Annotated in this window: 74 protein-coding genes and 1 tRNA gene; 38 read left to right on the plus strand and 37 right to left on the minus strand. The window is 66.4% G+C overall.

Annotated features, from left to right (window positions below; all coding sequences use genetic code 11):
- Nucleotides 1-132: 132 nt before the first annotated feature.
- The 3 genes from grxD to SSA01S_RS07105 are packed head-to-tail and all read right to left on the minus strand — an operon-like array spanning nt 133 to nt 1,045.
- Complete coding sequence (gene grxD / locus SSA01S_RS07095) at nt 133-456, minus strand: Grx4 family monothiol glutaredoxin (RefSeq protein ID WP_056439494.1); 324 nt, start codon at nt 454-456, stop codon at nt 133-135.
- 26 nt (nt 457-482) lie between these two features.
- Complete coding sequence (locus SSA01S_RS07100) at nt 483-719, minus strand: BolA/IbaG family iron-sulfur metabolism protein (RefSeq protein WP_058717554.1); 237 nt, start codon at nt 717-719, stop codon at nt 483-485.
- A gap of 2 nt (nt 720-721) precedes the next feature.
- Nucleotides 722-1,045, minus strand: a complete 324-nt coding sequence (locus SSA01S_RS07105; protein ID WP_061779822.1) for a DUF1476 domain-containing protein — start codon at nt 1,043-1,045, stop codon at nt 722-724.
- Between the two features lie 233 nt (nt 1,046-1,278).
- Here SSA01S_RS07105 and SSA01S_RS19440 point away from each other — a divergent pair, with 233 nt between their 5' ends.
- On the plus strand, nt 1,279-1,428 hold the full coding sequence (locus tag SSA01S_RS19440; protein WP_156477700.1) for a hypothetical protein: 150 nt from the start codon (nt 1,279-1,281) through the stop codon (nt 1,426-1,428).
- Between the two features lie 21 nt (nt 1,429-1,449).
- Here the strand turns inward: SSA01S_RS19440 and leuD are convergent, their stop codons facing one another.
- The 8 genes from leuD to thiS all read right to left on the minus strand — a co-directional run bounded on the left by leuD (nt 1,450) and on the right by thiS (nt 8,392).
- The gene (gene leuD / locus SSA01S_RS07110) at nt 1,450-2,061 is read right to left on the minus strand and encodes a 3-isopropylmalate dehydratase small subunit (protein WP_061779823.1); all 612 of its coding nucleotides are present in this window, start codon (nt 2,059-2,061) and stop codon (nt 1,450-1,452) included.
- A 160-nt stretch (nt 2,062-2,221) separates the two neighbouring features.
- The gene (gene leuC, locus SSA01S_RS07115; protein WP_061779824.1) at nt 2,222-3,676 is read right to left on the minus strand and encodes a 3-isopropylmalate dehydratase large subunit; all 1,455 of its coding nucleotides are present in this window, start codon (nt 3,674-3,676) and stop codon (nt 2,222-2,224) included.
- Between the two features lie 99 nt (nt 3,677-3,775).
- Nucleotides 3,776-4,459 carry a glutathione S-transferase family protein gene (locus SSA01S_RS07120; RefSeq protein ID WP_061779825.1) on the minus strand — a complete coding sequence of 228 codons (684 nt, stop codon included), beginning with the start codon at nt 4,457-4,459 and terminating at the stop codon, nt 3,776-3,778.
- On the minus strand, nt 4,459-5,094 hold the full coding sequence (locus SSA01S_RS07125; RefSeq protein WP_061779826.1) for a CoA transferase subunit B: 636 nt from the start codon (nt 5,092-5,094) through the stop codon (nt 4,459-4,461). The genes SSA01S_RS07120 and SSA01S_RS07125 overlap by 1 nt, the downstream gene beginning before the upstream one ends.
- Before the next feature lie 2 nt (nt 5,095-5,096).
- Nucleotides 5,097-6,041 carry an HAD family acid phosphatase gene (locus SSA01S_RS07130; protein ID WP_082794978.1) on the minus strand — a complete coding sequence of 315 codons (945 nt, stop codon included), beginning with the start codon at nt 6,039-6,041 and terminating at the stop codon, nt 5,097-5,099.
- Between the two features lie 94 nt (nt 6,042-6,135).
- Nucleotides 6,136-6,837, minus strand: coding sequence for a CoA transferase subunit A (locus SSA01S_RS07135; protein ID WP_061779827.1), 702 nt, complete (start codon nt 6,835-6,837; stop codon nt 6,136-6,138).
- 271 nt (nt 6,838-7,108) lie between these two features.
- Nucleotides 7,109-7,291 carry a CsbD family protein gene (locus SSA01S_RS07140; protein WP_061779879.1) on the minus strand — a complete coding sequence of 61 codons (183 nt, stop codon included), beginning with the start codon at nt 7,289-7,291 and terminating at the stop codon, nt 7,109-7,111.
- Nucleotides 7,292-7,381: 90 nt separating this feature from the next.
- On the minus strand, nt 7,382-8,392 hold the full coding sequence (gene thiS, locus SSA01S_RS07145) for a sulfur carrier protein ThiS (RefSeq protein WP_082678473.1): 1,011 nt from the start codon (nt 8,390-8,392) through the stop codon (nt 7,382-7,384).
- A gap of 114 nt (nt 8,393-8,506) precedes the next feature.
- On the opposite strand from thiS, the gene aroQ reads away from it, so the two are divergent.
- The 7 genes from aroQ (at nt 8,507) to SSA01S_RS07180 (ending at nt 16,205) form a co-directional block, all read left to right on the plus strand.
- The gene (gene aroQ / locus SSA01S_RS07150) at nt 8,507-8,941 is read left to right on the plus strand and encodes a type II 3-dehydroquinate dehydratase (RefSeq protein WP_058717945.1); all 435 of its coding nucleotides are present in this window, start codon (nt 8,507-8,509) and stop codon (nt 8,939-8,941) included.
- Between the two features lie 14 nt (nt 8,942-8,955).
- Nucleotides 8,956-9,444: an acetyl-CoA carboxylase biotin carboxyl carrier protein gene (accB, locus tag SSA01S_RS07155; RefSeq protein ID WP_061779828.1), complete on the plus strand. Its 489-nt coding sequence runs from the start codon at nt 8,956-8,958 to the stop codon at nt 9,442-9,444.
- A gap of 6 nt (nt 9,445-9,450) precedes the next feature.
- The gene (accC, locus tag SSA01S_RS07160) at nt 9,451-10,803 is read left to right on the plus strand and encodes an acetyl-CoA carboxylase biotin carboxylase subunit (protein WP_061779829.1); all 1,353 of its coding nucleotides are present in this window, start codon (nt 9,451-9,453) and stop codon (nt 10,801-10,803) included.
- A 227-nt stretch (nt 10,804-11,030) separates the two neighbouring features.
- A complete protein-coding gene (gene arsC, locus SSA01S_RS07165) occupies nt 11,031-11,366 on the plus strand; it encodes an arsenate reductase (glutaredoxin) (protein WP_061779880.1) in 336 nt (111 codons plus the stop codon).
- Between the two features lie 160 nt (nt 11,367-11,526).
- On the plus strand, nt 11,527-11,865 hold the full coding sequence (locus tag SSA01S_RS07170; RefSeq protein ID WP_007405799.1) for a P-II family nitrogen regulator: 339 nt from the start codon (nt 11,527-11,529) through the stop codon (nt 11,863-11,865).
- A 107-nt stretch (nt 11,866-11,972) separates the two neighbouring features.
- A complete protein-coding gene (gene glnA, locus SSA01S_RS07175) occupies nt 11,973-13,385 on the plus strand; it encodes a type I glutamate--ammonia ligase (RefSeq protein WP_042490094.1) in 1,413 nt (470 codons plus the stop codon).
- A 270-nt stretch (nt 13,386-13,655) separates the two neighbouring features.
- Nucleotides 13,656-16,205, plus strand: coding sequence for a TonB-dependent receptor (locus SSA01S_RS07180; protein WP_061779830.1), 2,550 nt, complete (start codon nt 13,656-13,658; stop codon nt 16,203-16,205).
- Nucleotides 16,206-16,258: 53 nt separating this feature from the next.
- Here the strand turns inward: SSA01S_RS07180 and SSA01S_RS07185 are convergent, their stop codons facing one another.
- From SSA01S_RS07185 to SSA01S_RS07205, 5 genes are all read right to left on the minus strand, one after another.
- Nucleotides 16,259-16,876, minus strand: a complete 618-nt coding sequence (locus tag SSA01S_RS07185; protein WP_061779831.1) for a peptidylprolyl isomerase — start codon at nt 16,874-16,876, stop codon at nt 16,259-16,261.
- 73 nt (nt 16,877-16,949) lie between these two features.
- Entirely contained in the window at nt 16,950-17,924 is a 975-nt protein-coding gene (locus tag SSA01S_RS07190; RefSeq protein WP_061779832.1) for a quinone oxidoreductase family protein, read from the minus strand.
- 38 nt (nt 17,925-17,962) lie between these two features.
- Nucleotides 17,963-22,021 carry a translocation/assembly module TamB domain-containing protein gene (locus SSA01S_RS07195; protein ID WP_061779881.1) on the minus strand — a complete coding sequence of 1,353 codons (4,059 nt, stop codon included), beginning with the start codon at nt 22,019-22,021 and terminating at the stop codon, nt 17,963-17,965.
- A gap of 92 nt (nt 22,022-22,113) precedes the next feature.
- Nucleotides 22,114-24,120 carry an autotransporter assembly complex protein TamA gene (locus SSA01S_RS07200; RefSeq protein ID WP_061779833.1) on the minus strand — a complete coding sequence of 669 codons (2,007 nt, stop codon included), beginning with the start codon at nt 24,118-24,120 and terminating at the stop codon, nt 22,114-22,116.
- 145 nt (nt 24,121-24,265) lie between these two features.
- Nucleotides 24,266-24,496, minus strand: a complete 231-nt coding sequence (locus SSA01S_RS07205) for a hypothetical protein (protein WP_061779834.1) — start codon at nt 24,494-24,496, stop codon at nt 24,266-24,268.
- Between the two features lie 135 nt (nt 24,497-24,631).
- Between SSA01S_RS07205 and SSA01S_RS07210 the strand changes: the two genes are divergently transcribed.
- The gene (locus tag SSA01S_RS07210) at nt 24,632-24,847 is read left to right on the plus strand and encodes a hypothetical protein (RefSeq protein ID WP_061779835.1); all 216 of its coding nucleotides are present in this window, start codon (nt 24,632-24,634) and stop codon (nt 24,845-24,847) included.
- Between the two features lie 22 nt (nt 24,848-24,869).
- Here the strand turns inward: SSA01S_RS07210 and SSA01S_RS07215 are convergent, their stop codons facing one another.
- Nucleotides 24,870-25,487, minus strand: a complete 618-nt coding sequence (locus tag SSA01S_RS07215; RefSeq protein ID WP_061779836.1) for a S24 family peptidase — start codon at nt 25,485-25,487, stop codon at nt 24,870-24,872.
- A 96-nt stretch (nt 25,488-25,583) separates the two neighbouring features.
- On the opposite strand from SSA01S_RS07215, the gene SSA01S_RS19785 reads away from it, so the two are divergent.
- From SSA01S_RS19785 to SSA01S_RS07255, 9 genes are all read left to right on the plus strand, one after another.
- Nucleotides 25,584-25,760 (plus strand): hypothetical protein, encoded by a 177-nt coding sequence (locus SSA01S_RS19785; RefSeq protein ID WP_167348896.1) that lies wholly within the window; start codon nt 25,584-25,586, stop codon nt 25,758-25,760.
- Nucleotides 25,757-26,134, plus strand: coding sequence for a hypothetical protein (locus tag SSA01S_RS07220; protein WP_061779837.1), 378 nt, complete (start codon nt 25,757-25,759; stop codon nt 26,132-26,134). Before SSA01S_RS19785 ends, SSA01S_RS07220 begins: the two co-directional genes overlap by 4 nt.
- Before the next feature lie 88 nt (nt 26,135-26,222).
- Nucleotides 26,223-28,352, plus strand: a complete 2,130-nt coding sequence (locus SSA01S_RS07225; RefSeq protein WP_061779838.1) for a TonB-dependent receptor — start codon at nt 26,223-26,225, stop codon at nt 28,350-28,352.
- 144 nt (nt 28,353-28,496) lie between these two features.
- Nucleotides 28,497-29,051 carry a (2Fe-2S)-binding protein gene (locus SSA01S_RS07230; RefSeq protein ID WP_061779839.1) on the plus strand — a complete coding sequence of 185 codons (555 nt, stop codon included), beginning with the start codon at nt 28,497-28,499 and terminating at the stop codon, nt 29,049-29,051.
- A gap of 95 nt (nt 29,052-29,146) precedes the next feature.
- Nucleotides 29,147-29,572, plus strand: coding sequence for a hypothetical protein (locus SSA01S_RS07235; protein ID WP_156477701.1), 426 nt, complete (start codon nt 29,147-29,149; stop codon nt 29,570-29,572).
- A 143-nt stretch (nt 29,573-29,715) separates the two neighbouring features.
- The gene (locus SSA01S_RS07240) at nt 29,716-30,687 is read left to right on the plus strand and encodes an RcnB family protein (protein WP_082794979.1); all 972 of its coding nucleotides are present in this window, start codon (nt 29,716-29,718) and stop codon (nt 30,685-30,687) included.
- A 71-nt stretch (nt 30,688-30,758) separates the two neighbouring features.
- Nucleotides 30,759-31,454, plus strand: coding sequence for a 2OG-Fe(II) oxygenase (locus tag SSA01S_RS07245; RefSeq protein ID WP_061779882.1), 696 nt, complete (start codon nt 30,759-30,761; stop codon nt 31,452-31,454).
- Nucleotides 31,455-31,529: 75 nt separating this feature from the next.
- Nucleotides 31,530-33,284: a single-stranded-DNA-specific exonuclease RecJ gene (gene recJ / locus SSA01S_RS07250; protein ID WP_061779842.1), complete on the plus strand. Its 1,755-nt coding sequence runs from the start codon at nt 31,530-31,532 to the stop codon at nt 33,282-33,284.
- Between the two features lie 68 nt (nt 33,285-33,352).
- Nucleotides 33,353-33,427 (plus strand) — tRNA-Glu (locus SSA01S_RS07255).
- Between the two features lie 254 nt (nt 33,428-33,681).
- Here SSA01S_RS07255 and SSA01S_RS07260 read toward each other — a convergent pair.
- Genes SSA01S_RS07260 through SSA01S_RS07275 form a run of 4 tightly spaced genes read right to left on the minus strand, consistent with a single transcriptional unit; the run spans nt 33,682 to nt 39,881 of the window.
- On the minus strand, nt 33,682-34,026 hold the full coding sequence (locus SSA01S_RS07260) for a site-specific integrase (RefSeq protein ID WP_061779843.1): 345 nt from the start codon (nt 34,024-34,026) through the stop codon (nt 33,682-33,684).
- 29 nt (nt 34,027-34,055) lie between these two features.
- A complete protein-coding gene (locus SSA01S_RS07265) occupies nt 34,056-35,534 on the minus strand; it encodes an efflux transporter outer membrane subunit (RefSeq protein WP_061779844.1) in 1,479 nt (492 codons plus the stop codon).
- Entirely contained in the window at nt 35,534-38,680 is a 3,147-nt protein-coding gene (locus tag SSA01S_RS07270) for an efflux RND transporter permease subunit (protein WP_061779845.1), read from the minus strand. The genes SSA01S_RS07265 and SSA01S_RS07270 overlap by 1 nt, the downstream gene beginning before the upstream one ends.
- Nucleotides 38,681-38,684: 4 nt before the next feature.
- Nucleotides 38,685-39,881 (minus strand): efflux RND transporter periplasmic adaptor subunit, encoded by a 1,197-nt coding sequence (locus SSA01S_RS07275; protein ID WP_167348897.1) that lies wholly within the window; start codon nt 39,879-39,881, stop codon nt 38,685-38,687.
- Between the two features lie 121 nt (nt 39,882-40,002).
- Here SSA01S_RS07275 and SSA01S_RS07280 point away from each other — a divergent pair, with 121 nt between their 5' ends.
- Nucleotides 40,003-41,079 carry a sensor histidine kinase gene (locus tag SSA01S_RS07280; RefSeq protein ID WP_061779847.1) on the plus strand — a complete coding sequence of 359 codons (1,077 nt, stop codon included), beginning with the start codon at nt 40,003-40,005 and terminating at the stop codon, nt 41,077-41,079.
- Nucleotides 41,072-41,728 (plus strand): response regulator transcription factor, encoded by a 657-nt coding sequence (locus SSA01S_RS07285; protein ID WP_061779848.1) that lies wholly within the window; start codon nt 41,072-41,074, stop codon nt 41,726-41,728. The genes SSA01S_RS07280 and SSA01S_RS07285 overlap by 8 nt, the downstream gene beginning before the upstream one ends.
- A gap of 95 nt (nt 41,729-41,823) precedes the next feature.
- Here the strand turns inward: SSA01S_RS07285 and SSA01S_RS07290 are convergent, their stop codons facing one another.
- Nucleotides 41,824-42,462 (minus strand): DUF2306 domain-containing protein, encoded by a 639-nt coding sequence (locus SSA01S_RS07290; RefSeq protein WP_061779849.1) that lies wholly within the window; start codon nt 42,460-42,462, stop codon nt 41,824-41,826.
- A gap of 176 nt (nt 42,463-42,638) precedes the next feature.
- Between SSA01S_RS07290 and SSA01S_RS07295 the strand changes: the two genes are divergently transcribed.
- On the plus strand, nt 42,639-43,562 hold the full coding sequence (locus SSA01S_RS07295; protein ID WP_240954580.1) for an AraC family transcriptional regulator: 924 nt from the start codon (nt 42,639-42,641) through the stop codon (nt 43,560-43,562).
- A gap of 268 nt (nt 43,563-43,830) precedes the next feature.
- On the opposite strand, the gene SSA01S_RS07300 is transcribed toward SSA01S_RS07295, so the two are convergent.
- The 9 genes from SSA01S_RS07300 to SSA01S_RS07340 form a co-directional block, all read right to left on the minus strand.
- Nucleotides 43,831-45,858 carry a TonB-dependent receptor gene (locus SSA01S_RS07300; RefSeq protein ID WP_061779850.1) on the minus strand — a complete coding sequence of 676 codons (2,028 nt, stop codon included), beginning with the start codon at nt 45,856-45,858 and terminating at the stop codon, nt 43,831-43,833.
- Between the two features lie 117 nt (nt 45,859-45,975).
- Nucleotides 45,976-46,140, minus strand: coding sequence for a copper chaperone PCu(A)C domain-containing protein (locus tag SSA01S_RS19050; protein ID WP_082794983.1), 165 nt, complete (start codon nt 46,138-46,140; stop codon nt 45,976-45,978).
- A 74-nt stretch (nt 46,141-46,214) separates the two neighbouring features.
- Complete coding sequence (locus SSA01S_RS07310; RefSeq protein WP_061779852.1) at nt 46,215-46,907, minus strand: superoxide dismutase; 693 nt, start codon at nt 46,905-46,907, stop codon at nt 46,215-46,217.
- A gap of 138 nt (nt 46,908-47,045) precedes the next feature.
- The gene (locus SSA01S_RS07315) at nt 47,046-47,477 is read right to left on the minus strand and encodes a DUF2946 family protein (RefSeq protein WP_061779853.1); all 432 of its coding nucleotides are present in this window, start codon (nt 47,475-47,477) and stop codon (nt 47,046-47,048) included.
- Between the two features lie 518 nt (nt 47,478-47,995).
- Complete coding sequence (locus SSA01S_RS07320) at nt 47,996-49,198, minus strand: FAD-dependent monooxygenase (RefSeq protein ID WP_061779854.1); 1,203 nt, start codon at nt 49,196-49,198, stop codon at nt 47,996-47,998.
- 18 nt (nt 49,199-49,216) lie between these two features.
- A complete protein-coding gene (locus SSA01S_RS07325; protein WP_061779855.1) occupies nt 49,217-50,002 on the minus strand; it encodes an alpha/beta fold hydrolase in 786 nt (261 codons plus the stop codon).
- Between the two features lie 29 nt (nt 50,003-50,031).
- The gene (locus SSA01S_RS07330; RefSeq protein WP_061779856.1) at nt 50,032-50,661 is read right to left on the minus strand and encodes an OmpW/AlkL family protein; all 630 of its coding nucleotides are present in this window, start codon (nt 50,659-50,661) and stop codon (nt 50,032-50,034) included.
- A 225-nt stretch (nt 50,662-50,886) separates the two neighbouring features.
- Complete coding sequence (locus tag SSA01S_RS07335; RefSeq protein WP_058733481.1) at nt 50,887-51,825, minus strand: LysR family transcriptional regulator; 939 nt, start codon at nt 51,823-51,825, stop codon at nt 50,887-50,889.
- A gap of 44 nt (nt 51,826-51,869) precedes the next feature.
- Nucleotides 51,870-52,796 (minus strand): LysR family transcriptional regulator, encoded by a 927-nt coding sequence (locus tag SSA01S_RS07340; protein ID WP_061779857.1) that lies wholly within the window; start codon nt 52,794-52,796, stop codon nt 51,870-51,872.
- A 109-nt stretch (nt 52,797-52,905) separates the two neighbouring features.
- On the opposite strand from SSA01S_RS07340, the gene SSA01S_RS07345 reads away from it, so the two are divergent.
- The 11 genes from SSA01S_RS07345 to pcaF are packed head-to-tail and all read left to right on the plus strand — an operon-like array spanning nt 52,906 to nt 62,371.
- A complete protein-coding gene (locus SSA01S_RS07345) occupies nt 52,906-54,063 on the plus strand; it encodes a muconate/chloromuconate family cycloisomerase (protein ID WP_061779858.1) in 1,158 nt (385 codons plus the stop codon).
- Between the two features lie 3 nt (nt 54,064-54,066).
- A complete protein-coding gene (catC, locus tag SSA01S_RS07350) occupies nt 54,067-54,354 on the plus strand; it encodes a muconolactone Delta-isomerase (RefSeq protein ID WP_061779859.1) in 288 nt (95 codons plus the stop codon).
- Nucleotides 54,355-54,413: 59 nt separating this feature from the next.
- The gene (locus SSA01S_RS07355; protein WP_061779860.1) at nt 54,414-55,307 is read left to right on the plus strand and encodes a dioxygenase family protein; all 894 of its coding nucleotides are present in this window, start codon (nt 54,414-54,416) and stop codon (nt 55,305-55,307) included.
- A gap of 19 nt (nt 55,308-55,326) precedes the next feature.
- Nucleotides 55,327-56,703 (plus strand): Rieske 2Fe-2S domain-containing protein, encoded by a 1,377-nt coding sequence (locus SSA01S_RS07360; protein ID WP_061779861.1) that lies wholly within the window; start codon nt 55,327-55,329, stop codon nt 56,701-56,703.
- Nucleotides 56,700-57,188 (plus strand): benzoate 1,2-dioxygenase small subunit, encoded by a 489-nt coding sequence (benB, locus tag SSA01S_RS07365; protein ID WP_061779862.1) that lies wholly within the window; start codon nt 56,700-56,702, stop codon nt 57,186-57,188. The genes SSA01S_RS07360 and benB overlap by 4 nt, the downstream gene beginning before the upstream one ends.
- Before the next feature lie 24 nt (nt 57,189-57,212).
- Nucleotides 57,213-58,244, plus strand: a complete 1,032-nt coding sequence (gene benC / locus SSA01S_RS07370) for a benzoate 1,2-dioxygenase electron transfer component BenC (protein WP_061779863.1) — start codon at nt 57,213-57,215, stop codon at nt 58,242-58,244.
- Nucleotides 58,241-59,017, plus strand: a complete 777-nt coding sequence (gene benD, locus SSA01S_RS07375) for a benzoate diol dehydrogenase BenD (RefSeq protein ID WP_061779864.1) — start codon at nt 58,241-58,243, stop codon at nt 59,015-59,017. The genes benC and benD overlap by 4 nt, the downstream gene beginning before the upstream one ends.
- Before the next feature lie 10 nt (nt 59,018-59,027).
- Nucleotides 59,028-59,741: a CoA transferase subunit A gene (locus SSA01S_RS07380; RefSeq protein WP_061779865.1), complete on the plus strand. Its 714-nt coding sequence runs from the start codon at nt 59,028-59,030 to the stop codon at nt 59,739-59,741.
- Complete coding sequence (locus SSA01S_RS07385) at nt 59,738-60,388, plus strand: 3-oxoacid CoA-transferase subunit B (RefSeq protein ID WP_061779866.1); 651 nt, start codon at nt 59,738-59,740, stop codon at nt 60,386-60,388. Before SSA01S_RS07380 ends, SSA01S_RS07385 begins: the two co-directional genes overlap by 4 nt.
- The gene (gene pcaD / locus SSA01S_RS07390; RefSeq protein ID WP_061779867.1) at nt 60,388-61,164 is read left to right on the plus strand and encodes a 3-oxoadipate enol-lactonase; all 777 of its coding nucleotides are present in this window, start codon (nt 60,388-60,390) and stop codon (nt 61,162-61,164) included. Before SSA01S_RS07385 ends, pcaD begins: the two co-directional genes overlap by 1 nt.
- 4 nt (nt 61,165-61,168) lie before the next feature.
- Nucleotides 61,169-62,371 carry a 3-oxoadipyl-CoA thiolase gene (gene pcaF / locus SSA01S_RS07395; RefSeq protein ID WP_061779868.1) on the plus strand — a complete coding sequence of 401 codons (1,203 nt, stop codon included), beginning with the start codon at nt 61,169-61,171 and terminating at the stop codon, nt 62,369-62,371.
- Between the two features lie 45 nt (nt 62,372-62,416).
- Here pcaF and SSA01S_RS07400 read toward each other — a convergent pair whose 3' ends face one another.
- Together SSA01S_RS07400 and SSA01S_RS07405 are read right to left on the minus strand one after the other, a co-directional pair.
- Nucleotides 62,417-63,535: an NAD(P)-dependent alcohol dehydrogenase gene (locus SSA01S_RS07400; RefSeq protein ID WP_156477702.1), complete on the minus strand. Its 1,119-nt coding sequence runs from the start codon at nt 63,533-63,535 to the stop codon at nt 62,417-62,419.
- Between the two features lie 39 nt (nt 63,536-63,574).
- On the minus strand, nt 63,575-65,032 hold the full coding sequence (locus SSA01S_RS07405) for a benzaldehyde dehydrogenase (protein WP_217996049.1): 1,458 nt from the start codon (nt 65,030-65,032) through the stop codon (nt 63,575-63,577).
- Between the two features lie 101 nt (nt 65,033-65,133).
- Between SSA01S_RS07405 and SSA01S_RS07410 the strand changes: the two genes are divergently transcribed.
- From SSA01S_RS07410 to SSA01S_RS07420, 3 genes are read left to right on the plus strand one after another with little or no spacing between them, the layout of a single operon-like run.
- Nucleotides 65,134-67,236, plus strand: coding sequence for a TadE/TadG family protein (locus tag SSA01S_RS07410; RefSeq protein ID WP_244885609.1), 2,103 nt, complete (start codon nt 65,134-65,136; stop codon nt 67,234-67,236).
- Complete coding sequence (locus tag SSA01S_RS07415; RefSeq protein ID WP_061779870.1) at nt 67,233-67,829, plus strand: TadE/TadG family type IV pilus assembly protein; 597 nt, start codon at nt 67,233-67,235, stop codon at nt 67,827-67,829. Before SSA01S_RS07410 ends, SSA01S_RS07415 begins: the two co-directional genes overlap by 4 nt.
- Nucleotides 67,826-68,602 carry a TadE/TadG family type IV pilus assembly protein gene (locus SSA01S_RS07420; RefSeq protein ID WP_082794987.1) on the plus strand — a complete coding sequence of 259 codons (777 nt, stop codon included), beginning with the start codon at nt 67,826-67,828 and terminating at the stop codon, nt 68,600-68,602. Before SSA01S_RS07415 ends, SSA01S_RS07420 begins: the two co-directional genes overlap by 4 nt.
- 78 nt (nt 68,603-68,680) lie before the next feature.
- Here SSA01S_RS07420 and SSA01S_RS07425 read toward each other — a convergent pair whose 3' ends face one another.
- Both SSA01S_RS07425 and SSA01S_RS07430 read right to left on the minus strand, forming a co-directional pair.
- Nucleotides 68,681-70,978, minus strand: a complete 2,298-nt coding sequence (locus SSA01S_RS07425; protein ID WP_244885611.1) for a bifunctional diguanylate cyclase/phosphodiesterase — start codon at nt 70,976-70,978, stop codon at nt 68,681-68,683.
- Nucleotides 70,979-71,190: 212 nt separating this feature from the next.
- Entirely contained in the window at nt 71,191-73,545 is a 2,355-nt protein-coding gene (locus SSA01S_RS07430) for a bifunctional diguanylate cyclase/phosphodiesterase (RefSeq protein WP_061779873.1), read from the minus strand.
- 237 nt (nt 73,546-73,782) lie between these two features.
- Here SSA01S_RS07430 and SSA01S_RS07435 point away from each other — a divergent pair, with 237 nt between their 5' ends.
- A complete protein-coding gene (locus SSA01S_RS07435) occupies nt 73,783-74,970 on the plus strand; it encodes a DUF2252 family protein (RefSeq protein ID WP_061779874.1) in 1,188 nt (395 codons plus the stop codon).
- A 71-nt stretch (nt 74,971-75,041) separates the two neighbouring features.
- Nucleotides 75,042-76,364, plus strand: a complete 1,323-nt coding sequence (gene hemN / locus SSA01S_RS07440) for an oxygen-independent coproporphyrinogen III oxidase (RefSeq protein ID WP_061779875.1) — start codon at nt 75,042-75,044, stop codon at nt 76,362-76,364.
- Nucleotides 76,365-76,370: 6 nt separating this feature from the next.
- Here the strand turns inward: hemN and SSA01S_RS07445 are convergent, their stop codons facing one another.
- Together SSA01S_RS07445 and cydD are read right to left on the minus strand one after the other, a co-directional pair.
- Entirely contained in the window at nt 76,371-77,972 is a 1,602-nt protein-coding gene (locus SSA01S_RS07445) for an amino acid ABC transporter ATP-binding/permease protein (protein WP_061779876.1), read from the minus strand.
- The gene (cydD, locus tag SSA01S_RS07450) at nt 77,969-79,600 is read right to left on the minus strand and encodes a thiol reductant ABC exporter subunit CydD (protein WP_061779886.1); all 1,632 of its coding nucleotides are present in this window, start codon (nt 79,598-79,600) and stop codon (nt 77,969-77,971) included. The genes SSA01S_RS07445 and cydD overlap by 4 nt, the downstream gene beginning before the upstream one ends.
- A 124-nt stretch (nt 79,601-79,724) precedes the next feature.
- On the opposite strand from cydD, the gene SSA01S_RS07455 reads away from it, so the two are divergent.
- The gene (locus SSA01S_RS07455; RefSeq protein ID WP_061779877.1) at nt 79,725-81,293 is read left to right on the plus strand and encodes a cytochrome ubiquinol oxidase subunit I; all 1,569 of its coding nucleotides are present in this window, start codon (nt 79,725-79,727) and stop codon (nt 81,291-81,293) included.
- Nucleotides 81,294-81,399: the final 106 nt, after the last annotated feature.

Consider the following 81,399-nt stretch of genomic DNA (forward strand, 5'->3'; position numbering starts at 1 on the left):
GGGGTTCACGGCCAGCGGGGACACCCCTCCACCACCACTTCGCGGCGGTCCCCCTCCCCTTGCAGGGGAGGAATAAAAAAAGGGGCCGGATCGTGGTCCAGCCCCCTTTTCAATCTTACAACCGTCGACCGGTCACGCGGTCTTCACATCCTGGACCAGCTCGGCCAGTTCGCCGCTTTCGTACATCTCCATCATGATGTCCGAACCGCCGACGAACTCGCCCTTTACATAGAGCTGCGGGATGGTCGGCCAGTCCGAATAGGCCTTGATGCCTTGGCGGATACCCTGGTCCTGAAGAACGTCGACGCTCTCGAACGGCACATCCAGATGGTTCAGGATCGCCACAGCGCGGCTGGAGAAACCGCATTGCGGGAAGAGCGGCGTGCCCTTCATGAACAGCAGGACGGCATTGTCCTTCACCAGCGCGTCGATCCGCGCGTTCGTATCGTCGGTCATGTCATTCATCCTCGAAGGAAAACGGGTCAGGCGGCCGGAACCGCCGTGGTCAGTTGCAGCGCGTGGAGCTCGCCCCCCATGCGCCCGCCCAGCGCGGCATAGACGGCGCGGGTGCGCGCGACGCGGCTCATGCCCGCAAAGCTGGCGGCAACCACATGGGCGGCATAGTGATCGCCGTCCCCGGCTAGGTCGGTGATCTGGACCTCGGCATCGGGAATGGCGGTGCGGATCATCGCGGCGATATCGTCGGCGGCCATCGGCATGATCAGCGGCTCTCGATCAGCTGGCGGCGCGCCTCGACCTGCTGCTCGTCGAGCGCACGACGGACCTCGGCCTCCCCGACATCGATCCCGGCAGCGGTCAGGTCGCCCAGCAGTTTGCGGATGACATCCTCATCACCGGCTTCCTCGAAATCGACCTGGACAACCGCCTTGGCATAGGCATCGGTTTCGGCGGGGGTCAGCTTCATGCGTTCGGCCGCCCATTGCGCGACCAGCCGATTGCGCCGGGCCGTGATGCGGAACATCATGTCCTGGTCGGCCACGAACTTGGCCTCGAACCCCTTCCTGCGATCATCGAAACTCGTCATCGGTCCGCTATCCCCCAGCCCCGCGGGGCTTCGCCAGTCATCACGTTAGACGCCCGAAATAGGCATGACGCCGCGCAGGTGCAACCAATGCGCCGCTGCGTCGTTATCGCGCGCCGCAAATTCCCACCGGCCGAAACGGGAACATAGCGTATCGCTCGCTCGTACTGTAAGCAACGCAGTGATCGGACGACTGGCCGCCCTTACGAGCCGGGGCCGATCGGCAGGAGAGAGCGATGCGTCACGAGCATTTCCCGAAAAACCGCGAGGTTGCCCGCAGCTATGACATGGCTCCACCCGCACCGGTGGCTGGCTTGGTCAACGGCCTGTTGGCATCGTTGGTCCTCTGGGCCTTGATCGCAGGTGTCGTCGCCTTCGCCCTGTAACCAAGGGCGGTAAAAGGAAAATCAGGACAGCGCCGCCGTCAGCCGCGCCCGCCCCTCGACCCAGGGGCGCCCTGCCGCCATCTCGCCCTCGAACCGGCCGATGGCTTCGTCCCGCGCCAGGGTCAGCCCTACTTCGTCCAGCCCCTTCATCAGGCATTCGCGACGAAACGGGTCCAGCTCGAAAGGGAAACGATCCTGATAGGGCGTCGTGACGCTCATCGTTTCCAGATCGACGGTGATAGGCTGGTCCTTCGCCACCTCCAGAAGACGGTCGACCGCTTCCTGCGGCAGGACCACCGGTACGATGCCGTTCTTGAAGGCATTGCCCGAGAAGATGTCCGAGAAACTCGGCGCGATCACCGCCTGGATGCCCATATCGGCCAGCGCCCAGGCGGCATGTTCGCGGCTGGACCCGCAACCGAAATTGTCGCCCGCGATCAGGATCGGCGCCCCCGCATAACGCGGATCGTCGAAGATATTACCCGGCTGCGCCCGCACCGTCTCGAACGCGCCACGCCCCAGACCGGCGCGGGTGATGGTCTTCAACCAATGCGCCGGGATGATGACGTCGGTGTCGATATTCTTGGCACCCCAGGGATAGGCCGTGCCCGAGACGGTCGTGACCGGATTCATGCGTCGATCCTGCCCTGTTCAGCGCGTCGGGGCGGGTCGCTGCTCGGCCGTGGCGGGGCGCGAGGCAACCCCGGCGGCATAGGCAGCCGCGCCGCACAGCACCGCGCCGGTGACGAGCATGACCAATACGTGCTTCATGATGCTACCCCTGCCGTCCCTGTTATGCGTCTTCACGATCGACGTCGTGGACATTCAACTCTCTAACATCGAAAAGGCGCCCGGTCACGGCCGCCGCCGCCGCCATCGCGGGGGAAAGCAGGTGCGTACGCGCCCCCGGCCCCTGCCGCCCGACGAAATTGCGGTTCGACGTGGAGGCACAGCGCTCGCCCGGCGGCACCTTGTCGGGGTTCATGGCAAGGCACATCGAGCAACCCGGCTCGCGCCACTCGAAGCCCGCCTGCACGAACACCTGGTCCAACCCCTCGGCCTCGGCCTGACGCTTGACCAGACCCGAGCCCGGCACGACCAGCGCACGGACGCCGTCGGCCACGCGGCGGTCGCGCGCCACGGCGGCGGCGGCGCGCAGATCCTCGATCCGGCTGTTGGTGCAGCTGCCGATAAAGACATGCTGGATCGCGACATCCTGCATCGCGGTGCCGGGGGTCAGGCCCATATAGTCGAGCGACTTGCGCGCCGCTTCGCGCTTGGACGGATCGGCGAAGCTGTCGGGATCGGGAACCACGCCGGTGATCGGCACCACATCCTCGGGGCTGGTGCCCCAGGTCAGGTTCGGCGCGATGTCGGCGGCGTCCAGCGTCACGACCTTGTCATACACCGCCCCCGGATCGGTCGGCAGCGTCCGCCACCAAGCGACGGCCTTCTCCCAATCCTCGCCCTGGGGGGCCATGGGGCGGCCCTTCAGATAGGCGAAGGTCGTCTCGTCCGGCGCGATCAGGCCCGCCCGCGCGCCGCCTTCGATCGACATGTTGGCGATGGTCAGGCGCCCTTCAACCGACAGGTTGCGGATGACGCTGCCGGTGAATTCGATGACATGGCCGGTCCCGCCCGCCGCACCGATCTTGCCGATGATGGCCAGCACGACGTCCTTGGCCGACACGCCGTGGCCCAGCACGCCATCGACGCGCACTTCCATCGTCTTGGACGGCGACAGCAGCAACGTCTGGGTCGCCAGCACATGCTCGACCTCCGACGTGCCGATGCCGAAGGCCAGCGCGCCCAGCGCGCCGTGTGCCGAGGTATGGCTGTCGCCGCACACCAATGTCGTGCCCGGCAGGGTGAAGCCCTGTTCCGGCCCGACGACATGGACGATACCCTGCGCCGCCGCCGTCGCATCGATATAATCGACACCAAACTCGGCGGTGTTGCGACGAAGCGCGTCCAACTGCTGCGCGCTTTCCGGGTCGGCGATGGGCAGGAGCTTGCCGTTCGCGTCCTTGCGCGGCGTCGTCGGCAGGTTGTGATCGGGCACCGCCAGCGTCAGCTCGGGCCGCCGTACCTTGCGCCCGGCGGCGCGTAGCCCCTCGAACGCCTGCGGGCTCGTCACCTCATGGACGAGGTGGCGGTCGATATAGATGAGGCAGGTGCCATCGGGCCGCCGTTCGACAACGTGCGCGGCCCAGATCTTCTCGTACAGAGTCTGGGGTCGTTGGGCCATGATGGGGGCGCTGTTATCCGAAAAGGTGCGAAAGGCAAAGGCGAAGCGTAATCTTATTTCGCTTCGGTAGCGAATTTGCCTCTCGAAGGAGGGTTTTGCTCACGCGCGGAAGTCTTGAGTCACGCCGCCGCATTCGGCCAGCTCGATCTCATGATCGGGGTCGCGCCACGTCTCCGCTAAGGCCTGAGCCTCCCAGTCCTGCGCCGCCGGGTGCGCGAGCAGCGTCTCGACCCAGGTAGCACCAGCCGCGCCGACATCGATGGCATAGGTCCGCACCCGAAACGCCACCGGCGCGTAAAACGCATCGACTGCCGAGAAGCGCGCGCCTGCCAGCCAAGGCCCGCCGAACCGCGACAGCCCCTCGCTCCATAATTCCGCCAGCCGCGCGACATCGCGCTCCAGCCGGGGTGACGGCGGCTTAGCGTCCACCCGCACGCCGATATTCATCGTCCGCTCGGCGCGGAGCGCGCCAAAGCCGCCATGCATCTCGGCCACCGCACACATCGCCCAGGCGCGCGCCGCCTCGTCCTCCGGCCAGACACCCGGATGCCGTTCGGCCAAATACAGCGTGATGCCCAGCGAGTCCCATACCGTCCGCTCGCCATCGAGTAGCACCGGCACTTGGCCCGTCGGGGAGAAGGCGCGGAACGCCTCGTAATTCTCCGCCGCCGCGAACGGCTCGATCCAGTCTGTGAAGGCGATCCCGAGCGCCTTCATCAGCAGCCAGGGACGCAGCGACCAGCTGGAATAATTCCGGTTCGCGGTGACGAGCGTATAGGCCATCAGCGCTCGAACTTGGCCGTGGTCTTCGCCGCCACCTCGTCGGCGGTCACGCCCGGCGCGCATTCGACCAGCCGGAACAGGCTGTCATGGTCGGGACGCTGGAACACCGCCAGATCGGTGACGATCATGTCGACGACGTTGCGCCCGGTCAGCGGCAGGGTGCATTCCGGGATGAACTTCGGACTGCCGTCCTTGGCGTTGTGCTCCATGACGACGATGATCTTCTTGACGCCCGCGACCAGATCCATCGCCCCGCCCATGCCCTTGATCATCTTGCCGGGGATCATCCAGTTGGCGATGTCGCCCCCTTCGGACACTTCCATCGCGCCCAGCACGGTCAGGTCGATATGCCCGCCCCGGATCATCGCGAAGCTGTCGGCGGACGAAAAATAGACCGAGTGCGGCAACTCGCTGATCGTTTGCTTGCCCGCATTGATCAGGTCAGGATCGACCTCATCATCATAGGGGAACGGCCCGATGCCCAGCATCCCGTTTTCGGATTGCAGCGTGACCTCAACCCCTTGCGGGATATGGTTGGCCACCAGTGTCGGGATGCCGATGCCGAGATTCACATAGAAGCCGTCCTTCAGCTCCTTGGCCGCACGGGCGGCCATTTCGTCGCGGGTCCAGGCCATGCTCATTGCTCTCCTGTCGGATGCCACCGCCGGTCGGCGGGGAAGATGTCGTCGGGCGTACCCTTCAGCGCCTTGCCATAGACGGGGTTCGGAAAAACGAACCAGCCACGCCCCCACAAGGCGGCGACACGCGGGCTATCCGCCCGGGCGCGACGCTCCGCGACGCTGGCCGGCGTGTTGAACAGGTCGCTGAAATCGCCGAGCTGGTCGCCGCCCATCGCGATCACGCAATAGCGATCGGCGATCCGCCAGCGCCGCGCGTCCTTATTGTCGCCGGTAGGGGTGTCGGTGCGGACGAACAGCGTGTCGCCATGCACCGCCGGGCCCAACCCCGCCGCGTCGATCGCGCGGGCCGCGCCAGCGGCGTCGTCGCGATTGGTGTTGAAGATCACGGTCACGCCCATGGTCCGCAAGTCAGCGATCGCCGCCGCCGCGCCGGGCGTGGGCAGGACGGCATGGCCATCGCTCTGCTCCCAGGCGTTCCAGCGGCCGGGAAAGGCGCGATCGGCGCGGCCGGTCAGGTCGTCCTGCTCGAAGCCCAAGTTGAGGAGGACCGTCTCATCGACGTCGAACACCGCCGCCGGGCGCTTGCCTGCGCAGGATACGAAGCGCGGATCGTTCAGCGTCGCGCCCTGCGCCAGTACGACGCTGTCGGACTGCGGACGACGAACGCGGTCTGCGGCATAGGTGACGAGTGCGTTCCATGCCTGGCGCGAGATCGCATCGGCTTCGGCCGAGCCGTAGAGATATTGCATCCCGGCCAGCTTGGGGTTGGTGGCGGGTGGTGGGGGTGCGGGGCTGTTGTTGCCGACCGCGACGACGCAGCCGGATAGGGTCAGGGCGGCGGCGAGTGCGGCGCCCAGCCTCAGGCCGGGGAGCCCTCCCCCAGCCCCTCCCGCCTGCGGGAGGGGAGAGGTTATTTGGCGACTGTCTTGCTTTCTCAACATGCGTTTACGCCCCCAATGTCCGCCAAGCGCGCTCCCCCTCCCGCAGGCGGGAGGGGGCCGGGGGGAGGGCCCGACCCACCCCCTGCCCTAACCGTCAAACCCGCTCGCGCACCGTGCGGAACTCGATCTTCTTCTCATACGGCGCGCCGACGATCATCCGCTTCACGTAAATCCCGGGCAAATGGATCTGATCGGGGTCGAGGCTGCCCACCGGCACCACCTCTTCGACCTCGGCGACACAGATGCGCCCCGCCGTCGCCATCGGCTGGTTGAAGTTGCGCGCGGTCTTGCGGAAGATCAGGTTCCCGGCCTCGTCGGCCTTCCACCCCTTGATGATCGACAGGTCGGCGCGAATACCGCGCTCCAGGATGTAATCCTCGCCGTCGAAGCTCTTCACTTCCTTGCCTTCGGCCACCTTCGTGCCGACGCCGGTCTTGGTATAGAAGCCGGGAATGCCCGCACCCCCTGCCCGGCAACGCTCGGCGAGCGTCCCTTGCGGACAGAACTCGACCTCCAGCTCGCCGCTCAGATATTGCCGCTCGAACTCCTTGTTCTCGCCGACATAGGAGGAGATCATCTTCTTGACCTGATGCGAGCGGAGCAGCTTGCCCAGCCCCACGCCGTCGATCCCGGCATTGTTGCTGGCGATGGTCAGGTCCTTGACTCCCGCGGCCTCGATCGCGTCGATCAGCCGCTCCGGGATACCGCACAGGCCGAAGCCCCCGGCGCAGATCGTCATGCCGTCATGGAGCAGGCCGTCGAGCGCGGCGGCCGCGTCGGAATAGAGCTTCTGCATGGGCGTCCTCCCTATAATGCGGCAAGCGTTAGGCGGAGGGGCAGAGCCCGGTCAAGCCGGCATAGCGTGTACGGAACAAGCGGGCCGGACGACGGAAGCTTCTACCCAACAGACTAATAACGCTCACAAAACCGTTTCCACGCTGCCAAGGCGATCCAAGCAGAAATCGATTGCATGACCGGATCAAACATAGACAAAACAAAACCGCCCCGGAGTAATCCGGGGCGGCAAGTTCGTTGCTGATTGCTTTAGTCAGAAACGATTAGCAGGTTCAGATGTTGTCGCCAAGAGCGCCCTTCACCGAACCCTTCATCTGCTGGCCCTTGCCTTCCAGCTGCTGGGCTTCGCCCTCGGCTTGCAGCTTTTCGTCATGGTTGTGTTCGCCAATGGCTTCCTTGGCCTTGCCAACCAGTTCGTTGACGTTGCCCTTGATCTTGTCGACGAGTTCACCCATGGGGGCCTCCATTACTGGGGATCAAAGCGATCCCGTTGAACACTCGAAGACAAAACACTTCGTTACGCGGCAAGTTCCCTGAAATTAACGTCAGATCAGGCCCGCCAGCGGGCTCGACGGGTCGGCATAGCGCCGCATTCCCATCCGCCCGGCGCGATACGCCATGCGCCCCGCCTCGACCCCGGCCTTCATCGCGCGAGCCATCAGCACCGGGTCCTTGGCCTCAGCAATCGCGGTGTTCATCAGTACCCCGTCACAGCCCAGCTCCATCGCCACCGCCGCCTCGGACGCGGTGCCGACCCCGGCATCGACCAGCACCGGCACCTTCGCGCCTTCGACGATCAGGCGAATCGTGACCTTGTTCTGGATGCCCAGCCCCGACCCGATCGGCGCACCCAACGGCATGATCGCGACCGCGCCGACATCCTCCAGCCGCTTCGCCGCAATGGGATCGTCAACGCAATAGACCATCGGCTTGAAGCCTTCCTTGGCCAGCACTTCTGTCGCCCGCAGCGTCTCATACATGTCCGGGTAGAGCGTCTTCGCCTCGCCCAGCACCTCCAGCTTGACCAGGTCCCAGCCGCCCGCCTCGCGCGCTAGGCGGAGCGTGCGGATCGCATCCTCGGCCGTGAAGCAGCCCGCCGTGTTGGGCAGATAGGTGATCTTCTTGGGGTCGATGAAATCGGTCAGCATCGGCGCGTTGCGGTCCGACACGTTCACCCGGCGCACCGCAACCGTGACGATCTCCGCGCCGGAGGCTTCGACCGCCGCCGCATTCTGCGCGAAGTCCTTGTACTTGCCCGTGCCGACGATCAGGCGCGAGCGGAAACGCTGCCCCGCGACCTCCCACGAATCATCCTCGACGACCGGCGCCGCATGGTCGCCGCCGCCGACGAAGTGCACGATCTCGATCTCGTCGCCATCCTCCACCTGCACCTGCGCCAGCGTCGAGCGGGGCACGACCTCCAGATTGCGCTCCACCGCCACCTTTTCGGGCACCAGCCCCAGCTGGCTCGCCAGATCGGCGAGCGACAGGCCCGCAGGCACCCGCTTATGCTCGCCATTCACGGTGATCGTCACGGTTCCATCGGTGTGGGGCATATGTGTGTCACTTACCATGCAGTCGCTGCCCGCTCGACGGAGAGGTGGGCAAGCGGTTAAGGAAGGCCCTCGATCTAGGCCCGGCCACCCCGAGCCGCAACCATGGGAGTGCCGATGCCCGCGACCGTTTATGTCCTCAACGGGCCGAACCTGAACCTGCTGGGTATGCGCGAGCCGCATATATACGGCCATGACACGCTGGACGATATTGCCGGGATGCTGGAGGATCGGGCCCGCGAGCTCGACCTGGAGATCGACATGCGCCAGTCCAACCATGAAGGCCATCTGATCGACTGGCTGCACGAGGCCCAGGCCTATGAGGCGAAGGCCGTGCTGCTCAATGCCGGCGGCTTCACCCACACCTCGATCGCGATTCACGACGCGATCAAGTCGGTGACGACGCCGGTGATCGAGGTTCACCTTTCCAACCCCCATGCGCGGGAGGTTTTCCGCCATGAAAGCTATATCGGGCGTGCCGCAAAAGGCACAATTGCCGGTTTTGGCGCGCAATCCTATCTGCTCGCGCTTGAAGCCGCGGCCCGGTTCTGACAGGAGCGCGTCCCATGACCGAAAAGACTGAACAAGCGATGAAGGTCGATGTCGACCTCGTCCGTCAGCTCGCCGAGCTGCTCGACGCCACCGCCCTGACCGAGATCGAGGTCGAGCATGGCGACCGCAAGATCCGCGTCGCGCGCAAGGCGGCGGCCGTGGCCCAGATGGCCTATGCGCCCGCGCCTGTGGCGCCCCCTGCCCCGGCGGCGGCTGCGCCCGTTGCTCCCGCCGCTGCGGAAGTCGGCGCCTCGGCCCCGGCCGTCTCGGCCAACGCCGTGAAGTCGCCGATGGTCGGCACCGTCTATCTGTCGGCCGAGCCGGGCGCCAAGCCCTTCGCCTCGGTGGGCCAGAAGGTCGCCGCCGGTGACACGCTGCTGATCGTGGAAGCCATGAAGGTGATGAACCCGATCACCGCGACCCAGGCGGGCACCGTCACCGCCGTCCTGGTCGAGAACGGCCAGCCGGTCGAGTTCGACCAGCCCCTGGTCGTCGTCGAGTAAGCCGCCTTGGCGCAGATCAAGAAACTCCTGATCGCCAATCGCGGTGAGATTGCGCTTCGCATCCACCGCGCCTGTCACGAAATGGGGATCGAGACCGTCGCCGTGCACTCCACGGCCGACGCCGATGCCATGCATGTGCGCCTCGCCGACCAGGCGGTGTGCATCGGTCCGCCTGCGGCCACCGACAGCTATCTCAACATCCCCAACATCATCTCGGCCGCCGAGATTTCGGGCGCGGACGCGATCCATCCGGGTTACGGCTTCCTCTCGGAGAACGCCAAGTTCGCCGAGATCGTCGAAGCGCACGGCCTGATCTTCGTTGGCCCCAAGCCCGAGCATATCCGGGTGATGGGTGACAAGGTCGAGGCCAAGCGCACCGCCGGGGCGCTCGGCCTGCCGCTCGTCCCCGGTTCGGACGGCGCGATCTCGGACCTCGAGGAGGCCAAGGCGCTCGCCACCAAGATCGGCTATCCGGTCATCATCAAGGCGGCCTCGGGCGGCGGCGGACGCGGCATGAAGGTCGTGTCCTCCGAAGACCAGCTCGAAACGCTGATGCAACAGGCCGGTTCGGAGGCGAAGGCTGCCTTCGGCGACTCGACCGTCTACATGGAAAAATATCTGGGCAATCCCCGGCATATCGAATTCCAGGTGTTCGGCGACGGCAACGGCCAGGCAATCCATCTGGGCGAGCGCGACTGCTCGCTCCAGCGCCGCCACCAGAAGGTGCTGGAGGAAGCCCCCTCGCCGATCATCACGGCCGAGGAGCGCGCACGCATGGGCGGCGTCGTGGCCAAGGCGATGGCCGATATGGGCTATCGCGGCGCGGGCACGATCGAGTTCCTGTGGGAAGACGGTGAGTTCTATTTCATCGAAATGAACACCCGCCTTCAGGTCGAACATCCCGTCACCGAGATGATCACCGGCCTGGACCTGGTGCGCGAGCAGATCCGCGTGGCCGAGGGTCATCCGCTGACCCTGCGCCAGCAGGACGTGCAGTTCCGCGGCCACGCGATCGAGTGCCGCATCAACGCGGAAGACCCGCGCACCTTCGCACCTTCGCCGGGCACGGTGAAGATGTATCACGCACCGGGCGGCATGCATGTCCGCGTCGATAGCGGCCTGTACCAGGGCTATAAGGTCCCGCCTTATTACGACAGCATGATCGCCAAGCTGATCGTCTACGGCACGACCCGCGAAGGCGCGCTGCGTCGCCTGCGTCGCGCGCTCAACGAGTTCGTGATCGAGGGCATGAAGACCACCATCCCGCTGCATCAGGCGCTGTTGGACGATCCGGAGTTCCAGAAGGGCGACTATACGATCAAGTGGCTGGAGGAGTGGCTGGGCAAGCAGGACGCCTGAACCGGTCCGCGACATCCGAAGTTATCGAAGGGGACAGGGATGGCGCGAGCCACTCCTGTCCCCTTCGTCATGGAAAACATCGTCCAGCGGTCGCCGCACGTTTGCGCGACGCGGCCGGTCGTCGAGCAGGCTCGGCGTAGCGGGATGGACCGTGGGTTCATCCCGCTCGTTCCGCCTATCGCGAGCTTGGCTTTCGCAGCGGCCGGGCGCATAGATCGTCCATGGCCATTCATGCGACCATCTATCACAATCCGCGCTGCGGCACCTCCCGCCAGACGCTGGCCCTGTTGAACGAAGCAGGGGCCGACGTCACGATCGTCGAATATCTCAAGACCCCGCCATCCGCTGACACGCTCCGCCGCCTTTATGCAAAGGCCGGGATTTCGCCACGCGACGGACTGCGCAAGACCGAGGCCGGGGCAGTGCCGCTGCTGGAGGCGGATGACGCAACCGTTCTCGCCGCGATGATCGCGGACCCGATCCTGATCCAGCGACCGCTGGTCGAGACCGACAAGGGCGTCGTGCTTGCCCGACCTTCCGAAACCGTCCGGGCCATCCTGTGATCGCTGCCCATAAATTGAGCAGCACACGGCATCTTGCCCGCTTTTCGGGCGCAATCCTTACCATTTTCTTGCCCTTCCACGAGGGCGACGCAGTTGGCACGATCCCTGCTACGCAGGCGGTCGGGCGAGGGTTCGAACACCATCGGGGACAGTCAGACTCGTGAAAAAGATTGAGGCGATCATCAAGCCCTTCAAGCTGGATGAGGTGAAGGAAGCGCTGCACGAAATTGGCGTGTCCGGCATCACCGTCACCGAGGCGAAGGGCTTCGGCCGCCAGAAGGGCCATACCGAGCTTTATCGCGGGGCCGAATATGTCGTCGACTTCCTGCCGAAGGTGAAGCTGGAAGTGGTGGTCGAGGACGGCCTGGCCGAACGCGTGGTGGAGGCGATCGCCGCCGCCGCGCAGACCGGCCGCATCGGCGACGGCAAGATCTTCGTGATCCCGGTCGAAACCGCGCTTCGCATCCGCACGGGCGAACGCGACGACGCGGCGATCTGACGCACCCCATACTCATCCGTCACCGGGCCGACATCCGGCCCGACTAAACACGTATCACCGGCCCCGGCCTTTCGCCGGAGGGCGGCCAAGCAGAGAGAGAACGGAACATGGCGAACACGGCCAGCGATATCCTGAAGCAGATCAAGGACGAAGAGATCGAGTGGGTCGACCTGCGCTTCACCGATCCCAAGGGCAAGTGGCAGCACCTGACCATGGTCGCCTCGATCCTGGGTGAGGACGAGCTGACCGATGGCCTGATGTTCGACGGCTCCTCGATTGAGGGCTGGAAGGCGATCAACGAGTCGGACATGGTCCTGAAGCCCGACCTCGACGCCGTGTACACCGATCCCTTCTCGGCGACCCCGATGCTGATCGTGTTCTGCGACATCGTCGAGCCGTCGACCGGCGAGCTCTATGCCCGCGATCCGCGCTCGACCGCCAAGCGCGCCGAGGCGTTCGTGAAGACCACCGGCATCGGCGATACCGTCTATGTCGGCCCGGAAGCCGAATTCTTCATGTTCGACAACGTCCAGTTCGACACGAACTATGCGTCGTCCTACTTCAAGATCGACGATATCGAGCTGCCGACCAACACCGGCCGCGAATATGAGGGCGGCAATCTCGGCCACCGTCCGCGCGCCAAGGGCGGCTATTTCCCCGTCGCGCCGGTCGACTCGGCCGTCGACATCCGTGGCGAGATGGTTTCGACCATGCTCGAAATGGGCCTGCCCTGCGACAAGCACCACCACGAAGTCGCCGCCGCGCAGCACGAACTGGGCATGACCTTCGGCACGCTGACCCAGACCGCCGACCGCATGCAGATCTACAAGTATGTCGTGCATCAGGTCGCGCAGGCCTATGGCAAGACTGCGACCTTCATGCCGAAGCCGATCAAGGAAGATAACGGCTCGGGCATGCACACCCACTTCTCGATCTGGGAAGGCAAGACCCCGCTGTTCGCCGGCAACGGCTATGCTGGCCTGTCGGAAACCTGTCTGTATTTCATCGGCGGCGTCATCAAGCATGCCAAGGCGCTGAACGCCTTCACCAACCCGACCACCAACAGCTACAAGCGTCTGGTGCCGGGTTACGAAGCGCCCGTGCTGCTCGCCTATTCGGCGCGCAACCGCTCGGCCTCGTGCCGCATCCCGTACGGCACCGGTCCGAAGTCGAAGCGCGTCGAAGTGCGCTTCCCCGACGCGCTGGCGAACCCGTATCTCGCTTATGCGGCGCTGCTGATGGCGGGTCTGGACGGTATCCAGAACAAGATCCATCCGGGCGAGGCGATGGACAAGAACCTGTACGACCTGCCGCCCGCCGAGCTGGCCCAGGTCCCGACCGTCGCCGGTTCGCTCCGCGAAGCGCTCGACTCGCTGGCCGCCGACCACGACTTCCTGCTGAAGGGCGACGTGTTCACCAAGGACCAGATCGAGAGCTACATCGAGTTGAAGATGCATGAAGTGATGCGCTGGGAAATGACCCCCAGCCCGGTCGAATACGACATGTATTACAGCGGCTGATCCAGCCTCTGATCGATGTCACTACGGGGAAAGGGGCCGCAAGGCCCCTTTCTTTTTGCGCCCATCCCGCCCCGTAAATGACCAGGATCGCATCATAAAGCCGAAAAGCCCCCCACGTTCGTAACTGCGGACGCGCCTGTAACGGACTGAATAGGACCAAAGCGAGCATATAGGCGCTTTCATTTTTACATATAAAAATTGCAACAAAGGCGACACAGATCGCTTTTAGGGGGCTGCCCCAAGGCCAATCCAAGCCTGTGGGGACTAAGCATGAAATTGAAAATCATCCGCGCTGCCGGGTTCGGCGGCGCGTGCCTGATGGCGTTCACGTCGCATACCGCCATTGCTCAGACAGCCGGAACGATCGCGGCCGAGAACCGCGCCGAAGACGACATCATCGTCACCGGCCAGAAATTGGCGGGCACGGGCATCGAAATGTCCAATTCGGCCAAGGCGCGTGCGGTCGTCACCCAGGACTATATCGCGCATACTGTCCCCGGTCAGTCGATCTTCAACGCGATCAACATGGTGCCCGGCGTCAACTATGTCGCCAGTGATCCTTATGGCGGCAATGGCGGCACGATCCGCATCCGCGGCTTCGACCAGTCGCGTATCGCCTTCACCTTCGATGGTTTGCCGCTGAACGATGCGGGCAACTACGCCATTTACTCCGCCCAGCAGGTCGATCCCGAACTGGTCGAATCGGTCAATGTCGGCTTTGGCTCGACCGACGTCGACACGCCATCGGCCAGCGCGTCGGGCGGGACGGTCAACTATCGGACGATCATGCCAACCGACAAGGTCAGCGCGATGGGCGTCTATTCCCATGGGCGGGGCAACATGAACCGCGTCTTCGGCCTGATCAACACCGGCGATCTGAACCAGAGCGGCACGCGGGCTTGGGTGGCGGCCAGCAACCAGCGTTACGACCTCTTCCCGTTCTCCATCGTGCGCAAAAGCCAGTACAATGCCCGCATCTACCAGCCACTGGGCTCAGGCAAGGATTTCGTGTCGCTGGCGGGTTTCTTCTACCAGCATCGCAACACCGGCTATGGCAATCCATCGGTCGCGCAGATCAATACGATCCTCGGCAACCCGTTTCCGATCAAGACGGCAACGGCCGCAAATCCGGTCCGTGTCGACGTGACACGACAGCAATATGACCAGGTGCTGGCGACGGGCGGCTTCTTCAACTCGAACGAGTGCACGCTGGCCTCCGCCAGCCCCGGTGCCGGGTCCGTGCAGGACGATCGACGTCTGTGCACCAATGTGCGACAGATCAACGTGAATCCAGTCGACACCGGCAATCTCCGCTTCAACAGCCTGTTTACGTTGAGCGATCACCTGACCTTCACGGCGGACGGCGGGTACAGCTATACGCTGGCCAATGGCGGCGGCTCCAACGTGTTCGCCGAAAGCGATGCCAATGCCACGCAGTCAGGCGTTTCGCGCAACCAGTTCGGGCGGATGGGTGCAGGACGCGCGGCGGGTCGCGATTTGAACGGCGATGGCGATCTGCTCGATTATGTCCGTCTCTTCTATCCTTCGAACACGCAGACCCATCGCCTGATTGCGGTTGCCGGTCTGCGCTATGACATAGACGCGGCCAATCTGGTTCGTCTGGCCTATACCTGGGATCGGGCGCGCACCCGCCAGACCGGCGAGGCGGGATTTCTGTACCCCGATGGTCGTCCCAAATCCTATTTCGGCGGCCTGGGCGGCGGTGACGCAGCGGTATTGGATGCGGCAGGCGCGCCGCTCAACAAGCGCAATCGCCTGACTTACTCGATCCTGCATCAGCTGTCGGGCGAGTATCGCGGGCGACCGATCGACGACAGCCTGTCGCTGACCATCGGTTTGCGCGCGGCCTTCTATCGCCGCAACATGAGCAATGCCTGCTATACGATCCCCGGAAGCGGGAGCGAAGCCTATTGCACGTCCCAGTCCGCGCAGCAGGTGGCGGCCGACAGCCGCACGGCCAAGTTCGGCCCGCCCTATACCGGCCGTATTCGCGAATACCGTGCGTTCCTGCCCAATATCGGCATGGTGTGGCAGATGGTCCCCGCCCTCAGCCTCTATGCCAGCTGGAACCGCGGCTTCTCGGCCCCCAGCACCGACATCTATTCCTATGACGACAAGGTCATCTCGCTCAAGGACAAGGAGGCGGTTCCCGAGCGTACCGACTCCTTCGACACCGGCCTGCGTTACACCAACGGCATCGTACAGGCTCAGCTAGGCGGCTGGTTCATTCGCTACGACAACCGCATCGTCAACGTGACCGTGCCGCTGGAGGGCGGTGGTACGATCAGCGCCAGCCGCAATGTCGGGCGGGTGGACAGCAAGGGCATCGACGCCACCCTGTCGCTCACCCCAACCCGTTGGTTGTCGCTTTACGGGTTCGGCTCCTACCTGAAGTCGACGCTCCGGGACAATGTGCTGAATGGTGACGGTTCCGGGACAATCCTGATCGCGACCAAGGGCAAGCAGTTGGTCGATACGCCCAACTGGCAATATGGCACCCGGGCGCAGATTACCCTGCCCAGCCTCGTCCTGGGTGTCTCGGCCAAGCATGTCGGGGATCGCTTCATCACCGATGAAAATGATGCGATCTCTGCTGGCTATACGCTGGTCGACCTCGATGCGCAGATCGGTCTGGGCGCGGTCGGCCTGCCCAAGACCTATTTCCAGCTCAACGTGACCAACCTGCTCGACAAGCGCTATTACAGCAATGTCTGGTCGGCGCCCCGGATCGCGAATGGGGGCTGGCTGAACTTCGGCAACGGCCGGACGGTCATCGGTACGCTTCACTTCGAGTTCTGATCGGCAGGGCGCGACGGAGAGATACCGTCGCGCCCCATCCTTTCAGTGCGATATCACGAGGTCGCCGCAACCCGTTTGGCCGATAGGATTTTCACGGGCGCGGCCAACATTTCGCCCTTGAACGGTCCCTTGGCGGGATCAGCGGGCTGGTCGAGGATTTGGTGAATCACGTCCATCCCCTCGACGACATGGCCAAAGGCGGCATAGCCCAGATTGTCGCCGGGCTTGGTGGGATCGGCATCGAGCGAGGGCTGGTCGCCGACCATGATGGTGAAGTCGCCGCGCGCCGTGCCCGGAGCCAGCCGGGCGATCGAGATGGTACCGTTCAGGTGCTTGATGCCGGTCTTGGTCGTCGGCTCATGTGCGATCGGAGGCAGGATGCGCTTGGGCTCGTTCTGGATACCGAACTGGACGAAGCCGAAATCGGGCGCGACGCGGACCGAGCGGTAGAAGGTTACGCCGTCCAGCCGATGCTGGTCGACATAGCGCAGGAAATTGGCGGTCGTGATCGGCGCGTGGGTCCGGTCGAGGTCGAGGACCACGGGGCCGAGACTGGTCTGCATCGCGACACGGACCATGACGGGCTTGGGCGCTTCAGTCGTGGCGGGTGCGGGCGGCGCGGCGGGGGCCGCCTGCAGGGCCAGCAGGGCGAGCGGCAGGAGTGCGATCATCGAAGGTCTCCAGGCATGGGGTCGGCGGCAGGATAGCGAAGTGCCGATGGCAGGTGAATCCGTTGTTGCCCGCTCATGGAATCAACACCGTACTCCCCACCGTCTCCCCCGCCTCGATCGCCCGGTGCGCCTCGGCCACATCGGTCAGCGCGAAGCTCTGGCCGATCTCCGGCGTGATCGCGCCCTTTCCAAGCATGGCAAAGACCCGCGCGATCAGGCTGCGCTTCTCCGCCGCCGTCACTGCATAGTCGAACAGGGTCGGCCGGGTGACGAACAACGAGCCCTTGGCCGCCAGGATGCCGAGGTTGACGCCGTCGACCGCGCCCGAGGCATTGCCGAAGCTGACCACCAGCCCACGTCGGGCGGCGCTGCCCAGCGAGGCTTCCCAGGTCGCCTTGCCCACGCCGTCGAGCACCACGGGCACCCCCTGCCCGCCGGTGATCTCGCGCACGCGGGACGCAACATCCTCCTGCCGGTTGAGGATGACATGATCGGCCCCAGCGGCCAGCGCCTTCTCGGCCTTGGCCTCGCTGCCGACACTTGCAATGACGGTCGCGCCGATCGCCTTCAGCCAGCCGACCGCAAGGTGCCCGACACCGCCAGCCGCCGCATGGACCAGCACCGGCCAGCCCGATTCTACCTTCGCGCAATCCTCGATCAGAAATGCCGTCGTCGCGCCCTTCAACAGGATTGCCGCCGCCGTCCGGTCGTCGACATGATCGGGCAGCGGCACGAGCAGATCGGCCGCGACGTTGCGCGCCGTGGCATAGGCCCCGCGCGCCGGACCGAACACGCCCACCCGGTCGCCGACCGCAAAGTCGGTCACGCCCTCGCCCACCGCCTCGACCATGCCCGCCGCTTCGGAGCCCAGCTTGCCCGGCAGGTCGATCGGGTACAGCCCGCTGCGGTGATAGGTGTCGATATAGTTCAGCCCGACCGCATGGTGGCGCATCCGTACCTCACCGGGGCCGGGTGGCGGTAGTTCTTCGTCACGCCACTGGATGACCTCGGGCCCGCCGGTCTTTTCGATGAAGGCGGTCTTTTCCATGCGCCAAACTCCTAACGCGATCCGGGCGGGCCAACGCCTCAATAGTCCTTGGATATCCGCACATTCACATTCTGCCGCCCCAGCGTCGAGATGCTGGAGAGCAGCGACAGCCAGCGCGTCACCTGGAACTCGACCTGGGTCGCGGAATAGCCCTGCCCATCGGTGATGATCTCGGCATAGAAGCGCCGGGTGATATACTTGCCCGCCGCGACCGAGGTGGCGCGCCCGATCTGTACGTCGGCGGGCAGCACGCGCAGGCGGTCGAGCCCCGCCGCGCGCCGCACCGCGTTGATCGGGTTCAGGCCGTTGCCGCCATCCTGCAAAGCGGCGACGGCGGCGGCGAGTTGCAACGCCTCGGGCGCGGACAGGCTGGCGATCGAGGTGCCAAAGAGCAGGCGCGACAGCAGTTCGTCGTTCGGCAGCGCGGGCGTGCTGGAAAAGCCGATTTCGGGTTTCAGCGCGGTGCCGGTCACCCGGATGGTGGCGCTCAGCCCCTGGACATTGGCATTGGCCGCGATGTCGAGCGCGGGGTTGGCTGGCACCTCTCCGCCGAAACGGATGACACCGCGCGCCAGATCGAACTCGCGCCCCGCAAATTCGTAATCGCCGCGGATCAGCGTCGCCTGGCCGGTGATCGCCGGGTTGTCCGGCGTGCCTGCGATCTTCAGGTCGGCCGACCACTCGCTGTTGAGCCCCAGGCCGGAGACGATAAGGCCGTTGGGCGCCTTGGCCACGATCGCCAGCGTCCAGGGTTTGCGCGGAACATCGTCCTCTTCACCGCCGCCGGGAATGTTGATCTCACGGATGTTGAGCTGCGGCATCGCCGTCGCCGCCGTCGCGCGGCCCAGGCGATAGCGGCTGCGGTTGAGCACGACATCGCCCGAGATGGTGCCCCCTGCACCGTCCGAATGGAAGGTCAGCGGTCCGGTCACCGTGGCGCCGATATCGTCGCGCGCGATCATCACCGCGTTGCGCGCGTTGAGGGACAGGTCCAGTGCGACGCCATGTCCGCCCGCAAAGTCGAACTGGCCGGTGCCGGCGACGCGCCCGTCCTTGCCCGCCTGCGCGGTGAACCGGTCGATGACCAGCCGCGATCCGCCGAAGCGGCCGCTGGCCTGTACACCGGTCAGGACGGTGCCGGTCGTCGCGCTCTCGATCCGTGCGCCGACCGCCTTCACCGCGCCGCGAATGACCGGCTGGCTCAGCGATCCGGTGACGTCCGCGCCGATCGCGACCGGGCCGGACAGGTCGAACATCTCGACCCCCGTCAGCCGCCACAACGTGTCGGCGGGCCCGGCATAGCGAAGCTGCGCGATCAGCCGCCCGGCCTGCATCCGGGCCGCCCAGTCGCCCGCGCCGCCCGGCACCAGCAGCGCCTGCGCCCTGCCGATGATCTTTCCACCCGACGCCATCACCGCGCGCACGCCCAGCCGGTCGGCGGACAGCAGGCCCGCCACGCCCATGTCGATCGGCCGCGAATTGAGGACCAGGCCTGCACGCGTCAGCCCGCGAATGGTCAGGTCCGCCTTGCCCGTCGGCGCGCCCGTCCCCTGTCGGATGGTCAGCGTGCCGGTCGCGGTGCCACCCAGTCCCAGGCCCGGATAACCGATATCGAGTACGGTCAGCGGCATTCGCGTCAGGCTGGCCTGCACTTCCGTCCCGTCGGCGTCGAGCCGCCCGGCCAGCTTCGCCTCGCCGCCCGCAAAGCTCAACCGTGTCGGCGCGAGGACCCAGCCGTCACCGTCGCGCGTCACGACCGCAGGCGACAGGAGTTGCAGCGGGCGACGGTCGAGTGTCCCCTGCCCGCTCACGGTAAAGCGACCGGGCGTGACCTGCGTCACCGTCTGGATCGAGAAGGCGCGGCCCCGCGAGCCCGAAATGCCGACCCGTACTTCTCCGGTGCCCCCGCGCAGCCGGGCGGTGCCGGTCATCTGCGCGATGTGGAACGCGCCGTGCCGCAGCCCTTGCGCTTGGGCGGAGCCCTCGACCGACGCCCCCGCCGGGTCGAGCAGCGCCACCATGTCCAGCCGCCCCTGCCGGACGGTGATGGCCGAAATCTGCGCCTGACGCGCGGCCAGATGCGCCTCGATCCGCTGCACCGTGCCGACGGGACGGAACAGCAGCTCGCCCGACAGCCCGCCATCCACGACATCCAGCCGCCCGTCGAAGCCGCCCTGCACCACGGTCAGCGCCCCCGTCGCCCGCGCGCCCGCGACCAGCAAAGGCTGGATCTGGATAACCGCATTCTGCCCGCGTGGTAGCAATATGGCCCCGCTCGCCTGAAACGGGCCCAGCCGCGATCCTCCGGCGGCGCGGAAGGCAAAGCCCTGATCGGTGGGATCGAGATGCGCCTTTACATCGCGGAGGCCCATCGCCGCATTGGGCGAGGCAAGTTGCAGGTCCAGCGTAGGTCGGTCGATCCGCCCGTCCAGCACCATCTGGACCGGGCCATAGCTGCGCTGACGTCCGCCGCCGACAAAATGGAAGGTTCCGTCCCGCCGCCGGATCGCCTCGCCGGTCAGGCGGATATCGGGGCCGGTCAGCACCAGGCGGTGGAAATGGAACACCCCGTCCACGCCCCGCTCCAGATCGGTGGTCAGGTGCGGCAACCCGCCCGCCAGCGAGCGGAGAAAGGCGTTGTCCAGCCGCCGCACCTGCGCCTCGCCCTTGCCGATCACGCGGGTGCCATGCCCGTCGGCACCCGGCACGGCGGTCAGCGTCGAGCGGACGTCAACGATGCCGAGGCCGGGGATCAGATAACGCTGCAACGCGCCGTTCAGCCCGACATCATAGCGTCCGTTGGTCAGGTCGATGCGCAAGTTGAGCTTGCCCGCCAGCTTGTCGGAGCGCAGCGCCAGGCCCTGCCCCAGAATCTCGCGCGGCGTGATGCGCAGGTCGCCCGCGACCGACAGGCTGTGAAGGATGCCGCCCGCTGCCTCGCCCACGCCCGTTACGGCTCGCGCCGTGAAGCGCACCGGCAGCACCCAGGGCCAGCCGCCGGTCAACCGACCCTTACCGCTGGCATGAGCGTCCTCGAACCCCGTCCGGTCGAAGGCGAAGCGGGTCGCGGCGAGCTTATAGTCGAAAGTCGCCCGGCCGAATGCCCCGTCCAGCCGGGTCGCCAGGGTGATCGTCTGGCCGCTCATGTTGAGGAACAGCGCCCCCGGTCGCAACAGGCTGGCATCGACGCGCAGCCCCTCGAACGCGGCCGCGCCCAGGTCGACCACGCCCCGCGCCCGAACCCGCAAGGCGGGCGAGCGCAGGACGAGCGCACCGTTCAGCCGCCGGTCGGCGAAATCGGCCTGTCCGGCGACCACGACACGGGGCGCGGTCAGCCGCTGGAGACGGCCACGCAGCACCAGCGACGGCGCGATGTCGCCCGACAGCGCATAGCGCCCCGAACGCGCCGCCAGCCTCAGCGCGATGGCGCGCCGTCCGGCGATCGCCCCCTGCGCACGCCCGTCCCAACGCGACCAGCGACCCGCGCCGTCGACGGTCAGCGCGACCGGCGCACGCGCGCCGACCATCTTGGCCAGCACGCCCTCCGCGCCACCTTGGGCCCGCACGTCCAGATCGAACCGGTCGCGATCGGGCTGGGCGTCCAGGCGCAAGCGCAGCCGGTCGGTACCCGCGACCACGCCGTCCATCGCCACCAGCGCGCGGCCATCGCGAATATCGGCCTGCCCCTCGACCTTCGCGACCCGCTGTCGCCCCAGCACGGGCGCGGCCAGGATCAGCCGGTCGAGCCGGAGCCGGTCGATCCGGATATCGAAATCGGGCAGGATCGGCCCCTGCTTGCCGGTCCGCCGGGTATGCGGCACATGATAGAGCATCGCCAGCGGCGCTTCGACCCGGCGAATGTCGAGCGTGCCCCGCGTCCAGTTCCACGGCCGCCAGTCGAGCCGCGCCTGCGGCACGCGCACCAGCATCCCGTCCAGATCATAGACGCGTAGATCGACCAGCCGCATGTCCGAATAAAGCGACCCGTCGATCCGCCCTACCGAGAAGCGCAGGCCGGTATCGGTGCGAATGGTCGCGATCCGATCCGCGACCCAGCGATGGCCGATCGAGGTATCGACGATGCCCAGCGCCGCCATGACGATACCGATCAACGCGACCAGCGCGATCGCCACCGCCCGCACCCAGCGGACACGTGGCCGCGCAGGCGGCGGCGGGGCGGCGTCCTCGCTCAAAAGGCCTGTCCCAGCGAGACATAGACCGCGACCCGGCTATCCCCCTTTTGCGGGTTCAGCGGCGTGCCAACGTCCAAGCGGATCGGCCCGAAATTGGAATAGTAACGCACGCCCAGCCCGGTGCCAAAACGCAGGCCCGTCAGGCGCGGCAAGGGCGTGGTGGAGATGTTGCCTGCGTCGAGAAACGGCACGATACCAAAATTGCCGAAGGTCCGCACCCGCGCCTCGATCGAAAACTCGGCCAGGCTGCGCCCGCCGATCGGATCGTTGTTCGCGTCGCGCGGCCCGATCGCCTGGAAACCATAGCCGCGCACCGAAGCGCCGCCGCCCGCATAGAAACGCCGCGACGGTGCGATCTGGTCGCGCGGCGCACCCAAAATCGTGCCCAGCCGCGTCCGCGCCGCCAGCACCACCCGCTCACCGAACGGGTGATAGAGGCTCGCATCGATCTGCGTCCGGGTATAGCCGAACACGCTACCCTGCAGCGACACCTCCGGGCTGAGCCGCCCGCCCAGCCGAAAGCCGCGCGTCGGGTTCAACAGATCGTCCGACCCGTCATAGTTCAAGCTGGTCGGCAAGGCGCCGATGAAGAAGGTCCGCCTGCGGGGCTCACCGGTGCTCTCGATCACGTCGCGCTCGTCCGAGGTCAGCAGTTCGGCGCCCAGCGACCAGGTCCAGGTCTTCTGGAAGAAGATGTTGGTCTGCCGCTCCAGCCCGCCCGACAGCGACAGGGTCTTGGCCTCATAGGCGTCGCGCAGGATATGCGCGGCCGAGAATTGCGCGGTCAGCACCCGGTCGCGGCCCTGGAAATTGTTGCGCCGGAACACGACCGCGCCCAGCTGCTCGCGTGTGCCCAGCACGCTGCGCAGGGTCAGCGCGCCCTCGGGCGGGAAGAGGTTGCGGTCGGTCCAGTTGATCGTCGCGCTCGCGCCCTCGCCGGTGCCGTAACCCAGCTCGCCCGCGATGGTGTGCGGCGGCGCGGGCTCCAGCGCGACGGCGATGTTCACCGTATCGGGCGTATCGCCGGGCACGGGCTTCACATCGACCGACGAGACGAGCCCGGTCTGCACCAGCGCGCGGCGCAAATCGTCGAGCCCGGCGGAATCATAAGGCTGGCCGGGCTGGAACCGGGCGATATCCTGGACGTGCCGGGCATCGAACAGCGTGTCGTTCGCCATGACGATCCGGCCATAGCGGCGCGACGATCCCGGATCGACCGACAGGTCCAGCGTCGCGGTGCGGGCCGCGCGGTCGACCACGATCTGCGGATCGCCGATCTTGGCGAAGGGAAAGCCTTCCTCGCCCACCGCCGCCTTCAGCTTGGCCTCGCCCGCGACAATGGTGTCGGCGTCGACCGGATCGCCCGGGCGAATGCCGAACGCCTTTTCCAGCGGCGCGGCCTTGTCGCCCGCCGCCTGCACGCCCGCCAGCGTCACGCCCGCGAAGCGATAGAGATTGCCCGGCGTCGCCTCCAGCACCACCGTCGGCTGGTCGCCCGGCTCGATCCGGGTCGCGACCTGCGCGTCATAATAGCCCGCGCCGCGCAGCAGGTTGGTGAGCAGTGCCGCATCCTCGCGCGCGCGGCGGTCGAGCTGCGCGGCATTGGCGGGCTCGCCGTCATTATTGTCGAGCGAGGAAAGCTGCTCGAACCGCTGGCGGACCAGCGCACCCGCGCCGTCGATCCCCTCGACCTTCCAGTGATAACGCCGCTCCGCCGCGGCATCGACGGTCGCCGCCATCACGCCAGCCGGATCGCCCGGCGCGGTCGCCAGGTCGGGCCAGGCCACGCCGATCTCCGGCAAGGGGGCCAGCGGCGCGGACGGGTCGAGCATCGTCGGGTCATCGACCTCGGGGGGTGCGCCCGTCGGGACGGTCTGGTTGGTGGGGGCCGTCGGGGTTGCGGTCTGCGCGAGGGCACGACCGGACCAGCCCGTGCCGCCCACCCCCATTGCGATCATCAAGATGGCGGCCGAGCGGCACGGCCGCCCGACGCGGACCATCATGCCGCCATCCCTAGCCGCGCAAAACCGTTCGCGACACCCCCAAGCGCCTTCGTTTGAACAGATTTGCCGAGCCGATGGTCGCGCCGCGACGCCGACGGGCTGGCAGGGTCAGGAAACGCATGGCGTCGCGCGTTTCCCGGCATCCTCAATGGACGGTGCCGAACACCTCTTCGAGCTGCAACAGATCGATCAATCGCTCGATCTGGCGCCAACGGCAGAAATGGATGTGATTGCCGATGTCGCGGCTGCGCCCGGCCCGGATCGCGGCTTCGTCGCCGGCCGCCCCGCCGAAACGCTCGATCATCGCAGACGCCGTCGCCACGTCGCTATCGCTCACGAACGGAGCGACAAAGGTGCCGCCGCGCTGATTAAACATGGATACTCCCGAACCGATCCTTGAACGACTGCGGGACTAGGCCAGGGTTATGAATGGAGCTATTTCAGCGGTGGTTAACGTCCTGTCGACCACGCATGGCTGGTTTCGCGCGGCGCGGCGTGACAGGATGGCGGCATGGCACCCGTCCCCGATCCACGCCCGTCCCAGTCGCATTCTCCCCAGCCGCAGTCCCAGGGGTCGACCGCCCATGCCGGTGGAATCTTCATCGCGCTGGGCGTCGTTATCGGGATCGTCGCCGGGCTGGCGACCGGACAGGTCACCATGGGCGTGCTGATCGGCCTGGCGATCGGCATCGTCGTCGCCCTGCTTCTATGGTGGCGCGGGCGGTAGTCCACGCCGTTCCGAAAAGACCTCAGGCGGGCATCCGCATCTGCCACACCACCCGGCCGATCACCGCAATCGGCCCCTGGGGTAGCGGCGGCGCGGTGGGGTTGTCGCTGGAGGCGGTCAGCCCGTCCGGCCCCGCCTTCACCCGCTTGACCATCAGCACATCCCCGATGCGGATGACGTAGAGACCGCCGCGCGCGGTCGGGCGGACATCGTCCTGGTCCACCACCAGATGATCGCCGTCGAGCAGCCCCGGCGCCATCGAGTCGCCGCGCACCCGGATGACCGATCCCGCCCCCTCACGCAGGCCCAGCCTGCGCGCGAGTTGCCGGTCGATCGCCTCGACGCCCAGCATGACATCGTCATCCACCGTCGCACCCGGCCCCGCAGACGCCGCCACCGCCAGCCGCCGGACCAGCATCGGTCCATCCTCGACCGACGCGCCCAGCCGCGTTTCCGGCACCCCGAAAAACGTCGCCAACTGTCGCCGGTCTCCTTCGGCCAAAACACGTGGCGTGCCCCTGTGCACGAACTGCTGGAGATAGGCGTCGTTGCGGCCGAGCATTCGCGACAGCGCGGCGAGGCTGACCCCCGCCTGCCCCGCGAGCGCCTGAAGCGTCGCCCTGATTTCCGGTCCCGACATGCCCGATGATATAGGCATAGGATTTTTCCTAGACAAGTTGGAAATCAGAACGGATCATGAACATCGGAACAAGAATCGGACTTTGGGAGAACGTCCATGGAATTGCTGGGGTTGATCGAACGCTATCTGAAACGCAGCCATATGCCCGAGACGAAATTCGGGCGGCTGGCGGTCAATGATCCCCGCCTGGTCAGCGACCTGCGCAAGGGCCGCGAACCGGGCGCGCTGATGATCGCACGGGTCTCTGCCTTTATCGCGGAGCAGCGCGCATGACCGCGCATGCCCGGATCCCTTGCGCGAGTCCTGTCACCATCGACCGATCGTACCCGGTATGGCGCCGCCATCGCCCGGCCGATCGCGGCCAGCGGCTGGCCTGCGCGCTGACGAGCGACGCGGGCCGTGCGGGCTGCGCGGTCACGCTGGCCGTGGCGAGCGTCGAGCCCTGGTCCTCGGCGACGTTCAGCGGGTCGGTCATCACGCTGATCCTGACCGCGCCGCCGACCTCCGCATTGTCGGCATGGCTGGCTGCCCTGCCAGAGCGCGACGTGCCACTGGGACGCGACATCGTCGCCGACCTGGCGGTCGAACCGCTGGATAGCGGATGGCGATTGCGCGCGCTCCTTTGCCTGGATGCGGCGAATGGATGACGAAAACGCCACCAAACCGTCATTTTCTACTTGATATGTTGTATCACCACGCTACGCAGCAGGGCTTCTTTCATCGGGAGCCCTGTTCGTGTTCAAGCCCGTTTTGCTGTCCGGCCTGTCGGCCACCGCGCTTGCCAGCCTGCTTGCCGCCCCCGCCACCGCCCAGACCAATGCCCCCTCCGCCAACCGTGGCCGCGAGATCGTCGTGACCGCGCCCGTGCGGCAGTCGGAAACTGATGTGCTGGCGGGCACCTCGATCGTGACGGGTGACGAGCTGGAGCGCTCGATCCGCCCGACCATCGGCGAGACGCTGGCCCGCCAGCCGGGTGTGTCGGCGACGTCCTTCGGCCCGAACGCCTCGCGCCCGGTACTGCGCGGCTTCCAGGGCGAGCGTATCCGCGTGCTGTCCGACGGCATCGGTTCGATCGACGTGTCGAACACCAGCGTCGACCATGCCGTGGTCATCAACCCACTGCTCGCCGAGCGGGTCGAGGTGCTGCGTGGCCCCTCCGCGCTGCTGTTCGGATCGTCGGCGGTCGGCGGCGTGGTCAATGTCATCGACACGCGTATCCCGCGCTCGGTCCCCGAGAAGGGCTATCGCCTGTCGGGCATGGCCTCCTACGGCTCGGCCGCGAACGAGCGTTCGGTGGCGGGTGCGACGGACGTCGCGGTCGGCAAGCAGTTCGTGCTGCACGCCGATGGATCGTATCTGAAGACTGACGACCTGAAGATCGGCGGCTATGTCCTGTCGCCGCGCGCCCGTGCCGAAGCGCAAGCATCGGCGGCGCAGGCCCCGAACGATCCGCTCGATTTCGGTGCCATCGCGAACCTTCGCGGTCGCCTGCCCAACACCGCCAGCGAGACCTGGACGGCGGGCGTTGGCGGTGCGCTGATCACCGACACGGGCTCGTTGGGCATCGCCTATAGCCATTATGACAGCCTGTACGGCGTGCCGGTCCGCTACACCCTGACGCCGGGCGGCGAGGAGCCGGAAGCGCCGCGCCTCAGCCTGGTCCAGAACCGACTCGACCTGCGCGGTGAGATCGAGACGGGCGGCGGCTTCCTCGACCGCATCCGCCTGCGCGCCGGGGCAGCCGAGTATCGCCATTTCGAGCTGGAGGAAAATGGCGACGTCGGCACGGCCTTCTACAACAAGGGCATCGAAAGCCGCCTGGAGCTGATCCAGGCCAATCACGGCGGCTGGCAGGGGGCCTCAGGCGTCCAGTTCTTCAACCGCGACTTCGACGTGCGCGGCGATGAGGCGTTCCTGCCGCGCAACAACACCGCGCAGATCGGCCTGTTCACCCTGCAGCAGCTGGATCGCGGTGCGTTCAAGATGGAGGCGGGTGCCCGTTACGAGCATACCTCGCTGACCGCACGTACGGCAGTCAGCGACGACCGCTTCTTCCGGGGCCAGCGCAGCTTCGACGCCTTTTCGGGCTCGATCGGCGCCAGCTATGGCTTCGCGCCCGACTGGCGGGCGGGCCTGAACCTGTCGCGCACTGAACGCGCGCCCTCGGCCGAAGAGCTGTTCGCCAACGGCCCGCACGCCGGGACGGAAGCCTATGAGCTGGGCAACCCCAACTTCAAGAAGGAAGCCAGCTGGGGCATCGAGGCGACCGTGCACGGGCATGGCGACGGCTACAGCTTCGACGCCTCTGCCTATTACAACCGCTTCTCCAACTATATCTATGACGCGCTGGTCCAGCAGGGTCCGTGCGAGGCCGCCGCGGCCCCCTCTGGTCGCGAGGTCGACCTGCCCTGTTTCACCTATAGCCAAGCCGATGCCCGCTATTACGGCATCGAGGCGGAGGGTTCGCTGCGCCTCGCGACGATCGGGAAATATGCGATCAATGCCGACCTGCTGGGCGATTACGTCCATGCCCAGATCATCGGCACCGGCCCCGCGCCGCGCATCCCGCCGCTGCGCCTGCTCGGCGGGCTGGAAGCGCAGTCCGACATGGTGAATGCGCGCGTCGAGGTAGAGCGCAGCTTCAAGCAGACCCGCGTGCTGGGCCTTGAGACGCCGACCGACGGCTTCACCCTGGTCAACGCCTCGGTGCAGCTCAAGCCGTGGGGCACGCTGAACCCGACGACGCTGACCCTGTCGGCCAACAACATCTTCGACGTCGATGCGCGCCGCCATGCCAGCGTGCTGAAGGATTTCGCTCCGCTCAGCGGACGCGACCTGCGCGCGACGCTCAGCTTCAAGCTCTGACGCCCCCTCGAGCGTTGAGACCTCAGGCCCTTCCCGCTTCGGCGGGAGGGGCTTTTTTTGCGGCATCGCCGGTGAGGGCGCTCGACCGCACCAATGCCGGGTCGGTAGCCCGCCGCCCCCGCATCGGCTAAGCCCTTCCTTCCGATGACCAGCTTGACCGTCAACAACCAACCCGTCCGCTATCGCCTGCCCCGGGACACGCCCCTGCTCTGGGCGCTACGCGATGCGTCGAACCTGACCGGCACCAAATATGGCTGCGGCACGGGCGATTGCGGCGCGTGCACGGTCGATATCGATGGCCGTGCGGTGCGCAGCTGCCAAGTGCCGATCGGCCGGATCGAGGGCAGCGTGGTCACCACGATCGAGGGGCTGTCCCGCGACCGCTCGCACCCCGTCCAACAGGCCTTTCTGGCCGCCAATGTCGGCCAGTGCGGTTACTGCATCCCCGGCATGGTGATGGCCGCCGCCGCGCTGATCCACCGCAATCCCGATCCGTCCGAAGAGCTGATCCGGGCGAGCATCACCAATTTGTGCCGCTGCGGCATCTATCCCCGCCTGATCGAGGCGATTCAGCATGCCGCCCGCGCCGCGCGGGGCGAGGAAACCATCCCGGCCGCCCCCCTGCCCGGCACCGAACCGGCAGACGCGGCGCGCGCGGTGCCTGCCCTGGTTCCGGGGGCGATGCCACAAGAGCCATGACACCGCCCGCTCCGCGAAAAGCCAGTCTTAACGGGATGTCCATGCGAGCCTGTTAGCGTCCCGCCGCGAACAGAAGGATGGGAGGCCGAAGCACGGTGCGGAAACGGATCGAGAAGCTCATCGAACAGCATCGCGACGTCAGGTCCGCCGCCGCCCGCCTTACCGCCCTGTTCGACCTGCCTTATCAGGACGCCGAACCGCATCTCTATGCCGCACGGGCCGATATCGGCCGCCGGGTCATGCGCTGCCTGAAATTTCAGGACGAGGTGGTTCTGGCACCGCTGCACGAGCGCGGCTTGCTATCCCGCATTCCCTGCAGCGCGTCGATCGAATCGCGAACCCGCGAGCTCCGGCTGCTCTACTCCGCCCATATCGTCGATTGGACGGCGGGTGCGATCGCCAAGGACTGGCCGGGCTATATCGCGTCCGCGAAGCGGTTGAACGTGCTTCTCCACGAACTCACCGCCTTGAAGGAGACGCAACTATATCCCGAGGCGATCCGATTGCTGGACCGAGCTTGACGGGCCTTGCCACCCTTGCCGCTTTTCATGCCAATTCTTTCACGATGCTGACAGGTGGGTTCAGCAACCGCTCAACGCTGAGGTGGCAGGGTTCATCCCATGATCGGGCTCGGCTCGTGCGCCGACACATGGGGTAAGGCAAGATGAACAGGCGTTGGATGGCGGCTCTGCTGGCGGCGACGACGATGGTGGCGGGCGTGAGCCCGGCGATAGTCCGCGCGCAGGACCTGCGGATGAACGAAGGCCCGCGCGGTGGCCCCGGCGGTGGTCCGCAGCGCGGTGGACCGGGCGGCCCGGCCGGTCGCGTCGAACGCAGCGAGGGGCGACCGATCTTCAACGATCGCGCGGCTTTCCCGGAGAATCGGCCCGCCTTCCGCCCGGACCATCCCGAGGCACCGCGTCCGCCCGCCCCCCAGCGAGCTCCCGAACCGGGCCCTCGCAATGATCGCTGGCGCGACCGGCCAGAGCCGTCCCCCGCTCCCCTGCCGGGCGAGGAACGCGCATGGGGCAATCGCGGCGGCGGCTGGCGCGACCGGCCGCAACCAGGCCCTCAGCCCGCGCCGATGCCGCGCCCCGATCCGGTCGGTCCAAGCGGCGTCCGGGTCGATCGGCCAGGCCACGGTCCCGGTGACTGGCGGAACGACCGCCGTGCGCAGTGGCAGGAGCAGCAGCGCCGCGACGACCGCTGGCGCGACGACGAACGACGCCAGCGCGAGGACCGCGATCGGTGGCGGCGCAACTATGGCGACTGGCGCGACCATAATGACCAGTCCTATGGCTTTGCCGAGCGGCGCGCCTGGGCCGATCAGTGGAATCGCGGCTGGCGGCGTGACCGGCGCTATGACTGGCTGGGCTGGCGCTCGCTGAACCGGGGCGCCTATCACCTGCCCCGCTATTACGCCCCCTATGGCGGCTATGGCTATCAGCGCTTCTCCAGCGGCGTGATTCTGGAGCCGATGTTCTTCGACCAGAATTACTGGCTGGGCGATCCCTATGCCTATCGCCTGCCGCCCGCCTACGGTTCGTATCGCTGGGTACGCTATTATAATGACGCGATCCTGGTCGACCTGCGCAGCGGGCTGGTCGTCGACGTGGTGTACGACATCTTCTGGTGATGCGGGCGGGAGGGAGCGCGGCGGCTCCCTCCCCCCTTGTCTTTATGGCACGGGCGTCGCAAATCGAGGGCATGTCGTTCTTCTCGAGGAAGCCGAAGGGCAACCCCGCCACCTCCCCCGTCCGCGCGCGCTTCGGCGTCACCGTCGCGCAAGCGCTCGACGCGAATTCCGCCGTCACCCGCGTGACGACCGATACGGCGCAAATCTACTATCAGGCGGACTTCCTGACCGGGGGCCAGTGCGACAAGCTGATGGCGATGATCGACGCCAACCGCCGCCCGTCCACCCTGTTGTCGGACCGGCCGGACTATGGCTTTCGCACGTCGGAGAGCTGCGACATGGCGCGCTGGTCCCCCGATGTGCAGCCTATCGACGAATCGATCGCCGCGCTGCTCGGCATCGCCCCCGAACAGGGCGAGACGATGCAGGGCCAGCGTTATGCCCCCGGCCAGCAGTTCCGCGCCCATCACGACTATTTCCATGAGAGCGAAAGCTATTGGGAAAAGGTGCGCGTCCATGGCGGACAGCGGACCTGGACCGCGATGATCTACCTCAACGATGTGGCCGAAGGCGGCGCGACCTGGTTCCCGCAGGCGGGCATCCGGGTCGCCCCGCGCCGCGGCCTGCTGCTCGCCTGGAACAATATGAAGCTCGACGGCAGCCCGAACGAGATGACCCTGCACGAAGGGATGCCGGTGGTCGAGGGCACCAAATATGTCATCACCAAATGGTTTCGCGAGGGCAACTGGGTCAACCACGCGAGCTAACCGCCCGCTCTTGTCGCGACTCCCGCGCCCGTGGCATGGCGTTCGCGTGACGTTCTCTTCCCCGATGATCCGCCCATGACCGATGTTCTTGGCATCGCCCAGTCGATCCTGGGCCAACCCTGGCGCTGGCGGGCGCTGGCCGCCGATGCGCGCGACGGCCTGGGCCATGACGATCTGGTCGCGCAGCTGCTGCTCGCGCGCGGCTGTCCGCCCGATGCGGTCGAGGCGCACCGCGCGCCCTCGATCCGGGGCTTCATGCCCGATCCCTCGATCTTCCGCGATATGGACCGCGCCGCCACCCGCCTGGCCGACGCCGTGATCGCGGGTGAGGCGGTGGCGATCTTCGGCGATTACGATGTCGACGGCGCGACCTCGGCCGCGTTGATGGTTCGCCTGCTCCGCGACCTGGGCCTGAACCCCCGCCCCTATATTCCCGACCGCATGACCGAGGGTTACGGCCCGACCGAGGGAGCTCTGCTCCTGCTCCAGGCCGAGGGCGCGAACCTGATCGTCACCGTCGATTGCGGCGCGCAGGCCTTCGAGCCGCTGGCGGCGGCGCAAGGCGCAGGGATCGAGGTCCTGGTCGTCGACCACCACAAATGCGCGACCGAACTGCCCCGCGCCCATGCCGTGGTGAACCCCAACCGGCTGGACGAGACGGAAGGTGCCGCGCACGGCCATCTGGCGGCGGTCGGCGTCTGTTTCCTGCTCGGTGCCGCGCTCATACGCACGCTGCGCACGCGCGGTTTCTTTGCGGACCGGGCCGAACCCCGTCTGCTCGACCTGCTCGACCTGGTGGCGCTCGGCACCGTCGCCGACGTGGCACCCCTGAAGGGCCTGAACCGCGCCTTCGTGGCCCAGGGCCTGAAGGTCATGGCGCAGCGGCGCAATATCGGCCTGTCCGCCCTGGCCGAGGCCGCGCGCCTGACCCGCGCCCCGACCTGCTCCGACCTCGGCTTCGCGCTGGGGCCGCGCATCAATGCGGGCGGCCGCGTCGGGCGCGCCGATCTGGGCGTCCGGTTGCTCACCACCGACGATCCGGCCGAAGCCCGCGCCATCGCCGAGGAGCTGAACCATTTCAACGACGAACGTCGCGCCATCGAAGCGGGCGTACAGGCGACAGCGGAAACCACCGTCGACCGCAGCCGCCAGGTCGCGGTCGTCTCGGGCGAAGGCTGGCATCCCGGCGTCATCGGCATCGTCGCCGGACGACTGAAGGAAAAGCTCGACCGCCCCGCCATCGTCATCGCAGTCGACGAACATGGGCTGGGCAAGGGCTCGGGCCGCTCGATCGCGGGTGTCGACCTGGGCGCGGCGATCCTGGCCGCCAAGGAGCATGGTCTGCTGATCGCGGGCGGCGGCCATGCCATGGCGGCGGGCCTGACGGTCGAGGCGCACCGCATCACCGAACTCGCCGATTTCTTGGAGGAGCGGCTGGCCGACGCCGTTGTCCGCGCCAGCGCCGGTCGCGCGCTGCTGGTCGATGCCGTCCTCGCCCCCGGCGGTGTGAACCCCGCCCTGGTCGGTGCGATGGACGCCGGCGGCCCGTACGGCATGGGCTGGCCCGCCCCGCGTATCGCCGCCGGGCCGTTTCGCGTCATCCGCGCCGATCTGGTCGGCACCCATCATGTCCGCGCGATCGTCGCGGGCGCGGACGGGCGCAGCCTGAAGGCTATGGCCTTCCGCCAGGCCGACACGGCCCTGGGCCAGGCGCTGCTGGGCGCCGGGAGCACCCGCCGTCTATGGCTGGCGGGCCGCGCCAAAGTGGACGACTGGTCCGGCCGCGACGTCGCCGAACTCCATGTCGAAGACGCCGCCTGGGCCGATTGAAACACGAATGAAAAAAGCCCTTGACCCCATCCACCCCCTCCCTTAGAGGCCCCTCCACGCCACCCGATGGCCCCTTCGTCTAGCGGTTAGGACGCGGCCCTTTCACGGCTGAAACACGGGTTCGATTCCCGTAGGGGTCACCATTGGTGGAAATCAGCCATTCTCGGCTGTCGCATTAGCGATTTTTACCCCCGACAAACCTATGACTTTGCCTCCGGTCGGCCGCGCCACGGGCGACTATGAGCGCGCGCGTGCGCTTACCATAGTGGCGGACGATCTCGGGCGACATGCCCAAGATTGAGCCAACTTCACTATCGTTCAGCCCCGTCTCGAGCAGGTAGCAACAGGCGTTCTTGCGCAGGCCATGGAACGTGAAGGTTGCGCCCTCCTTAATCGTCTAGCGCGCGATCAGATCCTCCAGCACTTCGCGTACCGGTTCCTTGTCCATCAGCTTGCGCAAGCGCTCTTGAATGGCGGCGGTCGTCTTGAACGGCGCGCCGGTGCGCTCATACAGTAGCGTCACGGACTTTTTCGGCAGTTTGGCCAGTTCCTCAATCCATAAAAAGTGCATCGGCACCGCCACGTCCTTCGTCACGCCGCCCTTGCGAATCTTTTCCTGGGTGAATTCCATGATCCCGGCCGTGATCCAGCCATATTGCATGCGAATGCAATCGCCGATCCGCTGTCCGGAGCAAAGCTCGGTGATGATTGCCAGCCTGGTCATCGGCGTCGCCTCGTCCAAGCAAATGCGGAGCAGGTCGACCGGCCAACTTAACTTCGTGCCCGCGTAACCGGCAGCAGCTCATGATAGCCCCTTCCCTGCCAGCCACCACCCAGCGCCTGGTAGAGAAGCACGCTGTCGGTCAGGCGTTGGGCACGCGACTGGACCAGGGCGCTCTGCGTACCCAGCCAGGCCGCTTGTAGATTGAGCGTCGCCGCGCCGCTGAGCTGACCGAGCCGGGCCTGCGCCTGGGCGATGTCGAGCGCGCGGCGTGCCGCCGCATCCGCCTGCACCGCCGCACGCAGTCCTTGCGCATCGGCGGACACACTTTGAAGCACGTCGGCGACATTCTGCATCGCCGACAGCACGGTCGACCTATATTGTGCCTTGGCCTGGTCCAGTGTCGCTTCGGCCGCGCGTTGACGCTTGAGGAGCGTACCCCCCTCGAAGATCGGCTGGAGCAACCCGCCGGTCAGCGACCAGAAGGGATTACCGTTGCGAAAAAGCGTCGAGAGCCCTGTCGACGTGCCGCCCGCCGTGCCGTTGATCGAGAAACTCGGCAGCCGCGCCGCAATGGCGACCCCGACCTGAGCCGATGCGTAATGGAGATTCGCCTCGGCCGCACGGATGTCCGGGCGCTGCGCGACCAGTTCGGACGGCAGTGAGACGGGCAGTTCGGCGGGCAGATGCAACGTATCGAGATCGGGCGCGACGAAATGCTCGGCCGGATACCGACCGGTCAACACGGCCAGAAAGTCGCGCGCCTGCGCCTGTTGCTTGGCCAGGCTCGGCAAGGTCGCCTCTGCCTGCGACAGCGCGAGTTGTGCCGCCGCCACATCTGCGCCGCTTGCCGCGCCCAGCTTCCACTGCGTCTGTACGATGTCGCGATAGCGGCGATCTGCGGCGATCACGTCCTGCGTCATCGCGATCTGGCGGTCGAGGCTGGCGAGCGCGATCGCGGTATTGGCGACATTGGTCGTGACCGTCAGGAACGCCGCCTCTGTCTGGAAGCGCTGGGCCTCGGCCTGTGCTTTTACACCTTCCACCCCGCGCCGGATGCCGCCGAACAGATCGGGCGTGTAGCTGGCGGTGGCGCCGAGTGTGTAGAGGGTGAAGATGTCCGAATTGTCGTTCAGCGGCGATTGCAAGACATTGGAGTTCTTCTGCCGCTCGACCTGACCATTGGCCGAAACGCTGGGGAACAGGCCGCCGCGCTGCGCCAGGTAGGTCTGCCGCGCCGCGCGGAGCGCCGCCTTGGCGCTCTCCACGTCGGGGTTATGGGCGAGGGCGTCCGCCTCCAGCGCATCGAGCGCTGGCGAGCCGAACTGTATCCACCAGCGATAGGAGACGGCGCCGCCCCAGCGAAACCGCTGCACCTCACCCCCCGCGACCGATGCGCCATCGATCTGTATGGGCAACGCGGTCGGTGTGTAGCCGGTTGCGCTCGGCGGGGCGGGGGTGCGGAAATCGGGGCCGACCGCACAGCCGCCTAGCAGCAGCGCGAACGTCAGGCAGGCTTTGCGGCGCATCAGTTCGCCTCCTCCGCATCATCGTCTTCGAGGAAGGGGTCAGACCGTCCGGCGGGCGAGAACATCTCGATCAGGACCGGCAGCACCAGCAGGATCAACGCAGGCGCAAGCAGGATGCCGCCGACCACCACCAGTGCCAATGGCCGTTGAACCTGCGCGCCGATCGCGGTGGACATGGCAGCGGGCAGCAGGCCGAGGCAGGCCGCCAGACAGGTCATGAGGACCGGCCGCAACCGCGTCTCCGCTGCCTGAACCAGTGCCTCGCTCCGCTCAATCCCGCGTCCGACCAGTTCGTGGAAGTAGGAGAGCACGATCACCCCCTCCATCGCCGCGATACCGAACAACGCGATGAAGCCGATCGCCGCGGACACGCTGAACGGCGTACCCGTCAGGGCCAAGGCGAAGATACCGCCGATAACGGTCATCGGCAGGACGCTCGACACCAGCAGCGTTTCGGTGATCGAGGAGAAGTGGAGGAACAGCAGGAGCCCGATCAGGACCAGCGTGATCGGCACGATGACCTCCAGCCGGTCGAGCGCGGCCTGAAGGTCGCCAAACTCGCCCACCCATTCCAAATGCTGACCATCGCCAAGCTTCACCTGGGTCGCAACCGCCTTTTGCGCGTCGGCGACCGCGCCGCCCAGATCGCGTCCCCGCACGCTGAACTTGATCGGGATGTAGCGGGTCTGCTGCTCGCGGTAGATGAAGGACGGGCCGGAGATCAGCTTGACGGTGGCGACATCCGCCAGCGGCACCTGCGTCGTGCCGCCCGCCGCATTGCTGACCCCGATCGGAATCGCACGCAGGTCATCGAGTGTTGCGCGTTGCGCGGTATTCAGACGAACCATGATCGGGAAGTTCCGGTCGCTGCCCTTCTCGTAGAGATTGCCCGCCGCCTGGCCGCCGATCGCCGCTTGCACCACGGCGTTGACGTCGCCCGGCGCCAGCCCGTATCGCGCCGCCTTTTCGCGATCGACATCGATCCTGACCGTCGGCTGGCCCAGCGAGTTGAAGATCGACAGGTCGGTGATGCCCGGCACCTTCGCCATCGCCGCCTTTACCGCCTCGGCGGTGCGTTGCAGGCTTTCCAGGTCGTTGCCGTAGAGCTTGACCGAATTCTCGCCCTTCACGCCCGAGGCGGCCTCCTCGACATTGTCCTCGATATATTGCGAGAAGTTGAAGTCGACCCCGGCGAAGCTCGCCGCCAACTTGCGGTTCATGTCGTCGGTCAGCGTCTCCTTGGTCATGCCACTCGGCCATTCGCTGCGCGGTTTGAGCGGCACGAAGAATTCGGTGTTGAAGAATCCCGTGGCATCTGTGCCGTCATCGGGGCGACCATGTTGCGAGATGACGGTCGCGACTTCCGGGTAACTGGCGAGGATACGCCGCATATGATTCACATAGTCGTCGCCCGCCGCCAACGAGACCGATTGCGGCATGGTCGCGCGAATCCAGAGATTGCCCTCCTCCAGATGCGGCAGGAACTCCAGGCCCAGGCCATGCGCGGCCACGATCGCGAGCAGGAACAGCGCACCCGCGATGGTCAGCGTGATCGCCCGCGCCCGCAGCGCCAGATGCAGCAGCGGATGATAGACCGAGTGCAGCCAGCGCACGATCGCTGTCTCCCGCTCCTCTAGGTCCAGGCCGAGCAGGATCGCCGACAGGGCGGGTGAAACGGTGAAGGTCGCGACCAGTCCACCCGCGATCGCATAGGCATAGGTGCGCGCCATCGGTCCGAAGATGTGCCCCTCGATCCCCGTCAGGGTGAACAGCGGCAGGAACGACATGATGATGATCGCCGCCGAGAAGAAAATGGCGCGGTTCACCTCACCGCTCGCCTCTGCGATGACCGCGATCTTGCGCGCCATCAGCTTGTCCTTGCGCAATTTGACGTTGGGCGCCTCGGACAAGTGGCGGAAGATATTCTCGACCATGATGACGGTCGCATCGACGATCAGGCCGAAGTCGATCGCACCAACCGACAACAGGTTGGCGGACTCGCCGCGCGCGACCAGGATCATGACGGCGGTGAACAGCGCGAAGGGGATGGTCGCGGCGACCACGATCGCGCTGCGCAGATTGCCGAGGAATATCCACTGGATCAGGAAGATCAGGATCACCCCGAACAGCAGATTGTGCATGACCGTGTGGGTGGTCAGGTCGATCAGCTGGCTGCGATCATAGATGCGCTCGATATGGACGCCAGGCGGCAGGATGTTGGAGTTGTTGATCTTCTGCACTTCCGCTTCGACGGCGGCGATGGTGGGTGAGCTTTTCTCGCCGCGATGCATCAGAACGATGCCCTCGACGATATCATTGTCCTGATCCTGGCCCGCGATGCCCAGGCGCGGCAGATGGCCGACCTCGACCTTTGCGACGTCGCGCACGAAAACGGGTGCGCCGTTGACCGTCTTCAGGAAGGTGTTGCGGATCTGGTCGGGGGACTGGATCAGGCCGACGCCGCGCACGATCGCGGCCTTGGGCCCCAGGTCGATCGTCTGGCCGCCGACATTGATATTGGCGTTGTTCAGTGCCTGGAGCACCTGGCCCAGCGTCAGGCCATTGGCCATGAGCGCCTGCTTGTCGAGCGCGACATCATAGGTCTTGGTCTTGCCGCCCCAGCCGGACACGTCGATGACACCCGGCACCGCCTTGAACCGGCGCTCCAGCATCCAGTCCTCGATCGTCTTCAGGTCGGTCACCGAATAGCCGGGCGGGCCGACCACGCGGTAGCGATAGATTTCACCGATCGGGCTTTCGGGCGACAGCTGCGGCTGCACCCCGCCGGGCAGCGGCGACAGCTGGCTCAGCTTGTTGATGACCCGCTGCTCGGCCTCTTCATAGCTATAGTCGTAGGTGAACTGTACCTTCACGTCGGACAAACCGAACAGCGAGATGGTGCGCACCGTCTTCACATGCGGAATGCCCGCCAGCTGGATCTCGATCGGGATGGTGATGTTGCGCTCGATCTCCTCGGCCGACTGACCCGGATATTGGGTGATGATGTCGACCAGCGGCGGAACGGGATCGGGATAGGCCTCGATATTCAGGCGGCTGAAGGCGAAGCCCCCCGTCCCCAGCATGATGACGAGGAAGAGCAGGACGAGCCAGCGGCGCTTCAGCGCGAATTGGACGACGGCACCCATCGGATCAGTCTCCGCCGTTCGCGCGGTCGATGAAGACCGATCCTGCGGTGACGACCTCTTCGCCTGGTGCCAGCCCCTGGGTCACCGTCACCGCATCGCCCGTGCTGGTGCCCGTGCGGATCGCGCGCAGCGACAGGCTGTGGCGTTCGGGATGCGCGACCCAGACATGCGCATCGTCACCTTCATAGAGGACGGCCATTGCTGGAATCTCGACCGCCTGCACGGGCGCTCCATCCGACAGTCGCGCCGTGGCGAACATGTTGGGGCGCAGCGCGCCGTCGGGGTTGGCGATTTGCGCGCGCACCACGATACGGCGTGTGTTCGGATCGACGACCGGCGCGATGTAATAGACGCGCGCGCCGAAATTGCGTCCCGGAAACGCCGGGACGGTCACCGACAGCGTCGCTCCCTGCCTCAGCTTGCCAGCATCCGCTTCGCGCACATTGGCGACCAGCCAGACATGGGACAGGTCGCTGATCGTGAAGAGCGGCGTGCTCGCGCCTGAGGCGGCGCTTTCGACATATTGGCCTATCCCGGCATTGCGCACGGTGACGGTGCCATCGATGGGGCTGCGGACGATCGCTTCGTCGCGGCCGTGACCGGCCGTGCCGCCCATGCCCAGCACCTGCAACCGCCCGCGCGCCGCCGACAGCTGCGCCTCGCTGCTCGCCAGCGTGCTGTGTGCGCTCGCCAAGTCGGACTGCGCCTGCTGCACGTCGCGCTGGGCCGCGCCCTGCACCGCGAGCAGCGCCTGCTGACGCGCCGCATTGGCTTCGGCGGTGGTCAGCGCCTTGCGCGCCGCAGCGACGGCAGCCTCGGCGGTCGCGATATCGCTGCGGCCCTGTACCAGTTCGGAAGCCGCGATGGCATAGATGGGCTGGCCACGCCGAACGACATCGCCAGGCTTGACGAAGATGCGCGAAATCCGGCCGGTGAAGGGCGAGAAGAGCTGCGTCGTGCGGTCGTCATCCGTCGCGATCTGTCCGTCGGTCAGCAGCGCGGGCGCATATTGGTCGCCGACTGCTTTCACGAAATGCAGGTTGCCCCATTGCTGATCGGTTGGCCGGAACTCGCCGGGGTGCCGCGTGTCGTTCCGCGCTGGCCCCATGTTGGGAGATGACGAACACGCGCCCAGCATCAGTGCCAGGCCGATAGGGGCAAGCGCGGTCCGAAACCGCCCGTAAGGGGGAAAGCAGGTCATGCGCGAGGCCGGTAGGGAGAAGTCGGGTTTACCGGCAATCGCCCAGTGATATGGCTGAGCTATACTTTGGTATATGCCACTGCGGCTCGACGGAGAGCCGATCGAGTCGATAAGAGGCACCATGCCCCGCAAGGACTCCCTACAGGCCGATGCCCGCGCCCTTCACTGGGTGACCCGTGCGGCGGTCACTCTTCTGATCCTCGTCATTTTCGTGGCCGACGTCCTGACCGACCGGGTGATCGCGGTCGCCGTCCTCTATGTCGTGCCGGTCTTGCTGTCGCTTCGGGCGTTTCCGCGAAATCAGGTGATGGCGCTGGCGGCCGGATGCGTGTTCCTGACCATGCTCGGTACGCCCCTGACGCGGTCCGGCATGACCGAAGCGGGGGTCGTCAATCTGGTCATCAGCATCGTCGCTATCGTCACCACCGGCTATCTCGGTCTGCGCACGCTGTCGCATGAGGCCGCCTCGCACGAAGCGCGAGAGCATCTGCGTCGTCTGTCGCGGATCGGCAATCTGGGCGAGCTGGCCTCCTCAATCGCGCATGAGGTCAACCAGCCGCTCGCCGCCATCGCGGGCAGTGCGGGCGCGTGTCGGCGCTGGCTGGAGGCAACGCCGCCCGACCTGGGCAAGGCGAAGGAGTCGCTCGACCGGATCAGCCGCGACGCCGCGCGCGCCGGGGATGTCGTGGCAGGCGTGCGTCGCCTGGCCAGCCGCAAGGCGGCAACGCCCGAATGGACCGACATGGGCAACCTGGTCGAGCAGAGCGTCGCCATCGCCCGCGCCGAACTCGACCGCCAGCAGATCCGCCTCGACCTCGACCTGCCTCACGAAGGCCCGATGGTCTGGGGCGATCGGGTGCAGATTCAGCAGATTATCCTCAACCTGTTGATCAACGCGATCGAAAGCCTGGGCCAGAACGGTGCCGCCGAGCGGCGCATCCATGTCGCGGTGAGACGGGAGGACCGCGCCGTCGCCCTGAGTATCGCGGATACCGGCGCCGGACTGTCGCGGGAGGCGGCGGGGCATCTGTGGGAGCCCTTCTGGACCAGCAAGGAAGGTGGCGTCGGGCTCGGTCTGACGATCAGCCGAACCATCGCAGAAGCGCATGGCGGCGCCCTGGAATGCCGTCCGCGGGGCGGCGTGGGCGCGGTGTTCGAGCTGCGCCTTCCCGTGACGCGGGACGACGCGAATGGCTGACGCCGACCAGCTCGAACCGCTCGTCAGGATCGTCGACGATCAATTGTCGGTGCGGGAGGCCGTGGCCGATCTGCTCGCCTCTGTCGGACTAGCCACACGCGGCTACGCCTCGGTGACGGAGTTTCGCGAGCGGGACGATCCCGCCTGTCCCGGCTGCCTGGTGCTGGACGTGCGCATGCCAGGCAGCAGCGGCTTCGACCTGCTGGCCACCATGACGGCTGAGGGTAACCGCCTGCCGGTCGTCTTCGTCTCCGGGCACGGCGACATCGCCATGGCGGTGCGCGCGATGAAGGCGGGTGCGGTCGACTTTATCGCCAAGCCGTTCAACGACCAGCATCTGATCGACGCGGTCAACGCCGCGATTCGCCAGGACGGGGTGCGCCGACGAGCGGACCGCGCCGTCGCCGACGCCGCCCGCCGCCTGGCGAGCCTGAGCGACGGCGAATGGGACGTCATGCGCCTGACCGTCGAGGGCCTTCGTATCAAACAGATTGCGGACCGACTGACCATCAGCGAGATCACCGTCAAGACCAGGCGCGCCCGAATGATGCAGAAGCTGGGCGCCACCTCCCTGATGGAACTCCTGCAGATTCACTCGCTGGGATCGACGAGAAATGGGGGAGCGCGCGGCGGGGACTTTGACCTTTGAGGTTAGAGGGGCAGCGGTCCTTCCGGTCGCCGGAATCGTTCGCCCTCCCCGCCGGCACGAGCACCGATTGCCGTTCTTAGGCGACGGGCATCGGCTCAAAGGGCCCCGCTCGCGAGCCCACGGGCTCTGAGCCACCACTCCGCAACGATCAGATTGGGCACCCAGCACCCCCACGAAACCGCGCGATAGGCCATCACGAAATCGGTGCCAGCCAAGCTTGCAAGCGGCAGGTATAGCCTGAGCGTCACCGCGGACAACGCCAGGGCGGCGCTGCGTGTCATCCACACATGGTGGTCGGCGAAGCGCCCCCCTCTCGCGGCGGTCAAGCCCCGTGCCGTCGTCGCCATCCAGCCAAGAGCGAGGGCGGTGAAGCCCGCTGCGCTGATCGCCCCGCCCAGCGCCGATGGCGCGATCCAAAGGGCCGCAGGCGCGGCCACGAACACCAGTCCGACATAGGCTCGACCGATCCGGCGATGAGCCAGTCTATGCCGCGCCCGAAAGCCCGGATGCAGTTGGAACGGCACCGCGATCAGCGCCAGCGCGGCTGGCACCGCATGCAGCGTCAGCGCAACCGGATGGATGGCGACATTCGGCAGCGGCGCAGCGCCCGGCTTGCCGGGCAGGCCGTAGCGCAGCGAAATCAACCCCACCCCGATGGGCAAAATAGCGGCGAGGATCGCAAGGGCAGGCCGGCCGCGCTTGCCCTTGCGATTATCGAGAGTGAGCGAGGGCATGGCCCCATCCCTTCCCATAAGGACTCCGCTTGGCTGACAGGCATAGAGTGACGTTATCGGTCACGATGGTGCATCCGGTATGACACGCGCCAAGCGCGCTGGTGGAGCACAGTTAAGCGCATGATACCGGACGATCCAGCTTGCAGAGTCCGCCAAATCGTCGCCATCGTCCAGCTATGACGATGGACCCTTTGTCGGATGTGCTGAGGCTGCTCAAGCCTACCAGCTTCGGGCTTCGCGGCCTCAATGCAGGCGGGAACTGGCAATTGCATTTCCCGGCCAGTGCGGGGATCAAGGCTTATGCGATCGAGTCCGGCACCTGCTGGATGCTGCTCGACGGGGGCGGCGACCCGGTACGGCTCGGTGCGGGCAATGTTGTCCTTCTGCCCGGCCGCTCAGCGTTCAGGCTCTACACCTCCACTGCGGCCGAGCCGATCAATGCCTTCCAGTTCTTCCCCAGCTTTCCCGTCGGAACGACGGGCACCATCAATGGGGGCGGCGACTGTTTTGGCATTGGCGGCTTCTTCGATTTCGAGGGTCGACATACGGAGTTGCTCCTCAACGTGCTGCCAGCGGCCGTCCACATTCGATCGGAGGCGGGTCGGGCCGCGCTCGGAGTGCTGATCGATCGGCTCATGCAGGAATTGCGAGAACCCCAACTCGGCAGCGCGTTGATTGCCGGGCATCTTGCCCAGACATTGCTGGTCGAAGCACTTCGTCTGCACCTGGCAGACGCGCCTGGGCAAGCGCGGGGCTGGCTGGCGGCGCTGGGCGACTTGCGGATGCGCGCCGCACTTTCCGCCATGCATGCCGATCCGGCGAAACCCTGGACGCTCGCGAACCTTGCCAGAACTGCCGGCATGTCTCGGTCGAGCTTCGCCGCACACTTCAAGGAAACGGTCGGCGAGCCTCCGCTGGAATATCTGACCCGGTGGCGCATGATGCTGGCCGCCGACCGACTGGCGCAGGGGCGTACGACGCTTGCAATGGTGGCACCGACGGTAGGTTACAACTCAGAGAGCGCCTTTGGCGCGGCCTTCAAACGCGTGCTGGGCCAGTCGCCACGTCAGTTCGTCCAGGCCATCGCCGCCGAGCGGTGATCGGGTCCGGCGTGCGAGGTCATCTCCGCCTGATGGGGCGGCAAGACCGCAACATGGCCTATCGCGGGAAATCGATCTCGACCGCTGCAAGCCAATTGAAACCGGACCCGATCCGCCGATCAACACATTCGCTCGACGCCCTTCATCTTGGAATCGAAACTGGCCAGCCCCTTCGCGCCAATGGGGGTCCGCATGGGATATCTTGTCGACCAAGAATCTCGGCCTTCACCGCATGATCGCCTGAAGGGTACCACTCGCGCCTGCATCGTCAGAACCGTGCCCGGACCGCGCCGAAGACGCTGCGCGGATCGGCGGGCGCGTGCAAGCGCTGCGTGCCATCGTACCAGACATATTCGTATCGATCGTTCGTCAGGTTGCGCACCTGCGCCGATATCTCGATCGCCTTCGTGATGCGGTACGCCAGTTCGGCGGTGAGTTGGAAATATTCTCCGTAACGCCCTTGGCTGTTGGCGGTGTTCAGCTCGTAGGAGGACTGGCCATTACCCCAGAGCGAAGCACGCCATGGCAGGGTTGTCGGCGCCCATTCGATCCCGGCGGTATAGACGTTCCTTGGGACGTGGTCGATCTCGTTGCCCGCGGTCAGCGGCGCGGCCGGATCGGGCACACGGATAATCGCCTTCTGGTGCGACCAGCTGGCCCAGGCCGACAGGCCGGGGAGCGGCTGCACGCTTGCCTCCAGGTCGAAGCCACGACGACGGGTGGCGCCTAGATTGTCGAACTCGCCGGACGGGTCATTGAGGCGGCGCTTCAGCTCGCCGGTCGCGGTCTGCTGCCACACCGCCGCGCGGGCGGTCAGCCAGTGGCCCTGTGACAGCTTGATGCCGCCCTCGAAGCCTTCGTTGATCGAGGCGGCGACATCGCGCACGCGCGGCGGCACGACATAGGCGCCCGAGCCTGCGCCGATCTGGAAGGTCCGGCCGAAATTGCCATAGGCGGTCAGACCGGGGACGGGCGTGACCGCGACCGACAGCTTGGGCTGGCTGATCGTGCCGTAATCATTGACCGGGTAGCTGAGGCCATTCAGCCGGTTGGTAAAAGACCCGCCGACCCGGTCGATCCGCCATGCCGGGGTGATGGTCAGCCAGCGCACCGGGGTCACGATCGCCTGCACATAGCCTCCGCCCACGGTCAGGTCGAAATTCTGGTCGCGCGTGGCGGCCGTGATGATCCGCCGGTTGGTGGTCCAGCGCAGGCTCCGGTTATGCTGCCACTGCACGTCGCCGCCCGCCTCGGCCATCAGCCAGTCGGCCGCATGCCAGTGCAGGCCGGTCATCACGCCATAATGGCCTTCGTCGGTCAGACGCTGCTGCTGCGGGACATTCGCCGAGAAGCGGACATAGCGATTGTCGTGGTTGGTCGTCGCATAGCCGATTGCGGTCAGCGACAGGTCCCGCGCCAGATCGGCATCGAGATGCAGGCTGTACTGGCCCAGTTCGCGCCTGCCACCGTCGGTTGCGGACACGTCGTAGGAACGCTGTCGGTCTGTATAGGCATCGGCATCGGTCAGATAGCCGGGCTCATCCGCCTCGCTACGGCTGTGACGCGCGATCAGGCCGAGCTTGGCGGGGCCGAAGTCGTAGAACCACTTGCCCGCGAAGTTCAGCCGGTCGAGATCGGCATGGTCGCGGAAACCATCGCTCCGCCGATAGGACAGCAGATAATTCTGGCTCAGCCGTCCGGCCTCGACCCCGGCCGACATCTGCGCATCATAGGTGCCGAAAGCGCCGACGATGCCGCGCGCGTCGAGATAGTTGCCGCCGATCCGCGTCTTGATATCGGCGCTACCAGCGATCGCGTGCAGCCCCCAGCGCGGATCGGACGTGCCGCGCACCAGCTCGACCGAGGCGATGTCGAGCGGGGAGATGAAGTCGATAAAGTCCATCCGCCCGGCATTGTCGTTGGACGGCACGCCATCGATCAGCAGCTTGACCGCATTGATCTCGCCCTCGCCGTTGAACCCGCGGATCGAGAAGCGGCCCGAGGTCGTGCCCTGGTTGAAGTCGGTCAGGACAACGCCGGGCACCCGGGCGAACAGCTCCCAGGCATTGTCGACATTCTGGCGCTGCGCGACGTCACCGCTCAGCACGTCGACCGAGGTCAGGACGTTGGCGGTCGAGCGCGCCATGGACTTCGCGGTAACGACAACCTCGTCTCCGCCGATCGTGACCTGGGTATCGGCGCGGGCGGGTGCATCGTCGCGCTGCTGCGCGGTGGACGGCGCAGCGATCAGGAAACAGGAGGTGGCGGCCGCCACCATCAAACCGGTCTTCGGCATAGTATCCCCCAAGACCCGCTTCGTCACGGGCCGAATGTGTTCGTTATGGTTGTGAACGGATGCGTCAGGCCATGCAGAGCCGGGCCAAAGCCTCGGCCCTTGCGCAAAAGCCCGCGGTCAGTCCGATCCGCATGATGTGGTTGCCGCCGGGGGCGGCGTCGCCTCGCTACCCGCCGGGATGTCGACGCCTCCGGCGAGCGGACGCATCCGCACGTTGCCGCCTTCGAGCGACATCGTGTGGATCTCGACCTTGGCCGCACGAGGCGCCGTGGCCGACAGCAGGCGCGGTCAGCGCGGCGACAAGCTTCGACGCGACACGAAAGGTCATGATCGATCCTTCGGCGTTCGGCGGCGGATCAGCGCGTGAGCGTCACGGCGTAGCGATCGGACACCGTTTTCCAGTCGACCACCTGCCACCAGCCATCGAGATAATCGGCCCGTCGGTTCTGGTATTTGAGGTAGTAGGCGTGTTCCCACACATCGTTGCCAAGGATCGGCGTGCCTTTGACCTCCGCCACATCCATCAACGGATTGTCCTGATTGGGCGTCGAAGTGATGGCGAGCGTGCCGTCGGCCTTCGCCACCAGCCAGACCCAGCCAGAGCCGAACCGCTTGGTCCCGGCTTCCTTGAACGCCGCCTTGAACGCGGCGAGCGAGCCGAATTGGCGATCGATCGCGGCGGCAAGCGCCGGCGACGGCTGTCCTGCCTGCGCGGGCGGGGCCATCGTCTTCCAGAAGAAGCTGTGATTCCAGTGGCCGCCAGCATTGTTGCGCACAGCGACGGGCAGCGTCCCGGCCTTTGCGACCAGCGCGTCAAGCGACTGGCCCTTCAGCGCCGGATCGGCTGCGACGGCCTTGTTGAGCGCGTCGACATAGGCCTGGTGGTGGCGATCGTGATGAAGCGTCATCGTCTGGGCGTCGATCACCGGCTCCAGCGCAGCGGCGGCATAGGGAAGCGGTGGCAGGCTGAAGGGAGCGGGCGCGACTTGCGCGACCGCCGAGGTCGCAACACACAGCGCGGCGACACCGAATATGGTGCTTTGGAACATGGGATTTGCTTTCGAGCTGGCTCTAGGCCCCGCATCGTCGATCGCGCGCGACCGAACAACGACAGGAGACATGGTTCGCGCGGCAGCCGACAGGACTGCGCGACGACGGTTTAGCTGGCCGGTTTCCCGGTCAATTCGTCAGACCGAAAGCGGAGGACCGCGAAGGGGTGGTCGCAGATAGGGGGCGGCAAGCGGTGCGATGCGTGGCGTCGAACGCAGCGCCATGATCGCGACGCTGGCAAGCGCGACGGCCAGCAGCACGACGTCGACGGCCCCCATAACCTGGGCGGACAGACCCGCAAAGGCACAGGGCATTTCAGGCTTGCCGTGATCTGTCGACTTGCCTTTGTCGCGCATGGTGCCCTGCGCCATGGCCATGGGCTGATCCATGCCTGGCATGACCATCGCCTCAGGCTGAGCCGCCATACCGGAACAGATCGTGAGGGTGATCCGCTCGTGATCGGACGCGATCATGTAGCCGGTGGGCACTAGCAGCTTCAACAGCATCGCGGCGGCACAAATCAGCACCGCGAGGTGGCGTTGCGCCAGGATATGCCGGAAAGCCTGCACGATCGGGTCGTTATCGTGAACGCCGTGTCATGTCACTTGGACAATCTGTCAGTGGCATCATGGGTTGGCCTGTTGCAATCGGGAGAAGAGATGGCCGCGCGTGACAAGCAGCCTCAATCGTCCCGTCATTCAAGCACGCAGAGAGGGTGACCCGCTCCCCGGACATCATTCCATGGGTGGGTTAACTCACCGGATGGAGACGAATGACGTGCCGGTCTGGCGCCGACCCCGCCTGCGCCTCACGCACCCTCTGCGCGCGCATATGAGGCGCGAAAACGGGATGTCGATCGGGCAGGCCAGGGTCGGTCACCTCCCCTGATGTTCGGCATCAGCCCGGTGTCGGCACCTCCGCCTTTCGGAAGCCGCCTGCGGCCGGAAGACCCCACGCTCGATCATTCTTGAGCGAGCGCTCGCTTCGGCCGATCGGGCACCCGCCGAGTGGCGTCGTCAGCCTGTCTCTCGGACGCCCATGTGCCATGCCGTTACGCCACCGGTCGGACGAACGGTGGCCAATTCCGTCAGTAGCGCATCGCACGGCTGGCTGGGACGCCTGACAATCGCGCGGACGCATCGAACTTGTGAATCCAGCCATAGCGTTCGGGGAAGCGATGCATCGCACGGTGCCGGGTCGCATCGGGAAGGCCCGCATCGGTATGGAGCGCGCGATTGGCGTCCCATGAGCTGCGCTGGATCAAACGTGTGCGCAGCGCGCGCTCCTTCTGATAGGCGGCAAAGCGTGCGTCGCGGTTGGATGACGTCAGTCCGTCGAGCATGGTCGCCAGCGTGATGGCATCCTCGATCGTCGTATTCGCGCCCTGCCCGTGATGCGGCAGCATCGCATGGACGGCATCGCCGATCAGCACGACCGGCCCGCGATGCCAGTGGCGAAGCGGCGGCGCGACAAACAGGCCCCAGCGACGCTCCACATCGCCCGCCGCGACCATCTGTCGGACGGCCGGGTGCCAGTCGGCGAAGGCCGCCACCGCCTCCCCCGGTTTGATCGGCACCGTCCCGCCGCTACCGGACCAGGCGGTGGGGCCCTCCACCACCGCGAAGAAGTTGACGTGCCCGCCATCGCTGCCGATCGCATAATGCAGCAGATGGGCGTCCTGGCCGATCCAGAACTGAATCGCCTGGGGATCGGGCAAAGCGTCCAGCCGCTCGACCGGCACGATGCCGCGAAACGCGCTCGTCCCGGAATAACGCAGCGGCTGCCCGCCCACCCATTGCCGGGTGATGGAGCGAACACCGTCGGCACCCACGACGATATCGGCCTCGACGGGATCGCGTCCCACGAAGTGGAGCGCCACCCGTTCGCCCACCGTCTCGATCCGCTCCAGCCGGTGCGCCAGATGAATATGCTCCGCCCCGACCGCGCGGCCCAGCGTCGTCTGCAGATCGGCACGGTGGATGCCGAGATAGGGCGCGCCGAACCGATCGCGATAGGCACCGCCCTTGCGCACCGCATGGGCCGCCAGGCGATCACCGGACAGCCCGTCACGGTAGATCAGCTCGGTCGGCTCGACCCCCGTCCGCTCCAGCTGGTCGATCAGGCCCAGCCTTTGCAGCTCACGGGTGGCATTGGCCGACAGGGCGACCGCCGCGCCGATCTCGCTCAGTTCCACCGCCTGTTCGTACAGCGTCGCCTCGATCCCCCGCGCCCGCAGCGCCAGCGCAAGGGTCAATCCGCCGATACCGGCGCCGATGATCGCGATCTTCATGGATAGCCTCCGTGGTCCTTACGCAGCCGTCGCCGTCTGGCGATACTCGGCCGGGGCATCGGCGAAATCGGCGATCGCCTCGGCCAGCCGTTCGGGCATCGAGTAATAGGGCGCATGGCTGGCCGGCAGCGACACGACCGCGACCGGACCGGGGAACTCCTTCTGCATCTGACGCTGCACGGCGATCGGAATCCCGACATCGTCCAGCGCCTCGATATAGAGGCGTGGGATTTCCAGCGCGCGCCCCTCCATCGGATTGGGCGTGCCAAAGGGCACGGTCGACTGGGTCTGGATGAACTGTTCGGCAGGCGGCATTCCCTCGCCGGGATAATCGCCCATGAAAACTTCGCGGAACCGTTCCAGTCGCGAGAAATCCGCCTGTAGCCCACGTCCCTCGTCGACCGGCTGGATCAGGTCCAGCGCGTGCGGCGTGCCCCGGTTGGGCTCGCCGGGCAGGACGAAGGTTTCCGGCGTTACACCGGGCGCGGTGAGGAACGCGGTCAGGTAGATCAGCCCGGCCACCTTGTCGGGATGGTGCTGCGCCAGCCACGAGATGGATGCACCGCCCATGCTGTGCCCCAGAAGGATCGACTGCCCCTCGGCCCGTGCCAGGATGTCAGCGACTGGGCGGGTATAATGCTCCATGTCGACGACCGACAAATGGCCGCCATCGCCGGGCGTATGGCCGGTCAGGTCGGGCGCATGGACGCGGTAGCCGCGCGCTTCGAGAAGCGGGACGACCGCGTCATAGCAGGCGCCGCGGTTCCAGGCGCCGTGGATCAGGATGATATCGGTGACGGTCATGACATGTCTTCCTGTTCGAGCCGGGGGGATCAGAAGCGATATTGCAGGCCGACCTGCGCGATGAGGGGATTGAGCTGGACGCGCGCCGTACCCGGCACGAAGCCGTTCGGCGTGCCGAGCCGGAAGCGGGCGTTGGTGCTGGTCCAGACCTTGCTGGCCGCGCCGAACACACCGATCCGCTCGTTGAGCGGCACATCGATGCCGCCCGTGATCGCAGGACCGACGGTATTGCTGGTGCGGAAATCCTTCAGCACGCCGTCTTCGGTCTTGAAGATGATCGTCCAGTTCAGGCCGCCGCCGATATAAGGCCGCACCCCGCCCGGACGCCCGAAATGATAACGCACGCTGTAGAGGCCAGGACCATAAGTCACCTTACCCAGCGTGCCCGCCCCCGCCAGCGTTCCCGATGCGGTCAGCGTGCTGGTCGGCGGCACGCCGACGGTCGCCGCGACCGACACGTTGGGGGTCAGGAAATAGCCGATATCGAGGCTGACGCCGTTGTTGTTCGACGCGGTGGCGTTGGCACCCGGCAGCGGCTCCCCGGCAATCTTCACATCCGCCTTTTCGTCGAATATGACACGCGCCGCGCTGAGCCGAACATAGAATCGCCGCTCCTTGCCGTCCGGCGACTGCTGGGCCTGCGCCACGCTCGGCAGCATCAGGCACAATCCCGCAACACCGGCGAGCACCCCGCCCTTTCGCAAGGCTCGCGTATATCCATATGGTATTGAAGCCATTTTCCGCTTCCTCTCCATCTGCCGTCGCTATCTGTCGTGCGACTTGTCCCGAAGCGATTTCGCTTTCGTGGGGGCAGAATGTCGGGAGGTGCATCATGCGTCCAACACCAACTCCATATGATGGCCATACCCAAAAGGTTGGCCGGATCACGCCTCTTCGCCACCCCCGGTCATCCGCAGGATCGCGTCGGGGATGGGATAATCCCAGGCGCCGTACCGCTCGCGGATCACCGCCGCCATGGCGACCAGTTCGGGCGAGCGGTCATCCTTGCGAAAGCTCATGATGATCGGCGATGCGACCGGTTCGACCAGCGGGCGATAGCGGACGCCGTCGACCCGCGACCGGCGAACCGAGGCCGGGACGATGCAGACCCCCTCCCCAGCCGCGACCAGCCCGATCGCGATCTGCAACTCGCTGACCTCGTGCGCGATCACCGGGGTCACGCCAAGGTCGCGGAAATGGCCGACGACCTGATCGGCATAGCTGGGCCGCGGTGCATTGGGATACAGGATCAGCGGGTCGGTCGCCAGCGACGCCAGGGACACCCCGCCCCCCGCCGTCAGCGGGTGCGTGGCCGGAAGCGCGACGATCAGCGGTTCCTCGCGCAGCACCACCCGCGCCACGGCGTCATCCTCGAACCGGATTCGCCCGAAGCCGACATCGATCCGCCCGTCCTTCAGCGCGGCGATCTGCGACAGCGTGCCGCCCTCGATCAGCGACAGGTCGACCGAGGGCATCGCCTCCCGATAGGCCCGAATGATCGCGGGGAGGCGCGAATAGATGGTGGACGCGACGAAGCCGATCGCGAAGCGCCGTTGCTGCGACACCACGGCTTTCGCGATCATCGCATCCATATCGGCCATGCGCGCCAGGATGCTGATCGCCTGATCATAGACGAGATGGCCGATCGGCGTCAGCCGCAGCGGCTTGGCGGAGCGATCGATCAGGGTCGCGCCGACCCGTTCCTCGATCTGCTGGATCTGGCGGCTGAGCGGCGGTTGTGCGATGTGGAGACGCTCGGCGGCACGGGTGAAATTGCCTTCCTGCGCAACGGTTACGAAATAGCGCAGCTGCCGTATGTCCATCCTGTCATCCTCTCCAAAGCCGGCGGGTCGGTGGCAGCCGTGTGCTATTCATGGTCCGCCAGCAGCGCTTCGGGTACGCCATAGCCCCACTCGGTATATTTGCGGGCGATGATCCGCAGAACGGCGCGCGACTCGGGCGAGGCGTCGCCGACCCGGTGGCTCATGATGATCGGCGAATGGGCGGGTTCGACGAGATCGAGATAGCGCACATCCTCGGTCCGCGCCTTGCGTACCGACTCCGGGATCACCGCCACCCCCTCTTCGGCGGCGACCAGACCAATCGCGATCTGCAACTCGCGCGCCTCGACGATCTGGTTCGGGCTCAGGCCATTATCGTGGAACAGCGACAGGACCTGATCGGCATAGCTGGGACGCGATGCGCTGGGATAGAGAACCAGCTTTTCGCGCGCCAGGGCCGACAGGGATATCGGTCCGCCGTCCTGACCCAAATGGCTTCCCATCGGGACCGCCGCAACGAGCGACTCCCGCCGGAGCACGGTGCGCCGCACCGCCGGATCGTCGAAGCGGATACGGCCGAAACCGATATCGATCCGCCCCTCCTTCAACGCCGCGATCTGGTCCAGCGTCGGGCTTTCGACCAGTGTCAGCTCGACATCGGGCATCTCGGCCCGGAACTCGCGGATCAGCGCGGGGAGGCGCGCATAGATGGTGGAGGCGACGAAGCCCATGGTGAACCGTCGCCGGTCGGTCGCGATCGCGGCATCCATCATCGTCCGCATGTCATCCACGCGCCGCAGCACCTGTACCGCCTGATCGTGCAACAGCTGCCCCATCGGGGTCAGCGCGAGCGGTCGGCTCGTCCGGTCGATCAGGGTCGCGCCGACCTCCGCCTCCAGTTGCTGGATCGACCGGCTGAGCGGCGGCTGCGCCATATGCAACCGTTCAGCCGCGCGGTTGAAATTCCGCTCGGCGGCCACGGTGACGAAGTAGCGAAGCTGACGCAGGTCCATAGGATCATACTCTCCAAGTATCGCCAGAAGACCATAATGATCTTTGCGCGTCCAGACCGCCAAGCCTAGTTTCCGGGGAAATTCGGATAAAACTGGATAGGAAGAGGTTATGGCCACGATCGTCGAGATCGATACCTATATCGTCGACATCCCGACGATCCGGCCGCACGTGCTCGCGATGGCCACCATGCACCACCAGTCGATCGTGCTGGTCCGGCTGCGCGACTCCGACGGCATCGAGGGGGTTGGCGAAGGCACGACCATCGGCGGCCTCAGCTATGGCGAGGAAAGCCCGGAGGGCATCAAGCTCGCCATCGACACCTATATCGCTCCCGTTCTCGAAACCTGCGACCCGGCACTGGTCGGGGCGGCGATGGCCAAGATCGGCAAGAGCGTCTTCGGCAATCACCTCGCCAAATGCGCGGTCGAAACCGCCCTGCTGGACCTGGCGGGCAAGCGGCTGGGCGTGCCCGTCTCCGCGCTGATCGGCGGTGGCGCGATCCGCGACCGGTTGCCGGTCGCCTGGACGCTGGCCAGCGGCGATACCGCGCGCGACATCGAGGAGGCCGAACGGGTTCTGGCCGAGCGGCGGCATAACATCTTCAAGCTCAAGATCGGCAAGCGCGACGTGCGCGCCGATGTCGCCCATGTCGCCGCGATCAAGCGCGCGGTCGGCGACCGGGGCAGCGTGCGCGTCGACGTCAACCAGAACTGGAGCGAGGCGCAGGCCGATCTCGGCATGAAACTGCTGGAGGAGGCGGGCGTCGATCTGGTCGAACAGCCGGTCGCGCGGCACGATCATGCCGCCATGGCCCGGCTGTCCGCCAAACATGTCGTCCCGCTGATGGCGGACGAGGCACTGCACGGGCCCGCGGACGCCTTCGCCATTGCGGCGTGCGGCGGGGCGCGGGTCTTCGCAGTCAAGATCGCCCAGTCCGGCGGCCTGCTCCCGGCCCATGCCGTGGCCACGATCGCACAGGCGGGTGGCATCGGACTCTATGGAGGTACGATGCTGGAGGGCGGGGTCGGCACCGCGGCGTCGGCGCATCTCTGCGCGACCCTGCCGTCGCTGGCCTGGGGGACCGAGTTGTTCGGCCCACTCCTGCTGACCGAAGATATATTGGCCGAGCCGCTGCGCTACGCCGATTTCCACCTGAGCGTGCCGACCGGCCCCGGCCTGGGCATAGCGCTGGACGAGGACCGCGTCGCGTTCCACCGGCGCGATCGGCGCTCCCCTACCCTTCATGTCGTCGCGGGAAGAGGTTGAACCATGTTGTTTCACGTCGAAATGGATGTCAACATTCCGCTCGGCTTCGATGCCGAGGAAGCGGCACGGCTCAAGGCCGCCGAGAAGGCACGTTTCCAGGAGCTGCAACGCGCGGGCACCTGGCGCCACATCTGGCGGGTGGTGGGCCAATACGCCAATGTCAGCATCTTCGATGTCGGCTCCAACGCCGAGTTGCACGACATTCTGATGAGCCTGCCGCTCTACCCCTTCATGACGATCCGCGTGACGGCGCTGTGCCGCCACCCCTCGTCCCTCCACGACGACCGCTGACGATCGGAACCGCAGGACCGCCGACGAGCGGCCGGACAGACAGAATATAGGAGAGTGTGATGGATATCAGCTTCGTGAAAACTCCCGCCATCCAGGATCTGCTCGATCGCGTCGCGGGCACGGCCTCGGACAAGGGCGATCCGCGCGTGAAGGCGATCCTGCGCGACCTGGTGGAATCGCTGATGGTGCTGATCGTCAAGCACGACATCGACGAGAACGAAGTCTGGGGCGCGGTCAACTTCCTCCAGAACGGCGCGGGCGAGTTCGGGCTGCTGATGCCGGGCGTCGGCCTCGAACATTTCCTCGACCTCTATATGGACGCCAAGGACGCCGAGGCAGGCAAGACCGGCGGCACGCCCCGCACCATCGAGGGGCCGCTCTATGTCGAGGGCGCGCCGCTGGTCGACAATGACGCCAACCTGACCGACGATCCCGACGATACCGACACGCTCTACATGGCCGGACGGGTCACGGGACCGGACGGCGAGCCGGTCACGAACGCCATCCTCCATGTCTGGCACGCCAATTCCAAGGGCTTCTACTCGCATTTCGATCCCACCGGCGAGCAGACGCCGTTCAACAACCGCCGCCGCATCCGGCTGGGCGACGATGGGCGCTATGCGTTCCATTCCAAGATGCCCAACGGCTATAGCGTGCCGCCCGGCGGTGCCTCCGACCGGTTGATGCAGGTGCTCGGCCGCCACGGCAACCGCCCGGCCCATGTCCATTTCTTCATCGAGGCACCCGGCTATCGCCAGCTGACGACGCAGATCAATTTCGGCGACGATCCCTTTGCCGCCGACGACTTCGCGTTCGGCACCCGCGAGGGGCTGCTGCCGGTGCCGAACCGCCAGGGTGACACCGCGCACATCGCCTTCGATTTTCAGCTCCAGCGCGCCGACGATGCCGAGGAGGAAGCCTTCTCGCACCGCGCCCGTCTGGCCGTCGCCTGATCCCCGGAAGGATATTGTCATGACCGACCTTCGCGAACGCCTTGCCACCGCCGTCGTCGACGATCCCGCCACCGGGGCCTTCCGATGCCGCCGCGACGTGTTTACCGACCCCGCGCTGTTCGAGCTGGAGATGCAGCACATCTTCGAGGGCAACTGGGTCTATCTGGCGCATGAAAGCCAGATCCCGGAGAACAACGACTATCTCACCACCCATATCGGTCGCCAGCCGATCATCATCACCCGCGACAAGACCGGGACGCTGAACGCCGTCATCAACGCCTGCGCGCATCGCGGCGCGATGCTGTGCCGTCGCAAGCATGGCAACAAGGGCAGCTTCACCTGCCAGTTCCATGGCTGGACCTTCAGCAATGCGGGCAAGCTGCTGAAGGTCAAGGACGGCAAGACCGGCGATTATCCCGCCGGGTTCAACACCGAGGGGTCGCACGACCTGACCCGCGTCGCCCGGTTCGAGAATTATCGCGGCTTCCTGTTCGGCAGCTTGAACGCCGACGTACCGCCGCTCGAGGACTGGCTCGGCTCGACCCGCATGGTCATCGACCAGATGGTCGACCAAGCACCCGACGGGCTGGAGGTGCTGCGCGGCAGTTCGACCTATGTCTATGACGGCAACTGGAAGCTGCAGATCGAAAACGGTGCCGACGGCTATCATGTCAGTGCGGTCCACTGGAATTATGCGGCGACCGCCAACCGCCGCGCGGAGGACTCGATCAAGGCGGTCGATGTCGATGGCTGGTCCAAGAGCGTCGGCGGCGTCTATGCGTTCGACCACGGCCATATCCTGCTCTGGACGAAGCTGCTCAACCCCGAGGTCCGCCCGATCTATGCGCATCGCGAGGCGCTGGCGGCACGGGTCGGCGAGGAGCGCGCGGAATTCATCGTCGGGCAGACACGCAATCTGTGCCTCTATCCCAACGTCTATCTGATGGACCAGTTCTCGACCCAGATCCGCGTCGTCCGCCCGATCTCGGTCGATCGCACCGAAGTGACCATCTATTGCTTCGCGCCGAAGGGCGAGAGCGACGCCGACCGCGCCTTGCGCATCCGGCAATATGAGGATTTCTTCAACGTCAGCGGCATGGGCACGCCCGACGATCTGGAGGAATTCCGCTCTTGCCAGAAGGCCTATGAGGGCGCGGGCGAACTGTGGAACGACCTGAGCCGCGGGGCGACGCGTTGGATCGCCGGGCCGGACGGAAACGCGCGCGCCATGGGCATCGAACCGCTGCTCAGCGGCGAGCGCAGCGAGGACGAGGGGCTGTTCGTCCGCCAGCATGAATATTGGGCGCAGTCGCTGATCGCCGCGATCGACCGTGACGGTGGCGGGAATGGTGGTGCCACGCTGCGCCCGGTCGACCGGCTGGAGGTGGCGGCATGAGCCTGACCTACGACCGGCTTCTCGCCTTCCTCTACCGCGAGGCGCGGCTGCTTGATGATCGGCAGTGGGATGAGTGGCTGGAATGCTACGCCCCGCACGCGGTCTTCTGGATGCCCGCCTGGGACGATGACGACATGCTGGTGGAGGACCCTCAGCGCGAGATTTCGCTTATCTACTATCCCGATCGCACCGGGCTGGAAGACCGGGTCTTCCGGATCAAGACCGAGCGATCGGGGGCGAGCATGCCCGAGCCGCGCACCAACCACACCGTATCGAACGTCGAGATTCTCGGCGAGGCGGACGGGCAGATGCAGGTGCGGTTCAATTGGCACACGCTGAGCCACCGCTACAACGAGACGCTGAGCTTCTTCGGCACGTCCTTCTACACGATCGACGCGACCGGCGCGCAGCCGCTCATCACCAACAAGAAGGTCGTCCTCAAGAACGACTATATCCGCCAGGTGATCGACGTTTATCACGTCTGATGCCCGGCGCCCGGAGAGGATATCATGGGCTACCGTATCGCATTGAACTTCGAGGATGGCGCGACGCGCTTCATCACCTGCGCCCCGGGTGAGACGGTGCTGGACGCCGCGTTCCGCCAGAGGATCAACCTGCCGATGGACTGTTCCGACGGCGTGTGCGGCACCTGCAAATGCCGCTGCGAACAGGGCGCCTATGATCTCGGCGACGACTATATCGACGAGGCGCTAACCGCCGACGAGGCGGAGGAAGGGCTGGTCCTGACCTGCCAGATGCGCGTCTCGTCCGATTGCGTCGTCGCGGTGCCCGTCCCCTCCACCGCCTGCAAGGTGAAGCCTACCGTGCATGAGGGCATGGTGGCGGCGGTGGACCTGGTGTCCGACAGCACAATCCTCCTCACCCTGCGGCTGGACGATCCCGCCGCGCTCGGCTTCCTGCCTGGCCAATATGTCAATCTGGCGGTGCCGGGCACGGACCAGCACCGCGCCTATTCCTTCAGTTCCAAACCCGGCGCGGTGGAGGCCAGCTTCCTGATCCGCAACATGCCCGGCGGGCTGATGAGCGGATGGCTGACATCCATCGCCAAGCCCGGCGCGCGCATGAGCTTCGTCGGCCCCCAGGGCAGCTTCTTCCTGCGGGCGGTCGAGCGGCCGACGATCCTGCTGGCGGGTGGCACCGGCCTGGCCCCGATCCTGTCGATGCTGGAGGTGCTGGCCGATACGGGCACGGACCAGCCGCTCCACTTGATCTACGGCGTGACCCGGGACGGCGATATGGTCGAGGTCGCACGGATCGAGGCGCTGGCAGCCCGCCTCCCCTCGCTGAGCTGGACCGCGTGCGTCGCCGATCCCGAGAGCGCGCATCCGCTGAAGGGCTATGTCACCGATCATCTGACCGATACGCATCTGAACGCGGGCGATTGCGATATCTATCTGTGCGGGCCGCCGCCGATGGTCGAGGCGGTGCGGATCTTCCTGCGCGACAAGGGCGTCGAGCCCCGGCATTTCCACTATGAGAAGTTCGCGCCGAGCGAAGCACCGGTCGCGGTGGCGGCATGACGTTCGCCGGACGCTTTCGCGACAAGGTGATGGTGGTGACGGGGGCCGCCCAGGGCATCGGGCGCGGCGTGGCGCTGCGCGCCGCCGCCGAGGGTGCCGCCGTCCTGCTGGTCGACCGCGCCGACTTCGTCTCCGACGTGGCGCAGGAAGCGGGCGAGCGGGCGGCGTTCTTCGTGTGCGACCTCGAAACCCATGACGGAGCGGCCGCCGCGATGGCCGCGGCGGTTACCGCCTTCGGTCGCGTCGACATCCTCGTCAACAATGTCGGCGGCGCAATCCGCATGCGTCCCTTTGCCGCCTTCGAGCCGGAGCAGATCGAGGCGGAAATCCGCCGTTCGCTGATGCCGACGCTGTGGGGCTGTCACGCCGTCTTGCCGATCATGCTGGGCCAGGGCGGCGGCACGATCGTCAACGTGTCGTCCAACGCGACGCGCGGCATCCGGCGCGTTCCCTATTCGGCGGCGAAGGGCGGGATCAACGCCCTCACCCAAGCACTCGCGATGGAATATGGCGCGGCCGGCATCCGCGTCGTCGCGACCGCGCCCGGCGGTACGCAGGCACCGCCGCGCATCGTGCCACGCAACCCGAATGGCGACGACGCCCGCGAACAGGCGTGGATGGCCGAGGCGGTGGAGCAGGTCACCAGCTCCACCTTCCTGGGGCGCTATGCCACACTGGACGAGCAGATCGCGCCGATCCTCTTCCTGGCCTCGGACGAGGCTTCCTACATCACCGGCTCGGTCCTGCCCGTGGCCGGTGGCGATCTGGGCTGACTGGAGCGATATGAAGAGCAAGATTTACCCCTCGCCCGCCGCGGCGCTGGACGGGCTGTTGTTCGACGGGATGACGATCATGTCGGGCGGGTTCGGCCTGTCGGGCAATCCCGAAAGCCTGATCCCGGAAGTGCGCGCGAGCGGGGTGAAGGGGCTGACCGTCATCTCCAACAATGCCGGCGCAGACGGCTTCGGCCTGTGGATGCTGCTGGAAAGCCGCCAGGTCGCCAAGATGATCTCGTCCTATGTCGGCGAGAACAAGCTGTTCGAGCAGCAATATCTGTCGGGCGAGCTCGAACTGGAACTGAACCCGCAAGGCACGCTCGCCGAGCGCATCCGCGCCGGGGGTGCGGGCATCCCGGCCTTCTATACGAAGACCGGCGTCGGCACGGTCGTGGCCGAGGGCAAGCCGGTCGAGACCTTCGAGGGGCAGGACTATGTCCGCGAGACCTGGCTGCGCGCCGACCTGTCGATCATCAAGGCGTGGAAGGCCGATCCGGCGGGCAATCTGATGTTCCGCAAGACCGCACGCAACTTCAACCCGAACATGGCGACCGCCGGCAAGGTGACGGTGGTCGAGGTGGAGGAGATCGTCGAGGCGGGCGCGCTCGACCCCGACGCCATCCATACGCCGGGCATCTATGTCGATCGCATCGTGCTGAGCACGATCAACGAGAAGCGTATCGAGAAACTGACGACCCGCGCGCGGGAGGATGTGGCATGAGCTGGACCCGTGACGAGATGGCGGCCCGCGCCGCCCGCGAGCTTCAGGACGGTTTCTACGTCAACCTCGGGATCGGCATCCCGACCCTGGTCGCCAACCATGTTCCGGCCGGGATCGACGTGACGCTCCAGTCCGAAAACGGACTGCTGGGCATCGGCCCCTTTCCTTATGAAGGCGAGGCCGACCCGGACCTGATCAATGCAGGCAAGCAGACGGTCACGACGCTGCCGACCTCCAGTTTCTTCTCCAGTGCCGACAGCTTCGCGATGATCCGGGGCGGCCATATCGACATGGCGGTTCTGGGCGCGATGGAAGTGTCGGCGGGCGGCGACATCGCCAACTGGACCATCCCGGGCAAGATGGTGAAGGGCATGGGCGGCGCGATGGACCTGGTCGCGGGCGTCAAGCGCATCGTCGTGGTGATGGACCATGCCAGCAAGACCGGCAGCCCGAAGATCCTGCCCGACTGCACGCTGCCGCTGACCGGCAAGGCCTGTGTCGACCTGATCGTCACGGACCTGTGCGTCATAGCCTGCGACAAGCCGGGGCTGCGGCTGGTCGAACTGGCGCCCGGCGTCACGCTGGACGAGGTTCGGGCGAAGACCGGGGCACCGTTCGCGACGGATATGCTGGAAGGCGTCGCCTGATGCCGTTCGTCACATCCGACGGGGCCAGTATCTATTGGAAGGTCGAGGGCGAAACCGACCAGCCGCGCCTAGTACTGCTCAATTCGATCGGCACCGACATGGACCTGTGGAGCCCGGTCCTGCCGCTGCTACGCGAACATGTCGCGGTGCTGAGGATCGACACGCGCGGACATGGCGCGTCGGACGCGCCGCCGGGCGACTATAGCCTGGCCGGATTGGCCCGTGACGTCGCGGCGGTGATGGACGCGGCCGGATGGGATAGCGCCCAGGTCGCTGGCGTCTCGCTGGGCGGCATGATCGCGATGCAGATGGCGCTGGACATGCCGGAGCGGTTGACGGGCCTGATACCGATCTGCACCTCCGCCACGATGGACCGTGCCGCATGGACCACGCGCGTCGATACGGTGCGCCGCGACGGCATGGCGGGGATCGTCGATCTGGCCATGTCGCGGTTCCTCTCCCCTGCCTTCATTGACGAGCGGCCCGGCCATGCGGCGACGATCCGTCGCGGGCTGCTCACCATGCGGGCCGAGGGCTATGCCGGATGCGCCGCCGCGATCCGCGACATGGCGCTGTCCGACCGGCTGGGCGGGATCGCCTGTCCGACGCTGGTGATCTCGGGCGAGCGCGACAGCTCGACGCCCTATGTCGGCCATGGCGAGCATCTGGTCTCGGCCATTCCCGGCGCGCGGCATATCGCCCTTCCCGCCGCCCATCTCGCGCCGCTCGAAGCGCCCGATGCGCTGGCCGACGCTATCCTGAACCATCGGAGTTGACCTCATGACCGCCGCTTTTATCTGCGACGCCGTTCGGACCCCGATCGGGCGGCTGAACGGCGCGCTGGCCGATATCCGCGCCGACGATCTCGCCGCCGTGCCGATCCGCGCCCTGGTCGAGCGTAACCCCGGCGTCGACTGGAGCGCGGTCGACGACAGCATCCTCGGATGCGCCAACCAGGCGGGCGAGGACAATCGCAACGTCGCGCGCATGGCCGTATTGCTGGCGGGACTGCCCGAGGCGGTGCCCGGCACCACGGTCAACCGGCTGTGCGGATCGGGCCTCAACTCGGTCGGCTGCGCGGCGCAGGCGATCCGCTCGGGCGATGCCGAGCTGATCATCGCAGGCGGCGTCGAGAGCATGACCCGCGCGCCCTATGTCATGGGCAAGGCCACTTCCGCCTTCGACCGCGCACAGAAGATCGAGGACACCACGCTCGGCTGGCGCTTCGTCAACCCGGCGATGAAGGCGGCCTATGGCGTCGACACGATGCCGCAGACGGGCGAGAACGTCGCCGATCAATGGCGTATCTCGCGCGAGGATCAGGACCGGTTTGCGCTGGCCAGCCAGCAAAAGGCCGCCGCCGCCATCGCCAGCGGCCGGATGGCGGCCGAGATCGTCCCGGTCACCATCCCCCAGAAAAAGGGCGAGCCGCGCGTCGTCACGCAGGACGAACATCCGCGCGCGACCAGCCTTGAGGTGCTCGCCAAGCTGAAACCTGTCGTCCGCGCCGATGGCACCGTGACGGCGGGCAACGCCTCCGGCCTGAATGACGGGGCAGCCGCGATGATCGTCGCATCCGAAGCGGCGGCGGGGCGACACGGCCTGACGCCCCGCGCACGCATTCTGGGCATGGCCGCCGCCGGGATCGCGCCGCGCATCATGGGCGCCGGTCCCATCGAAGCGGCGCGCAAGCTGTGCCGCCTGACCGGCATCGCGATCGACGATCTCGATGTGATCGAACTCAACGAGGCCTTTGCCAGCCAGGCGATCGCGACTCTGCGCGACCTGGGGCTCGCGCAGGACGATCCCCGCGTGAACCGCAACGGCGGGGCTATCGCACTGGGGCATCCGCTGGGGATGTCGGGCGCGCGGATCGTCATGACCGCCGTCGAGGAACTGCACCGGACGCAAGGGCGCTACGCGCTGGCCTTCATGTGCATCGGCGTGGGCCAGGGTATTGCCCTGATGATCGAGCGGGTCTGACACCCGAAACGGGCGGGGGCACGGCGTCCCCCGCCCCGCTTCCCGTCAGGCGGGCAGCCGCAGAATGGGCTTGATCGTCACGCCGCTCTCGCTGTCCGCGACCGCCTGGTTGATATCGGCGAAATCGTAGAATTTCACCAGCCGGTCGAAGGGGAAGCGCCCCTGGGCGTGGAGCGCGATCAGCTCGGGGATGAAGACCTGCGGCACGACGTCGCCCTCGACGATGCCCATGATGCGCTTGCCTGGCACCATCACCATGTTCACGTCGAAGCTCGCCTCGGTGCCCAGCTTGGGCGCGCCAACGATGCCGCAGGTGCCCAGGATGGTCAGCGCGTCGATCGCCTGGCGCAGCACCTCGGGCCGGCCGCTGCTCTCCAGCGTGAAGTCCGCGCCGCCGCCGGTGATCTCGCGGATCGCCTCCACCGCATCGGTCTCGCGGCTGTTGACGACATGCGTGGCGCCCAGTTGCTTCGCGAGATCGAGCCGACTGGGCGTCACGTCGACCGCGATGATCGTGGTCGCGCCCGCGACGCGCGCGGCCATGATCGCGCTAAGGCCGACCGCACCCGAACCGAAGGCGGCGAAGCTCGCCCCCGACGGCACCTTCAGCGCGCGCAGCACGGCCCCTGCCCCGGTCTGGATACCGCAACCGAGCGGCCCGAGCAGCTCGAGCGGCGCATCCTTGGCCACCTTCACGATGTTGCGCTCATGCGCCATCGCAAAGCTGCCGAACGAGGACTGGCCGAAGAAGTGATCGTGCAGCACGCCGCCATGCGCATCGCAGGTGGCCGTCGAGCCGTCCTTGCGCCCGCCGCCGAAGTTCAGCGCGAAGAAGTCGCCGCAATGTGCCGGATGGCCGGTCAGGCACGGACCGCAGACGCCGCACGACGCGAAGCTGAGCACGACATGGTCGCCCGGCTCGACAGCGGTCACGCCCGGCCCCACCGCCTCGACCACGCCCGCGCCTTCATGGCCGAGGACGGCGGGCAGCGGCACAGGGTAATATTGGTCGCGCACGATGATGTCGGTGTGGCACACCCCCACCGCCACGATCCGCACGAGCACCTCGCCCCCTTGCGGTGACGCGATCTTCGCCTCCTCGATCGCAAAGGGTGCCCCCTGGTCGCGAACCACGGCGGTGGTGATGCTGCGCATCTCAGTCATTATCGTCTCCTGCATCATGTTGTGTGGTTGGAAGGGTGCTTAGAAGGGATAGGCGGGTGCAACGCCCTTCACCGTCACCCACTGCCAATGGGTGAACTCCTCCCAATTGGCCGGGCCGCCGATCGCGGAGCCGTTGCCCGAGGCACCCACGCCGCCAAAGGGATTGACCACCTCGTCGTTCACCGTCTGGTCGTTGATGTGGAGCAGGCCCGCGCGCAGCCGCTCGCCCAGCGCCATGGCACGGCCGACATCCTTCGAGATCACCGCCGCCGACAGGCCATATTCGGTGTCGTTGGCGAGCGCGACCGCCTCGTCATCCGTATCGAACGGCACCAGCACCGCGACGGGGCCGAAAATCTCCTCCTCGAACGCCGCCATGCCCGGCTTCACCCCTTCCAGCACGGTCGGGGCGAGGCATAGTCCTTCGGCCTTGCCGCCCGCCAGAAGGCGCGCGCCGGCGGCGACGCTGCGTTCGACGATATCGACCGCATGGTCGAGTTGCGGCTGGCTGATCAGCGGGCCGATCGCGACCGTGCCCGACATCGGATCGCCCACCGGCAGCGCCTTCGCCTTCTCGGCCAGTCGGGTAGCAAAGGCGTCGAAGATCGCACGATGCACCAGGATGCGCCCCGCCGTCATGCAGATCTGCCCCTGATGCAGCCATGCCCCCCAGGCGGCGTTGCGCGTCGCGAGGTCGAGATCGGCATCGTCCAGCACGATCAGGGTGTTCTTGCCACCCAATTCCAACGAGACCTTCTTGAGGTGACGGCTCGCTGCCTCGCCGACCTTTCGGCCCGCCCCGGTCGAGCCGGTGAACTGGATCATCGCGACATTCGGGTCCGCGCAGAGTGCCGCGCCCGCCTCGCCGCCGCCGGGCAGCACGGACAGGACACCAGCGGGCAGCCCCGCCAGCTCGAACAGACGCGCGATCACCAGACCGCCGCAGATCGCGGTGCGCGGGTCGGGCTTGAGCATCACCGCATTGCCCACCGCCAGCGCCGGCGCCACCGCGCGCATCGCCAGATAGAGTGGGAAGTTGAACGGCGCGATCACCCCGACCACGCCGAGCGGACGACGGCGCGCCAGGCTCAGCCGCCCCGGCTCGCTGGGCAGGACCAGCCCCTGCGCCTGATGCGGCATCGCCGCCGCCAGCTCGATCGCCTTGATCGTGATCGCCAGCTCGAACTCCGCCTTGGCGCGCACGGAGCCGCTTTCCCGCATGGTCCAGGTCACGATCTCCTCGGCATGCGCCCGCGCCAGCGCCGCCGCCTGGACGAAGACGCCCGCCCGGACATCCGCCGTCGCCGCGGCCCAGCCCTGCTGCGCGGCGCGAGCCGCCGTCGCCGTTTTGGTGACCGTGGCGGCATCGACCGAGGCGGCCCGCGCCAATACCGCGCCAGTCGCCGGTTCGAGGACGTCATAGCCTTGGCCGCCCTCGATCCAGTGTCCGTCGAAGAACCGGCCGTCGAGATGCGCGGCGTCGAGCAGGGATGTCATTTCGCTCTCCATCATGATCGTTGAGATGTGGGACGGCGCGGTGCCGAATGGCTCTGCGTTCAGGCGTTCATTATGGCGTAGGTGCGGCCAGCAGCCGGCCGATGACGCTCCGAGCCAAAGAAAACCCGCATCGGGCCTGCCGAGAAGGGATGTGGGACAGCAGGTCCTTGGGATCGCCCCAGGCGCCACTTGGACCGGAATCGATCCTGCCCGACGCTCCTGAAAAGGTCGGCATGCCGAACACCATCGAGTGGCGTGATACCCATCATACGCTTCCTCTCCACAGGATATCGCATTCGGTCGTTGCGACTGGTCCGCAGCTGTCGCCGTTGTGGTGGCAAGCATGTCGGGGACGGCGCGGTCCGTCCAACACCAACTTCATATCCAAACGATACCCGCAGGGTTATCGAGCGTACGCCGCCCTGCCCCACAGGCCGCTCGTCAAGATCGCCCCCGCCTTTGTAAACCTACCCTTTACGTTATGCCGATACGGCCGCCGGATGAACTGCCGATTTCCGTCTTGTGGTTTGCCCCGACTGCGGTGGCCATCACGTTCCACGGAGTCAGGTGTCCTGGCCGGACTTACCGCCGATCGGCGCGGCAATGTCATGATGCTATGGGCGTTTTTCCTCATTCCACTCGTCGCGCTCATCGGGTCGGCCATCGATCTCGGCACCGAATATGTGACGCGCAAGCAGATGCAGATCGCGTGCGACGCGGCGGTTCTGGCGGGGCGACGCGCAATGACCAACGGCACCGTCGACGACGGCGTGAGGGCCGAGGCCGCCAAATTCTTCAATTTCAACTTTCAGCAGGGCATGTACGGATCGAAGCCGTTCACGCCTTCCATAACCAGCACCACGGACTCCAAGACAACCGTCGTCATCAATGCCGCCACCACGGTTCCGACGTCGGTGATGCGGATATTCGGCTTTGTCGAGCTGCCGGTCAGCGTCAGCTGCAATGCGTCCCAGGATTTCGTGAACACCGATATCGTCTTCGTGCTGGATACGACCGGCTCGATGCGGGACAAGGCGACGTCCAGCGACTCCCAGACCAAGATCGAAGCGCTGCGTTCGGCCGTGCTGGCGCTGTACGATCAACTGGAACCGATTCAGAAGCAACTGACCGCTTCGGGCATGCGCCTTCGCTACGGCGTCGTTCCCTATGCCAGCGCGGTCAATATCGGTGCAGCGATCCGTGCCGCCAATCCCAATTACATGCTGTCAGGTCCCTGGACCTATCAATCGCGACAAGTCGTGACCGAAAGCATGAGTTCCCGAAGTTGCTCCAACCGCTATGGCAGCTACAACTCCCGAAGCGGTCTTTGCACCTACTTCCAATATCATCCGCGGACGTTCGACACCTCGCAATATGTGTCCGGCGCGCGCGTCGATGTGGCCAACCTGATCGGTACAGCCGATGACAGAGGCATTACGCCGGTCCAAACCACCACCAGAAACGTCACTTGGGCGGGGTGCATCGAAGAGCGGCAGACGGTACGCATGGGGTCCAACGATACGGCCATTGCGAGCGGCGCCACCGATCTCAACATCGACCTGATACCGAACAACACGGAAACCAAGTGGAAACCCTATTGGCCGGAGGTTGAGTACACCAGTTATCCTGCGCGAACGTACAGCAACGACCCCTTCAAGCCACAATTTGCTTGCCCGTCTGCGGCCGCATCGATGCAGGGATGGTCCAGGGACGACCTGAACAAGTATCTCAACACCCTTAATCCCGATGGCGGCACCTATCACGATAATGGAATGATGTGGGGTGCCCGCTGGGCATCTTCGGGTGGCATCTTCGGTAGCAACAACCCGGAAACGTACAACATGATGCCCGTCAAGAAGTACATCATCTTCATGACGGATGGGCTGTTCGACACCGGCTACGCAAGCCTCTATTCTTCCTACGGCGTGGAAAAGCTCGACGCACGAGTCACGCCCGGCGGACAATATTCGGATGAGAACGACCAGCTTGCCCGCCACAAGCAGCGTTTCAACCTGTTGTGCTCGCGGGCCAAGTCCATGGGATATTCGATCTGGGTGATCGGCTTCGCCACCACGCTCGACTCGTCGCTGACCAATTGCGCGAGCACGCCCAGCCAGGCCTCCACCTCGTCGAACCAAGCAGAGTTGATGGCGCGCTTTATCGAAATCGGGAAAAATATCGGCGCGTTGAGACTGACCCAATGAGGCCGAGCCATAAGGACGCGCTGCGCCGTATCGGTGGCGACCGTTGCGGCGCCACGGTGGTGGAGTTCGCCCTGATCGCGCTCCCCGCCATCGCGATCATGGGCGGCCTGTTCGACCTGGGCTATCGCCAATATGTCGCCACGCAGGTGCAGGATGCCCTGGATCGCGCAGCCCGGCGGGTCACGATCGGGACGGGTACGACGGCGGCGCAATTGACGGCCATGGTCGGCGAGAGCGTCAAGGCAATCTCCCGGGACGCCGACGTCGTCGTCGTGCCCACCAGCTATGGCAAATTCCAGCAGGTCGCCAAGCCCGAGCCCATCACCACCGACACGCAGCCGCTGGGGCAGTACAACGCCGGGGATTGTTTCCGGGACATCAACGGAAATGGCGTCTGGGACGCCGATGGCGCACGTGCGGGCACCGGCGGTTCGGATGACGTGGTGCTCTACACCGCGACCGTGACCTATCCCGAGATCATTCCCATGAGCCGGTTGATGGGATGGAGCCCGGTAACGACGCTGACCGCGACCACGATGTTGAAGAACCAGCCCTATGCCTCGCAGGCGGAGCCGGTGATCCAATGCGGATGAAGCGCCTTGCGGAACGGTTTGCCGGTGCGGCGGTCGATGGGCGCGGCGTGGCGATGATCGAGTTCGCGCTCGCCGCGCCCATGATCCTGCTCCTGGGTCTGGGCGGCGTGGAGGTCGGCAATTACGTGCTGGCCAATTTGCGCGTTTCGCAGATCGCGATGGCGGTGGCGGATAATGCGGGTCGGATTCGGACCACGATGGACGAGGCCGATGTCACGGAGATTATGATCGGCGCCATGAAGATGGGGGAGCCGCTCTCTTTTGCGGCCAGGGGGCGGATCATTCTGTCCGATCTCGAGCAGCGCACCACGACCACGGGCTCGGGGGGCCAGGGCCCGGTATCCGCCGGCAACCCCAATGGCTATCGTCAATGGTTCCGCTGGCAGCGCTGCGCCGGCGCCCTGGCGGCTTCGTCCTCGCTCGGCGCGCCCAAGAACGAGGCCGGTGGCCCGATCACCAATCTGGACGACACCACGAACGCCGATCATGGCGCGGTCGAAGGCGCTTCGACCATGGACGGTGTGGGCACGCCGGGGAAGCAGATTGCCGCCACGGGCGGTACGGCGGTGATGGTGGTCGAGGTCATCTATGATTATCAGCCCATCGCCCCGGTCAGCTTGGTCACCGCCGCACTCGGCAACCTGACGATCAGGCGCGTCCTGGCCTTCAATGTCCGCGAACGGACCAGCTATTCGCTGCGGAACGACGGAAGTCTGACGGGAACCAAACGCGCCGATTGCCAGATTTATGGCGCGGCGGTTCCGACCGTGTGAGCCGGTTAGGCATCGGTAAGATCTGACCGACCGTGGAACAACTTGCACCACGGAAGGCAGCCGTGAATGTCGATGTCCTTATGCCGCGTGCGAAGTGGATTGCGGGAGCGCGACACTCTCGTTGGGCTGCATCAACCCAGGCCTCCCCAGCAGATATCCCTGCGCTTCGTTGCACCCTTCCGCTCGCAGGAATTCGAGCTGCGAACGCGTCTCCACGCCCTCGGCAAGGACGGGGATGGATAGGCTTTCGCCCAGTGCAAGCACCGCTCGAATGATCGCGGCCGACTGCGGCGCCACGTCCAGTTCGGTCATGAACGAGCGGTCGAGTTTGATTTTGTCGAACGGAAACGACCGTAGCGTCGAGAGCGATGAGTAGCCGGTTCCAAAATCGTCCATGGCGATCGACACGCCCAGCGACTTTAGCTGACGCAACACATGCGTCGTGCGCTCGGGGTCCGTGATCATCGCGGATTCCGTGATTTCCAGTTCCAGTCGGGCGGGGGCCAGGCCGGTTTCGATCAGGATCTGATGGACCAGCCGAGGCAGATCGACATGACCAAGCTGGACGGGTGAGAGGTTCACCGCAATCTTCCACGGCATGGGCCAAGTCGCCGCTTCCTGGCAGGCTCGCCGCAGGACCCACTCGCCAATCGGGACGATCAAGCCGGTCTGTTCGGCAATCGTGATGAACTCAAACGGCGAAACGTTCGTGCCATCGGGCTTCGTCCAGCGCAGCAGCGCCTCATAACCGGTGATCTCGCCCGTCTCGACCGATGCCTGGACCTGCCAGTGGATAGCAAACTGATCGTGATCCAGTGCGTCGCGCAGTTCGGTCGCGATCCGACGACGGGCGCGGACCGTTTGATCCATTTCCTCTTCATAAAAGCAAAAGTCGGTCGTGATGCTGGATTTCGCGCGGTACATGGCAAGATCGGCGTTGTTGATCAGCGCCGAAATCTCATCGGCATCCTGCGGCCACAGCGCGACACCCACACTCATGCCGCAGCTCAGCGTCGAGTGGTCATAAGCGACCGGCGTCGTAATGGCGCACCGCAGGCGATCGATCAGGTCGATCGCATCGTCATGATCCTCGATGCCGATCAAAGCGACGAATTCGTCCCCGCCCAGGCGCGCCAGAAACTCGCCGGGCTGTGCCAATTCCTTCATCCGCAGGCCGATGGTCGACAGCAAATGATCGCCGGCGGCATGGCCATGCGTGTCGTTGACCTCCTTGAAGCGGTCGAGGTCGATCGACAGCAATGCCAGGCGGCGCCCAGGTCCGTCTGGCGCCGCCTGGCGATGGGACCATTCCAGGAAAGACGTCCGATTGGGCAGTCCTGTCAGACTGTCGTTTCGTGCCAAATGCGCGATGCGTCGTTCCTGCGCCAGCCGCTGACGCACGTCACGAAGAGCATAGATCATGTACGACTTTTTGTCGTCGGTATCGACGCGAAGGGCGATCTCCACAGGCATGGTGGAGCCGTCGGCCACCTCCAGACTACGCTGCGCGAGGGTACCGGGCTCGACCGATCCAATGTCCGAAACCCAGCGTTGCAGGGACTGGCCCACCACACCCTCGTCGATGCCCAAAAGCTGCGTAAATGCGCCGTTCGCCGCGACGATCACGCCATTGCTTTCGATGATCATCGCATCGACGCTGCCCTCCATCACCTGGGCCATGCGGCGGCGCCAGGCGACATTGGCAGACACGTCTAGGACATAGGTGGCGAAACCAGTGCCGAGCACGAGCATGCCGACTGCCGCGACTGCGCACGCCATGATGATCGTCGCGCTCTGGCTGTCGGTCTGGCCATGTTCCGCCGCGGTGGGAAAAACGGCCAGAGCCGCCATGCCTGTGAAATGAAGCAGGACGATGCTTGTCATCACAAGCGCGGTTGCAGGCCATGGGCTACCCCGCTGGCCGGTCGACAAAGCGCGGGTGAAGGCCAGCGCGCCGAAGACAAGGGCAAACACAATCGACGCTGCCACATAGGCGGGCGACCATTCGACCAACCCTTTGGCCGCAAAAGCCATCATGCCGGTATAGTGCATGGCGGTGACCGCCAAGCCGAACAACAATCCTCCCGCCAGCGGCGCGAATGGCTGACGACGGACCGCAATGGTCAGGGCGATGGAACTGCCGATCATGGCAATGACGAGCGAAAGGGCGGTCAGCAGCGGGTCATAGGCCACGGCCACACCCGGCTGATAAGCCATCATAGCAATGAAATGCGTGCACCAGATCGTCGCGCCGGTCGATACGCCCCCCATGAAACCCCAGGCCAGATGCGTACCGGGGTCTGCGGTACGCAGCCGCTGAAGCAGCCTTACCTTGATCGCAGAGCCCGTCAGGCAGAATAGCGCAGCGAGCGCCACCAGTCGCAGATCATGATTTTCCGTAAGGCAAGTTAGAAAGCGCATCGGTCCTCCAGACCGGGCGACCTATATACATATGTTAAACCACTGTCTAAATTCGACAGTTAAAAGAGGTGGTTAACGGAATTTCAGTTTCGCTGCACCTGAATTTCAGAGCCTATAACCGGGTTGCACAGTCCTCAGCGGCACGCTTTCCGCCGCCGATCCGCACGTCACGCCACCTTCCCGGCATGGACCTGGTGCAGCGTGCCCATCTCCACCAGCGGGATGAGCGGGCGACCGATATGGTAACCCTGCGCAGCATCGCAGCCGATTTGTCGACACAAGGCGAGCTGTTCGGAGGTTTCGACGCCCTCGGCATGGGTGATGACGCCCAGCTCGCCGCCCAACGCCACCGTCGCCCGCAGGACCGCCATCGACCGCGGATCGCTCGCCGCACGCAGCACGAAGCTGCGATCGATCTTGATCCGGTCGAAACACAGGTCGCGAAGATGCGAGAGCGATGACTGCCCGGTTCCGAAGTCATCCAGGGCGACCTTGAAGCCCAGCTTGCGGATACGCTCCAACCGGCCTGCAACCGTTACCGGGTCCTGGATCAGCGCCGTTTCGGTAATTTCGATCTCCAGCCGCTCGGGGGCCAGGCCATTGACCAGGACGGCCTGGGCGAGATGGTCGAGCAACGCGTCCGATGCCAGCTGTGCGGCCGACACGTTGACCGCCACATACAGATGCGGCGACCAATCCACCATGTGTCGACATGCCTCGGCGATCACCCACCGTCCGATCTCCTCGATCAGGCCTGCCTCCTCGGCGATGGGAATGAAGACGTCGGGCGCGATCCAGCCCCGGACGGGATGCTGCCAACGCAGCAGCGCCTCGTAACCGCAGGTCACGCCGGACGCGAGATCGGAGATCGGCTGAAACGCCAGGTGGAAGCCGCCGTCCCTCACCGCGTCACGAAGGCCTTCGACGATCTCCTGCCGCTGGAGAAGCGCCTCGGTCATACCATGCTCATACCGATGGGCACGGCGGCGACCCGCCCGCTTGGCATCGTAGAGCGCCAGGTCGGCGCGTCGCATAAGCTCCTCGCCCGACAGCCCCGCCACCCATTCCGCCACGCCGATGCTGCACCCGGGAAGCAGGCGATAGCCGTCGATGGTGACGGCTTCCGCCATACGGGTCACGACCGTCTGAGCAAAGGCGGTGGCCTGGTCGATCGGCAAAGCCATGACGATCGCCATTTCGTCGCCGCCCATGCGCGCGACGAAGCTATCCGGCCCGACCAACCCACGAAGCACCGCCGCGCAATGGACCAGCAGCTTATCGCCGATGCCGTGGCCGAACGTGTCGTTGACCTGCTTGAACTCGTCGAGATCGATGAGCAGCAGACTGAACGTCTCCGCCCTGCCGATCATGGCCGATGTGCGCTCGTGAAGCGCCCGGCGATTGCCGAGGTCGGTCAGGGCATCGTGATGCGCATGATGGCTCAGCTTCCGGCTGGCCTGCCGCTCGGCCGTCACGTCGTTGAAGGTCAGGACGACCCCCTGCTCGATCACCGGGCGGCACTGCATGACATAGGTGCGGCCGTCCTCCATTTCGCACTCGCGGTCGAACGACCCACCGGTATAAACCCAGGATTTCATGGCCTGGCCGACAAGGGCGCGCTTGTCGGGATGCCAGTTCCGGTATCGCGCAATGGTGTCCAGAAACGTGTCGATCGTCACGCCGGTCCGGAGCGCTTCCGGCGGCGTATCGAATTGGGCCAGGAAACGCCGGTTATATTGGCGAAGCCGCCCCGCCTTGTCGATGAAGACCAGGCCGTCCGACATGCTCTCGATCACCGCCTTGAGCGTCTGCGCCTCGCGTTCGCGTCGCAACCGTGCCTGCGAGGCGGACAGGACGCCGCCCAGGCAGGCGATCGAGACGGCAAAGGCCGTGCAGGCCGCGACCAGGCCGGGCGACATGGCGCTGCCGTGTACGACAGCCAGCCGCGCGGTCACCATGTCCCCGGCCAGGCTGATGAAATGGACGGCGCACACCGCGCCCACAAAGGACATGCCAGTGGCCAGCCGCGGAAAGAGGGGAGCGCGACGGACTTGCCAGCCGACGAGGATCGCCGTCCCGATCAGCGCGCCGATCAGGTTCGTTGCAATGGAGAATGCGTGACCGCAATCGACCAGCGCCGACAGGCCGACGGCATGCATGCACCAGATGCCGAAACCGGCCGTCACGGCCAGAGCGACCTGCCTGCTCTGCTGCTCCACCCTGGCAAGCGCGGCGATGGGAAGCCCAACCAGCAGCACGCCCACCGCCGCAGAGATCGCCGTGCGGTACGGTGCATAGGTCAGGATCAAGTCCGGGCGATAGGCGGTCATCGCACTGAAATGAGTCGACCACACGCCCAGTCCTGCGGCCAGCGCCAGCCCTCCGTCGCGCCAGCCGATCGAGCTAGTGCGGGTATGGCGCACCTCTGCGGTGAGCAGCGCGACCAACCAGCCGGAGGTCAGGCAGATGCCGATGGCAACCGCCAGAAGGTAGGGGGAATAGGGCAGCAGGGAGAAGATCAAGGGGAGCCGATCGCAGCTGGGAGAATGACGACAGCTATCCCATCTCCTTATTAACAATCTATTTTAATGAGGCGCTTTATGAGCGCCGGTCGTGCCGTCGATCGAGCTTGGGCAAGGTGCTCAGGGCCCGAGCCGCAGAGGCAACCGCATCGGGTTCGCCATCACTCAGCAATGTTTTGTTACTTTTCCGACCGCTCCGCGTTTTGACGACCCTATCCTTCGAGGTTCCGACACCGCATGCCCCAGACCGCCGACCGTCCATCCATTCTCGCGGCCAAGCGCAATTTGAAGATGGCGCGATCCGTTCACACCTATGTTCGCGGCAATACCGCCAAATTCTATGAGTGGCTGGCAGGGTCTGAGGTGGCGCGGAGAGTGCCCGAAGGACCCCCCGTCTGGATTTGCGGCGATTGCCATCTCGGCAATCTGGGTCCGGTCGCCAATGGTGACGGTTCGGTCGACATCCAGATTCGCGACCTCGATCAGGCGGTGATCGGCAATCCGGCGCATGACCTGATCCGGCTGGGCCTGTCGCTGGCCACGGCGGCGCGTGGGTCCGACCTGCCGGGCGTGGTCACGATGCGCATGATGGAGGAGATGGTCGACGGCTATGCGACCGCTATGCGCGATCCGGCGGACGGCGATCCCGGTGTGGAGTCGGATATCGTGCGCAGCGTCGAGCGCGAGGCGCTGGGTCGCCGCTGGCGTCATCTGGCCAAGGAGCGGCTGGATGCGGTCGAGCCCCGCATTCCGCTGGGCAAGAAATTCTGGGAACTGGCCCCCGAGGAACGCGACGCGCTGCACACTCTGTTCGCGGACGACCGCGTCGGCGCGATGGTCCTGTCGCTGAAGGGCAAGCCGCAGGACCGCGAAGTCCGGCTGGTCGATGCCGCCTATTGGATGAAGGGATGCAGTTCGCTGGGCCTGCTGCGTTATGCCGCGATCGTGGCGTTGAAGACGCGCAAGGGCAACTGGTCCTATGCGCTGGTCGACTTGAAGGAAGCGACCGCCCCTATCGCGCCTGCCGCGCCGGGCGCGGACATGCCGGCCGACGATGCCGAGCGGGTCGTGACCGCCGCGCGCCACCTGTCCCCCTATCTGGGATCGCGCATGATGCCGGTCACCATGCTGGGCCGTTCGCTCTTCATCCGCGAGCTGACCCCACAGGATTTGAAACTGGAGGTCGACCAGTTCAGCCGGGGCGAAGCGATCCGCGCCGCCCGTCACCTGGCCTTCGTCGTGGGCGCCGCCCATGCGCGTCAGATGGATAAGGCCACGCGCGGCGAGTGGCTGGCGCTGCTCGACGCGGATCGGCGTGGTACGCTCGATACGCCGTCCTGGCTGTGGGAAAGCGTCGTGTCGCTCTCGGGGCGGCACGAGGCGGGCTATCTCGACCATTGCCGGCGCTACGCGCTGGCGGCGTGATGGGGCGCGTCCGCCCTTACTTTTGACGGCGATCAAAGGCCCGGCGACGGCCCTGGTGCAGAACGTGTCGCATGTGGCCCTATCACCCCGCTCTGCTCGCCCGGCCCGTGCCGCGCTATACCAGCTATCCCACCGCCGCCGAGTTCGGCGATCAGGTGGGGCATGGGGATATGCTTTCCGCGATCGAAGCGGTCGGGGCCGATACCCCCGTCTCGCTCTATCTGCACATCCCCTATTGCCGCGAGATTTGCTGGTATTGCGGGTGCAACACCGGCGCGGCGAACCGGACGGCGCGGCTCGATGCCTATCTGGCGCGCCTCCATGCCGAGATCGAGCTGTTCGCCCGGCACTTGGCGGGGCGGGGACGGATCGGCCGGATCGCCTTTGGCGGCGGCAGCCCCAATGCCATCGCGCCCACCGCCTTTGCGGCACTCGTCGCGCATCTCCGCACAGCCTTCTCGTGCGACGATGCCGTCCTATCCTTGGAGGTCGACCCGCGCGGCTTCGATGCGGACTGGGCGGCCGTCATCGGCGAGGTCGGGGTAGAGCGGGTCAGCCTGGGCGTCCAGACCCTCGACCCCGGCCTTCAGGCGGCGATCGGGCGGGTCCAGCCGCAGGAACAGGTGGTCCGCTCGGTCGAGCGGCTGCGCGCCGCCGGTGTCGCCTCGATCAATTTCGATCTGATGTATGGCCTGCCAGGGCAGGATGCGGGCCGGTTGGAGCAGACTTTGGAGCAGACGCTGATGCTTGCGCCGGAGCGATTGGCGGTGTTCGGCTATGCGCATGTCCCGCACCTGATCCCGCGCCAGCGCCGGATCGATGCTACGGCTCTGCCAAAGGCCGCCGAGCGTTTCGCCCAGGCGGCGCTGGCCCATGACTGGCTGACGGCGGCAGGCTATCGCGCGGTCGGCTTCGACCACTTCGCCAAGCCGGGCGATCCGCTGGCGCAGGCGGCAACGAAAGGCGAACTGCGACGCAATTTCCAGGGCTTTACCGACGACCCCGCTGAAATCCTGCTCGGCTTGGGCGCCAGCGCGATCAGCGCCTTTCCCGACCGGCTGCTCCAGAACGCCAAGAAGGCGGGCGAATGGCATGAGTCGATCCGCGCCGGTCGGTTCGCGACCGAACGCGGGCTCCACCGCGATCCCCTCGACCAGCAAAGGGGTAATCTGATCGCGGACATCCTGTGTCGCGGCGTCGCCGATACCGACAACCTGCCCGAACGAGACCTGATCCGCGAGCGGCTCGATCGGTTCGAGCAGGTCGGGCTGATCGCATGGCAGGGCTGGCAGTTGCGGCTGGCCGACGACGCGCTGCCCTATGCCCGCAGTATTGCCGCCGTGTTCGATGCGTGGCGGAGCGAGGACGAGCAGCGGTTCAGCCAGGCCGTCTGATCCGGATCAGGCGACGCAGCGTCGGAGCCCGGTCGTCACCGCGTGATGCCGGTCGCACAAAGCGGACAAGGTCGGACGGTGGCTGACCATGATCAGCCCCTGCCCGGTGCGCCGCAAGCGCGCATCCAGGCGGCGGGCGATCTCGGCCGCGACATCGGCGTCCAGCCCCTCACCCGGCTCGTCGAGGAGCAGCCAGGGCGCTTCGCCCAGATAGGCGCGCGCCAGCGACAGCCGCCGCCGCTCACCGCCCGACAGTCGGGCGCCGTCATCGCCCAGCCAGGTGTCGAGTCCCTGCGGCAAGGCCCGCACCACTCCATCGAGCGCGGCGTCGCGCAGCGCGTCCCAGAGACGCTCCTCGGTCGCATCGGGCACGGCCAGCCGCAGATTGTCGCGCACCGTGCCCGCCATCAGCGCAGCATCCTGCGGCGCCCAGGCAAAGGTCGTGCGCAGCGTCTCGGGCCCCAGCGTCGCCGCGTCCCGCCCGTCGATCAGAACCCGTCCCGGCGACAGCGCGCGCAGGCCCAGCAGTCCCTCGACCAGGCTCGTCTTGCCGGAACCCGATGGCCCGGTCAGCGCGACCCGGCTGCCCGGCGCGAACAGGTTGCCGTCGATGACCAGCATCGCCGCGCCGCGCGCTCCGGTCGCGGGCCGGGCTGTCTCCGCCGCTGCGAACACCGCGTCCAGTCGCACCTCGGCCTCGCGGAGGCGTCCCGTCTCGGTCATGGCGCGCAGCATCGGCGCGATCGCATCGACCGTCATCGCCGCCGCCAGCGCGGCGAGCGCCGCGACCGGAGCCCCCGCCCCCGCCGACAGGAGCAGAGCGGACGACGCCGCCAGCGCGACGCTGATCGCATGCAGCCCCTCGAACCGTGCGGCGACCGCTACCGCCTGCGCCTGCACGTCGGCCAGACGGTCGCCCGCCGCCGCGATTCGCGCGACCGCCCAATCCTCCAGACCGAAGCAGCGCAACTCGGCCGCCGCCCCGCCGCACATCGCCACCTCTTCGCGCAACACCCCCATCGCCTGCTGCACCGCGCGGCCGGGCTGCTCCAATCGCTTGGCCCAGACCCGGCCCAGGCCCAGAGCACCCCCGGCACAGGCCAGGGTCGCGACCATGCTCCACCATCCGCCAAGCCAGGTCAGCGCCGCCCCCGACACCAGCGCGGCGACCATGCCCCATGGCCCCGACAAGCGGACGAAGCGCCACTCCACGGCATCGACGTCGCCGATCAGCCGCGCCGTCGCCTCGCCCCGTCCCAGGCTCAACGCGACCGAAGGCGGTGTGGCGGTGATCGCGCGGTAAAGGGCGGGGCGCAGCCGGGCGAGCGCGCCGAACGCCGCGCCATGGCTCGCCAGCCGTTCGCCATAGCGCGCCCCGGTGCGCAGGATCGCCAGCAATCGGATCGCGGCGGAGGGCAGCATATAGTTGAACGCCTGTGCCGCCACGATCCCCGCTCCCCCGGCCAGCGCGGCGGCGGTCAGGAACCAGCCCGACAGCGCGAGCAGCAACACCGATGCAGCGGCGACCAGCGCGGCACACAGCCCCGCCCGGCGCAGGCGACGACGCTCCCGCTGGTGTTCGGCGGCGATCAGGTCGTGCAGCATCATGCGGCGGCTCCCAGACGAAAGACGCGCGTCGCGATGGCCGCGAGCGCAGGGCTGTGGGTGGCGATCAGGGTCGTCCGCCCCCGGGCGGCGACGGCGATGGTGGCGATCAGCGCCGCCTCGGCAGCGGCGTCGAGATGCGCGGTCGGCTCGTCGAGCAGCAGGAACGGCGCGGGCTTCAGCAGCGCACGGGCCAGCGCGATCCGCCGCCGCTCGCCCCCCGACAGACCACTACCGCGGGCATCGATCACCGCGTCCAGTCCGCCCGGCCGACGGCTAAGCATCGGCACCAGCCCCGCGGACACCACCGCGCGTTGGAGCGCCACGTCATCGGCCCGCGGATGCGCCAGCAACAGGTTCTCGCGGATCGTGCCCGCGATCAGCAGCGGATGCTGCCCCGCCCAGCTCGCCTGTCCCGCGAGCGATGTCAGCGGTGCACCGCCCGCCTCGACGCTCCCGGCGGTCAGCGGCGCGAGACCGAGCAGCAGGTGCAGGATGCTGGTCTTGCCGCTGCCCGACGGGCCCAGCAAGGCCACCATCTCGCCGGGCTCGATCCGCAGCGACAGGTCCGACACGGCGGGCCCGTCGCTGCCCGGATAATGGATCGTCACATCGCGCAGGTTCAGCGGCGCGGCCGCCGCGACAGGCTCGGCGCGCTCCGGATCGGCGATGGCGATCAGCGTGTCGGCCGCCGTCTCAGCCGCCTGCTTGTCGTGATAGGCGGCCGCCAGGCGACGCATCGGCGCGTAGAATTCGGGGGCCAGCGCCAGCACGAAGAAGGCGCGGCCCAGCGTCAACGCCTCCGGTGCAGGAAAGGGCAGCAGGCCGAGCAGCGAAAAGCCGCAATAGACCGCGACCAGGGCCACCGACAGCGCCGCGAAGAACTCCAGCGCGGCGGAGGACAGGAAGGCGACGCGCAGCACGCGCATCGTCCGGTCGGCCAGCTCCTGCGCCGCCGCACCGATCGCCTCGGTCTCCCGCGCCTCAGCCCGGAAGGCCAGGACGACCGGCAAGGCCCGCACCCGGTCGGCGAAGCGCGCGGACAGGCGGTGCAGCGCGACGAACTGCCGCCGCGACTCGTCCGCCGCCGCGCCGCCCGCCAGGATCATCGCCGCGATGAAGGGCAGCAGCGTCGCCGCCAAGATCAGCGCGGCCACCCAGCTGGCGCAGGCCGTCGCGGCCAGCACCAGCATCGGCGCGCTGGCGGCGGCGCGGCGGGCCGGAAGGAAACGGGCGACATAGCCGTCCAGCGCCTCGACCGCGTCCACGGCTTGCGTCGCCAGCAGGCCACCATCGATCGGGGCACCGGCCGCACGGTGGAGCGTGGCGCCGACGACATGCCGTCGCTGCGCCCGCTTGACCTCGCCCGCCCGCGCCGCGCCGCGCCGCAACGCCAGCGTCGCGAACAGCCCGCGCAAGCCGCCCATAGCCAGCGCAAGCATGGCCCAGGGCCACACTGCCCCCTGCCCCGCGACCGCCGTCACGCCGCCCGCCAATCCCGCCGCGAAACCGGTGGCGGCCAGCGTATCGAGCAGCAACAGACCCGACGCGCCGTCCCGACGCCCGGCGGCGTCGTTCAACCAGCGATTACGCAATCTGGCGGCCAGCGGAGCATGGGCAATCGTCGTCATGGCCCGACCCTCGCCCCCATCGGCCGCCCCGTCTTTGACCATGGTCAATGTCGACGGAGGCCTCCGCGCCTAGCGAGTCGACACGCAAGGGGCCGGGGGGCGGCTCCTTCAATGGAGACATGCTATGGACCCCGGGGTCATCGACCTGTCGCGGCTGCAATTCGCGGCCACCGCGCTGTATCATTTCCTGTTCGTGCCGCTGACACTCGGCCTGTCGATGATGCTGGTCATCATGGAGTCGGTCTATGTCATGACCAATCGCCCGGAATGGCGCGTGACCACGCGCTTCTGGGGCAAGATCTTCGGCATCAACTTCGTGCTGGGGGTCGCCACCGGCCTGACCATGGAGTTCCAGTTCGGCACCAACTGGTCCTATTTCTCGCATTATGTCGGCGACATCTTCGGCGCGCCGCTGGCGATCGAGGGGCTGATGGCCTTCTTCCTGGAGGCGACGTTCGTCGGGCTGATGTTCTTCGGCTGGGACCGGCTGTCGAAGCTCGGCCATCTGATCATCACCTTCATGACGGCGCTGGGCACCAATCTGTCCGCGCTGTGGATTCTGGTCGCCAATGGCTGGATGCAGAACCCGGTGGGGGCAAGCTTCAACCCCGATACGATGCGCATGGAGGTCACCGATTTCGGCGCGGTGCTGTTCAACCCGGTGGCGCAGGCCAAGTTCGTCCACACGGTCAGCGCAGGCTATGTCTGCGCCTCGGTCGTGGTGCTGGGCGTGTCGGCCTTCTGGCTGCTGAAGGGACGGTTCCTGCCCATCGCGCGCCGCTCGATGACGGTGGCGGCGGCGTTCGGCCTCGCCTCCTCGCTGTCGGTCGTCGTGCTGGGCGATGAGAGCGGCTATGCGCTGACCGACAACCAGAAGATGAAGCTCGCCGCGATCGAGGCGGTCTGGCACACCGAGCCCGGCCCCTCTGGCCTCACCCTGTTCGGCCTGCCCGACACGGTGGCGCGCGAGACGCGCTACAAGGTCGAGATTCCCTGGGTCCTGGGCCTGATCGCGACGCGCAGCCTGGACGGCACGGTCGCGGGCATGTCCGAACTGGTGCTGAAGGCGCAGGAACGCATCACCTCGGGCGTGATCGCCTATGACGCGGTCCAGCGGCTGAAGGCGAACCCGAACGACGTCGCACAGCGTGCCCGGTTCGAGGCGCACAAGCGCGACCTGGGCTATGCCCTGCTGCTCAAGCGGCAGATGGTCGACCCGCGCGCCGCGACTGCGAAGCAGATCGAGGCGGCGGCATGGGACACGGTCCCCCATGTCGGCCTGCTCTTCTGGAGCTTCCGCATCATGGCGGCGATCGGCTTTGCGATGATCGCATTGTTCGCCACCGCCTTCATCCTGTGTTCGCTCAGGATGCACATGGACGCGCGCTGGTTCCTCCGCCTCGCGGTGGCGGCGATCCCGCTGCCCTGGGTTGCGATCGAGCTGGGCTGGCTGGTCGCCGAACTGGGGCGACAGCCCTGGGCGATCGAGGGCGTGCTGCCGACCTTCCTCGCGACCAGCTCGCTGTCGCGCGAGGCGCTGTGGACCACGCTGGCGGGCTTCACCGCGCTCTACGGCGTGCTGGCGGTGATCGAGGTCCGCCTGATCCTCGCCGCCATCGCGCACGGCCCCGAGGAGCGGGACGACCAGCCCGCACCCGGCCCGATCCCCGCCGCCATTCCCGTCACCGCCTGAAGGAGGCCAGGACATGTTCGACTATGAGATGTTACGCCTGATCTGGTGGGCGCTGCTGGGCGTGCTGCTGATCGGCTTTGCACTGACCGACGGGTTCGACCTGGGG

Origin of the sequence: Sphingomonas sanguinis NBRC 13937 (genome assembly GCF_001591005.1) — a bacterium.
Classification (GTDB): Bacteria; Pseudomonadota; Alphaproteobacteria; order Sphingomonadales; family Sphingomonadaceae; genus Sphingomonas; species Sphingomonas sanguinis.

Excerpts from the sequence above, each read along its gene's own strand:
- SSA01S_RS07280 (WP_061779847.1), top strand. The coding sequence starts at position 40,003 with ATGCCCCGCAAGGACTCCCTACAGGCCGATGCCCGCGCCCTTCACTGG.
- SSA01S_RS07445 (WP_061779876.1), bottom strand. The coding sequence starts at position 77,972 with ATGATGCTGCACGACCTGATCGCCGCCGAACACCAGCGGGAGCGTCGT.
- glnA (WP_042490094.1), top strand. The coding sequence starts at position 11,973 with ATGGCGAACACGGCCAGCGATATCCTGAAGCAGATCAAGGACGAAGAG.
- SSA01S_RS19440 (WP_156477700.1), top strand. The coding sequence starts at position 1,279 with ATGCGTCACGAGCATTTCCCGAAAAACCGCGAGGTTGCCCGCAGCTAT.
- SSA01S_RS07190 (WP_061779832.1), bottom strand. The coding sequence starts at position 17,924 with ATGGAAAAGACCGCCTTCATCGAAAAGACCGGCGGGCCCGAGGTCATC.
- SSA01S_RS07240 (WP_082794979.1), top strand. The coding sequence starts at position 29,716 with ATGAACAGGCGTTGGATGGCGGCTCTGCTGGCGGCGACGACGATGGTG.
- SSA01S_RS19785 (WP_167348896.1), top strand. The coding sequence starts at position 25,584 with ATGGAATTGCTGGGGTTGATCGAACGCTATCTGAAACGCAGCCATATG.
- SSA01S_RS07100 (WP_058717554.1), bottom strand. The coding sequence starts at position 719 with ATGCCGATGGCCGCCGACGATATCGCCGCGATGATCCGCACCGCCATT.
- SSA01S_RS07200 (WP_061779833.1), bottom strand. The coding sequence starts at position 24,120 with ATGATGGTCCGCGTCGGGCGGCCGTGCCGCTCGGCCGCCATCTTGATG.
- SSA01S_RS07455 (WP_061779877.1), top strand. The coding sequence starts at position 79,725 with ATGGACCCCGGGGTCATCGACCTGTCGCGGCTGCAATTCGCGGCCACC.
- SSA01S_RS07310 (WP_061779852.1), bottom strand. The coding sequence starts at position 46,907 with ATGTTCCAAAGCACCATATTCGGTGTCGCCGCGCTGTGTGTTGCGACC.
- leuD (WP_061779823.1), bottom strand. The coding sequence starts at position 2,061 with ATGAATCCGGTCACGACCGTCTCGGGCACGGCCTATCCCTGGGGTGCC.
- SSA01S_RS07400 (WP_156477702.1), bottom strand. The coding sequence starts at position 63,535 with ATGACTGAGATGCGCAGCATCACCACCGCCGTGGTTCGCGACCAGGGG.
- SSA01S_RS07355 (WP_061779860.1), top strand. The coding sequence starts at position 54,414 with ATGGATATCAGCTTCGTGAAAACTCCCGCCATCCAGGATCTGCTCGAT.
- SSA01S_RS07140 (WP_061779879.1), bottom strand. The coding sequence starts at position 7,291 with ATGGGTGAACTCGTCGACAAGATCAAGGGCAACGTCAACGAACTGGTT.
- SSA01S_RS07120 (WP_061779825.1), bottom strand. The coding sequence starts at position 4,459 with ATGGCCTATACGCTCGTCACCGCGAACCGGAATTATTCCAGCTGGTCG.
- SSA01S_RS07420 (WP_082794987.1), top strand. The coding sequence starts at position 67,826 with ATGAAGCGCCTTGCGGAACGGTTTGCCGGTGCGGCGGTCGATGGGCGC.
- SSA01S_RS07180 (WP_061779830.1), top strand. The coding sequence starts at position 13,656 with ATGAAATTGAAAATCATCCGCGCTGCCGGGTTCGGCGGCGCGTGCCTG.
- hemN (WP_061779875.1), top strand. The coding sequence starts at position 75,042 with ATGTGGCCCTATCACCCCGCTCTGCTCGCCCGGCCCGTGCCGCGCTAT.
- SSA01S_RS07130 (WP_082794978.1), bottom strand. The coding sequence starts at position 6,041 with ATGTTGAGAAAGCAAGACAGTCGCCAAATAACCTCTCCCCTCCCGCAG.
- benB (WP_061779862.1), top strand. The coding sequence starts at position 56,700 with ATGAGCCTGACCTACGACCGGCTTCTCGCCTTCCTCTACCGCGAGGCG.
- SSA01S_RS07265 (WP_061779844.1), bottom strand. The coding sequence starts at position 35,534 with ATGCGCCGCAAAGCCTGCCTGACGTTCGCGCTGCTGCTAGGCGGCTGT.
- benD (WP_061779864.1), top strand. The coding sequence starts at position 58,241 with ATGACGTTCGCCGGACGCTTTCGCGACAAGGTGATGGTGGTGACGGGG.
- SSA01S_RS07285 (WP_061779848.1), top strand. The coding sequence starts at position 41,072 with ATGGCTGACGCCGACCAGCTCGAACCGCTCGTCAGGATCGTCGACGAT.
- SSA01S_RS07385 (WP_061779866.1), top strand. The coding sequence starts at position 59,738 with ATGAGCTGGACCCGTGACGAGATGGCGGCCCGCGCCGCCCGCGAGCTT.
- benC (WP_061779863.1), top strand. The coding sequence starts at position 57,213 with ATGGGCTACCGTATCGCATTGAACTTCGAGGATGGCGCGACGCGCTTC.
- SSA01S_RS07345 (WP_061779858.1), top strand. The coding sequence starts at position 52,906 with ATGGCCACGATCGTCGAGATCGATACCTATATCGTCGACATCCCGACG.
- SSA01S_RS07215 (WP_061779836.1), bottom strand. The coding sequence starts at position 25,487 with ATGTCGGGACCGGAAATCAGGGCGACGCTTCAGGCGCTCGCGGGGCAG.
- SSA01S_RS07195 (WP_061779881.1), bottom strand. The coding sequence starts at position 22,021 with ATGGCGGCGCTGGGCATCGTCGATACCTCGATCGGCCATCGCTGGGTC.
- SSA01S_RS07360 (WP_061779861.1), top strand. The coding sequence starts at position 55,327 with ATGACCGACCTTCGCGAACGCCTTGCCACCGCCGTCGTCGACGATCCC.
- cydD (WP_061779886.1), bottom strand. The coding sequence starts at position 79,600 with ATGACGACGATTGCCCATGCTCCGCTGGCCGCCAGATTGCGTAATCGC.
- SSA01S_RS07295 (WP_240954580.1), top strand. The coding sequence starts at position 42,639 with ATGACGATGGACCCTTTGTCGGATGTGCTGAGGCTGCTCAAGCCTACC.
- pcaF (WP_061779868.1), top strand. The coding sequence starts at position 61,169 with ATGACCGCCGCTTTTATCTGCGACGCCGTTCGGACCCCGATCGGGCGG.
- SSA01S_RS07245 (WP_061779882.1), top strand. The coding sequence starts at position 30,759 with ATGTCGTTCTTCTCGAGGAAGCCGAAGGGCAACCCCGCCACCTCCCCC.
- SSA01S_RS07210 (WP_061779835.1), top strand. The coding sequence starts at position 24,632 with ATGGCACCCGTCCCCGATCCACGCCCGTCCCAGTCGCATTCTCCCCAG.
- SSA01S_RS07330 (WP_061779856.1), bottom strand. The coding sequence starts at position 50,661 with ATGCTGCCGAGCGTGGCGCAGGCCCAGCAGTCGCCGGACGGCAAGGAG.
- SSA01S_RS07185 (WP_061779831.1), bottom strand. The coding sequence starts at position 16,876 with ATGATCGCACTCCTGCCGCTCGCCCTGCTGGCCCTGCAGGCGGCCCCC.
- recJ (WP_061779842.1), top strand. The coding sequence starts at position 31,530 with ATGACCGATGTTCTTGGCATCGCCCAGTCGATCCTGGGCCAACCCTGG.
- SSA01S_RS07380 (WP_061779865.1), top strand. The coding sequence starts at position 59,028 with ATGAAGAGCAAGATTTACCCCTCGCCCGCCGCGGCGCTGGACGGGCTG.
- SSA01S_RS07435 (WP_061779874.1), top strand. The coding sequence starts at position 73,783 with ATGCCCCAGACCGCCGACCGTCCATCCATTCTCGCGGCCAAGCGCAAT.
- SSA01S_RS07205 (WP_061779834.1), bottom strand. The coding sequence starts at position 24,496 with ATGTTTAATCAGCGCGGCGGCACCTTTGTCGCTCCGTTCGTGAGCGAT.
- SSA01S_RS07335 (WP_058733481.1), bottom strand. The coding sequence starts at position 51,825 with ATGGACATACGGCAGCTGCGCTATTTCGTAACCGTTGCGCAGGAAGGC.
- SSA01S_RS07290 (WP_061779849.1), bottom strand. The coding sequence starts at position 42,462 with ATGCCCTCGCTCACTCTCGATAATCGCAAGGGCAAGCGCGGCCGGCCT.
- SSA01S_RS07325 (WP_061779855.1), bottom strand. The coding sequence starts at position 50,002 with ATGACCGTCACCGATATCATCCTGATCCACGGCGCCTGGAACCGCGGC.
- SSA01S_RS07300 (WP_061779850.1), bottom strand. The coding sequence starts at position 45,858 with ATGCCGAAGACCGGTTTGATGGTGGCGGCCGCCACCTCCTGTTTCCTG.
- SSA01S_RS07275 (WP_167348897.1), bottom strand. The coding sequence starts at position 39,881 with ATGACCTGCTTTCCCCCTTACGGGCGGTTTCGGACCGCGCTTGCCCCT.
- aroQ (WP_058717945.1), top strand. The coding sequence starts at position 8,507 with ATGCCCGCGACCGTTTATGTCCTCAACGGGCCGAACCTGAACCTGCTG.
- SSA01S_RS07125 (WP_061779826.1), bottom strand. The coding sequence starts at position 5,094 with ATGGCCTGGACCCGCGACGAAATGGCCGCCCGTGCGGCCAAGGAGCTG.
- SSA01S_RS07320 (WP_061779854.1), bottom strand. The coding sequence starts at position 49,198 with ATGAAGATCGCGATCATCGGCGCCGGTATCGGCGGATTGACCCTTGCG.
- thiS (WP_082678473.1), bottom strand. The coding sequence starts at position 8,392 with ATGCCCCACACCGATGGAACCGTGACGATCACCGTGAATGGCGAGCAT.
- SSA01S_RS07135 (WP_061779827.1), bottom strand. The coding sequence starts at position 6,837 with ATGCAGAAGCTCTATTCCGACGCGGCCGCCGCGCTCGACGGCCTGCTC.
- pcaD (WP_061779867.1), top strand. The coding sequence starts at position 60,388 with ATGCCGTTCGTCACATCCGACGGGGCCAGTATCTATTGGAAGGTCGAG.
- grxD (WP_056439494.1), bottom strand. The coding sequence starts at position 456 with ATGACCGACGATACGAACGCGCGGATCGACGCGCTGGTGAAGGACAAT.
- SSA01S_RS07340 (WP_061779857.1), bottom strand. The coding sequence starts at position 52,796 with ATGGACCTGCGTCAGCTTCGCTACTTCGTCACCGTGGCCGCCGAGCGG.
- catC (WP_061779859.1), top strand. The coding sequence starts at position 54,067 with ATGTTGTTTCACGTCGAAATGGATGTCAACATTCCGCTCGGCTTCGAT.
- SSA01S_RS07415 (WP_061779870.1), top strand. The coding sequence starts at position 67,233 with ATGAGGCCGAGCCATAAGGACGCGCTGCGCCGTATCGGTGGCGACCGT.
- leuC (WP_061779824.1), bottom strand. The coding sequence starts at position 3,676 with ATGGCCCAACGACCCCAGACTCTGTACGAGAAGATCTGGGCCGCGCAC.
- SSA01S_RS07410 (WP_244885609.1), top strand. The coding sequence starts at position 65,134 with ATGACGCTCCGAGCCAAAGAAAACCCGCATCGGGCCTGCCGAGAAGGG.
- SSA01S_RS07220 (WP_061779837.1), top strand. The coding sequence starts at position 25,757 with ATGACCGCGCATGCCCGGATCCCTTGCGCGAGTCCTGTCACCATCGAC.
- SSA01S_RS07405 (WP_217996049.1), bottom strand. The coding sequence starts at position 65,032 with ATGACATCCCTGCTCGACGCCGCGCATCTCGACGGCCGGTTCTTCGAC.
- SSA01S_RS07270 (WP_061779845.1), bottom strand. The coding sequence starts at position 38,680 with ATGGGTGCCGTCGTCCAATTCGCGCTGAAGCGCCGCTGGCTCGTCCTG.
- SSA01S_RS07230 (WP_061779839.1), top strand. The coding sequence starts at position 28,497 with ATGACCAGCTTGACCGTCAACAACCAACCCGTCCGCTATCGCCTGCCC.
- SSA01S_RS07105 (WP_061779822.1), bottom strand. The coding sequence starts at position 1,045 with ATGACGAGTTTCGATGATCGCAGGAAGGGGTTCGAGGCCAAGTTCGTG.
- accB (WP_061779828.1), top strand. The coding sequence starts at position 8,956 with ATGACCGAAAAGACTGAACAAGCGATGAAGGTCGATGTCGACCTCGTC.